This is a genomic window from Nocardioides maradonensis, assembly GCF_054777115.1.
The window spans coordinates 171336-286223 of sequence record NZ_BAAHAZ010000001.1 but is presented as its reverse complement, the minus strand read 5'-3'; the positions used below and the strand labels follow the sequence as shown (position 1 = coordinate 286223).

Below are 114888 nucleotides of genomic sequence, written 5' to 3'. Positions count from 1 at the left end.
CTCCCCCGGCCTGCCACACGTCGAAGCCCTCCCGGATCGCGGTGACCGCGCCGATGAGGACGTCCGACCGCTCCGGCGTGGGGACCCCGTCGACGAGCGCGAGGCTGGTCGCGGTCGGGACGGGCAGCTCCTCCGCGGTGGTCGACACGTTGATGCCGACCCCGACGATCGCGGCCGGCCCGTCGGGGGTGTCGACCCGCTCGACCAGGATCCCGGCGACCTTCCGGTGGTCCGGGGCGTCCGGGGCGTCCGGGGACTCCGGGGAGCCGATCAGGATGTCGTTGGGCCACTTCACCGCCGCGTCGTACCCCAGCGCGACGAGGGACTTGGCCACGGTGTGACCGACGAGCAGCGGGATCCAGGGCCAGCGTGCGTCGGGGACCGTCGGGCGCACCAGCAGCGAGAACGTCACTGCGGCGCCGGCCGGCGTCTCCCAGCTGCGGTCGAGCCGGCCACGGCCCGCGACCTGGTGGTCGACGACCACGACCAGGCCGTCGGGCGCACCGGTCTTGGCACGGGCGCTGGCGACCTGGTTGCTCGAGTCCGACTCGGCGATGAGCTCGAGGCTCAGGTCGGGGTACGTGGCCACTGCCTCACCGAGGGCGGCTGCGTCGAAGGGTGGGCGCGGAGTCGAACCGAGAGTCACGGGCACTAATCTTCCCTACGGAACCAAGGAGGCCAAGTGACCGCCCAGCCCGAGACCCAGCCCGAGATCGACCTGCACACCACCGCCGGCAAGCTGGCGGACCTCGAGCGTCGAGAGAACGAGGCCGTGCACGCTCCCGCCGCCAAGGCGCAGGAGAAGCAGCACGCCAAGGGACGCAAGACCGCCCGTGAGCGCATCGAGATGCTCTTCGACGAGGGCTCCTTCGTCGAGCTCGACGAGTACGCCCGCCACCGCTCGACCGCCTTCGGCCTGGAGAAGACCCGCCCGTACGGCGACGGCGTCATCACCGGCTACGGCACGGTCGACGGCCGCCAGGTGTGCGTGTTCTCCCAGGACTTCACCGTCTTCGGTGGCTCCCTGGGCGAGGTGTACGGCGAGAAGATCGTCAAGGTCATGGACCTCGCGATCAAGACCGGCTCCCCGATCGTGGGCATCAACGAGGGCGCCGGCGCCCGGATCCAGGAGGGCGTCGTCTCCCTGGGCCTGTACGGCGAGATCTTCCGCCGCAACGTCCGCGCCTCGGGCGTGATCCCCCAGATCAGCCTGATCATGGGCAACTGCGCCGGCGGTCACGTCTACTCCCCCGCGGTCACCGACTTCACGGTGATGGTGGACGGCACCTCGGGCATGTTCATCACCGGCCCGGACGTCATCAAGACCGTCACCGGTGAGGACGTCACGATGGAGGAGCTCGGCGGCGCCCGGGCCCACAACACCAAGTCGGGTTGCAGCCACTACATGGCCTCCGACGAGGAGGACGCCATCGAGTACACCAAGGCGCTGCTGTCCTACCTGCCGAGCAACAACCTCGACGAGGCCCCGGTCTACGACGAGGTCGCCTCGCTCGAGCCGTCCGACGAGGACCTGGCGCTCGACACGATCATCCCGGACTCCCCGAACCAGCCCTACGACATGCACGACGTGTTCACCACCGTGCTCGACGACGGCGAGTTCACCGAGGTCCACCCGCTGTTCGCGCCGAACATCATCGTCGGCTTCGGCCGGGTCGAGGGCCGCAGCGTCGGCATCGTGGCCAACCAGCCGATGCAGTTCGCCGGCTGCCTCGACATCGATGCCTCCGAGAAGGCGGCCCGCTTCGTGCGGACCTGCGACGCGTTCAACATCCCGGTGCTGACCTTCGTCGACGTGCCCGGCTTCCTGCCCGGCACCGACCAGGAGTGGGACGGCATCATCCGCCGCGGCGCCAAGCTGATCTACGCGTACGCCGAGGCGACGGTCCCGATGGTCACCGTCATCACCCGCAAGGCCTACGGCGGCGCGTACGACGTCATGGGCTCCAAGCACCTCGGCGCCGACATCAACCTGTCGTGGCCGACCGGTCAGATCGCGGTCATGGGCTCACAGGGCGCCGCGAACATCATCCACCGGCGTACCCTCGCGGCCGTCGAGGCCGAGGGCGGCGACGTCGAGGCCCGCCGCGCCGAGCTCATCGACGAGTACGAGACCACGCTCGCCAACCCGTTCATCGCGGCCGAGCGCGGCTACATCGACGCCGTCATCCGTCCGCACGAGACCCGCGCCGAGGTCGTCAAGGCACTGCGCCTGCTGAAGACCAAGCGCGACACCCTCCCGCCCAAGAAGCACGGGAACATCCCGCTTTAGCCGACTGGCGGTCGTTGCGACGCAGGAGCAACGTCCGCCAGGGCCCGGCAAGGTTGAGCAAGGCCCGCGGCTGAGCTTGCGAAGCCGCGACGGCCGCGTCGAAACCAGAGGATCCAGATGACGAACGACATCACGCCGGACGAGAACGTGGAGACGCCGGAGCCGCAGGCTCCGGCGCTCCGGATCATCACGCCCGACACCACGCCGGAGGAGGTCGCCGCGATCGTGGCGGTCTTCTCCGCGCTGGGTGGCGGCGAGCCGGCGCCCGAGCCGGCGCGCTCGCTGTGGGCCTCGCCGGGTCGCAACATGCGGACCGCCCCCGGTCGTTCCCTCGCGGCGGGCCGGGGTGCCTGGCGCGCGAGCGGCCTCCCCCGCTAACACCGCGGCGATGACCGGCACGGCCGTCGAGACCCCGCGGCCGCGCCGGATACCGGTCGGATCGCGGGTCTCCCGCCGTACCCTCGCGACGATGCTGCTGTGCTTCGTCGTGTGCGCGGGGCGGAGCCTGCAGGTCTGGTCGCAGCTGCACCTGGGCGGCTTCGACATCGGCATCTTCGACCAGGGCATCCGGGCGTACGCGCACCTGCACCTCCCGGTGTCGGAGATGAAGAACGTCCACCACAACTTCCCGCCGGGCTACTCGTTGCTCGGCGACCACTTCTCCCCGATCCTGGCGCTGCTCGCGCCGCTGTACTGGATCTGGGACGACCCTCGGGTGCTGCTGCTCGCCCAGGCGGCGCTGTTCGCGGCCGGCGTGCCGCTGGTCCGGCGGATCGCCCGACGCAGCTTCGCGCACCTGCGGCTCGCGATCCCGAGCGAGCGGCTCGTCGACGTGGTCGGGCTCGTCTACGCGACCGGGTGGCCGCTGATGTCGGCCGCGGGCGCGGGCTTCCACGAGGTCTCCTTCGCCGTACCCTTCACGCTGCTGCTGCTCGATGCCGCTGCCACGCGCCGCTACCGGCTCGCCGGTCTCGCCGCGGTGCTGCTGTGCCTGTGCAAGGAGGACCTCGGGCTGATCGTGGGCGTGTTCGGCGTGGTCCTGCTGCTGCGGTCCCTGCGTGCGGGTGACCGCGCCGGCAAGGTCACCGGCGTCGCCATGCTCGTGCTCGGGCCGGTCGTCTCGGCGATCCAGATCGAGGTGCTGCTGCCGGCGATGGGCGGCGTGCGCGGCTACTACTGGGACTACGACCGACTCGGCCCCGACCCGGTCGGCGTGGTCACCAACGTCCTCGGCCACCCCTGGCTCCTGGTCACCGCGGCGACCGACCAGGGCGTCAAGCTGCAGCTGATCGGCTGGATCGTCGCCTCGCTGGCGCTGCTCCCGCTCGGCTCGCTGACGTCGCTGTGCTGGCTGCCGCTGCTCGCCGAGCGGCTGTACTCCACCAACCCGAACCACTGGACCGTCACCAACCAGTACGACGCCTTCCTCTGGCCGTTCCTGCTCGTGGCGGCCATCGAGACGTTCGCGCGGATCGCGCCGCGGCTCTCGACGGCGCGGCTGCGCGCCCTCGGCGGGCTGACGCTCGTCACCGCGCTGCTGACGTCGTCGGCGCTCGGCCTGTTCGGCTGGATGTGGCCGCCGGACCTCCAGGCGTCGCCGACGGCGCAGGCGCTCATCGACGCCGCGAACCGGATCCCGGCGGGGGCGAGCGTGGAGGCCACGAACAACGTCGCGCCCCGGCTGCTCAGCGACCACTACGTCGTCATCGCCGACGAGGTCCCGCGCTGCCTGGACTACGTGCTGCTGCCCTCGGAGCCGATCCTCACCTTCGGCTTCCTCACCCCCGAGGGGCCGGTGACGCGCGCCCGGATGCTCGAGCGGCACGGCTACGTCGTCGTCTCGGACGAGGGTGGCGCGATCCTGCTCCGGAAGACTCCGCGGGCCGACGTACCTGGGTGCCACCTGCCGGGACCGAACAGCGTCCCGGTCCGTGAGGAGGTCCCGCCGGGCCAGAGGCTGCCGCTCTTCTCCGGCGCCTTCCACGGCTGAGCCGGGTCAGAGCCGCAGGCAGAGCGGCGCCACGTTCGACTGGGCCGACGAGAGCACCACGGGCGGCACGTAGAGCGGGCGGCAGCTCTGCTTGGTGAGTGCGTGCCGTCCCCCTGCCTCCACGATGCCGTTGCCGACGCACCAGTCGGAGTACACGAACGCCTGCGGGTCCTCGGCGCTCGGCCGTGCCCCGCGGCCCACGAAGTGCAGGACGAGTGCCTCGTCGCCGTGCATCGTCGTGAGGCAGTCCTGGGGGCGGTCGGGTCCCCCGCCGAGGGGCGCCGCACGGATCGCGCGGACGATCGCGCGTGCCCGCGCACCCACGATGGAGACGTCCGCCGCCATCCTCGGGGCGCCGGGACGGGTCCGGTCGTACTCGCACACCGAGATCGACCCGACCTCGGCGGCGGCCGGGACCGGGCGACCGTTCGGCCGCTGCATCCGCGCGAGCCGGGCCGGTGCCACGCTTGCGCACCCGAGCCCGTCCACATCGACCTTCCGGGCCGAGCCGATGACCTGCGCTCCGAGGCCCGGCTCGCGCGCATCGGTCAGGACCGAGATCGACAGCCGGCCGACCTGCCTGCGCTGGAGCGTCCAGCCGCGGTAGGTCCAGGTGCCGGAGGCGGTGCCGCCGGGTTGGTCGGCCGGGCGCAGCGCGACGTGCGGCTGCCAGAGGCGGAACGCGAGCTTCCCGAACTCGGGCGGGATGTCCTTCGGCCCCGAGGACACACACAGGACCAGGTCGTCGACCGCCTCGAACCGACCCACCTCGACGTACGGCGCCGTCGTCACGCTCCCGCCCCGCACGCAGGCCTCGTTGGGCGGCAGCACCCCGTTCCGCCAGGCCCTCGGCACCGCCACCTCGACCCCGTACGACGACACCCACCGCATCGCGATCGATGAGCCGGGTGCCGTCGGTGTCACCCCGGGGGCCGACGACGGCGACGGGCCGGTCCCACAGCCGCCGAGGAGCAGCACCGCTGCCCCGCCCCACGCCGCCAGGATCCGCATGTCCACATCAGAGCAGACGTGCGCGGGCTGCGGATCGGTTCCACCCGAGACCTTGGTCCTGACCGCGCCAGGCGGCCTCAGCCCGCGACCGTCGGCGCCGATCGGCCGGGTATGAGTCGCCTGATCCGGGCGTCGGTCGTGGTCGCCGTCGCCGCCCTGCTGAGCGGTCCCGGCGGGCCCCCGGTCGGGGGCCGCGTGACCGAGTGGGACCCCGCGCCCGACGTACCGGCGCCGGTGAGCCTGGCGGTGCCGGTGGCGACCACCGCGGCCGACACGTTCGCGCTGCACAGCGACCCGGGAGCGCCGTACACGATCTACCTCGACTTCGTCGGGTTCAAGCTGTCCGGGACCCTGTGGAACACGCTCGGCAGCATCCTGACGCCGACCGTGACCGTGCCGCCGTGGGACCCGGACGGCAACGGCAGCTCCTTCGCGGCCGACGAGCTGTCGCGGGTCCAGGAGATCTGGGAGCGGATCGCGGCCGACTACGCGTCCTTCGACGTCGACGTCACGACCGAGGACCCGGGGACGGCGGCCCTGGTGAAGTCGGGCAGCACGGACCACCAGTACGGCGTCCGCGCGCTCTTCCTCGGCACCGACTCCGCGAGCAGCACCGTCTACGCCCGCGTCTGCAACAGCGCCTGCGGCGGCATCGCGTTCCAGCCCAGCTTCGGGCTCGCCGACCTGACGCCGGCGCTGATCTTCACGGCGTCGCTCGGCCCGAACGACCCGAAGTTCGTGGCCGACGCCGCCAGCCACGAGATCGGCCACACGCTCGGCCTCAGCCACGACGGGCTCTACCCCGCCGGGAGCGCCGCTCACCAGGAGTACTACCCGGGGCGGGGTGGCTGGGGCCCGATCATGGGCGACCCCTACTCCATGCCGATGAGCCAGTGGTCCAACGGGAGCTACGCCAACGCGTCCAACACCGAGGACGACGTGGCCGTCATCCGGAGCACGCTCGGGCTGCGACCCGACGAGTCCGGCGACGGCCCGGCGGCGGCCGCCGCCCTCGGCGACGGCACCGGGTACATCACCGGCCGCTCCGACGTCGACACCTACGCGCTCGGCCAGTGCTCCGGGTCGCTGCGGGTGTCGGCAGCGCCCACCGCGGTCGGCACCGACCTCGACATCGACCTGCAGCTGCTCGACGCGTCGGGCACCGTGGTCGCCGAGAACGACCCCGGGTTGCAGGTCCAGTCCTACGACACCGCCGGCGGCCTCGGTGCGGCCATCACCGCGAGCGTCTCGGCGGGCGCCTACTACGTGCGCGTCGACGGCGGCGGCGCCACCGCGAACAACCCGTACGACGACTACGGCAGCCTCGGCGCCTACCAGGTGTCGCTCTCGGGCGGTTGCGCCCCGAGCGTCGCCGCCGGCACGCCCGGCGCCCCGCGCTCCGTCGTGGCCAGCGCGGCGCGCGACCGCGCCGCGGTCACGGTGACCTGGCAACCGCCCACCGACGCCACCGGCGTGACGGGCTACCGCGTCCAGCTGGGGGGTTCCACCGTGACCGTCGGGGCCGCGGAGCGGTCGCACACCTTCACGGGTCTTGCCCTCGGCACCGACTACGTGGCGTCGGTCGCGGCGGTCAACGGCGCCGGGGTCGGCGTACCGTCCGGGGCGAGTGCGCGCACCATCGCCTCCCTCGCGACCGTGCCCGGCCACGTCCGGAACCTGGTGACCCGCTGGCACACTGGCGGCCGGTACCTCCGCGTGGGCTGGCGCGCCCCGGCGTACGACGGCGGTACGGCCGTCACCGGCTACCGGATCTCCGTCGACGGCCGGGTGATCGGGACGGTGGGCGGTGCCCGCCGCGCGGTCACCGTCCGCAACCTGCACCGCGGCCGGCACGTGGTGACCGTGCGGGCGCGGAACGCGGTCGGCACGTCGACCGCCGTCCGGAGGGCTGTCCGAGTGCGCCACTAGTCTCGAGCACATGACGCGCCCTGTGGACTCTCGGACCGATCGCTACGTCGAGGAGTACGCCGCCCACGACCCGATCAGCGCCACCTTCGCGGGCATCGCGGGTCACGAGGGCGAGCTGCCGGACCTCTCCCCCGACGGCTTCGACGCCGGCGAGGAGCTGCAGCGTCGGGCGCTCGCGGACGTGGCCGCGCTGACGCCGGTCGACGAGCGCGAGCAGGTCGCGAAGGACGCGTTCGTGGAGCGGACCGGGCTGGCCGTCGCGCGCGCCGACGCCGGCATCGAGCGCAGCGAGGTGTCGGTCATCAGCAGCGCGGCCCACGCGATCCGCGAGGTGTTCGACGTGATGGCGACCGAGACCGACGACGACTGGCAGGCGATCGGCGACCGGCTGGCCGCCGTACCGGCCGCGCTCGAGGGCTACCGCACCACCCTCGCCCGCGAAGCGGAGGCCGGCCGGGTGTCCGCGCGCCGTCAGTACGTCGAGGTCGCGGCCCAGGTGAAGGGCTGGACCGGCCAGACCGGGAAGGCCGGCGACTACTTCGCGAAGGTCGTGGCCGCGGCGCCCGACGCGCTGCGTCCGTCGCTGGAGAAGGCGGCCGCGCAGGCCTCGGCGGCGTACGCCGAGCTCGGGCGGTTCATCGAGACCGACCTGGTGCCGCGCGGCCGGGAGCACGACGGCGTCGGCCGTGAGCACTACGCGCTCGCCTCGCGCTACTTCCTCGGCGCCGAGGTGGACCTCGAGGAGACCTACGCCTGGGGCTGGCAGGAGCTCAGGCGGATCCACGATGAGGCTGTCGACATGGCGAACCTGATCGTTCCCGGCGGCTCCGTGGACGACGCGGTCGCCGCGCTCGACGCCGACCCCGCCCGCGACCTCGGCAGCCGGGAGGCCTTCCAGGCCTGGATGCAAGGGCGCGCCGACGAGATCATCGCCAGCTTCGACGGCGTGCACTTCGACATCGCCGACCCGATCAAGCGGATCGAGTGCCGCGTCGCGCCGATCAACGACGGCGGGGCCTGGTACACGCCGCCCACCGAGGACTTCTCGCGCCCCGGCACCATGTGGTTCTCCTTCACCGACGACCACAGGATCTACTCGACCTGGCGCGAGACGACGACGGTCTTCCACGAGGGCGTCCCGGGCCACCACCTGCAGTGCGCGCAGGCCGTGCACCGTGCCGACCTGCTCAACCGCTGGCAGCGGCTGATGTGCTGGGTCAGCGGCCACGGCGAGGGCTGGGCGCTCTACTCCGAGCGGCTGATGGACGAGCTCGGCTACTTCGCCGACCCGGGCGACCGGCTCGGCTTCCTCGACATGCAGGGGTTCCGCGCGGCCCGGGTGATCGTGGACATCGGCGTCCACCTCGGGCTGACGATCCCGGAGGACAACCCGTTCGGCTGGCGGCCGGGCGAGGTCTGGGACGCCGACCGGGTGCTCGAGTTCATGCGCGCGCACTCGCGGATGGACGACGGCTCGCTCCGCTTCGAGGTCAACCGCTACCTCGGCTGGCCGGGCCAGGCACCGTCGTACAAGGTGGGTGAGCGGATCTGGTTGGAGGCGCGGGCGGACGCGCAGGCCCGGCACGGGGCGGACTTCGACCTCAAGGCCTTCCACACCGCCGCGCTCGACCTCGGCTCGCTCGGGCTGGACCCGCTGAAGGCGGCGCTGGGCCGGCTGTGAGGTCGCGGTGATCGAGCTCAGCCGTGCCGATGCGCGCCGGATCGCCGTCCGGGCTCAGCTGCTGGACGCCTACCGGCCGCTGTCGCTGGTCGAGGTGGTCGACCAGCTGACGCTCGTCCAGATCGACCCGACCACGGCGATCGTGCGCAGCCCGGACCTGGTCGCGTGGTCGCGTCTGGGATCGTCGTACGACGCCTCCGACCTGGTCTTCGCCCTCGAGACCGAGCGCTCGCTGACCGAGCACGTCACCTTCATCCGGACGATGGACGACATCGGGATCCACCTGTCCGTGGCGGACGAGTGGATCCACGGGAACACCACACGCTGGATCGACGCCAACCCGCGCTATCGCGAGCGGCTGCTCGCGCACCTGCGATCGGAGGGGCCCACCGCGGCACCCGACCTGCCGAACGACCCGGAGGTGCCGTACGCGTCGACCGGCTGGAACGACGACAAGAACGCCAACCGGATGCTCGAGGTGCTCTGCCTGCGCGGCGAGGTCGCGGTGGCCGGCCGGCAGGGCCGCAGCCGGCTCTGGGACCTCGCCGAGCGGGTCTACCCGGCCGACCTGTTCCGCCCGCCGCCGGACGAGGCCCGGCGGCTGCGCGACGAGCGCCGGCTCGCCTCCCTCGGCATCGCCCGCGCCAAGCCGCTGCGCTCCCCCGGCGAGCCCTCGCCGATCGGTCCTCTCGGCGTCGAGGCCGTGGTGGAGGGGGTGCCCGGGACGTGGCGGGTCGACCCCGACGCACTGGCCTCGCTGGAGGAGCCGTTCGAGGGTCGGTGTGCCTTCCTCTCCCCCTTCGACCGGCTCGTCTACGACCGCGACCGCGCCCTCGACCTCTTCGACTTCGAGTACGTCCTGGAGATGTACAAGCCCGCCAGCCAACGCCGCTGGGGCTATTTCGCCCTCCCGATCCTGCACGGCGACCGCCTGGTCGGAAAGCTCGACGCCAAGGCCGACCGCAAGGCCGGGGTGCTCCGCGTCAACGCTATCCACGAGGACTTCCCCTGGGACCCCGCCATCGGTGACGCCGTCGAGGCGGAGCTGGACTCGCTCGCGGGGTGGCTCGGGCTGGAGGTGGGGCGCGCCGTTGGCTGAGTAGCCGCGGCCGCCAGCGGCCTCGTCGTTGGTTGAGTAGACGGTATGACGTGACCGGCTTGTCCTGAGTTGGTTGCGGGCCGGGGCCTCACTCACAAGATTCGTGGGTTACCGAGCAGGGGCTGCCTGCTCGGCCTATCCGACAATTGTGGGAGGCCCCGGTGTTTACCGAGCGTACGAGTGTTGGGCTCGACGTGCACGCACGATCCGTTGCTGCTGCAGCGATCGATGGCGTCACGGGCGAGCTGTTCCAGACCAAGCTGACCCCGGCCTATGACGACATCCGTTCATGGCTGGACCGGTTGCCTGGTCCGGTGGCGGTGGCCTACGAGGCCGGCCCGACCGGGTTCGGGCTCTACCGGCACCTGACCGGGGCCGGGATCCGGTGCGAGGTGGTCGCGCCTTCGAAGTTGCAGAAGCCGGCTGGTGATCGGGTCAAGACCGACGCCAAGGACGCAGTCCACCTCGCCCGGCTGCTGCGGATCGACGAGTACACCCCGGTCGCGATCCCGACCCCGGACCAGGAAGCGGCGCGGGATCTGGTCCGTGCCCGTGAGGACTGCCGTGGTGATCTGATGGCCGCACGTCATCGTGTCTCGAAGTTGCTGTTGCGCCACGGAATCGTCTACTACGGCGGGAAGGCATGGACCGGCAAGCACGACTAGTGGCTGCGCACACAGGCCCGGGCGCAGTTGAGGACCGGCTCGACCCGGCTGGCGTTCGACTCCGGCTACGAGACGGTGCTGTTGACCGTTGCCCGACGCGATCGCCTCGACGCTGCGATCGAGGAACTGGCCGCGGACTCGGAGTTCACCCCGGTGGTGCGGCGCCTGGGATGTCTACGAGGGATCGGCACACTGACCGGGTTCGGGCTGGCTGTCGAGGTCGGGGACTGGCACCGGTTCACCGGCCGCAGCATCGGATCGTTCGTGGGGATGGTTCCCAGCGAACACTCATCAGGTGCCACGAGGAGCCAGGGCTCGATCACCAAGACCGGCAACAACCACGCCCGTCGGCTGCTGATCGAGGCGGCCTGGCACCACCGCCCCGCTACATCGTGGGCGCCACCATGCGGGCTCGTTGGGACCTCGCACCGGCCGCGGCACGGGTCCGCGGCGATGAAGGGAACCGGCGGCTGCACCGGCGCTGGGTCGGGTTCATCGATCGCCGCAAGCGAGCCACGGTGGCCGACGTCGCGATCGCCCGCGAGCTCGCGGGCTGGTGCTGGTCCCTGGCCGTGATGGAGGACTGAGCCCCACCGACTGCTTCGCCGCCACGCCAGGGCCTGGTGGCAGCGCGTGGAGCGACCCGCGATGCGGCTATGAGCAGCCCCCCATGACAGGGGCCACGCTCGTACTTAGACAAGCGGTCCCGCTCCAGCCGAACCACCGTCCTGCGGTACCCAACCCGCGCATATCAGCATGACCGCGCGTCGCCAACGACACGCTCACCAGGCCCACCAGCAGCGAAGCAGGGGCGCCCGCCGCGAAGACACCCACGACGGGCGCCTTCACCCTGCCCTTGACAGCCAGCCCCTACATATCAGCCGCGAGCGCTAACGGCCTCGTCGTTGGTTGAGTAGCCCGAGCGAGGAACGAGCGAGGGCGTATCGAAACCAACCCAGGCTTCCTTCGGGGCTGGTGCCTGGCGGCCGCACCTTAGCCCGTCGTCCCCCACTGTCGAGGCTGCCTCCGGCATCGCTGCGCGACGCCTGCGGCGGCCTTGACAGTGGGTCCCTGACGACGGGCATGACGGCGCGGAGTCGGCACGGGCTTCGCCCGCGCCGCCGCTTCGCGGCCGCCAGAAAACATATTCTGACCTGCGAGGATGCCTGTGGAGACACTCGATAATCTGTTCGATCACTGGTATCATTGAGGTAGTTGACCAGCTTCATCTCGGGAGTCTCAATGACCGTGGAACAGGTGCTCTGCCACCCGATCCTCGCGTGCGCCCGAGACCTCGAGAAGGCGCTGAACTCGGTCGCGGAGATGCCGGCTGACTACCTGCGCACCCGCGACAAGGAGCAGGCACTCCTGACTCTGGCTCGGGTCAAGTCGGAGACCGCGGAGCTCGAGCTCCGACTGCTCGCCGCCGCTTCCGATGTGGCCGAAGAACACGCCGCCCGCGACGCCGGCACCTGGTACGCCCACGCCACCCGCATCACCGCACAGGCGGCCCGGGTCGACCTCCACCTCGCGCGAGACCTGCTGGCGCACCCGCTGACCGCAGCGGCCATGCGCGAAGGCGCCGTGAACACCGCCCAAGCACGAGTGATCATCCGGTCCATCGACAAGCTCTCCACCGAGGTCGACGACCTCACCCGCGTCCGGGCCGAGAAACACCTCATCAAGCTCGCCCAGACCTACGACCCCAAGGACCTGACTGTCCTCGGCACCAAGATCCTCGAGGTCGTCGCCCCCGACCAGGCCGAAGCCGAACTGGGCAAGGCGTTGGAACGCGAAGAGCAAGCCGCCCGCGACAAGTGCTCGGTGAAGCTCCAACGACGAGGCGACGGCACCACCAAGATCACCGCACTGGTACCCGACTCCATCGCAGAGCGACTGACGACCTACCTCGACGCCGAAGACTCACCCCGCGTCACCAAGTCCCGCAGTCGCGGTGAGGCGTTCTGCCGGCTCCTGGAGATCCTCGACCCCCAGCGGCTCCCCGACCACGGCGGCGACGCCACCACCGTCATCGTCACCATCCCCTTCGAGGCGCTCAAGAACGAGCTCGGCTCGGCCATGCTCGGCACCGCCACCATCTCCGCGAGCGAGGCCCGTCGGTTGGCCTGCACCGCCAAGATCATCCCCGTCGTCCTCGGCGGCAACTCCGAGATCCTCGACCTCGGACGTGCACGCCGGTTCCACACCCCACCGATGCGCAAGGCCATGCGCCAGCGCGACAGGCGCTGTCGGGCAGAGGGTTGCTCGATCCCGGCAGCGTGGTGTGAAGCACATCATCTGAAGCCCTGGTCCGAAGGCGGCCACACCAACTTCGCCGACGGAGTCCTGCTCTGCTCCCATCACCACCACCGAGCCCACGACACCCGCTACGAGATGACCAAGCTGACCTCGGGCGACTACAGGTTCCACCGGCGGAACTGAGCCTCGCGTAGCCTGCGTGTCGTGGCGACTCCCACCCCACCGGATGGCTCGTGTGTCGCGCCGGAGTACCTGGCCGCAGACGCGTTTACCGATGCCCACCACCCCGCCGTCCGGGCACTCAGTCGCGATCTCCGAGACGATCACCGACGTGACGAGGACTTCGCCCGCGCAGCGTTCGAGTGGGTCCGCGACAACGTCCAGCACTCCTTCGATGCCGGAGATCCGCGCGTCACGCTCGTGGCCAGCGATGTGCTGCGCGAGCGCGTCGGCCTCTGCTACGCCAAGTCCAACTTGGTGGCAGCCCTGCTTCGTGCTGAAGGCATCCCCGCCGGACTCTGCTACCAGCGCATCGGCACAGAGTCGGAGGGGTTCTTCCTCCACCGCCTCGTCGCCGTGCACCTCGCATCTGCGTGGCACCGACAGGATCCACGGGGCAACAAGCCAGGCATCGATGCTCAGTTCTCGATCACAGGCGAGCGGCTCGCCTACCAGGTCGATGAGTCGTTGGGCCAGGTCGACTACCCCGAGATCCATGCGACCGTCACGCCCGAGGTCATCCACGCCTTGGCGGAAGCAACGGACGTGCTGAACACGCCGCTCCCGACCGGGCTGTCCGACCAACACCAACGCCGCTGACACAGCGCGTGGGTGGCGGCCGCGAAGCGGCGGCGCGGGCGAAGCCCGTGCCGACTCCGCGCCGACCAGCCGCCCGGTAAGGACCCGCAGTCAAGGCCGGCCGAAGGCCGCCGCGCAGCGGTGCGAGCGCAGCGAGCAGCCTTGACGGCGGAGACCGGTCGGCTACGGTGCGGCCGCCGACACTGACTCCGAGAGCATGTCGCCACGTCTCGTGTCGCCACGTCTCGTGTCGGTTGCTGCGCAACCTCCTCGACCACCGCGCGGGCGGGCCGATCAGCGGTGGCGTCCCTGGTACTTCTCCCGCCGACGCCGCCGCACCTGGATCAGCAGGTCCACCAGCCCGCCGATCACCACGACACCCCCGAGAGCGACCGCGATCGAGAGCCACGGGAACGAGCGGTCCTCGCTGATCGTGGGGTGGGAGGCGGAGCCCGAGCCGGTCGACGCGGCAGGCCGGTCGGCGAGCGACCCGTCGACCAGACGCGAGTCCGCCTCGGGAGCGGGTACGCCGGCGACCTCGGTGTAGAGCGGTGCCGAGCTGTCGCCCGGGCGGACCTGGACGGTGAGCCGCACGGGCAGCGGCCCGGCCGACGAGCCCGACGGCACGTAGCTGAGCGCGATGTAGTGCATGCCTGCCAGGTCGGCGCCGTTGACGGCCGGGTTGACCGACTCCCGGTTGATGTAGGCGACCACCTCGGACATCACCCCGGTGCGGAACGCACGTCGGTCCCGGGTCGCGCCGAACTCCGGGTCCGTGCCGAGGTCGCCGGTGTCGGCGGTGTCCAGCAGGGGCCCGAGCAGGCGCAGCGTGACGCCCGGCGAGGCCGGGTCGACCGCGGCCGGCAGCTCGGCGTCGAGCTGCACCCGCAACGAGTCGCCCCACCCGACCGGCACCGCGAGGAAGTCGTCGTCCCCGGGCCGGAGGGTGACGGCGTACGTGCCGTCCCGCACCACCGGTGCGGCGTCGACGACGTGCGCGGGCTGCACCCCGACCGCCAGCGCCGGCGACAGCTCCGACCACTCCTCGGGGCTCGGCGTCGTCAGCAGCGAGAAGCTGCTCGCGCTGACCGGCGGTTCCTCGTAGACGCGCAGCTGCAGCGCGCGGCCCACGTCCTCCCGATCGGTCGGGACCCGGATCGTGACGTAGAGCGCCCTGTCGATCGCACAGGGGTGGTCCTCGACGGAGGTCCACGTGGAGGTAGCGGCGTACAGGACCGGCGCGGGCTCCCCCAGCGTCGGGCGGAACGCGACGGCGCTGCCGCAGTCGTCGTGCCCGGGCTCGGTCCCGACCTCGATGTCGAACCCCTCGCCGATCGAGCCGCCGCGGCCGACCATCTGGGCGCCGACGTGCAGGGTGGTGCCGGGCTTGGTCCGCTCCAGCCGGAGGTAGGTCGTCCGCGCGGCCAGCGGCGTCACGAACCGCCCGGTGCGGATCTCCGGCGCGCGGGACGGCACGGCCGCGGCCACCACCGGCGTGCCGCGCACCGGCGCCTGCCGAGCGGGCGTGGCGGAGGCAGGCGCGACGGCAGCCGCCAGCACCCCGAGAACGAGAAGAGCGATCAGGCGTGCGCCGCCCACAGGGCCGTCCATTCGTGTCCGAGCCGACGCACCAGGTCGCGCAGCAGCGGCAGGCTGACACCGACGACGTTGTGGTGGTCGCCTTCGATCCGGGTGACGAACCCGCCGCCGAGGCCGTCGACGGTGAACGCACCGGCGACGTACAGCGGCTCCCCCGTCGCGACGTACGCCGTGACCTCCGCATCGGTCACGTCGGCGAAGTGCACCGTCGTGGACGCCGTCGCGGCGACCGTGGTCCCGGTCGTGGTGTCGGTGAGGCAGTGCCCGGTCCGCAGCACCCCGCTGCGACCGCGCATCGCGTGCCAGCGCGCCACGGCCTCCTCGGCATCCGCGGGCTTGCCGAGCGCGGCGCCGTCGAGCTCGAGCACCGAGTCGCAGCCGAGCACCAGGGCGCCCGCGGGCACCTCCGGACGGCCGAGGACCGCGCCGCACTTGAGCTCGGCGAGGCGCAGCGCGAGGTCCGACGGCGGCAACCCGACGACGTGGTCCTCGTCCACCCCGGACACGATGACCACCGGGTCCAGCCCGGCGTTGCGCAAGGTGGTCAGGCGGGCAGGTGACGCGGACGCCAGGACGAACGGAAGCACGCGAGCACGCTACTCGACGGGCAGCCCGAGCCCTCGCGCGATCAGCATCCGCTGCACCTCGGAGGTGCCCTCGCCGATCTCCAGGATCTTGGCGTCGCGGTAGAAGCGCGCCACGGCGTACTCCTCCATGAAGCCGTAGCCGCCGAAGACCTGCGTGGCGATCCGGGTCGCGTCCATGGCGGCCTCGGAGGTGAACAGCTTCGCCACCGACGCGGCCTGCTTGAAGTCCTTCATCGACGGTCCACGGCCGCCGAGCATGGCGTCCTTCATCGCGGCCGCGCGGTAGGTGAGCATCCGCGAGGCGTGCAGCTTGACCTCGAGGTCGGCGATCTGGAACGCGACGCCCTGCTTGCGCCCGATCGGGCCGCCCATCGTCTGCCGCTCGAGCGCGTACGTGACGCACAGGTCGACGCACGCCTGGATCAGGCCGACCGCGAGCGCCGCGATGGCGACCCGCCCGTCGTCGAGCGTGGCGAGGAACTGCGCGTAGCCACGGCCCCTCTCCCCGAGCAGGTTGCCGGCCGGCACGTGGCAGTCGACGAAGGTCAGCGGGTGGGTGTCGGAGATGTGCCAGCCGAGCTTGTCGTACGCCGGCTCCGCGGTGAACCCGGGCGTCCCGGTCGGGATGACGATCGTGGAGATCTCCGGCGACCCGTCCCCGCGGACGCCGGTCCGCGCGGTCACCGTCACGAGCTTGGTGATCGACGAGCCGGAGTTGGTGATGAACTGCTTCGCGCCGTTGACGACCCAGTCGCCGCTGGCCGGGTCCGTGTCGGCCTTCGTCTTCGTCGCGCCGGCGTCGGAGCCCGCGCCCGGCTCGGTGAGCCCGAAGCCGGCGAGCATCTGCCCGCTGACGAGGTCGGGCAGCCACTCGGCCTTCTGCGCGTCGGTGCCGTAGGTGAGGATCGGGTTGATGCCGAGGCCCACGCCGGCCTCGAGGGTGATGCCCATCGACTGGTCGACCCGGCCGAGCTCCTCGATGGCCAGGCAGAGCGACGTGAACGGGCCGTCCTCGGGGTCGATCCCGGCGCCGCCGTACTCCTCAGGAGCGGTGAGCCCGAAGAGCCCCAGGTCCCCCATCTTCTGCACGACGTCGGTCGGGAAGTGGTGCGCCTTGTCCCACTCCGCGACGTGGGGCGCGATCTCCGCCTCGGCGAAGCTGCGCACCGTCTGCCGGAACTCCTCGTGCTCCCGCGTCAGCTCAAAGCTCATGGGGAGCATGCTAGCGCCGGAGGTTAATGATTGTTAACCCCTCGGATGCGGCGGTTCCCGGCTACCCTCCCCGCATGCGCCTTCGCCTCGTCGTCCCCGCCCTCGCGTGCGCGGTGGCGCTGACCGGCTGCGGCGCCACCACCTGGCGGGTCGCGAGCACCTCGTCCCTCGACTCCTCACGCCCGGCCCCCGCCGGGTCGCTCACCACGGCCCAGGCGCGGCGGGCGCTGATCTCCGCCCAGGACCTCGGCCCTGGCTTCACGGTCGACCACAGCAGGAGCGGCGGGGACGACGGCAGCCTCGGCTGCCTCGACCACATCGAGAAGCTGCTCGAGGAGCAGCACCCGAGTGCCGGCGTGCACCGTCCCGGCACCGAGGCCGACGCGTCGTACGCCGCCCGCTCCGAGATCGGCCTCCCCTTCGTGCTGAGCGCCGTCTTCTCGATGGGATCCGGCGCCGACGTCACCCGGGCGCTGCAGGTGGTCGAGTCCGGCCTCACCAGGTGCCGCAGGGTCGACACCACGAGCAAGGACGGCACCCACGTCGACCTCACCGTCACCACCGACCACGCGCCCAGCTCCGGCGCGACCGCACAGGTCAACCTGACCGCGACGGGCCACATGTCGATGCCGGTCGGCACCGGCTCCTCGATCACGGTCCCGTTCTTCCTGCGGATGAGCATGGCCCAGGTCGGCAGCAACCTGACGATGACCGCCTACGGCTCGATGGTGGGCCCCGCCGAGGGCGCCTCCGACTCCGAGGCCCTCGACGGCTACGGGATCGCGCGCCTCCGCGCGGTCATGGCCGGTACGCCGATCCCTCCCGCACCCGACCTCGGCCTGCGGATCATCAGCAAGGCGAGCCTGCTCAGGTTCCTCACCGGCGGCACCACCTCCGTCTGACCCGTACGCCGGCACGGGCCTACCCTTGGCCCATGTTCAAGATCATGCTGGCGCTGCACCTGCTCACCGCGATCTTCGCGATCGGTCCGCTCGTCGGCGCGGTCACGACGGCGTCGCGCGGCCTGCGCAAGGCGGACGCGGGTGCCACCGAGTCCGCGGCCCGCACCCTGACCATCTACTCCTACGCCTCCGTCGCGGTGGTGGTCTTCGGCTTCGGGCTGATGTCCGCGAAGGCGCCGTGGGACAAGAGCAAGCACGTCGCCGAGATCGGCGACGCCTGGATCCTCATCTCGATCGCCCTCTGGGCGATCTCGCTCGGCCTGGTGCTCGGCCTCATCGTCCCGGCGCTCAACAAGGCGACCGCGACCCTCCGTGAGGGCGGAGCGGTCGACGCGCTGGTGGGCAAGGTGGCCGCGTTCGGCGGGATCACCGGCCTCATCTACGCGGTCATCGTCTTCCTGATGGTCTACAAGCCCGGCTCCTGAGCACCGCGGCGCCGCGCGCTCCGGTGTGACGTGGCGTACAGCCCAGCAACGGAGACACCGCGCCGCCCCGGAAGCGCGGCACCCTAGACTGCCCAGCGGTCCGCAAGGACTTGAGACGACGAGGAGAGTTGCGTGCCCGAGATCAAGCCGTTGCAGAAGGTGCTCATCGCGAACCGTGGTGAGATCGCCGTCCGAGTGATCCGTGCGGCCAAGGACGCCGGCATCAAGTCCGTGGCCGTGTACGCCGAGCCGGACCGCGACGCCCTGTTCGTCCGGATGGCCGACGAGGCCTACTCGCTCAACGGCTCCACCCCGGCCGACTCCTACCTGGTGATCGACAAGATCATCGACGTCGCCAAGCGCTCCGGCGCCGACAGCGTGCACCCCGGCTACGGCTTCCTCGCCGAGAACGCCCACTTCGCCCAGGCCGTCCTCGACGCCGGGCTGATCTGGATCGGCCCCTCGCCGGAGGCGATCGACGGCCTCGGCGACAAGGCCAAGGCCAAGCAGATCGCCCTCGCGGCCGGCGCCCCGCTGGCCCCGGGCCTGAAGGACGCGGTCAAGGACGCCGACGAGATCATCGCGTTCGCCAAGGAGCACGGCCTCCCGGTCGCCATCAAGGCGGTCTTCGGCGGTGGCGGTCGCGGCCTGAAGGTCGCCCGCACGCTGGAGGAGATCCCCGAGCTGTTCGAGTCCGCGACCCGCGAGGCGATCTCCGCCTTCGGCCGCGGCGAGTGCCTCGTCGAGAAGTTCCTCGACAAGCCGCGCCACGTCGAGACCCAGTGCCTGGCCGACCAGCACGGCAACGTCGTGGTGGTCTCCACCCGCGACTGCTCGCTGCAGCGCCGCCACCAGAAGCTGGTCGAGGAGGCGCCCGCGCCGTTCCTCACCGACGAGCAGAACCAGCGTCTCTACGAGTCGTCCAAGGCGATCCTCCGCGAGGCCGGGTACGTCGGCGCCGGCACGTGTGAGTTCCTCGTCGCCAACGACGGCACGATCTCCTTCCTCGAGGTCAACACCCGCCTCCAGGTCGAGCACTGCGTCTCCGAGGAGGTCACCGGCATCGACCTGGTCCGCGAGATGTTCCGCATCGCCGCGGGCGAGGAGCTCGGCTACGACGACCCCGAGATCCGCGGCCACTCGATCGAGTTCCGGATCAACGCCGAGGACGGCGGCAACAACTTCATGCCCGCCCCTGGCACGCTGACCAAGTGGAACCCGCCGCAGGGCCCGGGCATCCGCGTCGACGGCGGCTACGAGAACGGCCAGACCATCCCGGGCGCGTTCGACTCGCTCATCGCGAAGCTGATCGTCACCGGTCGCGACCGCACCCAGGCCATCGAGCGCTCGCGCCGCGCGATCGCCGAGTTCGAGGTCGACGGCATGCCGACCGCCCTCACCTTCGACGAGGTCATCGTCAACGACCCCGCCTGGGTCGGTGCCTCGAACCCGACCGGCGAGGGCTCCTTCGACGTCTACACCACGTGGATCGAGACCGACTTCAACAACACCATCGAGCCCTACCAGGGCAGCGCCGGTGAGCCGGAGGAGGAGGGCGAGCGGCAGACCGTCGTGGTCGAGGTCGGCGGCAAGCGGGTCGAGGTCGTCCTGCCCGCCGGTGTCGGCGCGCTCGGCGGTGGCGGTGCCGCGGCCGGTCCGAAGAAGCCCGCCCGCAAGGCCGGCAAGAAGGCCGGCGCCGCCGCGTCCGGCGACTCGGTCACCAGCCCGATGCAGGGCACCATCGTCAAGGTCGCCGTCGAGGAGGGCCAGGAGGTCGCCGAGGGCGACGTCGTGGTCGTCATGGAGGCCATGAAGATGGAGCAGCCCCTCAAGGCCCACAAGTCCGGTGTCGTCACCGGCCTCAAGGCCGAGGTCGGCGCCACCGTCACCAACGGCGAGGTCATCTGCGAGCTCAAGTAGCTCCGAGCATCGACAGCCGAGGGGCGTTCCGTCGTACGACGGGGCGCCCCTCGCCGATTTCGGGGTGTCACCACCTTTCCCGGCACCCCGTACCGTGCGGGACCCTGCACGCATGAGAATCCGCTTCCGTCGTACGGCGCTCGCGCTGGCCGCTGCGCTCGCCCTCACCGCTGGGACGAGCGCGGCCGCCGGTGCTGCCACCTGGTCTCACGGCGACCAAGCCGGTGACGTGACCTACGGATCTCCGCCGGACTTCACCCAGGTTCACGCGCCCGACGACACGCGCGACGACATCGTGGCCCTCCAGGTGGCCCACCAGCCGCGCAACGTGACGATCACGCTGACGCTGCGCGGACTGCCGCCCCGGGGACACGTCTTGCAGACCTACCTCCAGACGCCGCACCGTCGCTACGAGACGTTCCCGCAGGGCAGCAGCACCGTCGTCCTGCGCACCGACGGACCCCGCGGTGATTGTCACGTCCCGCACGACACGATCGACAGCACGCATTTCAGGATCCGGCTGACCATCCCGCGTTCCTGCCTCGGCAGGCCCCGCTGGGTGAGGGTCTCGGCCCTGCTCACGGAGGAACGACAGGTGGACGGCACCGACCGGATCTACAGCGACGACGCCATCCGCTCGGACGCCTGGCCCCACCCGCTCGGCATCTCGCCCCGGGTCCGGGTCGGCTGACGACCGCACCGTCATAGGGTCGCGGCGTGAGCCCCGACCTCCGCGACCCCGCCCACCGGGTCAGCCCGCGCGCCCGCACCCTCTGGATCGTCGAGGGCGCGGTCGTCGGCCTGGCGGTCACCGTCGCGGCGATCGTGGCGGTGGCGATCTGGCTCGACCAGCCGTGGGGCTGGGCGCTCGTCGCCGTTGCCGCGCTGCTCGGCGCCGTGCAGGCCGTCGGCATCCCCGTCTGGCGCTACCGGGTGCACCGCTGGGAGGCCACGGAGACCGCCGTCTACACCCAGCGCGGCTGGTGGGCGCGCGAGCGACGCATCGCGCCGATGTCGCGGGTGCAGACCGTCGACCTCGCCCAGGGACCGCTCGCCCGGCTGTTCGGGCTGGCGACGGTGACCGTCACGACCGCCTCGGCCGCCGGCGCGCTGCGGATCGAGGGGCTGGACCGGGACGTGGCGCTGCGGCTGGTCGACGACCTGACCCGGAAGGCCGACCTGGTCGAGGGCGACGCGACGTGACCGCGCAGACCGTCGGGGAGCCCGCCTGGGAGCGCCTCGATCCGCGGATGCTGCTGGTCCACCCGATCAAGGAGCTCGGCCGGTTCGTGCCGGTCCTGCTCGGCCTGCTCGTCACCGGCCGGCTGACCGACGGGCCGTGGGCACTGCTGGGTGTGGGGCTCCCGGTGTCCCTGGGCGTCGTGCGCTACCTCACCACCCGCTACCGGGTCACCGCCGACCGCGTCGAGCTCAGCCACGGGCTCCTCGCCCGCCACCGGCTGTCGACCCCGATCGACCGGGTCCGCACCGTCGACCTGACGGCCACCCCGATCCACCGGGTGCTCGGCCTCGCCACCCTCGTCGTCGGCACCGGCAGCGTCGCGTCCGGGGAGGACAACCGGATCAAGCTCGACTCGCTCCCCCGCGGCCAGGCCGCGGACCTGCGCCGACGCCTGCTCGAGGCGCCGCACACCGGTGACCCGTCCGAGCGGCCGACCTGGAACGCGCTGGCCCAGCCGTTCGTGCCCACCGAGATCGTGGTGGCCCGCTTCGAGCCGCGCTGGCTCTGGTACGCGCCGTTCACCAGCACGGTGCTCGTGGCCATCGGCGCGCTGTTCGGTGCGGTGTCGCCGTACCTGGGCCACGTCCACCTCAGCCAAGACCAGCTCGAGCGGGTCAGGCCGCTGCTGATCACCATGGCCGTGGCTGCGCCCCTCCTCCTGCTCCTGCTGTACGTCGTCGCGTACCTGGTCACCAACGGCGGGTTCCTGCTGACTCGGCGCGCGGAGACCTGGCACGTCAGCCGCGGCATGGTCACCCACCGCGAGACCAGCATCGACGCCGACCGGCTCGCGGGCGTCGGCATCGGCGAGGCCCTCCCGCTCCGGCTCGCGCGCGGCGGCCGCCTCAAGGCGATCGTCACGGGGCTGCGCCGCAGCCAGGAGAGCTCGACGACGCTGCTGCCCCCGACACCTCGAAGCACCACGCTCGCCGCCGCCACGGCGGTCGTGGGTTCCGGGGTACCGGTCACGGGCCCGTTGATCGGGCACGGCCCCCGTGCGACCACCCGTCGCTACACCCGCGCGCTGATGGCGGCCAGCCCGGTCGTGCTCGGCACCACGATCGCGGTCGTCGCCGGCGCACCGGCGGCGCTCGGCACCCTCGGCGTCGCGGCCGTGCTCGTCGCCCTCGGCCTCGCCGCCGACCGCGCCCGCGGCCTCGGCCACGCCCACCTCGAGAACCACGTGGTGATGCGGTCGGGGTCGCTCACCCGGCGCCGCGAGATCCTCGGCGACAGCCACGTGATCGGCTGGAACCTGCGCGCCACCTGGTTCCAGCGGCGCGTCGGCCTCGTCACCGTCGCCGCGACCACGGCGGGCGGAGGCGGCCGGATCGAGGTCAGGGACGTGCCCGTCACCGACGCCGTCACCCTCGCCCGCGCGGCGACCCCGGGACTGCTCGAGGAGTTCCTGGCCGGCTGACCGGCGCGGGCGGCGTACGCCTCAGGCGGCTTCGCAGGCCTTGAGGACCTCGCCGCTGCACACGTCGCCGCCGGCGCCGCCGTCGATCCGGTCACGGCCACGCCCGCCGACGAGGATGTCGTTGCCGGCACGGCCGAGGATCGTGTCGTTGCCGGCCTCGCCGGAGATGAGGTTGACGCCGGACGTGCCGGCGAGGAAGTCGTCGTGCGCCGTGCCGGAGACGGCCGAGATGTGGTCGAAGGTGAGGTGGTGGCCGTTCCAGCTCGCGGTCCCGGCGGCGAGGTCGACCCGCACGCCGGACTTGAACTGGTGGAAGGTCAGGGCGTTCCCGCCCGTGCCGCCGTGAAGGTTCGAGCCGTAGTTCACCGAGCGCATCGCGAACGTGTCGTTGCCCGCGCCGCCGTACGCGATCGGGTGCGAGCGCCCCACGTAGAACAGGTCGTTTCCGCCGTCCCCGTAGCCGGTGCCGGTGTTGCGCAGCCGCATGGTGTCGTTGCCCGGACCGCCGTGGCCGACGCCGCCCCACACCACGACGACGTCGTCGCCCGCGCCGCCGTACACCTGGCCGGCGTTGTCGAACAGGACGTCGTTCCCGCCGCCACCGCTGAGGTAGTCGTTGCCGCCCTCGCCCTCGAACCAGTCGGTCTCGTCGCCGCCGATCATCCGGTCGGCGAACCGGGTGCCGCGGATGCGCTCGACTCCCGTGTAGGTGTCGTGGCCGTCTCCGTCGACGGTGCCGGCGGCCCCGTCCACGGTGATGCCGGCCGACGCACCGAGGTAGGTGAGCACGTCGCCGGTGCCGCCACCGCCGATGACCTGGTCGTCGCCCGCGTCCGCGACGAGGTAGTCGTTGCCGGTGCCACCGTCGATCAGGTCGTTGCCGAGGCTGCCGTCGATGGCGTCGTCACCCGCCCCACCGCAGATGATGTCGTTGCCGGTCCCGCCGAGGTAGGTGTCGTTGCCCGGGCCCAGCCACACGACGTCACCGAGTGGGTTGTGCGTGCCGGTCACGGTCGAGGTGGTGTCGTTGCCGTCGGTCCCCACGATGTTCGCGACCTTGCCGTGGCAGTACTCGGTGGTCGCGGCGTGGGCCGCGGGGGCCGGCACGGTGGCGAGGAAGGGAACGGCGAGCAGCAGTGCGATCGAGGGGCGCATGTCCTCGTCAACGAGTCGACCGCGCCGACGTCACCCGCGGTTGCGTCACACCAGGTGGAAGAGGGTCGACTTCAGGCCCATCATCGACCGGAACACGTCTCCCGACACCGTCCTCGAGGTCGTGGCCCCCACGATCCTCAGCGACGTGACGCGCCCGCCCCAGGAACCCTTGCCGTCGCGGGCGATGGTGTCGATCCCGACGAACGCGCCGATGTCGATCTTGTAGTACCGCTGGACGGCAGCCCGGATCGCCGACCCCTGCAGGGTGACGTCCCAGCTGCCGGCGCCCGGATAGCCGGGGTAGCTGTCGTAGGGGTCCTGCTGCGCGACCAGGTAGGGCGTGCCCCCGTCCACGGTCCAGCCTCCGTCGCTCGCCGAGAACTGCGTGAACGCGGGCGCGCCGCCGTAGGTGAGCACACGCCCGGCGGTCGCCCGCACGGCGGCATCGGAGTCGGGGTACTCCGCATCGGCGCCGCCGTACACCTGGTCGCGGGTGTCGTCGTACACCTGGAAACCCGTGTGCAGCGACTCGCCCCGCTCGAACGCTGCGTACGTGCGCGCCGCGACCGCCTGGGCCTGCACCGCCGCGGGCTGCCACTTCGCCGGCATCTCCCGAGGTACGACGCCGCGCAGGTAGGTCTCCAGCGACACCACGTTCACCGTGTCGCGGCTCGAGCCACCCACGGAGCGGAGCGCACCGCGGTACGTCCGCGACGACCCACCGGGCAGGTACAGCCGCATCGGGGCACCGCCCGCGCTGAACTCCGCCGCCCCCGGCAAGGTCGTGACCGTGTGCCACGAGCCGGTCAGCACCATCAGACGGCTGGACCTCCCGCCGTTGGCAGGAATGATCTTCCAGCGCTTCGCCCCGCTCCGGGCGAGCCTGCGGGTGCGGTTCGAGGACAGCGCGCGCATCGTCAGCCCGGGGCGCGCACCGACCACCACGTCCGTGGTGGTGTCCGCGGTGATCAGCACGGAGATGGCCCCCGTCGCCGTGCCCCACGACGTGTTCGGGTAGTAGAACGCCAGGATCTGGTCGTAGCGCAGACCCTTCTTGGCGGCCCCCTGCGCGCCGTACTGGGACATCCCGTGACCGTGGCCGTTGCCGCGCCCCTCCAGCGTGATCGAGGTCGCGGCGTACGCCGAGGGGCTCGCCACCGAGGCCCCCAACGCGGTCACGACGGTCAGGGCGAGGGCGGTGACGGTCCGACGCATCCGTCGAGGATAGAAGGCGAATTCAACCCCCAGGGCCGGTCACTCTAGGATTTGTGCCCATGAGCGACACCCAGGAGACACCGGCACCGGAGACCACGGCGGCGACCAGGCCCGCCGTGTCGGTACCCGAGAAGCCGGCCCTGGAGGGTCTGGAGGAGAAGTGGGCGGCCCGCTGGAAGGCGGACGCGACGTACCGGTTCGACCGGACCCAGCCCCGGGAGAACGTCTACGCCATCGACACGCCCCCGCCGACGGTCTCCGGCTCGCTCCACGTCGGCCACGTCTTCTCCTACACCCACACCGACGTCATCGCGCGCTACCAGCGGATGACCGGCAAGTCGGTCTTCTACCCGATGGGCTGGGACGACAACGGCCTGCCCACCGAGCGCCGCGTCCAGAATTACTTCGGCGTGCGCTGCGACCCATCGCTGCCCTACGACGCGTCCTTCGAGCCTCCGGAGAAGCCGGACCCCAAGAAGCAGATCCCGATCTCCCGGCCGAACTTCATCGAGCTGTGCGAGCGCCTCGTCGAGCAGGACGAGAAGGTCTTCGAGGAGCTGTGGCGCACGCTCGGCCTCTCGGTCGACTGGGACACGACGTACACGACCATCGGCAAGCACGCCCAGGCCGTGTCGCAGCGCGCCTTCCTGCGCAACCTCGCGCGCAGCGAGGCCTACCTGCAGGAGGCGCCGACCCTGTGGGACGTCACCTTCCAGACCGCGGTCGCGCAGGCCGAGCTCGAGGCGCGTGACTACCCGGGTGCCTACCACCGCGTCGGCTACCACAGGATCATGCCCGACGGCACTGAGGGTGAAAGGGTGTACGTCGAGACGACGCGACCCGAGCTGATCGCGAGCGCCGTCGCGCTGATCGCGCACCCGGACGACGAGCGCTACCAGGAGCTCTTCGGCACCACCGTCACCTCGCCCGTCTTCGGCGTGGAGATCCCCGTGCTCGCGCACCCCGCCGCCGAGAAGGACAAGGGCGCCGGCATCGCGATGTGCTGCACCTTCGGTGACCTCACCGACGTGCAGTGGTGGCGCGAGCTGCAGCTCCCGGTCCGCACGGTCATCGGCCGCGACGGCCGCTTCCTGCGCGACACCCCGGAGTGGCTGAGCTCGGAGCAGGCGTCGGCGGCGTACGAGGACCTCAAGGGGCTGACCGTCCACTCCGCCCGCGAGGCGACCGTGGCCAAGCTGCGCGAGACCGGCGACCTGGACGGCGACCCGAAGCCGACCCAGCGGATGGCGAACTTCTACGAGAAGGGCGACAAGCCGCTCGAGATCGTCTCGACCCGCCAGTGGTACCTGAAGAACGGCGGCCGCGACGCGGCCACCCGCGACGCGATGCTCGCCCGCGGCGCCGAGATCGACTGGATCCCGGCCCACATGAAGCACCGCTTCGACAACTGGGTCGGCGGCCTGAACGGTGACTGGCTGATCAGCCGCCAGCGCTTCTTCGGCATCCCGTTCCCGGTCTGGTACCCCCTCGACGCCGACGGCGAGCCGGACTACACCCGGCTGCTGCTGCCGACCGAGGAGCAGCTCCCCGTGGACCCGTCGACGACCGCGCCGAGCGGCTACACCGAGGAGCAGCGCGGCAAGCCGGGCGGCTTCATCGGCGACCCCGACGTCATGGACACCTGGGCGACCTCCTCGCTCACCCCGCACATCGCCGGCGGCTGGTCGACCGACGAGGACCTCTGGCAGCGCGTCTTCCCGATGGACCTGTGCACCCACGCGCACGACATCATCCGCACCTGGCTGTTCTCGCGCGTCGTCCGCGCGCACTTCGAGAACCACGCCGTCCCGTGGTCGCACGCGATGATCTCCGGGTTCATCGTGGACCCCGATCGCAAGAAGATGTCGAAGTCCAAGGGCAACGTCGTCGTCCCGAACGAGATCCTCGACAAGTACGGCGCCGACGCCGTCCGCTGGCGTGCGGCGATCGCCCGCCCGGGCCTGGACTCGCCCTTCGACGAGACCCAGATGAAGGTCGGCCGCCGGCTGGCCATGAAGGTCCTCAACGCGTCGAACTTCGTGCTCGGCCGGGTGGGCGCCTCGGCGTACTCCCCCGCCACGGTCAGCGAGCCCGTCGATGTCGCGCTCATCGGCCGCCTGGCCGGCGTGATCCGCAAGGCGACCGACGCCTTCGACGCCTACGACTACACGACCGCGCTCGAGGTCACCGAGAAGTTCTTCTGGGAGTTCTGCGACGACTACGTCGAGCTGGTGAAGGAGCGGGCGTACGACGCCGAGGGCGGCCTCGCCTCCGAGTCGGCCCGCGCGACCCTGGCCTTCGCGCTGCAGGTCCAGCTCCGGCTGCTCGCGCCCTTCCTGCCGTACGTGACCGAGGAGGTGTGGTCCTGGTGGCAGCCGGGGTCGGTCCACCTCGCGTCGTGGCCGGTGGTGTCCGAGCTGGGCTCGGCCGCCGCCGCGGACGGGCACGCGATCGACGCCGTGGCCGCGGCCCTGTCCGGCATCCGCGGTGCCAAGTCGCAGGCCAAGGTCAAGATGCGCGCCCCGCTCGCCAAGGTCGAGATCACGGGTCCCGCGAAGCTGGTCAAGGACGCCGAGTCCGCGGCCGAGGACCTGCGCCGCGCCGGCAACGTGGTCGGTGACCTGGTCTTCACGGTCGCCGAGGACGCCACCGAGCTGAGCGTCGTGGCCGAGGTCGCCGACGAGGCCTGACCGGGTCGGCCGGTGGCGCTACCGACCGGTCACCGTGCGCTGACCACCGGCTCCGGCATCGGGACCGTGGCGGCCGGAGCGACGTTCCGGCGTGACGCCCAGGCGTGGTACAGGACCGCGGGCACGACCAGGCCGACGATCCAGGAGACGTCGGCTCCCCCGAGCTTGTCGGTCAGCGGGCCGGTGTAGAGCGTCTGCGCGAGGAACGGGACCTGCGCGAGGATGCCGACGACGTACGTCGTGATCGCGACGACGTTGAACCGGCCGTAGCGGCCGTTCGGGTCGTAGAGAGCCGGGATGTCCACCTGCTCCTTGGAGATCAGGTAGTAGTCGGTCAGGTTGATCGCGCTCCACGGCGTGAACACCATGAGCAGCAGCAGGACGAAGTTCTTGAAGTTCGCCAGGAAGTCGTGCGTGGCCCACAGGGCGATGCCCATCGACACCGCCAGGACGGCGAGCACGAACACCGCACGCATCCGGCTGCCGACCTGCTGCCGGCCGGTGAAGCCGGTGACGATCGTGCTGGCGCACATGAAGCTGCCGTAGGCGTTCAGGCAGGTCACGGTCAGCTTGCCGACGACGATCAGCAGGTAGATGAGCGCGCCGAGGACCGCGGGACCTGCCAGGCCACCGAGCCAGCCGACCTGGCTGCCCAGGAAGGCGTCGCCGGCCACGGCCGCGACGAGCACGCCGAAGGTCATCGAGATCTGCGAGCCGAGCACGGTGCCGGCGAAGGTGCTCCAGAAGACGGAGCGGGCCGGGGTGTCGGCCGGGAGGTAGCGCGAGTAGTCGGCGACGTACGGCCCGAAGGTCAGCTGCCAGCCGGCGCCCAGGGAGACGGCCAGCAGGAAGGGCACGAAGGCGAAGTGCGGGTGGGCGACGGCCGCGCCGACGTCGTGGGTGGCGAAGAGCCGGATCGCGAGGAAGCCGAAGCCGAGGATCCCGAGCACCGACGCGACCCGGCCGACCTGGTGGATCAGGTCGTGGCCCAGGATCGCGATGACGGCGACGAGCGCGATGAACACGACGATGCCGATCGCGGGCGTGTGGACGTGCAGGAAGGCGTTGATGGCCTGCCCGGACAGCACCGTGCCGGTGGCGGTGAAGCCGAGGTACATCAGGATCACGAGCACGAGGGGTACGACGGCGCCGTACACCCCGAACTGGGCGCGGCTCGAGATCATCTGCGGCAGGCCGAGCCGCGGCCCCTGCGCCGAGTGCAGGGCCATCACGGCGCCGCCCACGCAGTTGCCCACCAACAGGCCGAGGATGGCCCACCAGGCGTCCGCGCCGAAGACCACGGCGAGGGCGCCGTCGACCACCGCGGTGATCTGCAGGTTGGCACCCATCCACAGCGTGAACTGGTTGCGCGGCGAGCCGTGCCGCTCCGCGGCAGGGATCGCCTCGATGGTGCGCCGCTCGACGCTCGACGCCTTCGTCATGATGACCTCCGGTTCAGCGGCCGACGCACTCGGCCGCGGTCACCATTGAAGGTGTGAGCGCGGCCACCCGGAAAGCACCGGAGCCCGCCTTCCGTCTCGGATGCGAGACTTCCAGCGGGCTCCAGGAAGAGCTCCGAAGGCGCTAGGCCGATTTCTTCTTGGGCTTCCTCAGGACCAGGGTCGGCTCGGCCTCCTCGTCGACCACCTCACGGGTGACGATGACCTTCTCGACGTCGCCGCGGGAGGGCACGTCGTACATCGAGTAGAGCAGGGTCTCCTCGATGATGGCGCGCAGGCCGCGGGCACCGGTCTTGCGCTCCAGGGCCTTCTCGGCGATCGCGTCGATGGCGTCCTCGCTGAACTCCAGCTCGACACCGTCGAGCTCGAAGAGCTTCTGGTACTGCTTCACCAGCGCGTTGCGCGGCTCGGTGAGGATCTCGACCAGCGCGGGGCGGTCGAGCTTGTTGACGCTCGCGATCATCGGCAGCCGGCCGATGAACTCCGGGATCAGGCCGAACTTGGTGAGGTCCTCGGGGCGCACCTGCGCCAGCAGGTCCTCGGCGTCCTTCTCGGCCTGGCTGTTGACCTCGGCGGTGAAGCCCAGCGTCTTCTTGCCGACCCGCTGCTCGATGATGTGCTCCAGACCGGCGAAGGCACCGCCGACGACGAACAGGATGTTCGTGGTGTCGATCTGGATGAACTCCTGGTGGGGGTGCTTGCGGCCGCCCTGCGGCGGGACCGAGGCGGTGGTGCCCTCGATGATCTTCAGCAGCGCCTGCTGGACGCCCTCACCGGACACGTCGCGCGTGATCGAGGGGTTCTCCGCCTTGCGGGCCACCTTGTCGATCTCGTCGATGTAGATGATGCCGGTCTCGGCCTTCTTGACGTCGTAGTCGGCGGCCTGGATCAGCTTGAGCAGGATGTTCTCGACGTCCTCGCCGACGTAGCCGGCCTCGGTGAGCGCGGTGGCGTCCGCGATCGCGAACGGCACGTTGAGCATCCGGGCCAGGGTCTGGGCGAGGTAGGTCTTGCCGCAGCCGGTCGGGCCGATGACGAGGATGTTGGACTTGGCGACCTCGACGGTCTCGTCCTTGGAGTGCTTGCCGCTGACCGGCGAGACGCCGGCCTGGACCCGCTTGTAGTGGTTGTAGACCGCGACCGCGAGGGTCTTCTTCGCCTGCTCCTGGCCGATGACGTAGGAGTTGAGGAACTCGAAGATCTCCTTGGGCTTCGGCAGCTCGGCGAGCTCGACGTCGGAGCCCTCGGCGAGCTCCTCCTCGATGATCTCGTTGCAGAGATCGATGCACTCGTCGCAGATGTAGACGCCGGGGCCGGCGATCAGCTTCTTGACCTGCTTCTGGCTCTTTCCGCAGAAAGAGCACTTGAGCAGGTCGCCTCCGTCACCGATGCGAGCCACGGGCGGTCCTCCTTGGGTGTGAACTCCCCGACGGTACCCCGTGCCGCTCCCGGAGGGGAGCGTGACACGGGGGTACGTCGGGACGCTCGTCGTGTTCTGATCGGCCGGTCAGGGACCGGCGTGTGGAGTTCTGGTCAGGTGAGTGCGGGGGTCTGCTTGCGCGACTCGACCACCGAGTCGATGAGCCCGTACTCGAGGGCCTGCTGCGAGGTGAGGATCTTGTCGCGCTCGATGTCGCGGCTGACCTCCTCGACCGTCTTGCCGGAGTGGTCGCTGATCATCTTCTCGAGCAGCTCGCGCATCCGGAGGATCTCGTTGGCCTGGATCTCGATGTCCGAGGTCTGGCCGAAGGTGCCCTCGGTGTAGGGCTGGTGGATCAGGATCCGGCTGTTGGGCAGCGCCATCCGCTTGCCGCGGGTGCCGGCCGCGAGCAGGATCGCCGCCGCGGAGGCCGCCTGCCCGATGCACACGGTGGAGACGTCCGGCTTGATGAACTGCATCGTGTCGTAGATGGCCGTCAGCGCGGTGAACGAGCCGCCCGGGCTGTTGATGTAGATGCTGATGTCCTGGTCGGGGTTCATCGACTCCAGGCACATCAGCTGGGCGATGACGGCGTTCGCGACGTCGTCGGAGATCGGGGTGCCGAGGTAGATGATCCGGTCCTCGAACAGCTTGGCGTAGGGGTCGATCCGGCGGAAGCCGTACGACGTACGCTCCTCCCACTGCGGGATGTAGTAGTTCATCGTCAGTCCTTCTTGTGGGCCGGGCGGCCCTCGCTGGTGGCTTCCTTGGCGCTCTTGATGACCTGGTCGACCAGGCCGTAATCGAGTGCCTCCTGGGCGGTGAACCAGCGGTCGCGGTCGGCGTCCTCGATGACCTGCTCGATGGGCTGGCCGGTGTGCTCGGAGATGAGCTCGAGCAGCACCTTCTTGATGTGCAGCGACTGCTGGGCCTGGATCTTGATGTCGGACGCCGAGCCGCCCATGCCGGAGGACGGCTGGTGCATCATGATCCGCGCGTGCGGCAGCGCGTAGCGCTTGCCCTTGGCACCCGCGCAGAGCAGGAACTGGCCCATCGAGGCGGCCAGGCCCATGCCCACGGTCGCGACGTCGTTGGGGATGTAGTTCATGGTGTCGTAGATCGCCATGCCGGCGTCGACGGAGCCACCGGGGCTGTTGATGTGCAGGAAGATGTCGGCCTCGGGGTCCTCGGCCGAGAGCAGCAGCAGCTGGGCGCAGATCGCGTTGGCGTTCTGGTCGCGCACCTCCGAGCCGAGGAACACGATCCGCTCCCGCAGCAGCCGGCTGTAGATGTTGTCGTCGAGGAAGCTCATGCCCGCCGCCCCATTCATCTGGGGTGCGGTGGTCTCGGGATTCAGGCTCACGCAGGTGAGGCTAGCCGTCGAGGAGGCCCGAGCCACGCGTTCTCGCCCTCTGTTCGCCGACAGCAGATTCGGTACGGCGGCCCCACGGCCGCAGTCACGGTCGCGGGCGCCCCGCGGGTCAGCCGAAGGAGAGGATGACCGCGCCCGGCACCAGGACGACGACCCCGGAGACCGCGACGAGCCAGCCGGCCACGTCGGTACGACGGACCCGAAACGCCGCCACGCCGGTGACCAGCCCGATGAGTCCCGGCGCGCCCACCACCACGGCGACGGCGTAGGCGAGGATGTTCCACGGGTCGTCGGGCGTGCTGACCGCCGCCACCAGCGCGAGCGCGCCCACGCCGGTCTCGACGATGCCGAACAGGGTCGAGAAGACGGCAACGGTCTGGATGATCAGGCGGGTGCGGGCGTCGGGGCGGGCCGTGTCGGTGCTCATGCCACCAGCGTCGTGAGCGACGCGGCGGCGTGCCTGCGCAGCGGTACTCAGCCCGCCTGGCTCATCGGAGCCAGCGCAGCAGGGCGGCGGCGACCTCGGGGTGGTTGAGCACGGAGAAGTGGTCGCTGCGACCGACGTGGAGCACCTCGCCCTCGGGGAAGAGGTCGCGGGTCCGGTCCTGGCCCGCGGCCGAGCGCGGCGTCACCAGCAGATCGCCGATGGCCCGGGCCATCGGGTGCCGTGGCGACCAGGTGAGGCTGGCCGTCACCAGCCGGTAGCGCGCGTGCGGGAGCGCGGGGACGTCCTCGCCCAGCCCCTCGATCAGGTCGTGGATGCCGGCGGCCTGCCGGTCGATGATCCGCCCGAACGCGGCCACCTCGGGCACCCGCGACGACATCCGGCTGGCGTGGTCGGCGATCACGGCGAACCAGGAGCCGAGGTGCGGGGTGCTCAGGGTGATCACGTCGGTGACCTTGCGGGTCCAGGGCGCCGGGGCGTCGCCGTCCGCCACGACGGCGGAGGCCGCACGGATGATGAGCCCGCCGAGCGAGTGGCCGACCAGGACGATCCGGTCCACCTCCGTCGGCCAGACGTCGACGACCTGCTGCATCAGCGAGGCGAGGGCCACCCCGTTGTGCCGCAGCGGGAGGCCGGTGTTGGCCCGGAGGAACACGGGCGTCCACCCGTGCGGGATGAGGGTCTCGGCGTACGTCGTCCCGGTGCGGTCGCGGTGGTAGCTCCAGTACGACTCGTTCTCGCAGAGCCCGTGCAGGAACACCACAAGCTTCCCGGTGGCGCTCGGGAAGGCGCGGCGGACGTCGGCCGGGAGGTGGAGGTCCACGTCGCGGCCCTCGTGGCGGACCGCGAGCGGGATGGCGAGCTGGGGACGCTCGCGCAGGATCTCGTCGCCGATCAGTCCGTTGGCGGCGGCGTTCACGAAGCGACCGCGCGGGGTGTCCTCGAGCTGCGGACCGAGCCCGGCCGCCGCGGCCCGGTCGAGACCGACGCTGGCGCCCTTGAGGGTGAGCCCGATGCTCCCGTAGACCGCGCCGGCGATGCCGAGGTGCAGGACCTCGACGGGCAGCGCCGCCGGTCCGACGAGGCGCCCCACGATGCCGTGCACCCGGCGCGCGATGGCGGTGTGGGTGTCCCGGGCCGTGTCCACGATGACGTCGTTGGCCGCCTGGGCGCCCAGGGACAGCGCGTCGAGGACGGTGGGGCCGGTCGGGGTGGTCATGGCAGGAGGGTAGTCGATTCAGTGCACACTCGTACACTCATAGCCCGCCGAGAAGGCCGACGGCCCCCCACCCCGGAGGATGAGGGACCGTCGTACGGAATCGGAGGGATCTCGATACACGCCTCGCTGCCTCGTTCCTCGGCAGCGGCGCTACTCGATCTCCCGTCCTGGGCCGCGGGTTCACAAGCTCACCCGCGGGGACGTGATCAGGCCTCGGCCGGAGCCTCGGCAGCCTCGGTCTCCTCGGCAGCCGCCTCGGTCTCCTCGACCTCGGCGGCCGGGTCGGCGTAGGTACCGTCCGGCAGGAGGGTCTTCAGCTCGACCACGTTGCCGGAGGCGTCCTTGACGACCGCGCCCTCGACCAGCTGGGCCAGGGCCTTGCCGCGGCGGATCTCGGCGACCAGCTCGGGCACGTGGTTGTGCTCGAGCATGTGGTTGACGAACTCCTGCGGGTCCTGGCCGGACTGCTGGGCGCGGCGGATCATGTGCTGGGTGAGCTCGTTCTGGTCGACGCCCAGCTCCTCCTTCTCCGCGATGTCGTCGAGGATGAACTGCGCGGCGATCGAGTCGCGGACCCGGCGCTCGAGGTCGGCCTCGAACTCCTCCTGGGTCTGGCCCTCGTCCTCGAGGTACTTCTCGAGGGTCATGCCGCCGTACGCGAGCTGCTGCTCGACGGACTGACGACGCGAGTTGAGCTCCTCGGTGACGAGGGACTCGGGCAGCGGGATCTCGACCTTCTCCAGCAGCGCCTCGAGGACGGCGTCGCGCGCCGCGGCCGCCTGCTCGAGCCGCTGACCGCGGGTGAGGCGCTCGCGGACGTCGTCCTTGAGCTCGGCCAGGGTGTCGAACTCGGAGGCGTCCTGGGCGAAGTCGTCGTCGAGCTCGGGGAGCTCCTGCTCCTGGACCTGGGTGACGGTGACCGCGACCTCGACGTCCTGGCCGACGGCGTCGCCGTTGACCAGCTGCGAGGTGAAGGTCGTGGACTCGCCGGCGGACAGGCCGACGAGGGCCTCGTCGAGACCGTCGATCATGCCGCCGTTGCCGACCTTGTAGGAGAAGCCGCTGATCTCGGCGCCCTCGACCGGCTCGCCGTCCTGGGTGGCGGCCAGGTCGATGACGACGAAGTCGCCGTCCTGCGCGGGACGCTCGACGTCGGCCAGGGTGCCGAAGCGCTCGCGGAGCGCCTGGACCTGCTCCTCGACGTCCTCGTCGGAGACCTCGATGTCCTCGACGGAGGCCTCGAGGCCGTCGTACGCCGGGACCTCGAACGCGGGCAGCACGTCGAGCTCGGCGGTGAAGGCCAGGCCCTCGGCGTCGTCGAGCTTGGTGACCTCGATCTCCGGCTGCGCGAGCGGGGTGATCTTGTTCTCCTGCAGCGCCTCGGTGTAGGCCTTCGGCAGCACGTCGTTGACGGCCTCGTCGAGCACGACGCCGCGGCCGACCTGGCGGTCGATGACCTGCGGCGGGACCTTGCCGCGGCGGAAGCCGGGGACGTTGATCTGCTTCGCGATCTTCTGGTACGCCGCGTCGAGGCTCGGCTTGAGCTCCTCGAAGGGCACCTCGACGGTCAGCTTGGCCCGGGTCGGGCTCAAGGTCTCGACGGCGCTCTTCACAGGTGTTCTCCTACTGGTCGGTGGGTGGGGCGGTCAGGTGCTCACGCCCCGGTGATTCAGACTGGCCCACACTACCCGCGGAGGGGGCGGCCGAACGATTCAGCGCGATGCCGTGGACACCGCGTAGTGCGTCTGCTCGGAGGGCTCGGGCTTGCCGCAGCTGACCATCGGCTCGAGGTCGGTGCGGGCGCGGACGTCCAGCGTCAGCGGCGAGGGGCCGTCGAGCCGCACCCGCCACTCCCCCGCGGCCACCGGGTCGACACCGCGCACGGTCCAGTCGGCGGGCACCGTGTGCTCGTCGAGCGCGTGCGCGAGCGCCGCCTGGACGTGTCCCGGGTGGCCGGCGACGCCGCGCAGCAGGTCGGGCAGCACCCGGCCCGCGTCGGTGGCCGCGACCAGGTCCGCGACCACGTCGGTCCCGACCCGGCCGTACACCAGGGTCGCGCCGCCCGCCGGCACCGCGACGACCACGGGGGCGAACCGGTGGCCGCCGGTGTGGCTGCAGCCCCACACGTGACCGGGGCGCAGCGCCGCGAGCGCCGCCGCGATCGGCCGCGCGAACAGGGCGCAGCAGACGTCCCGCTTGGCGTGGGTGCAGACGAGGTACGTCGGCTCCTCGGCCGGCGTCCCCACCGACCCGTCGAGGGCTAGGTCGAGCAGGTCGGCGTCGTCGCCGAACCGCCCCCACGACAGGGTGGTCGACCCGGCCGGTCGCACCGCCCACGACCGTCCGCCGGCGACCGCCTCGCGGTTGGCGCCGTCCGGACGGCGTACCGCCAGCAGCCGGAGGTCGGCGGCGTCCGCGCGCCGCTGCAGCTCGGCCGCCACGGCGTGGTCGAGGTCGGAGTCGGCGAGGCCCTTCCGCCCCCAGGCCCCGGGCTGCTCGACGAGGAGGAGGCCGCGCTCGGTGAAGGCGGTGCCGACCATCGACTCCTCGCGGGCGGCCGCGAGGACCGAGCAGTGCTCCACGGCGAGGATCCTGCCAGGGTCAGTCGTGGAGCTTCTGGGCCAGGGGGAAGAGCCGGCGGAACGCGGTCGGGAGCGAGGTCACCACGACCAGCGCGATGAACCCGCTGATCATCTTGTCCGCACCCGAGGTGAGCAGGTTCGAGAAGCCGACCGCCTCGAGCAGGCCGTTGCCGAGCTCCAGGAAGGTCTGGGTGATCGTGTCCTGGCCGGCGCCGACCGAGCCGCCGAACACGAACACCAGGATGGGCACGGCGATCAGCGAGCAGACCAGCGCCACGAGCAGGTTGAGCAGGAAGAACCGCGGCAGGTCCCGGCCGAGACGGCGTGCGCCGTACCCCCACACCAGGGCACCCGCGACGTTGACGACCGCGAACGGGAAGGAGTCCCAGCCGCTGATCAGCGCGCCGGCGACGTTCGTGGATCCGCCGACCAGGGCGCCCAGCCACGGGCCGAGCGCCAGCGCGGCGACGGCCGTGCCGACCATGTCCAGGTAGATCGGCAGGTGCAGCCAGTCGACGACCGCGCGCCCGAGCAGGTTGAGGCCCAGGCACCCGATCAGCACCACGACGGTCGCCGTGACCGACGGTCGCGCGGCCTCGGGCACCACCGGGTCGGGGCACGGCTGCTCCGGCTGCTGCGCGCACTCCTCGACCCAGGCGTCGACGTCGCACGGGTGCGCGCCCAGCACCGCGGCGATCTCCCGGACGAGCTCCAGGTTGATCCGCGCCCGGCCAGGCCGGAAGGCGTCGTACACGGTGCTCTTCGCGACGCGCGCGGCGTGCGGCGTGGCACCCGCGAGCTCGCGGGCAGCGGCGACGCGCTCCGCGATCTCGCCGTACGACGGGTTCCCGACCCCTGCCCGCCGCTCCTGGAGCCGCGCCACCAGCGCGTCCCAGCGCCGCCTCTCGACCGGCTTCGCATCTGCCGACGTCATCGATCGCCCTCCCGTGCCACCTGCCCGAGACGACGGCGCTCAGCCTAGTGGCCGCCGTCCGGAGCCGTCCGGACTTCGTCCGGGAACACGCGTGCGCTCGCACCGGACGCCCCGGGAACGCTGGAATCGGGTGCACGGCGCCCGCCTGCATGTGGGGGGCAGGTGGGCGCCAGGGACCACGGGCTGCACGGGTGCGTGCCGAGTGGGGATCGCGTCGGCGCGTGTGGAAGGATGAGCACGCGATCCGGCGACGGATCCTCCGGGGATGTAGCTCAATGGTAGAGCCTCAGTCTTCCAAACTGATGACGCGGGTTCGATTCCCGTCATCCCCTCCAGAGACCGCAAATGACATGCGATGTCGCAGGTCAGAGGCGGTTTCGCGGGGCGTAGCGTAGTGGCTAGCGCGCCTGCTTTGGGAGCAGGAGACCGCAGGTTCGAGTCCTGTCGCCCCGACCCGCAGGACCCGTCACGGGCGGCGGTGGACCACCAGCAGCGCCCGGTCGTCCTCGGGCGAGCCGACCGCGGCGACGAGGCGCGCGGCGAGGCCGTCCCAGGAGCGGCGCAGCAGCGACTCCGCCTCGCCGAGCATCGCGTCGATACCGAGCTCGATGTCGCGGCGCGGCTCCTCGACCATGCCGTCGGTGTAGAGCACGAGCGAGTCGCCGGGCCCGAGGCGGCCGTGGCAGGCGTCGTACGAGACGTCCTCGAGGACGCCCAGCACAGGGCCCTCGGTGCGCAGGATCTGCCAGCGCCCCGAACCGGCGTGCCGCTGGGCGGCCGGCGGGTGGCCGGCGCCTCGGACCTCGAAGGCGCCGGTCTCCAGGTCGAGCGAGAGGTGGACCGCGGTGGCGAACCCCTCCTCCCAGACGCGCTGGAGCAGGTAGTCGTTGGCCGCGCCGAGGAACTCGGCGGCGGGCATCGCACCGAGCAGGCCGCCCATCGCGCCGGAGAGCTGCAGCGCCCGGGTGCCGGCCGCCTCGCCCTTGCCGGACACGTCGACCACCGCCAGCTCGAGCCGGTGCCCGTGGTCGCGGCGGGTCGCGACCACGAAGTCGCCGGCGAACGGCGATCCGCCCGCCGACGACAGCGCCGAGTCGACCAGCCACTGGTCGGGCAGCGGCGGGATCTCGCCCTGCGCCAGGATCCGGTCCCTCAGGTCGACCAACATCGACTCCCCCCTCAGCCGCGCGACTCCGAGACGTCCGGGTCCGCGCGCGACGAGGAACACCGTGACGGTGAGCAGGAACATGACCGGGATGCCGACCGTGGTGCGGGTCGTGAAGGTGATCTGCAGGGACGCGGAGGCGACCGCGACGGCGAGCGTGCAGAGCTGGACGACGGCGTACCACTGCAGGGTCCGGTTGCTCAGGAACAGGACGGCCAGCACGATCGGCGCGAACACCAGGTTGATCGGGACCTTCTCCGGCCGCAGCACGATCGCGCCCGCGGCGGCGGCGGACGCGAGGCAGAGCACGACGAGGATGCCGCGCTCGCTGACGAACCAGCGCCGGCCCTCACCGATCACCGCACGGCCCTCGAGCGGAAGGCCGGCTGACAGCGGCTGCACCAGAAGACGTTGCGCCCCGAGAGCACCTCGGTGCTGACCTTGCGGCCGCAGACCAGGCACGGCTGTCCGGTACGCCGGTAGACGTACACCTCGCCGCCGTGGTCGTCGACCCGCGGCGGCCGACCCATCGCCTCGGGGGTGTGCTCGGGGCGGACGGTGTCGATCCGCCCGGTCTGCACGCCCTCGGCCATCAGCACGACGAGGTCGTCCCACATCGCCTGCCACTGCCCGGAGCGCAGCGTGCGCCCCGGACGCAGCGGGTGGATGCGGTGGCGGAAGAGCACCTCAGCACGGTAGACGTTCCCGACCCCCGCGAGGACCGTTTGGTCCATGAGCAGGACACCGATGGGAGCACTGCTGCGGCTGATCCGGGCCCAGGCCGCCGTCGGGTCGGCGTCGGCGCGCAGCGGGTCCGGCCCCGACCGCGCGATCACCGCGTCGCGCTCGGCCGCGGTCACGAGGGCACAGGTGGTGGCTCCGCGCAGGTCGGCGTACGCCGTCTCCGACTGCAGCCGCAGCCGCACCTGGCCCACCGGCGCGGGCACCACGGGCGCGTCGTCGTGGACGTCGAGCTTGCCGTAGAGGCCGAGGTGGACGTGGATGAAGCGGTCACCGTCGAAGCGGGCGAAGAGCTGCTTGCCCCACGCATCGGCGTCCAGTAGCACGCCACCGTCGAGCTGAGCCGCGGAGTCGGCGAAGCGCCCCTGCGGGCTGGAGACCCTGACCGGACGTCCCCCGAACACGTCCGTGAGCTGCAGGGCCAGGCGGTGGAGGGTGTGCCCCTCAGGCATCGACCGCCGACGGCGGGAGCGGGGGGAGCTCACCGGTCGTCTCGTAGTCGGAGAGCATGGCGATCCGCCGGGCGTGCCGCTCCTCGCCGGTGAACGGCGTGGTCAGGAAGACCTCGACCAGGCGGGTCATCACCTCGAGGGTGTGCATCCGGCCGCCGACGGCGACGACCCAGGCGTCGTTGTGCTCACGCGCCAGCGCAGCGGTCTCCTCCGACCACGCCAGAGCCGCACGGATGCCCGTGACCTTGTTCGCGGCGATCTGCTCGCCGTTGCCCGAGCCGCCGATGACCACGCCGAGGCTGTCCAACCCCTTGGCCCGGTCGGCCGCGACGCCCTCGGCCGCACGCAGGCAGAAGACCGGGTAGTCGTCGAGCGCGTCGTAGACGAACGGGCCGTGGTCGACCGGCTCGTAGCCGTGCTCGGTCAGCCAGGACGTGAGGTGCGACTTGAGCTCGAGTCCGGCGTGGTCGCAGCCGAGGTGGACGCGCATGAGCACATCTTCCCCTACGCGAGTGGGCGACCCTGCGTGAGGTCGGCAGCGCGGCGCCGCGCGACCGAGGCCGGGTCCGTGCCGGAGCGCCAGCGACGGGGCGGACCCGGCGAGGGAAGCATCAGCGGCGACGCGCTCGACCCATCAAGGGTCGGCAGCGCGGCGCCGCGCGACCGAGGCCGGGTCCGTGCCGGAGCGCCAGCGACGGGGCGGACCCGGCGAGGGAAGCATCAGCGGCGACGCGCTCGACCCATCAAGCGTTGTGGAGGCGGCGGGCCGCCTCGGCGATCGAGCCGCTGATCGACGGGTAGACGGTGAAGGTGTTGGCGAACTCGTCGGCGGTGAGGCGCTCCTTGACCGCGAGCGTGATCGGGTGGATCAGCTCCGAGGCGCGCGGGCCGACGACGACGCCGCCGAGCAGCCGGCTCGAGCCGGGGCTGATGAACAGCTTCACGAATCCGTCGGTGATGCCCTGCATCTTGGCGCGCGCGTTCGTGGCGAGCGGTTGCAGGACGACCTCGGCGAAGGCCTCCCCTGCGTCGACCTGCTTCTGGGTCACCCCGACGGTCGCGATCTCGGGCGAGGTGAAGACGTTCGACGACACGTCGCGCAGGTCCAGCGGAGCGACGGCGTCGCCGAGGAAGTGCCACATCGCGATCCGGCCCTGCATGGCGGCCACGGACGCGAGCATGAAGACGCCGGTGCAGTCGCCGGCGGCGTACACACCGCGGGCGGAGGTGCGCGAGACCTTGTCGACCTCGACGAACCCGCCGTCGTCGAGGTGCACGCCGGCCTCCTCGAGCCCGAGTCCCGTGGTGTTGGGCACGGATCCGAGCGCGAGGATGCAGTGCGACCCGGTGACCTCACGCCCGTCGGCGAGCGTCACCGTCACGACGTCGCCGTCGCGGGCCACCGACTGCATCCGGGACTGGCCGAGCACGGTCATGCCGCGACGGGTGGCCACGTCCTCCAGGACCTGGGCGGCGTCCTGGTCCTCGCCGGGCAGGATGCGCTCACGCGACGACACGAGGGTCACGGGGATGCCGAGCGCTTGGTAGGCGCTCGCGAACTCAGCACCCGTGACACCGGAGCCGACCACGATCATGTGCTCGGGCAGGTCGGCCAGGTCGTAGACCTGCTCCCAGGTCAGGATCCGCTCGCCGTCGGGCTGGGCGGTCGGCAGCGTCCGGGGCGCGGCACCGGTGGCGACGAGGATCGCGTCGGCGTCGTACGACGTCTGGGTGCCGTCCGGGCTCGTCGCGATCACCCGTGACGGACCGTCCAGCCGTCCCGTGCCGTGGACGACCGTCACGCCCTCGCGGGCGAGCCGGGCCTCGATGTCGACCGACTGCGCCCGGGCGAGGCTCTTCACGCGCTGGTTGACGCGGGCGAGGTCGACGCGGGGCGGCTCGACCATGATCCCGAGCTCGCGCGCGTGGCTCAGGTCGGTCATCACCTCGGCGGTCGCGATGAGCGTCTTGCTGGGCACGCAGTCGGTGAGCACGGCCGAGCCGCCGATGCCGTCGCTGTCGACGACGGTGACCTGTGCACCGAGCTGTGCGGCGACCAGCGCCGACTCGTAGCCGCCGGGACCCCCACCGATGATGACCACGCGCTCCATGGCGGTCATTCTTGCAGCGGCGGGGAGCCGTAGCATGCGCGCATGCGCACGACCCGCCTCCTCGCACCCGCCGCTGCCGCCCTGCTCATCGCCGCGACGACGGCGTGCGCGCCGACCAAGGAGGTCGCGACCGACAGCTCCAGCGCGTCGGCCGCCGAGTGCACCCCCGACCAGCTCCACCTGCTCCACTCCGGCGTCCTGACCGTCGGCACCGACTCGCCGGCGTACGACCCCTGGTTCTCGGGCAACGACCCGACCAACGGGAAGGGCTACGAGTCGGCCGTCGCGTACGCCGTCGCGAAGCAGCTCGGCTTCACCAAGGACCAGGTGAAGTGGGTGACCGTCCCCTTCAACAACTCCTACAAGCCGGGCCCGAAGAGCTTCGACTTCGACATCAACCAGATCTCGATCAGCCCGGCCCGGGCCAAGGTCGTCGACTTCTCCGACGGCTACTACTCCGCCGCCCAGGCCGTGGTCGTGCTCAAGAACGGCCCCGCCGCCGGCGCAACCTCGCTGGCCGACCTGGCGAAGTTCAAGGTCGGTGCGCAGACCGGCACCACCTCGCTGACCGCGATCCGCGACGTCATCAAGCCGACCACTGCTCCGCTGGTCTTCCAGAACACCAATGCCGCCAAGCAGGCGCTGCTCAACGGCCAGGTGGACGCGATCGTCGCCGACCTGCCGACGGCGTTCTACATCAGCGCGGCGGAGATCCCGGGCAGCGAGCTGCTCGGCCAGTTCTCCTACGACGGCGGTACGCCGGAGGAGTTCGGGATGCTCTTCCAGAAGGGCAACCCGCTCGTCTCGTGCGTGAACTGGGCACTCGGCCAGCTGAAGCAGAACGGCACGCTCGCCGCCATCGAGAAGAAGTGGCTGTCGGACGTCGTCAGCGTGCCCGTCCTGAAGTGAGCGCGACCGCCCCGGCCGAGTGGCGGCCGAGCGAGCACGAGCTCGCCCGACGTCGTACGCGTGCGGCGATGCGGCGCCGCCGTCTGGTCATCGCCTCGCTGACGACGGTCGTCGTCCTCGGCGGCACCATCACGGCGATCGTCGTGTCGCCGGGTTGGCCGACGGTGCGCGACACCTTCTTCAACGCCCACCACGCCCGGGCGGCGCTGCCCAGCATCGTCAAGGGGTTCTGGATCAACGTCCGGATGTTCCTCATCGCGGAGCCGCTCATCCTGGTGCTCGGGCTGGCGATCGCCCTCGCCCGGCAGTCACGGTCCGCGTGGCTGGTCCCGCTGCGCGGCGTCGCCGTCGTCTACACCGACGTCGTCCGCGGCATCCCCACGCTGGTCCTGCTCTTCCTGTTCGCGTTCGGCATGCCGGCGCTCGGGCTCTCCGGCGTACCGAGCAGCCTGTTCTTCTGGTCGACGGTCGCCCTGGTGATCTCCTACTCGGCCTACGTCGCCGAGGTGTTCCGGTCCGGCATCGAGTCGGTGCACCCGTCCCAGGTCGCGAGCGCCGAGGCGCTCGCGCTGACCCGGAGCCAGACCATGCGGTACGTCGTCGTGCCGCAGGCGGTACGACGGGTGATCCCGCCGCTGCTCAACGACTTCGTGTCGTTGCAGAAGGACACCGCACTGGTCGCCTCGGTCGGCGTCTCCGAGGCGCTGCTCTCCGCCTCGGACTACGGCAACTACAACTTCAACTTCACCCCGATCGTGGTCGTGGCCGCCTTTTTCGTCGCCATGACCGTGCCGCTGGCACGCCTCTGCGACGCGCTCGCGCGCCGCCTGGCCCGGCGCGAGCGGGCAGGAGCCCTCTGATGGCCGCGCTGCTCGACGTGCGCAACGTGCGCAAGACCTACCCCCGGCACGGTGGGAGCCCGCGGGTCGTCCTGGACGACGTCTCGCTGTCGGTCTCCCCTGGCGACGTCGTGTGCCTGATCGGCTCCTCCGGCTCCGGCAAGTCGACCTTGCTGCGCTGCCTGGACCTGCTCGAGCCGATCGACGACGGGATCATCGAGTTCCAGGGCCGCGAGATCTCCGACCCGCTCGTCGATCCGCAGGACGTGCGTCGCCACATCGGCATGGTCTTCCAGGCCTACAACCTGTTCCCGCACCTGAGCGTCCTCGACAACTGCACGCTCGCCCCGCGCAAGGTGCACCGCCGAGCGGTCGCCGAGGCGCGGGTCAAGGCCACCGGGCTGCTCGAGCGGTTCGGCCTCGCCGAGCACGTCGCGAAGCACCCCGACCAGCTCTCCGGCGGCCAGCAGCAGCGGGCCGCGCTGGTGCGCGCGCTGTGCACCGATCCCGCCCTCCTGCTGCTCGACGAGATCACCGCCGCCCTCGACCCGGAGCTGGTCGGCGAGGTGCTCGACATCGTGCGCAGCCTCGCCGACGCCGGTACGACGATGGTGCTCGCCACCCACGAGATGAGCTTCGCCCGCGAGGTCGCCACGACCGTCTGCTTCCTCGACAACGGACGGATCCTCGAGGCCGGGCCGCCGGAGCAGGTGCTCGGGGACCCGGAGCAGGCGCGGACGCGCGAGTTCCTGCGCCGCGTGCTCCCCTGACCGCCGGTCAGCCGGCCCGGGCGACGGAGAGGTCGACCACGAGGATGTCGTGGTCGGACGCGGCCGGGACCACCTGCTCGTCGCGGAACCGCACCACGTCCCCGGTCGGCGCCCAGACGTAGTCGATCGACCTGCGGTCGCCGGTCACCGGGTCGTCCTCGGTCCCGACCCGGCCGAGGGCCGCGTGGTTCGAGGTCATGAAGCCGCCGAGCTCGTCGGACATGAAGCCCCGCCAGGCAGGCTCGTACTGGGCGCCGGCGTTGAAGTCGCCGCCGACGACGGGCAGGTAGCCCGCAGCCGCGTCGGACAACGCCTGCCGCCGGACGCGCGCGTAGTGCGCCTCGGCCGCGTCGAGCGTCGGCGTACCGTAGCGGGGCTGGATCCGGAACGGATCGGGAGCACCGCGGTAGCTGCCCTCGCGCGGCCACCACATCACCTCCGGCACGACGTGGGTGGTGGAGAACGCGAACCGTCGTCCCGACCGGCGGTCCCGGACCCGGACCGTCTGGATGTACCGGGCGTGGATCCGCTCGCCGTCGGCCCGCGTCACCGCACCCGATCCGAGCCGGTAGCGCACGCCTCGCACGTCGAAGCGGCGCCCCGAGCGCAGCAGCACGTCGGACTCCTGGTGCTCGTCGTTGCGGCCGTACCAGAGCCGGTAGTGCTCCCGGCGCGCCCACCGGCGGATCACCCGGTCCCGCCACTGCACCTCCTGGACCAGCAGCACGTCCGGAGCGAGGCGCGCGGCCCGGTCCATCTCGGCGACCCACTGGCGACGACTCACCGCGAAGTCGGTGTTGAAGGAGATGACGCGCAGGCCCACGCGCGTCGGGCTGGCCCGCGCCGCGTGCGCGACGAAGCCGCCGCGCGCCACGGCCGGCGCCGAGACGACGACGGAGAGCGCGACCACGAGTGCGGTCGTGAGCCGGAGGGACAGGGCGGCGATGCGCGTGCGAGGCATGGGGCGTGCGCTCGTTCCTTGGGGTCGTCCTGAGGTACGACGCCAGCCTGGCCGCCCCCGGTGACGACCAGGGCCCGGCCCTCCCACGTCCGGGTGGAGCGAAGGCCAACAAAAGTGGACGAGGGGCCAGGACCCGTGGTCCTGACCCCTCGCCGTGCTTCGACAGGTCTCGATACGTCCGGCCGTAGCGTCGCAGGCTCAGCCGCGCGGACACTCGACCTCTTCGGCCGACGCAGGCACCTCGCAAGCTGGGTGCCTGCTGCCCTCAGAGGTTGATCATGTGACGCCGGCGATCCTGCGAACTGGGGCAAAGGTCTGGATATTGAGCTTGACCTGGGCAAACGTCGTCCAACAACTTTCGATGCCATGCACCGCTTTCCGTCGCCTTGGTACATCAGTGGTACATCGCCCAACCCAGCCGCAACCAGTTTGGACAGAGCCCCGTGGGGTGGTGGGCTTTGAGGTGATCCTCGGTGCCCTACTCGCCGCTCTCGATGGCGGCGTGCTCACCAGTATCCACGGGGTCGTTGAGCAGCGCCATGGACTCTTCTGAGAGGTAGCGGCGGTCGCCGGCGATCCACTCGTCATGCATGTCGATCAGGACCGCGCCGACGAGCCGGATCACGGCCGCGGCATTGGGGAAGATCCCGACCACGCGGGAGCGGCGCTTGATCTCCTTGTTGACCCGCTCGAGCGGGTTGGTCGACCAGACCTTGCGCCAGTGGGCCTTCGGGAACGCCGTGAACGCGAGCACCTCGGCCTTGGCCTCGTCCATCAGCGGACCGACCTTGGGGAAGGACGCGGCGAGTTGGTCACGGACCTCGTCCCACGCGGCGGCGACGGCCTCGGGGTCGGGCTGGGCGAAGATCGTGCGGAACACCGCAGCGACCATGTCGGCGTGGGTCTTGGGGACGTGGGCCAACAGGTTGCGGGCGAAGTGGACTCGGCACCGCTGGTGTCCAGAGCCCTGGAAGGACCGCTTCAACGCCGCCACCAGCCCGGAGTGCTGGTCGCTGATGACCAGCTTCACACCGTGCAGGCCGCGCTGCTTGAGGCTGAGCAGGAACGCGCGCCAGAACGTCTCGTCCTCACTGTCACCCACGTCCAGGCCCAGGATCTCCCGGGATCCGTCGGCAGCGATCCCGGTCGCGACCACGACGGCCATCGAGACGACCTGGCCGCCCTTGCCCGGCTTGTTGCGCACATGGAGGTAGGTCGCATCCAGGTAGACGTACGGGAACGCGGTGTGGTCCAGGGGCCGGGTGCGGAACGCCCCGACCGACTCATCGAGCTGCTCGCAGATCCGAGAGACCTCGGACTTCGACACGCCCGTGCCGCCCATCGCGTCGACCAGGTCGTCGACGCTTCTGGTCGAGATGCCGTGGACGTATGCCTCCATCACCACCGCGTACAGCGCCTGGTCGATCCGGCGGCGGGGTTCGAGGATGGAGGGGAAGTACGAGCCCTTGCGGAGCTTGGGGATGCGCAGCTCGACGTCGCCGGCCTTGGTGGTCAGCATCCGGGACCGGTGACCGTTGCGCTCAGCGGTGCGGTCCTCGGTGCGCTCATAGGGTGCGGCGCCGATGCGTTCGGTCGCTTCGAGCTCGATCAGTTCCTGCAGCGCGACACGGACCGAGTCGCGGATCAGATCCACGCCATCACCGGCACGGAACGCCTCGAGCAGCTCGGACAGGGCAGACTGGGGCAAGGCCATCGGTGGTTCTCCTTCAGTGCGTGACTTGGTCGTTTCACACCGAAGATCCCGCCGATGGCCGTCTACGTCTCCACGCCCCGCCGCCGGCCCTCAAACCCACCACTCCCCGGGACTCTCCTACCAGTTTGCGCAGTATTACGACATCTAGCACCTTCCAACGTCTTCCAACGTCAGGGGGGCTGCTGCACGATCAGATGTCACCTGATCGTGCAGCAGTCCCCTCACACGAGATGTGGACCGAGAAACGGGGGGCAGGACACGCCGAATTGCCGCGCGACCAAGGGTCGGCGGCGTGGGGGCTGGTGCTGTTGGCGCCCGCACAAGAAGGCGGACCGCGCTCCATCGTCGTAGTGGTGTTTGTTGACGAGAGGGCGTGCCCGTCGTAGCAATGAACCGCAGCAGGGAGCTCCGGCGACGCGCTCGCATCTGCCGTTGCCGAGATGCCAAGCCACGCGGCAAGGACTCCCAAGAGGACGATGAGGAGGCGCCTCATTCGGGGAGAGCCTTGACGGGGTTCGGCAACTCAATCACTGGTGGCCCTGATCCGTATCGCCGAGATCCGACCCACGCATGGTGAGGCGCAGTTGCCCATTGGGCATCATGCCCTGCACCCGTGCGGCGAGCCTCGCTCCCAGAGGCGGGAACCGCTCCTCGTTCATGTCAGCCGGATCGTCCGACAGAAACCGGATGTCGACAGTTCCGAACGCCTCGGCCTCCTCGAGAGCGAGCTCGATGCCCCAGGGGTTATGAGCGACGACGACCCCATGAACGATGCGTCCAGGGGCCAGCGGGCCGTCGGCGCCCTCGATCCCGCTCATTCGAACGGTATCCATGTGCGGCTCAGAGTGAGCTCGTTGAAGCGGGGAATCATGCTCTGAGGGATCTGGTACTCGAAACTTCCAGGTCCACCCTCCGCGTAGTTGTACTTGAACTTGCTGAACTCGCTCTCGAAGTCTGGATGCATATCGAAGCGGGTGTATCCGTTCTCGTAGCTGCCAACGTTTGGATGTGCCAAGGTGCGCGCGGCGGCCTCATCGCCGACGTATGCGCTCTGGTCTCCCGCTGCGAATCGCGCCGGGTCAAGCCCATGCTCAAGTTCGGAGCTCCCAGCGCCGAGTCGCGGCGTGCGGAAAACTGACGTCCCGGTTTCTGCGGCAACACGCCAACACTCAAGCGTCGATAGATCCCTGCCGATTGCCTGAGCTCGCTCGCTGGTCGTACCCGTAGCCCGTGCGACCCGGACGAGCCCAGCAGGGGTGGTGGAGGTGGTCGTAGACCTAGGCGTCGGCCCGGCCGGGCGCGCCAAAGCGCCGTGCGACGAACGGTCGACGGCATGGGAGGTGGTGTCGGTGTAGCAGGACGGCGGAGGACCACGCTCGGCGGTGGCGCTGTGGGTCGCGGCGTGCCTGTGGTGCCCGTCGTAGTTGTGCGTGTGGACAGCGGGACACGAGGCAGCATGGACCGGACCAGCGCTGGCGACGCCGAGCCACGCAGCGATCAACGCGATGAGCAGCGAGAAGAGTGGCCTCATGGCATCGTCCCCTCGTCGCACTGCTCCATAATCACGAGCGCCCTGGCAGCCGTCTCAACGACGAGCGGCCAGCGCGGGTCGCTCACATACACGTCGTCGGGTTCACCCCGAAGTTCGTCCAGCATGGGGCCAAGCGCCCTATCCAACTCACGGAAGATCTGGACCTCCTGCGCGTGAAGGACCCCCGGCACGGCGCCTTGCGGCGCCGGAAGAACCATGCAGTCGTCGTAGAGGATGTGCACGTTGAGGGCCAGGTCGTCGTAGTAGTTGACGCCTTCTTCATACCGTCCCCACCGGGTGCGCTGATGGTGGAGATCGGAGAGCGCGCGGACCGCTTCGACCACTTGGAGCCGCATCTCTGGATACGTGATCAGGTTGCTCACGGCGCGTTCCAGGATGTCCAGTTGAGCCAGTCGGAGAGCGGGATGTGCGCGTCGGGGTTCTGCTTGAGGCTGCCGACGATGGGCTTGCCGTCGGGGCCGAGGATCCTGCCGCCGCTGCGCACAATGACGTGGTCGACCTGCTGCGAGGGGAACGACGAGTTCGGAACACCCCTATCGATGCGGATGCCATTGGCTTTCGGGGCCGCAGGATCGAACCAGCGGGTTCCACCGAGATCGCGATTCGCTAGCCCTGGACCCCACTCCCCAGGGACCTTGGCCGCACCCTGCTCAAGCGGCGTTAGTGCCTTTGCGGCAACGTCCGATGGCGTGAACACCGAGAGAGCGCCGTCAAGATGCCGAGCGGGCACCGGTGTCGTACCCATAGCCTGCGCGACCGGCACGAAGGCGGTCGAGTCGTTGTAGGTGATCTCAACGCGGGGTGTGGGTCGGCTTGGGCGCGCCGAACCGCCGCGCAACGCGGCCTCGCCGGCGTCCTCGAAGGTGGTGACTGCGCGCCCGCTGATCGGTGGGCCTCGCTCGGACGGCGATTGGACCGAGGTGGCAGTGGGGTGATGGCCGTCGTAGATGTATGCCTGCACCTCCGCGGTCGGAGCGCCAGATTCCGGCGGTGCCTGGACGACCACGAGCCATCCCAGGATGAATGTTCCGAGCGCTGCCAGAAGGCGGCGCATCACAAACCTCCGTGTTCGTGTGGCGACAACCGGAACTCATCGAACCCGGCCTGCACAACTTCCTCAAGTGAAGCGGGCTCCGTCTGCCAGTCGTCGCCATCCAGTCTCAGGATGTCGCTCTTTTCGAGGTCCGTCGGGTCCGTGTAACCGGTCATGCACTCTAGGCACTCAACGATGATCGCGCCGTCGCTACGACGCGAGAACACGAGTTCTCCGTTCTGACAGATTCGGCAAATTCCGGCGGCTCTGATCATGTTCATCCCAAGGGGACCGGGTAGGCGGTGATCAACTCGTTGGTCCCTCCACGAGTGATGATCTCGATGGTGCGGTGCGGGACTTCAGCCATCTCCCAAGCGTTCGCGCCTCCTGCGTAACCGACATTGCGGCCCATCGGGACGCGGTAAATGTCGACGCCTCCCTCGCTGATCGGGGCGATCCCTCTCGACTGGGCGATAGACCACGCCTCGTTCGTCAGAGCCTGCGAGTCCCCCAGGAACACGCCGTGAGCCATCTTCGAGACGTTCTCAGCTTCGTGGAGGGCCACATGCGCTGCGCGCGTCTCGCCGGCCTTCGACACCAGCGACCAATCGAGCGGAACGGTTTCTGCGGCAACACCGGTAGCCACCACGGTTACGACCCCCGGGGCCGCTTCTCCTAGCCGCTGACCTGCGGCGATGTGTTGCGGCGGCCCGACGGCGACGGTGACGGGTACGTCGGAAGCCCCGACGCGAGTTTCAGCCCCGGCCTGGGTTGCGGCGGACGCGGTAGCGGCAAGACCGATGACGGCCAGGACCGCGAAGATGGCGGCTAGGAAAGACAAGGCCCAGCGCGGTGTCGTCCGCTGCCGGGTCGCCGTGGTCATGGGGTCAGTCTTCCAGCGCCGGCCGCTGGTCAGCGGTAGCGACGTGGCGGGTCACCGTTCAAGGCATCACCCAGGTCGCCCAACGCCCGAACCACCGGCGCCCACTCGCCTGAGTCGAGCAACTCGTTGTTGCGGGCCATGCCGGCCAGGTGCGCGATCACGTTCGCGCACGCCCGCGGCGACTGGGCGACGTTGAGCATGCACCGGTTGATGTCGTGGCCCTTGTCGACGACCGTGGTGGTCTCGTGCCGTTCGACCACGACCCGGTCCACGACCTTCACGATCGTCGCCTCGGGCTTCCGCGCCCGACGCTGCTCGTAGGCGGCCTTCCGGCACGCCGGCGTGCAGTACAACCGGGTTCGGCCCGTCGACTTGGTCGGCGGCAGCGGGCCGCCGCAGTGCTGACACTCATCGATCGATCCGTAGCTCCGCACGATCGCCATGACGCCCTCCCGGACAACGCCTGCCGGGCCCGTTCCCGGCCCTGCCCAGTGTGCGCTCGACCGCCGACGTTTCGTCACCGACGAAGCCCGGATCTCGAAGTGCCGAAGTACGTAGGACCTCATGCACTTCCGACCTCCGCTGGTTTCGCCGGGCACGCAACAAGCCCGCTCACCAACTGGTGAGCGGGCCCAGGTTCCGGAAGTGCATGAGGTGCTACCGACTTAGCCTGCTCGCTCAGGACGATGCCGCTGGCGCTCAGGACGTTCGTCTTCGGGGCGCTCTGGCGGGGTCTGGGCAGGTTCCCTCTTGCGTCACCGACGAAAGTCGCCTCCTCGATCTGCACACCGTGTGCGAGTGAAGAAGAGAGAGGAAATCAGGGTGGATGAGGGCGGGGAAGAGGACGAGGAGCGCGGCGGGGACGAAGGACGGGAAGAGCAGGCGGAAGGGCGAAAGAGCGGCTAGGAAGAAGAGTGGTCGGGGTGGGTGGAAGAGGCCCAGGTGAGCGTCTGCTGAGCGGCATCGACGCGGTGGGCCAGCTCGACGGCGGCACCAGATGCGGCCGCGAGCCAGTGCCCACAGATGGCGCCGGCGGCGGCTGGGTCGCCGACGTTGGGTCCGTCCACGATGGCGACTTCGTCGTGCTCGACGAACTCGTCGACCAGGTCCTCGAGTTGCCGCAGCAGTTGCGGCAGCCGGCCCGACATGAGGCTCAACTCGGCCAAGAGCGAGTAGACGTCGACGACGCCCAGGACCGCGCCGGGCATCGTGTGGTGGTTCAGCGCACGGATGCTCTCCGCGGCGCTCTGGGCGGCCGTCAGAGCCTCCTCGCGGGTCACTGGTCGGCTCCAGTCGATCCAGCCTGGCCGCGGTTCTCTAGATCAATTTCGGAGTCGATAGCAGCAAGCAACTGGGCTGGGGACACCATCCGCAACCCGTCCGACGTCGCCCCTGACGGCACCAACGACGGGCCCTCACCACGAGCAGCTCGTGGTGAGTTCGACGCTCCGGGGAACGTCGCGGCGTGAACGGCCTGCAACGCCCTGATGCTGACTTGGGTGTAGATCTGGGTCGTGGATAGTTCGGCGTGGCCGAGCATCGCCTGGATGTAGCGGATGTCGGCCCCACCTTCGAGCATCAACGTCGCCAGGGTGTGCCGGAACAGGTGGCAGGCGCCCTCCTTGTCCGTCCCGGACGCCTTCACGTAGTCCCTGACGAGTTGCGTCAAGCGGTCGACGCTGAACGGTGTCCCGTCGACGGTGAGGAAGAGCGTGCCGTCGTCGGGCTCGGCCACCCAGCCGGGTCGCACCTCGCGGACATAGCGCTCGATCCAGGCGATCGCCCGTGGGCCGATCGGGACCATCCGGTCCTTGCGACCCTTGCCCTGACGCACCATCAGGGTGTGGCGTTCGACGTCGAGGTCCCGAACGTTCAACCTCGCCAACTCGGCCCTGCGGATGCCGGTGCCGTAGAACGTCTCGATCATCGCCCGGTCCCGCACTCCGGTCGGTTTCGACAGGTCGGGCTGGGCGAGGACCGCCTCGGCCTCCTCCACCGACAACGCGGCCTTCGGCAAGCGCTTCTCGACCTTCGGCAGCTCCAACTCCGACGCCGGGTTGGACCCGACGTGGTCGTTCCTGACGGCCCACTTGAAGAACGCCCGGATCGGCAACAACGCAGCGTTCTGCGACCGGAACGACAGCGGCTCCCCGTCAGGCTTCCTGTAGTGGAACAGGTACCGCTGATAGCGCACCAGCATCGGACGGGTGACCTGCACCGGCCGCGTCACGCCACGATCCGCCAACCACCCCGACAGCTGCGCCAGCCGTTGACGCCGGTTCCGGATCGTGGCCTCGGAGTAGCCACGGCTGCCCAGGTCGGTCAGGAACTCCTCGACCAGCGCCGGGAAGCCGTGCCGGTCGGTCGGGTCTCCGGGGATCTTCTGCGGGACGTGCACACCACGCTTACCCATCGCCCGACACCCACTTCAGGCCGGGCTCCAAGTCGTCCTCGGGCAGCTCCGACCGGGGGCCGACCGACCCCCGACCAGGCCCCGACCAGGGGCCGACCAGCGGGCTGTTTGCCCCGACCGGTTTCAGGTCGTAGCCATGAATCGGGTCCTCGGGGCCGACCGAGTCAGGGTCGTAGGCGTTCTCAGCCAGTGCCCGCGGGTCCGTCAGGCCGGCCAGGAACCGGCCGCTGGGGTCATAGCTGTTCTCGGCGCTGCCGGTCGTAGTGAGGGCCACTGGTGGCTTCCAGGTTAGTTCGTAGCCGAACGCACCGGACTCAAGTCGGTGCACGATCACGAGCTCCAGGTCGACCAGCCGGGCCAGGTGGACCTTGAGCTGGGTGTCGCCCCAGCCGGCGCCCTGCGCGGCCAGGTGCTCGCGCAACTGGCGCCTCGTGAACCTGACGAGGTCCAGCGGGATCGCCAGCCGGCGCGCCTCGCTCGTCGCGTACCCGTGGACGGCGGTCAGCAGTCGGCGGGTCTGCGGCGCGAGCTCGTCCAGGCTCTGCCCCAAGACCGCGTGGGCGAGCCGGTGGGCGACCTCGATGTCACCGATCGTGGTCTCCACGTAGGACACGACACGGCCGTTGATCGTCGCGGTCTTCCGCTCCCGCTGATGCTGATGCAGCAACGTCACCGCGGCGATCAGGCCCAAGTACTTCCCGTGATCGCGACGGGTCCTCGTGCGACTGTCGGCGAACGTGAGCCGGTCCGCGTACGGGTTCACGACCGCGAGTGGCTCCAGCAGCCGTTGTGCGTCCCGGTGAACCCCGACGATGGCGTCGCGCTCGGTGCGCGCAGCGAGCCCCTCGAGTGTCTGCGCACGGCGTTGCGCGGCATGGATCGCGCGGGTCTGGTCGCGGTCCTCATCGACCGTCAGCACCAGGCACCGGTTGAGCAACTCCTCGTCGACGTCGATCGCCGTCGTGGTCAGCACGATCGCGGTCGGGCCGGTGACCTTGTAGGTGTGCGTCACCAACCGGCCCGATGCGGTGTCCTTTCCCGTCGACGCGATGCTCAGCTCGCCCTCCGACTGCAGGAGCTTGAGTGCGTAGGCGGCTCGGCTTGCGCCTTCCTCTTCGGCGATCGACAGGACCTTGTGGGCCAGGTCGGACTCGCCCAGGTAGAACAGCGACTGCCCGGTCATCGCACTGAAGGACACGCGGTCCTCGTCGGGCACGAACCCCAGCACGCTCTCCATCACCGCGCTCTTGCCCGCGGCCGACGTGCTCTGGACGATCACGGCGAGTGGGCTGGGCAGGAGCCGGCTGACGGCGGCGAGGTAGCCGACCAGACAGTTGGTCGCCTCGCCCACCATGCCCACGCGGGCGAAGTCGGCCTCGATCCGATCGATCAGCTTCGGATCCCGCAACAGCTCCAGTGCCGCCTCACGCTGCGCCGACGTCAAACGGATCTCGGGCTTCGCCGGTTGCTGGGCGGCCGCGATCACTTCCTCGGCCTTGCTCTCGCACGCCAGCAGCACCCGGCCCAGGTCGGCCTTGATCACCTCGCCCTCGAACCGGAGTTCCTGCGCGGCCGCCGCGACGAACGCCGCACGAGCGCGTGCCGAATACAGGTCCAGGGTGTCGACATGGAAACCCGCGGGCGCGTCCTGTGCTGCTCGCGGCCGGTCGGTCCTGGTGACCAGCAGGTTGACCCGAAGGACGTCGAAGCTGGTGACCTTCTCCAGCCCCCTCACCCGCCACCGCCGCGTGCCGAGTTCGATCACCAACTCCCGGCCGACCACCGCGCCCTGGCCGTCGGCCGGCTCCTCCTCAGCGTCCGGCTCGACAGCGGGCGGCGCTGCGGGAACGGCGACCGGCTCGGGCTGGACTGGCTCGACGACGTGCGCGGGCGAGTCCAGTCCGGGCGGCACGACAGCAGCCGGCGGCTGGGAAGGAGCAGGACGGGCGGTGTCGAGCCACGTCGCCTTGCGCAGGAACCGACCCAGCACCTCGCTCGGGTCGTCGGCCTCCATCGCGATCTGGTTGACGTCGGTCCCGCGCGGCAGCTGCACCCGGAACGTCTCCACCCCGGACTCAGACAACTGCTCGGCCAGCGCCGTGGCGCCGCGGTCGCCTGCCTCGTCGGCATCGAACGCGATCAACACCCGCCCGATCCCATGCTTCTCGATCGCGTGTTGGTGGTCGGACGTCCAGCCGTCGGTGCCATAGGTCGCCGTGACGTGCCGGAACCCCGCGCACCACAACGTCAGCGCGTCGATCAACGACTCGCACACGATCAACTCATCGGTGTCCGGGAAGGCGGCGATGTTGAAGACGCCGCGGTGCGGGCCAGGCAGGTAGAGATGCTTCGGCGTCCCGCTGCGCAGGTCGTCACGGATCTTGCGGCCGTAGACCTCCCCAACATCACCCGCCTCGTCGACGACGGGGATGACGAGGGATCCGCGGAAGTGCTCATGCCCTGTGGACCGCAGGATCCCGAGCGCCTGAAGACGGGAGCGGATCCGCTTCCCCTCGGCGGTCTGGTTGCCGGGGATGCGGTAGCCGAGCGTCCGGTCCCCGAAGCCCAACCGGAAGCCCTCGACCGCCTCGGGGTGGTTGATCTTCCGGCGGGCCAGGAAGTCGCGGGCCTCGTCGTGACCAGCGAGGGTCTCGGCGTAGTAGCCGACCACCGTGTTCAACAGTTCCTGATCCGCCGCGTCGACCTCGACCAACGACGGCAGCTTCGGCCTCGTCGACTTCGCCGCCGGCCCCGCGCCCTTCCACGGCCGCGTCTTCGACAACACCGACAGCGCCGGCGATGCCTCGCGCAGCAACTCCACCGCGTGCCGAAAGCTCACGCCCTGGGCGGTCATCACCCAGTCGATCGGACCACCACCCCGGCCACATGCACCCAGGCAGTGCCACAGATTCTTGCCCGGCGTGACGACCAGCGACGGGGACGAGTCGTCGTGGAACGGACACGCCCCCACCAGATCGCTGCCCTGCTTGCGCAGCACCACGCCACAGCCCTCGACCAGCCGCTGCACGCTGACCTCGGCCTTCAACCGGGCCAACTCGGCGTCGGGGATGCGTGCCACGCCGGACCTCCTGAAAGATTTCTGACTTACACTCGCAGGCAACACGATATGCCAGATAGTGCATTCTTGTGCAAGGCGACAGGCCAGCGGAGGCAACCATGACCGTCATCGACGCAGCAGAATGGGCATCACCCCACCCGAGCGGAGGCCACCTGATGCCCAGCCCCTTCCACGGCGAGCGCCTCAGGGCGCTGCGCACCGAAGCCGGCTGGTCCCAAGCAGAGCTGGCCGAGAAGATCGGCTCCGACGCCCGCCAGGTCTCCCGCTACGAGAACAACAAGGTCGCGCCCGGCCTCGAGGCCGTCATCCGCATGGCCCAGACCTTCAACGTCTCGGTCGACTACCTCCTCATCGACGACGCCGAACGCCGGCCCCTTAACGCGCCCAGCAGCCACGTCGACGCCCGCCTGGCCGACCTTGACCAACTCACCGACGACGAACGCGCCACCATCACCAACGTCATCGACGCCCTCGTCACCAAAGCCAAGCTCCGGCTCATCACCGGCGGCGCTGGCTGAATCAGCGGCCGACTGACCGCCACCAGGTCTCGTCGACCTCGGCCGCCTCGACTGCGTCCATGAACGAGTGGACGTGGTCGACGAACGACGCGGGAAGTCGTACGTGGTGGACGGTCACGTAGTGCACGAGGCCCTCGGGCCACAGGTAGGTGCCGTCGGTGAGTTCGAGCGAACCGACCTTCTCGCCGCAGATGCGGCAGATCGCATTGCCAAGGTAGGCGCGGGCGACGAATCCGCGGGCAAGGTGATCGGCGACCAACTCGCGCTCCTGCTCGTCCCACGATTCGTCAACGAGCGCGGCAGGACTCGGGAGACCGGTTCCATCGTCTCCCCAGTAGCCGATGCGCTTGAGCAACACGTCAGCCGCCTGGCGTGAAGGTGCGCCACGAGCCGCCCGGATCAAACGTGATCCCACCGCGACTGCTGACGTAGATGTCGGTGGTTGGGGCTCTAACGACGACGCCCAGATCGTTGGCGAGGTCTTGGGCGAAGGTGCCTGAGGGGCAGCCGGTGCTGCAGGACAGCAGGCGAACGTCCTGGCCTCCCCATCCCGGACGGGCTCGGATCGCGTCGGCCAGCTCGCCCGGAGACATGCCGGAGACGTCGGACGGCGTGCCGTGTCCGACGACATCGAAGAAGCCGTCTTCCGACTTGACGCGCAGCGAGTTGCGGATCGCGGTGTCGCCGAGGCCCTCCTCAGTGACAATCCTGCCGCTAAGGGGTGCGCCTTCTGCGGCCGGTGCCGTTCCGCGACTTCGCAATCCAAGCGATCGGACCTTGGCGATGAGTCGCGAGCCCAGAGAGGCCTCTGATACCTCGGGCGCTTCTCCCAAGCCCCGACCTCGCGTGAGGATCGCAAGGGCAAGGATCGGCCCGACCTTGGCGAGACCGGCGGCCAAGTCATTCGCGCCCTGGGTCTCCTCTTCGACCGTGCGGTATGTCGCATAGGACTCGCCGTTGACCGTCCGTGGCATTCCGAGCGCTGCGAACGAGAAGGCGGTCGCTTTGGCTGTGTGCACGAGACCGGAGGCAAGGTCGCCGATTCCCGATACCAGCGAACGAGTGAGGTCGCCGGCGCCATCGTCGTTTACCGGAATCGGCACCGGAACAGGAACCGCTTGGCATTCAGCGTCGCAGTAAGGAATGTCATCGGGGGGTGGCGGCCTCATCAGGCCCGAGGGATCACTAGTCGCAATCGGGTTGTTCCCGCTGTAGCTGTAGGGGTTAGCCGAGAGTGGGTCGCCGGGGGTGAGGATCGGGTCGGGGGTGGTGAGTTGGTTGAGGTCGGGGGTGTATTCGCGTTGGTCGAGGCGGATGTCGCCGGTGACGTCTTCGACCTTGTTCAAGTAGCCGTGGTCGCCCGGTGCCTTGAGCGGCGCGTCTTGGGTCCTGTCGCCGTAGGGGTAGTAGTTGACCGGCGTGACGGCGCTGTTGGTGCCATTGGGGTCGTGGACGGCGGTCAGCCTCAGCGAGTTCTGGCCGTCGGCGAAGAGCACATTCCAGATTGGGTTGGTGGGGTCGCCGCCTCGGACGTACGCGAGGGGCGTTCCTGCCGGGGTCGCGAATCGCCGGGTGCTCGAGACGCCGAGGAGATCGGTATTGATCTCGGTGCCGTCGGCGAGGTAGACGGTCTGACCCTTGACGACGTCAACCAGGCTGTTTTGGCTGATGAACCGGGTGCCGTCGGCGTTGTAGCTGTTGGTGACGGTCTTGTAGGCGCCGACCGAGGGGGTGGTCTTGGTGAGGTGTCCTTCGTGGTCGTAGGTGTAGTCGAAAGCAGTGGAGCCGTTGTCGCCGACGGCGCTGGTCAGGCGGTTGAGGCCCCACCGGTTGATGCGACCGTTTGCGTCGTAGGAGACGTCGCCGAGGTTGGGCAGTTCCCTGGGCCAGTTGAGGTTCGCGCCCACGTCGGTGTTGGCGGTGGTGGCGGTGGTCTGGTGCGGCTGCCCGGGTGCGCTGGAGGTCCCGGCGTTGCCGTTCTCGTAGCTGACCGTCAGGGGGTCGTTGCTGTTGTCGACCTTGTGCAGGTTGTCGGTGACGCTGGTGAGACGGTCCCCGGTGAACCCGTAGGAGAGGTCGTAGTCGGGGTCGAGTAGGGCGTCGCCCGGGTTGGTGGGCGCGGACTGCGCATCGGCACACTGGTCGTCACCTGGTGCCCCGGTGGCTGCTCGTTGCAGGCGCTGTGCGGGGTCATAGGCGTAGCAGAACTGCTTGACGATGGGCGTTACCGTCTGTCCGGGGCCAGCCTTGGTGGTGTTCGTGACGAGGGTGGGGTTGCCGGTGTCGTCGTAGGTGTAGCCCAGCTTCAGTGCGTCGTAGGTGGTGGTGAGGTTGTTCGCGTCTGGGGTGGCGATCGCCGCTGTTGTGGTGTCGAGACGTCCGGTGGTGGGTTGCCAGGTGTAGGTGCGCTGGATGCCGTCGGTCTGGTTGCTGCGGCCGGTGGGGTCGCCGGCGAACCGGCCGGTGTCGAGCGTGTTGGTCTGGCCGATGTTGTTGTAGGTCTCGTCGGCCAGGTGGACGTGGGCGCCGGTTGTGGTGCCGTCGCCGGTGGTGATCGAGGCGACCCGTCCTCCCGTGGTGTAGCTGGTCTTGACCGTCTGTGGGGCGAGTCCGGGGACGGCGGGGTAGTTCTGGGTGAGGGATTGGCCGGCCTGGTTGTAGGAGGTGGTCCATTCCCAGGTGGTGGTGTCGTCGGGGTTGTTGGCCAGCGGGTTGAAGGTCCAGTTCGGGATGGTTTCGGTGGCGTCGGTGACGTTGCCGCGGTTGTCGTAGGCCTTGACCTTGGTGACGTGGGTGCCGCCGTGTCCGCCGAGGACGTTGGCGATGTTGCTGATCGGAACGGTTACGGAGGTCTGTCGGCCGAGGCTGTTGGCGACGGTGTGGTCGTCGTATCCCCAGCTGGCTAGCGTGACGGGTTGGTCACTGTCGGAGTGGACGTCGGTGTAGTCGAGACGTTGGGTGGGGCGTTCGATGGCGTCGTACTGGGTGGTGATGACCGACGCCGGGTTCGGAATGGTCGGGTTGTACGGCGCGGTGAGGTCGATCGTCGAGGACTGCGGTCCGGTCGGTCCGGTGGTGACGGTCGTCGGTTGACCGGCGGCGTCGTACTGGGTGGTCGTGGTGCCCGTGTCGGGGTCGTAGGCCCAGATGCGGCGGCCGGTGAGGTCGTAGCCGTAGGCCCAGGTGTAGGTGGCGCTCGAGCCGTTGTTGGCGCCACCGGTGGTGGCGACGGCCTTGGTCATCGAGGTCAGGTCACCGACCGGGTCGTATCCGTAGCTGGACTGGTCCAGCGTGGCGTCGCCAGATTGCCCGATCGATCCCGGGGCGTGGGTGGAGTGGAGCTCGACCTGACTGGTGTTGCCCTGGCCGTCGAGCCTGGTGACGGTGACGCCACCGGTCGCGGGCTGCGCGATGACCGCGTCACCCAGGTAGGTGGTTGAGGTGGAGCTGACGGTCGTGCCGTTGGACTTGTTCGTGACCTTGGTCGGCCGACCGAGGGCGTCGTAAGTCGTCGTGGCATAGCGGACCACCTGGGACGGGTCGGCGTTGAGCAGTCCCGTCCCGGGCGCGTTGTCGTTGGGAACTGCGGGTGCCGCGATCGACGCGAGGCCGCGGGCGTCGTAGCCGGTGAAGGCGACGATGCGCTTGCTGGTGCTGTCGGGTTGGGGTGTCTGGGTTTCGACGACGTGGCCCCAACCGTCGTAGTAGCTGTAGGAGTCGTCGTAGACCGGGCTGGGACCGGTGTCGTCGCGCAGGGTGCGGGCGCGCACCCTGGCGGGCTGTCCGGAGCCACCGAAGAGCGTGTAGTCGAAGGTGAGGTTGGCCGGGTCTGCTGCGGCTTGGCCGGGTTCGCGGACCTGGGTGAGCTCGCCGAGCGGGTCGTAGGTGAGCAGTGTGTTGCCGCCATTGGGGTCGGTGACCTGGGTCGGCTGGCCGCGCAGCTTGTCATAGACGGCGGTGGTCACGAGGTCGTCACCGGCGGGGTTGATATCGGCTTCGGTGGCCTTGATCGACGTGATCGGTGCGCCGGCATTGCCACCGGAGTTGTACGTAGTCGTGGACACGACGCCGCGGCCGGTCGTGATCCCATCACCCGACTTGACGTACGCGGGGGCGGTCTGTGAGGTGACCCGGCCGTAGGCGTCGTAGCTGGCAGTGGTGCGGATCAGACCCTGGTCGCCGCTGGCCCCGGTAGAGACGTCCACGGTCGTCGGGAGACCCTTGCTGATGGCCGAGGCCTGGCCGTCGTAGTAGACCTGCTGCTGGCGCAGGAGCTTGCTGCTGTCAGGATCCGTGCCACCGGGGGCACAGAGCTGGGACCAGGCCCACGTGCGGGTGCGTGAAGGGCCGCGGATGAACGCGGTGTTGTTGGTGGCGGACTGGTACTGGGTGCACGTGTCGTCGTTCGGGTTGTTCGGGTCGCCGGTATCCAGTGCGGACAGCAGCCGGCCTGTATTGATGGACAGGCCAGCGGTCTGGTCGTAGGTGTAGCTGACGGTACGGCTGCGGGATGTGGTCTTAACGGTGCCGTCGGCGTTGAACAGTCCGGTGACTTGCTTGGTGGAGTCCGGGATCGGCAGTCGGGCGCTGCGGATGTCTTCGCCGTTGGGGCCGCGGTTGTCGATCGTGTAGACCGCGTCCGGCTTCCAGGCGTTGTAGGTCCGCGAGATCACCGCTCCAGCCGAGGGCTGGCCATCGGGAACCAGGAACGCATCCTCGGCCACTTGGCCGTTCAACCACGGCTTGTCCAGCTGGTCGTTGCTGCTGGTGCTCGCGCCCGTGTCGCCCATCTCGAGGGTCGAGACACGCTCAGTTCGATGGTCCGGCGGCGTCTTGTCATTGGCCAGAGTGCCGTCGAGGCCACGGAACCGTGCGACGCGTTCTTGGGACAGCACCGTGCCGTCAGTATCGAGCCGACGAACGATCGTGACCGGGTAGCCACGCCAATCCGACCACGTTTCGTCCGAGGCCGGCTTGGACGGTGAGGCACTGAACCGCCACCCTGGTTTGCCAAGGTACTCGTAGGTGTAGGTCTGTGGCTTGCCGAGCACCGTGGTCGATCCCGAGGCGCCGTAGCCCAGTGCGGTGTCGCTGAGCACGAGCTTGGTGACGACGTACTTGTGGAACCACGTCCACTTCAGCTGCTTGGTGCCCGAGGTGTCATCGTTGAGCCACTGGGTCTGGAAGCACTCCTCCTCGCTTTGCCAGACCTTCAACGGGGGGATGGTGGGATCGACGTTGTCGACGTAGTTGCTCGTGCACGCCTTGTCATTCGCGTGGCCGTAGGTGACGTCGGTGCGTCCGCCGGTCTCGTTGGTCACGGACGCGATGCGGAACTTGAAGTACTTGTTGGTCTGGCCCGGATTGACCCGGTTCTGCAGCGAGACGCCGGTGAAGGTCACGTCCGGTGACGCGAGGGATCCGCCAGAGTTGTAGCCGGTGTGGCTGATCGACTTCAGCCACAGGTCCCGCACGGAGGGGCTGGTCGTGGTGTCAGGGTCGGGGAAGCCATGGTTGAACGACCACGTGTCCGCGATTGTGGTTCCGACCTTGCTGGTCGCGGTGTTGTACATCCACAGGCTGAAGAACGACGGTGCCGCCTGGCACTGCTGGGTTTGTGCGCACACCAGGTCGAGGGGTACGTCGGGATAGATCGATGCGGTGGCGCTCGCCCCGCCAGGCGCGTACGCGCCACTGCAGTCAGTGTTGGCGTCGGTGTCGGTGTTGCGGGTGCAACGTCGCGACCGCGTGACCGACAGAGTCTCTTGCGCGGTGTCGGTGGCCTGGTCGTAGCCGTAGGCGACAGAGGTCAGCTCCGCGGACATGTCGTAGGTGGTGTTGGTCGTGCCCCACCGCGCGTAGTAGTTGTTGTCGGTGGTGTAGAAGTACGTGGTCTTGTTGCCCGAGGGATCAACGACCCTATCGAGCATCCATTTCCAGCCCTGCTGGCACCACGCCGCGGACGTGGTGGCCGAATAGCACGGCTCACCCGCATTGTCACCGAACACCGGGACGGTTAGAACCGCGTCGGTGCCGACGTGGCCCCAACCGAACCAGTACTGGGTGCCGTCCGGTGTGATGACCTCAAAGCCCTCGTCGTCGTTGTCGCCATTCGACGGCCCGTTGGTGGGATCGCCCCGGAACCGGGAGATCTTCCAGCCCGGGTCGTTGATCAGCCGGAACTGGTTCGGAGCCGACGGCAGCGCGACCATCCGCTCGTTGCGGCCGTTCAGCGACAGGGTCAGGTCCTCGACAAGGTTTCCGTTTTCGGTGTGCCAGCACAGGTCGAACTTCCCCGCGCGGCCGTCGTCATCACAGGAGTAGTACGGGCGGGTGATCGAACCTGGGTCCAGTTCCCAGCCCAGCCCCATCTGGCTTGCCTGACCGTTCGCAGCCGACGTCATCCCGTCCACCGCGCCCGAGGAATAGGCCAACGACACATCCGGCGTCGCGCCACCGTTCGCCGGGGGCAACTTCAGCCCGTAGCCGTAGGAGAACTCCCCCGACCCGGTTCCAACCTGCCAGTTGCCGGCAACCGAAACCGGAGTCGCGCCGTACCCGCCCGGGCCGGATGACACCGCGTACACAGTCGGGCTTCCCGACGTGGTCGCCGCAAGCGGAACGACCGCATCACCGGCACCACCTGACAGGGGCGGGTTCGTGTTCGCCGGGCTGTCCGCTCCCGTGACGTCGCTGGAGTCCAGTGTCGTGAACCTCAGAGCCTGTGAGCCCTCGTCATTGACCACGTCAACCGGCGTCGGAGTAGAACACGCCGGGTCGCTCGGATCGGTGAGGTAGCAAGCGGGGTAAGCGCGCACCAGGAGACGCTCGGACCAATCACCACCGAAGAGCTCCGAGAAGTTCGCATACGACACCTGGACGTCGACGCCACCCACCGAAGACACCGGAGAGTTCGCCAGATCCGCGGGGTCATCCGACGACAGCGCAACATCAGCACCCGCCGGCGTGCTGACCTGCAACACCATCAACTCAGCAAGAGCAACATCCTGCCGGTTGCCATCAACACTCACCACGATCTGCGGGTCACCCGCCGCGGACGAGTCCGTCGACGACGGAGAACTCGTCGAACTTGGCGAAATCGACGGGTTCTCTGCCGGCGTTGTCGCGGCACTGGAAGGTTGATCGCTCGCCGTGCCCGCTGCTGTTCCATTGTCGGTAGCCGCCGCTCGCGGAGCCAGACGGGACGCACTCGGAGACGAGGGGGCTCCAGCCGAGTCGGTCGGCGAGGGCTCGCTCGTCGATGACGGCGACGAGTCTGCCGCAGACGACGAACCGTCCTGTCCCAAGCCGGCAGTCACGTCGTCAGGGACCCGGACCTTGACCGGCTCGTCAGCGACCGGGGTCCACGTTGGAGCAGCGTCGACCTCATCGACATGGTCAGCTGGAAGGTCCGCCGGGGCTGGAGTCTGTAACGGGCTCGTCGTCGCAGCCGGATCATGAGGAGAGCTCGCGTGACCCAACGGATGACTCGGTGACGGCGCAACGTTCCGCCCCGCGTGCGAAGGAACCGCCAGCGCGGGCGCCGACGCACCGACCGTCGCAAACCCACTGACAACCAGCACCATCGACGTCATGCCGACAAACCGTGACCGAGACATCGTCAGCCTTCCCAGACCGCACACCCGAGCAGATGCACGGAACCTAACCGACACCGGCGACGCACGGAGGGGAATGCTTGAATTCGAGTCGAATATAGGTGTGCGGCGTATCAGAAGGCCGTGTTTCTACAGATCACCGTCATGCTCGGCGCCGGCCTCGGTCTACGCCAGATCTTCGGCCTCGCGGCCGAGGACATCGATCTGGTCAACGACATCGTGCGGGTGCGTCGGCAGGTCAAGCTGGTCGGCAAACGATTCACGTTCGCACCGCCGAAGGCACGCAAGGACGACGATGCTCCGCGAGAGACCCCCGTCCAACGATGTTCGGGATGAACTCGCAGCGCACCTGTGCAGGTTCCCGGCGAAGGCGGTCACGTTGCCGTGGCGTCATCCCGCGGACGGCATCCCGGTCACGGTCCACCTGATCGTCACCAACCGGAACGACGCCGCTGCGAGCCGCCTGGTCTTCAACCCGCGCACCTGGAGCACCGCCCGGCGACGCGCCGGGCTCAAGATCGGCGGCGAGATCGAGACGGGGATGCACGGCCTCAGGCACTGGTACGCATCGACCCTGCTCGCCGGTGGAGCTTCTCCCGTCGAGGTATCGGCGTACCTCGGGCACTCGGATGTGGGGTTCACCCTGCGGGCCTACGGCCACCTCATGCCGTCAAGCGCGGAGCGTGCCCGCGAAGCGATCGCTGCCGCTATGGCGAACGTTCGGAGGGCAGCGAAAGACGTCGGAAATGGCGAGGCCGCCGATGACCGCGTTACCAAGAGCGGTACATCGGCGGCCTCGAAACCGCTGTTTGCGCAGGTCAGCGACCTGAAGGCACTACAGGTTGATCATGTGGCCCGCGATGCCGTGGATGGCCTCCTTGACCGCCTCGGACAGGGTCGGGTGGGCGAAGACGTTGCGGCCCACCTCGTCCGCGGTGAGGTCCCACTTCTGGGCCAGCGTCAGCACCGGCAGCAGCTCGGTGGCGTCCGGGCCGATCATGTGCGCGCCGATGATCTCGTTGTGCTCGGCGTCGGCCACGACCTTGACGAAGCCGACGGCCTCGCCGAGACCCATCGCCTTGCCGTTCGCGGTGAACGGGAAGGTGGCCGTCTTGACGTCGTACCCCTTGTCCTTGGCCTGCTGCTCGCTGTAGCCGAAGGAGCCGATCTGCGGGTTGCAGTACGTCGCGCGCGGCACGAAGTCGTACTCGACCGGCATCGTCTCGGCGCCGGCGATGGTCTCCGCGGCGACGATGCCCATCGCCTCGGCGACGTGGGCGAGCATCATCTTGCCGGTGCAGTCACCGATGGCGTAGACGCCCTCGACGTTGGTGCGGCAGAACTCGTCGATCGCGATCGCACCGCGGTCGGTCAGCGCGACGCCGGTCGCCTCCAGGCCGTAGCCGGTCGTGCGCGGCGCGAAGCCGAAGGCGGCCAGGAACTTGTCGGCCTCGAGCACGGTCTCCTCGCCACCGGCGGCCGGGGCGATCCGGACCTTGACGCCGGAGCCGGTGTCCTCGACGCCCTTGACCGCGGTCGAGGTCAGCACCTTGACGCCGAGCTTCTTGTAGTGGCGCGCGAGCTCCTTGGAGACGTCGGCGTCCTCGGTGGGGACCATCCGGTCGAGGAACTCGACGATGGTCACGTCCACACCGAAGTTCTTCATGACGTAGGCGAACTCGACGCCGATCGCGCCGGAGCCGCCGATGATCATCGAGCTCGGGACGTTCTCGTCGAGGATCTGCTCCTCGTAGGTGACGATGTTCTGCCCGTTGGGCTCCACACCCGGGACCGACCGGACCGTCGCGCCCGTCGCGATGATCAGGTTGTCGCAGGTGTGCTCGACGGTCGAGCCGTCGTTCAGCGCCACCGAGACGGTCTTCGGGCCGGTGAGCGTGCCCCACCCGTCGACCTCGGTGATCTTGTTCTTCTTCATCAGGAAGTGGACGCCCTTGACGATGCCGGCGCTCACCTGACGGGAGCGCGCGTGCGTCGGGCCGTAGGCCATCGTCGCGTCTCCCTCGATGCCGAACTTGGCCTTCTCGTGGGTCAGCGTGTGCGCGAGCTCGGCGTTCTTGAGCAGCGCCTTGGACGGGATGCAGCCGACGTTGAGGCACACACCGCCCCAGTACTTCTTCTCGATGACGGCAACGGACTTGCCGAGCTGGGCCGCGCGGATGGCGGCGACGTACCCACCAGGGCCGGCGCCGAGAACGAGGACATCGAAGTGGGTCACGGGAGCCAGCCTAGTGTCCCGCGCGCGTGGGTCTCGAAGCGCGGTCGTACGTGCCAGTAGCCTGTCCGGCGTGACCGCGTACGCCGCCTACGGGACGAACCTCGATCCGGCCCGGATGGGCGAGCGTTGCCCGCACTCCCCGCTCCAGACGACGGGCTGGCTGACCGGCTGGCGGCTGACCTTCGGCGGCGAGGAGCACGGCTGGGACGGCGCGCTCGCGACGATCGTCCCCGACGTCCTGGAGCAGGTCTTCGTCGCCGTGTACGACGTGAGCCCGCTGGACGTCGCCTCGCTGGACCAGTGGGAGTCGGCCGACTCGGGGCTCTACCGCAAGACGAAGGTGCGGGTGTCGACGATGGTCGGCGAGATCGTGGCGTGGACCTACGTGCTGGACGCCTACGAGGGCGGGCTGCCGTCGGCGTCGTACCTGGGAGTGCTGGCGAACGCCGCCGAGGCCGCCGACGCGCCGGTCGACTACGTCGCCGCGCTGCGCAACCGGTCCTGCCGCTCCACCGGCCTCTAGGCTCTCGCCGTGACCTCGCCGTACGACGCCGCCACCGAAGCCGCCGCCCGTCTCGCCGAGCTGACCGGCGTCCCGCGCCACGACATCGCCCTCGTCCTCGGCTCCGGCTGGCTGCCGGCCGCGGAGATGCTGGGCGAGGCCGCCGTCGAGATCGAGGTGACCGAGCTGCCGGGCTTCAGCGGCGCCGCCGTCGCCGGCCACTCCGGCAAGCTGCGCTCGATCGCGCTCCCCGACGGCACCCGGCTGCTGGTCTTCCTCAGCCGCACCCACTACTACGAGGGCAAGGGCGTCGCCGCGGTCGTGCACGGCGTACGCACCGCGGCCGCCGCCGGCTGCCGCGCCATCGTGCTCACCAACGGCTGCGGCGGCCTGAAGCCGACGTGGACGCCCGGCACACCGGTGCTGATCAGCGACCACATCAACCTGACCGGCCGGTCCCCCATCGAGGGCGCGCGCTTCGTGGACCTCACCGACCTCTACTCCTCGCGGCTGCGCGAGGTCTGCCGGTCGGTCGACCCCACGCTCGACGAGGGCGTCTACGTGCAGTTCCCCGGACCGCACTACGAGACGCCGGCCGAGGTGCGGATGGCCGGCATCATCGGCGGTCACCTCGTCGGCATGTCCACCACGCTCGAGGCGATCGCCGCCCGCGAGGCCGGCATGGAGGTGCTCGGCATCTCGCTGGTCACCAACCTCGCCGCCGGCATCTCCGACCAGCCGCTGGACCACGCCGAGGTCCTGGAGGCCGGCCGCGCGGCCGCCACCCGGATGGGCGAGCTGCTCACCCGGGTCGTGCCGCTGATCTGAGCCTCCTCCGCAGCCCGGCCTCGCAGCCGGCCATCATCCGGTGGTGGTTCCAGGTCAGGATCGGACGACCGACGTACGACGCGAGGGCGAGGAGCCCGCTGACGGCGACCTCCTGCTCGAAGCTCATCCGCGTGCCCCCCGGCGCCTCGGTCAGGCGCCACCGCACCCAGCCGTCGAGGTCTCCGCTCACCGCGACCTCGAGGACCGGCGGCTGCCGGCTCACCGCGTCGAGCACCAGGTCCAGGTCGTAGGGCAGGGCGGAGCGGCAGATGACCCGCGCGGTCGTGGGACCCAGCGAGGCCACGGCCCGCACCTGCGGCCACCACTCGGGGTAGTGCTCGAGGTCGACCAGGGTCCCCGCGACCGCGCCGAGCGGTGCGGGGACGGTCCAGTCCGCGCTGAAGGAGTACGTCGCCCGCACGGCCCCATCATGCCGGTGCGCCCCACGGCGCCAGGAGATGAGAACAACGTGAATCGGGCCTGCCGCGTTTAGCATGAAGGACGTGTTCGGACGGTTCTGGGCAGCACTGCTGACGCCCACCTGGCTCTCTCGGCTCATCCTCATCGAGGGTGTGGCCTCCGTGGGGAGCGCCCTCTCCCCGACCATCGAGGCGCGCAGCGAGGTCGTGAACTCGCTGGTGCCGGGCGTGTTCCCGGCGGCAGCGACGACCGGCACGGCCGCCATCGGCATCATGCTGATCCTGCTCGCGCGCGGCCTGCGCCGCGCCAAGCACCGCGCGTGGCTCGTGGCGCTCGTCCTCACCCTGCTGGCCGCGGCGACCCACCTGCTCAAGGGCCTCGACGTCGAGGAGTCGGTCATGTGCACCGCCATGGCGGTGCTGCTGTTCCTCGGCCGTCACGAGTTCACCGCGCGTCCCGACGCCCGCTCGCTCAAGGCCGTGCTGTCGGTGATCGTCGTCGGCCCGCTGATCGCTGCCGGCCTGGGCTGGATCTGGCTCACCGTGGACGGCGACGGCGAGGAGCGCGGCACGACCGCCCTGGACCGCGTCGTCCAGGCGTTCCTGGGGCTGATCGGCATCCCCGGACCGATCCACTTCAACAACGCCCGGCACCAGGAGATGGCCACCACCGCGCTGGCCGTCCTCGGCGCGGCCGTGCTCGTCGTCGCACTGATGGCGCTGCTGCGCCCGCCCGCCGGCCCGGCCCCGATCTCCGGTGCCGACGAGGAGCGGATGCGGGCCCTCCTGGAGCGCTGGGGCAGCCAGGACTCGCTCGGCTACTTCACGCTGCGCGACGACCGGGCCGCCATCTTCGGGCCCGGGGGCGCCGCCATCTCCTACCGCGTGCTCGGCGGCGTGAGCCTGGCCGGAGGCGACCCGATCGGGAACCCCGACGCCTGGGACGGCGCGATCAGCGCGTGGCTGGACGAGGCACGCGCCAACGGCTGGACCCCGGCCGTCATCGGTGCCGGCGAGGCCGCGGCCCGCGCCTACCAGCGCGCCGGTCTCGACGTGCTCGAGCTCGGCGACGAGGCGATCCTGCACGCTCCCCGGTTCACCCTCGACGGCCGCGAGATGCGCGGGGTGCGCCAGGCGGTGTCCCGCTGCGAGCGCAACGGCCTCTCGACGGAGGTACGCCGGATGCGCGACCTCCCGGCGGAGGAGATCCAGCACCTGCGCGACCTCGCCGAGGAGTGGCGCGAGGGCGCCGTCGAACGCGGCTTCTCGATGGCGCTGAACCGCTTCGGCGAGCCGCAGGACGGCGACGCGGTCGTGGTCCTGGCGCGCGCGGAGGACACGCCCGTCGGCCTGCTGCACTTCGTGCCGTGGGGCAAGGACGGGCTCTCGCTGGAGCTGATGCGCCGCAACCGCACCTCCCCCAACGGCGTCATCGAGACGATGGTCGCCGGCCTGATGGCCGAGGCGCCCGCGCTCGGCGTGGAGCGGGTCTCCCTGAACTTCGCGGTCTTCCGCGGCGTCCTCGCCCGCGGCGAGCAGCTCGGGGCCGGCCCCACCGCGCGGCTGGGCCGGGCGCTGCTGATGGGCGCGTCGAAGTTCTGGCAGATCGACTCGCTGTACCGCTCCAACGACAAGTACCGGCCGGAGTGGGTGCCGCGCTACCTCGTCTACCCGAAGGCCAGCGACCTGGCCGGCGTGGTCAGCGCGGTGCTGCAGGCCGAGGCCTTCGTGCCCACGCCGATGTGGAACAACCGCAAGGGCGAGGTTGACCTGGAGTGCACTCCAGGAGCGACACTCGGGGCGTGACCGGTCTCCCCATCGCCGCCGCCGCCGAGCGGCTCGGCCTCACCGTCGACACCCTGCGCTACTACGAGAAGGACGAGCTGCTGCTGCGCGCCGTCCCCCGCTCGGGGAGCGGGCACCGTCGGTACGACGAGCTCGACCTGCGCTGGATCGAGCTGATCACCCGCCTGCGATCGACCGGCATGCCCATCCGCGACGTACGCCGCTACGCCGCTCTCGTGCGCGCCGGCGCGGGCAACGAGGCCGAGCGGCTGGCCCTCCTGGAGGCCCACCGCGAGCACGTGCTCGCGCAGCTGGCGGAGGTCACCGCCCACCTCGCGGCGATCGACTACAAGATCGGCCTCTACACCGACACCCTGCTCGAGCGGAGCGCTTGACCTGGAGTGCGCTCCAGGGAGTTGGCTGGTGCCATGACCACCATTCCCCGCACCACCCTCGGCACCACGGCCCCGCTCACCGTCTCCGCCCTCGGCCTCGGCTGCATGGGCATGTCGGAGTTCTACGGCACCTCCGACGAGCAGGGTGGCATCGACACCATCCACCGCGCCCTCGACCTCGGCGTGACCTTCCTCGACACCGCCGACATGTACGGGCCGTTCACGAACGAGCAGCTCGTCGGCCGGGCGATCGCCGGCCGTCGTGACGAGGTCCAGCTCGCCACCAAGTTCGGCAACGAGCGACTGCCCGACGGCACCCGGGTCGGCATCAACGGCAGCCCGGAGTACGTCCGTGCCGCCTGCGACGCCTCGCTGCAGCGGCTCGGCGTCGACCACATCGACCTCTACTACCAGCACCGCGTCGACCGGTCGGTGCCGATCGAGGAGACCGTCGGCGCGATGAAGGAGCTCGTCGAGGCGGGCAAGGTCCGCTTCCTCGGCCTCTCCGAGGCGTCGGCCGAGACGATCCGGCGGGCGCACGCCGTGCACCCGATCACCGCGCTGCAGAGCGAGTACTCGCTGTTCAGCCGCGACATCGAGGACGCGGTCCTGCCGACGATCCGCGAGCTCGGCATCGGGCTGGTCCCCTACTCCCCGCTGGGTCGCGGCATGCTCACCGGCAAGCAGGAGTGGGCCGGGCTCGAGCAGGGCGACGGTCGCGGATCGGCGTACTTCCCGCGATTCATGGGCGACAACCTCACCACGAACCTGGAGCTGGTCGACCGCATCCGGGCGCTGGCCGAGGCGAAGGGCTGCACGCCCGGGCAGCTCGCGCTGGCCTGGGTGCTCGCGCAGGGCGGCAACGACCTCGGCGTCGCGCCCATCCCCGGCACCCGGCGCGTGCGCTACCTCGAGGAGAACATCGGGGCCCTCGACGTCGCCCTCACCGCCGACGACCTGGCCGCGCTCGACCGCGCCGTGCCGCGCGGGGCGGTCGCCGGGGACCGGTACGGCGACATGAGCCACATCGACGCCTGAGCCAGGCAGGCAGCGAGGGACGAGCTGGCTGCCGTGGGCGAAGGGGTCGAGTGCGCGCAGCGGCGAGCCTGCGAGCCGCTGACCGCGTGTATCGAGACACGGACAGCCGTAGGCTCGCGCCTGTGAGCGACGACCTCCTTGCCCAGGCCCGCGCGTGGATCGCGGAGGACCCGGACCCGGCCACCCGGGCGGAGCTCGAGGAGGTCGTCGCGTCCGGCGACGTGGCCGACCTCGCCGACCGTTTCCAGGGCCCCCTGGAGTTCGGCACGGCGGGGCTGCGCGGCCGGCTCGGCGCCGGGCCGCACCGGATGAACCGGGTCGTCGTGACCCGCGCCGCGGCGGGGTTGGCGGCGTACCTCCTGAGCGAGGGCGCCGCCCCCGGCTCCGCCGTCGTCATCGGGTACGACGCCCGCCACAACTCCGACGTCTTCGCGCACGACACCGCGGAGGTGGTGGCGGGCGCGGGTCTGCGGCCGCTGCTGATGCCGCGGGCCCTGCCCACGCCGCTGCTGGCGTTCGCGATCCGCGACCTGGGCTGCGTTGCGGGCGTGATGGTGACGGCCAGCCACAACCCGCCGCAGGACAACGGCTACAAGGTCTACCTGGGCGACGGCTCGCAGATCGTGCCGCCGGCGGACACGGGCATCTCCGAGCGGATCGCCGCGGTGGGCCCGCTCACCTCGATCCCGAGGGTGCCGGTAGGCGTCGAGGCGGTGCTCGGCGAGGACGTCGTCGAGCGCTACCTGGACGCCGTCGCCTCCGTCGCCCCGGGCGGTACGCCGGACCTGCGCGTCGTCTACACCCCGATGCACGGCGTCGGCGGGGCGCTCATGACGGCAGCCCTCGCGCGGGCCGGGTTCGGCGACGTGGCGGAGGTGTCCGCACAGGCCGAGCCCGACCCGGACTTCCCGACCGTTGCCTTCCCGAACCCCGAGGAGCCGGGGGCGATGGACCTCGCGCTCGCGCTGGCGGCCGAGCGCGACGCCGATCTGGTGATCGCCAACGACCCCGACGCCGACCGGTGCGCGGTCGCGGTGCCGCTGCCGCTGCCGCTGCCGGAGGGAGGCTGGCGGATGCTGCGCGGCGACGAGGTCGGCGCGCTGCTCGGCGAGCACCTGCTGCGCAGCGGCCGCACCGGCGTCTACGCCACCTCGATCGTGTCCTCGTCGCTGCTGCTGGCCCAGGCGTCGGCGTACGGGCAACCGGCGCAGGAGACGCTGACCGGCTTCAAGTGGATCGGCCGCATCCCGGGTCTGGCGTTCGGCTACGAGGAGGCGCTCGGCTACTGCGTCGACCCCATCCACGTCGCCGACAAGGACGGCATCTCGGCCGCGCTGCTCGTCTGCTCGATGGCGGCCGCCGCGAAGGCAGGGGGACGCACGCTGCTCGAGGAGCTCGACGCGATCGCGCGGCGGCACGGCCTGCACGCCACCGACCAGCTCTCGGTGCGGGTCACCGACCTGGCCGAGATCGGAGCCGCGATGAACCGGCTGCGGACCACTCCCCCGACGGCGCTCGGCGGCCGGGCGGTGGAGGTGGCCGAGGACCTGTCGACGGGCAGCGCGGACCTGCCGCCGACCGACGGCCTGCGCTACCGGCTCGCCGACGGTGGCCGGGTGATCGTCCGCCCGAGCGGCACCGAGCCGAAGCTCAAGTGCTACCTCGAGGTCGTGGTCCCTGTCGGCGAGGACGGCGACGTCGCCGCTGCCCGCGCCACCGCCGCCGACCAGCTCGCCGCGCTCAAGCGGGACGTGGCCGCGGCGGCCGGCATCGAGCTGTAACACGCTGTTCGGCGAACTACCCGCGCCGCTTGGTCGCTACCGACCCGGCCGGCCCGGCCGCCAGCGACCACAACGGGCTGCCAGCTAGGCGAACGCCGTGTTACAGCGCAGGCAGGGCCGCCGGCATCACGCTGCCGACCAGCCACCACGCCACCCCGAGCCCGGCCCCCAGCCCGAGCACCCGCAGCGGCCCCCACGGCAGCCCGAACATCGCGACCAGGCAGGCGGCGGTGATCGCGAACGCCTCGCCGCTCGCCGCGGACAGGATCGGCAGCTCGAGGTGGACGGGGCCACCGGTGACGGTCCGGGTCCGGGTGAAGAGCGTGTGGAGCGCGAAGAAGACCGCCAGGTTGGCGATCACGCCCACGACGGCGGCCGTGATCGCGGTCAGCGCGGCCGTGAGGTGACGGTTGGCGCGGAGCCGCTCGACGTACGGCGCCCCACCGAGCACCAGCACGAAGCACGGCACGAAGGTGACCCAGGTGACCGTGAGCGACCCGAGGATCGCCGCGACCCACGGGTCGAGCGACCCCGGTGACCGGTAGGCGCCGAGGAACGCCACGAACTGCACGACCATGATCAGCGGGCCGGGCGTGGACTCCGCCAGGCCCAGGCCACGCACCATCTCCGAGGGCGCCAGCCAGCCGTAGACGTGGACGGCCTGCTGGGCGACGTACGACAGGACGGCGTAGGCGCCGCCGAAGGTGATCAGCGCCGTACCGGAGAAGAACAGGCCCTCGTCGACGATCGTCGCGTGCCGGCCGAGGACGACCGCGAGCACGGCCACCGGCGTCAACCAGATGACCGATCCGCCCACGAGCAGCGCGAGGGTACGCCGCGGCGACGGCCGGGCGTGGTGCAGCAGCTCGTCGCTCACCAGGGGTTCGGGGCCGTCGCTCGCACCGTGGGCCTTCGGCTCCCCGAGGACGCGGATCCGCAGCCCGGCCAGCCACCCGATCACCCCGGACCCGAGCACGACCACCGGGAACGGCACCCGGAGCACCGCCAGGCAGACGAACGCGAGGACCGCCAGGACCACCAGCAGCCGGTGCCGCAACGCCCGCGACCCGACCCGCACGACCGCCTGCAGGACGATCGCGATCACCGCCGGCCCGATGCCTGCGAACACCGCACTCACGAAGCCGACGTCACCGAAGCCGACGTAGATCGCCGAGAGCGCCAGCAGCGCCACGACGCCCGGGAGCACGAAGAGGGTGCCCGCGACGAGGCCCCCGAGCGTCCCGTTGAGCAGCCAGCCCGTGTAGATCGCGAGCTGCTGGGCCTCGGGCCCCGGCAGCAGCATGCAGTAGTTGAGCGCGTGCAGGAACCGCTGCTGCCCGATCCAGCGCTTCTCGTCGACCAGCTTGTGCTGCATGACGGCGATCTGACCGGCCGGCCCGCCGAAGGTCTGGGCCGCGATCGAGGCCCAGGCCCGAGTGGCCTCGCGCAGCGGGATCACGTCTCGGTCACGGCCCACATCGGAAGGCTAGTGGGGAGGACCCCCGACCCTATGCTGGGTCCATGTCTGTCCGCGCCCCCAGCCTCGCCGAGGTGACGTCGAGCGAGGCGTCGCTCAAGCGCTTCCTGCACGGTCTTCCCGGGGTCGACCAGGTCGGCGCCGAGGCGCGCGCGGCCGGGCTCGGCACCCGCTCCATCAAGACCACCGCGAAGGCCTACGCCATCGACCTCGCGATCTCGATGGTCGACCTCACCACCCTCGAGGGCCAGGACACCCCGGGCAAGGTGAAGGCGCTCGCGTCGAAGGCGCTGCACCCCGACCCGGCCGACCCGACCTGCCCGATGGTCGCGGCCGTCTGCGTGTACGGCGACCTCGTCGCCACCGCCAAGGAGGTCGTCGGCGACAAGGTCAACGTGGCCGCCGTCGCCACGGCCTTCCCGAGCGGCCGGGCGTCGATGGCGGTCAAGCTCGGCGACACCCGCGACGCCGTCGCCGCGGGCGCCGACGAGATCGACATGGTCATCGACCGGGGCGCCTTCCTGGCCGGCCGCTACCAGCAGGTCTTCGACGAGATCGTCGCGACCAAGGAGGCCTGCGGCGAGGCCCACCTCAAGGTGATCTTCGAGACCGGCGAGCTGCAGACCCTCGACAACGTACGACGCGCCTCGTGGCTGGCCATGCTCGCCGGCGCGGACTTCATCAAGACCTCCACCGGCAAGGTGCAGCCGGCCGCCACGCTGCCGGTGACCCTGGTGATGCTCGAGGCCGTCCGCGACTTCCGCGAGGCGACCGGCACCCAGGTCGGCGTGAAGCCGGCGGGCGGCATCCGCACCACGAAGGACGCGATCAAGTACCTGGTCATGGTCAACGAGGTCACCGGCCCCGACTGGCTGACCCCGCACTGGTTCCGGTTCGGCGCCTCGACCCTGCTCAACGACCTGCTCATGCAGCGCACGAAGCTCACCACCGGCCGCTACAGCGGTCCCGACTACTTCACCCTGGACTGATCATGGTTTCGACAGGCTCAACCACCGGATTCTCGTACGCACCTGCGCCCGAGTCGCGCAGCATCGTCGACATCAAGGCGTCCTACGGCCTGTTCATCGACGGCGAGTTCGTCGACGGCCGCGGACACGCCTTCAAGACCCTCAACCCGGCGACCGAGGAGACCCTCGCCGAGGTCGCCGAGGCCTCCGACGCCGACGTCGACCTCGCGGTGAAGGCGGCCCGTCGCGCCTTCCGCGGCTGGAGCCGGATGCCCGGCGCCGAGCGCGCGAAGTACCTCTACCGGATCGCCCGGATCATCCAGGAGCGCTCCCGCGAGCTGGCCGTGCTGGAGTCGATCGACAACGGCAAGCCGATCAAGGAGAGCCGCGACGTCGACGTACCCCTCGTCGCCGCGCACTTCTTCTACTACGCCGGCTGGGCCGACAAGCTGCGGTACGCCGGGCTCGGTCCGGACCCGCAGCCGCTCGGGGTCGCCGGCCAGGTGATCCCGTGGAACTTCCCGCTGCTCATGCTGGCGTGGAAGGTCGCACCCGCGCTGGCATGCGGCAACACGGTGGTGCTCAAGCCCGCGGAGACCACTCCCCTGACGGCGCTGCTGTTCGCCGAGATCTGCCAGCAGGCCGACCTGCCGCCGGGTGTCGTCAACATCGTCACCGGTGCCGGCGCCACCGGCCAGGCCGTCGTCTCGCACCCCGACGTCGACAAGGTCGCCTTCACCGGCTCGACCGAGGTCGGCAAGGCGATCGCGCGGGCGGTGGCGGGCAGCCACAAGAAGGTCACCCTCGAGCTCGGCGGCAAGGCCGCGAACATCGTCTTCGAGGACGCCCCGATCGACCAGGCGGTCGAGGGCATCGTCGGCGGCATCTTCTTCAACCAGGGCCACGTCTGCTGCGCCGGGTCGCGACTGCTCGTGCAGGAGTCGGTGGCCGAGGAGCTCCTGGCCAGCCTGAAGCGACGGATGGAAACCCTCCGGCTCGGCGACCCGCTCGACAAGAACACCGACATCGGCGCCATCAACTCCGCCGAGCAGCTCGGCAGGATCCGCGAGCTCGCGGGCATCGGCGACGACGAGGGCGCCGAGCGCTGGTCGCCGCCGTGCGACCTGCCCAGCTCGGGCTTCTGGTTCCCGCCCACCATCTTCACCGGCGTCTCCCAGGCCCACCGGATCGCCCGCGAGGAGATCTTCGGCCCGGTCCTCTCTGTGCTGACCTTCCGCACGCCGAGCGAGGCGGTCGAGAAGGCCAACAACACGCCGTACGGCCTGTCCGCGGGCGTCTGGACCGAGAAGGGCTCGCGGATCCTGCACATGGCGAGCGAGCTGCGGGCCGGCGTGGTGTGGGCCAACACGTTCAACAAGTTCGACCCGACCAGCCCGTTCGGTGGCTATAAGGAGTCCGGCTACGGCCGCGAGGGCGGTCGGCAGGGCCTGGCCGCGTACCTGAAGGGAGCGTCGCTCTGATGGCGCGCGTGGACGTCCGCAAGACCTACAAGCTCTACATCGGCGGCGCCTTCCCGCGCTCGGAGTCGGGCCACACCTTCGAGGTCACCGACGCGAAGGGCCGGTTCCTCGCCAACGCCAGCAAGGCCTCGCGCAAGGACGCGCGCGACGCGGTCGTGGCGGCACGTGCGGCGTTCCCGAAGTGGTCCGCGCGCACCGCGTACAACCGCGGACAGGTGGTCTACCGGATCGCCGAGGTCCTCGAGTCGCGCGCCGACCAGTTCGTCGCCGAGCTGGTCCGCACCGAGGGCGTCACCCCGGCCAAGGCGCGCACGTACGTCGCCGCCGCCGTCGACCGTCTCGTCTGGTACGCCGGCTGGGCGGACAAGATCGGCCAGGTCATCGGCAGCCAGAACCCCGTCGCCGGACCGTTCTTCAACATCTCCACCCCCGAGCCGACCGGCGTCGTCGCGGTGCTCGCGCCGAAGGGCGCGCTGCTCGGCCTCGTCAGCGTGCTGGCTCCGGTCATCGTCACGGGCAACACCGCCGTCGTGCTGGCCAGCCAGGCCCACCCGCTCACCGCGATCACCCTGGCCGAGGTCCTCGACGCCTCCGACGTCCCCGGCGGCGTCGTCAACATCCTCACCGGCGCGGTCGCCGACGTGGCGCCGTGGCTCGCCTCGCACATGGACGTCAACGCGATCGACCTCACCGGCGTCACCGACCCTGAGCTGGCCGCGTCGCTCGAGGTCGCCGCGGCCGACAACCTCAAGCGCGTACGCCGCGCCCCCGACGACGCTCCGGACTGGCTGGCCGAGCCCGGGCTCGACCGGCTGACGGACTTCCTGGAGCTGAAGACCGTCTGGCACCCGATCGGTGTCTGAGTCCAACGCTCCGCGAGGCACGAGCGGGGCGCGTCGGACGAAGAGGTCGAGTGACCGCGCGGGTGAGCGTGCGAACCCGCGACCTGTCGTATCGAGACCTGAGGCTCGACCGGCCCGGGTCGTCGTGCTGGCCGGGCCCTCCGGCGCCGGGAAGTCCCGGCTCGCCGAGCGGCTCCGACGTACCCACGGCTGGCCGACGCTGCGGCTCGACGACTTCTACAAGGACGGCGACGACCCGTCGCTCCCCCGGATCGAGGCTGGTCCCAACCACGGCCTCGTCGACTGGGACGACCCGGACAGCTGGCACTGCGAGGCGGCCGTGGCCGCACTCCTCGAGCTGTGCCGCACCGGCCGCACCGACACCCCGGTCTACTCGATCCCGCAGAGCCGCACCACCGGGCACCAGGTCCTCGACCTCGCCGGCGCCCCGGTCTTCTGCGCGGAGGGCATCTTCGCCGACCAGGTCGTGGCTGCCTGCCGGCAGGCAGGGGTGATCGCGGCGGCGTACTGCATCACCCAGCACCCGCTGATCACCTTCACCCGCCGGCTGTCGCGCGACCTGCGGGAGCGGCGCAAGCCCCCGCTCGTGCTGGTACGCCGAGGCCTCGCGCTGGCGCGTGCCCAGCGCCGGATCGTGCGCCGGGCCGAGGCCGCCGGCTGCCGCGTGGCGACCGGCGACCGGGCCTACGTGGAGCTGGCGTCGCTCAGCAGTGGTCGGCGTACCACGGCTTGATGACCTCGTTGATGATCCGCAACCGCTGGTCGAACGGCAGGAACGCCGACTTCATCGCGTTGAGCGTGAACCACTCGACGTCGCGCAGGCCGTAGCCGAAGGCCTCGCTGAGCAGCCCGAACTCGCGACTCATCGAGGTGCCGCTCATCAGCCGGTTGTCGGTGTTGACGGTGACCCGGAAGCGCAGGTCGGCGAGCAGCCGGAGGGGGTGCTCGGCGATCGAGGCCGCCGCACCCGTCTGCACGTTGGAGGACGGGCACATCTCGAGCGGGATCCGCTTGTCCCGGACGTACGCCGCCAGCCGACCCAGCTCCGGACCGTCCTCGCCGCCCGGGCCGATGTCGTCGACGATCCGCACACCGTGACCGAGCCGGTCGGCGCCGCACCACTGCACGGCCTCCCAGATCGAGGGCAGCCCGAAGGCCTCGCCGGCGTGGATGGTGATGTGGCCGTTCTCCCGGCGCACGTGCTCGAAGGCGTCGAGGAACCGGGACGGCGGGTAGCCGGCCTCCGGCCCGGCGATGTCGAAGCCCGCGACACCGAGGTCGCGCCACTCGATGGCCAGCTCGGCGATCTCCATGGCGCGGGCGGCCTGCCGCATGGCGGTGCAGAGCTGGCGGACCACGATCCGTCCGCCGGCCGCCTCCATGCCCTGGTCGAACCCGATCCGCACCGCCTCGACCACGTCGCCGAGGCTGAGGCCGTCGGCCAGGTGCAGCTCGGGCGCGTAGCGGATCTCGGCGTACACGACGCCGTCCGCGGCGAGGTCCTCGACGGCCTCCCGCGCCACCCGGGTCAGCGCGTCCTTGGTCTGCATGACGGCGAGGGTGTGCGCGAAGGTGTCGAGGTAGCGCACCAGCGACCCGCTGTCGGCGGCGTCGCGGAACCAGCGGCCCAGCTCCTCGGGATCGGTCGTCGGCAGCTCGTGGCCCACCTGCGCGGCCAGCTCGACGATCGTCGCGGGCCGCAGCCCGCCGTCGAGGTGGTCGTGGAGGAGGACCTTCGGCGCGGACACCAGCAGCTCGTCGGTCACGGAGCGGGTAGGTTCCATGGCGGCATTGTTCCATTGGGCCACGGCCCACAGGCGCACGGAGGAGACGGTTTCGATGCGGGTTTTCACCACGTTCGACGAGCTCGAGCAGGCCGCGGGCGAGGAGCTCGGCGCCAGCGAGTGGGTCACCATCGACCAGCGACGGGTCAACCAGTTCGCGGACGCCACCGGCGACCACCAGTGGATCCACGTCGACCTCGAGCGCGCCAAGGAGGGCCCCTTCGGCGGCACCATCGCGCACGGGTACCTGACCCTGTCGCTCGTGCCGTGGCTCGGCAGCCAGGTCTTCAGCCTCCAGACGCCGGGCGCCAAGCTCAACTACGGCGTCAACAAGGTCCGCTTCCCCCACCCGGTCCTGGTCGGCTCGCGGGTCCGGGTCCACGTCAAGATCGCCACCGTCACCGACATCCCCAAGGGCAAGCAGCTCACCGTCCAGCACACCATCGAGATCGACGGCGTCGACAAGCCCGCCATGATCGCCGAAACCGTGGTCCTGCTGCTCCCCTGAGCCGCGTTGTCCGTCGTACCTGATCGTTTGGCCCCTTTTCGTCCACGAATAGGGCCAAAAGATCAGGTACGACGCGACCTCAGGAGATCCGGTCGAGGATCAGCGGCGTCGGCGTGTACGCCGTCCCCGCGGGTGAGACCTCGTAGCCGCCCTCGAGCGCCCCGAGGGCCCGGTCGAAGCGCTCGGGGGTGTCGGTGAGCAGGGTGAACAGCGGCTCGCCGGCCCGGACCTCGTCCCCCGGGCGGGCGTGCCAGACCACGCCGGCTCCGGCCTGCACCGGGTCCTCCTTGCGCTCGCGGCCCGCGCCGAGCCGCCAGGCCGCGACCCCGACCGCCATCGCGTCCAGGCGGGTGAGCACGCCGTCGGACGGCGCGGAGACCACGTGCGACTCCCGGGCGACCGGGAGGGTCGCCGACGGGTCGCCGCCCTGGGCCGAGATCATCCGCCGCCAGGCGTCCATCGCCGACCCGTCCGCAAGCTTCGCGGCAGGATCCACGTCGTCGACACCGGCGGCGAGAAGCATCTCCCGCGCCAGCGCGACCGTCAGCTCGACCACGTCGGCCGGCCCGCCCCCGGCGAGCACCTCAACCGACTCGGCGACCTCGATCGCGTTGCCCGCGGTGAATCCCAGCGGCGTCTCCATGTCGGTGAGCAGAGCGACGGTGCGCACGCCCGCGTCGGTCCCCAGCGCGACCATGACCTCGGCGAGCTCCCGGGCGCGGTCCAGCGACTTCATGAACGCGCCGCTGCCCACCTTCACGTCGAGCACCAGCGCGCCGGTGCCCTCGGCGATCTTCTTGCTCATGATCGAGGACGCGATGAGCGGGATGGCCTCGACGGTGCCCGTGACGTCGCGCAGGGCGTACAGCTTGCGGTCGGCCGGCGCGAGCCCGTCACCGGCCGCGCAGATGACCGCACCCACCGACTCGAGCTGCTCGAGCATCTCCGCGTTCGACAGCAGCGCCCGCCAGCCCGGGATCGACTCGAGCTTGTCGAGCGTGCCGCCGGTGTGCCCGAGCCCGCGCCCGGACAGCTGCGGCACCGCGACCCCGCAGGCCGCCACCAGCGGCGCCAGGGGCAGCGTGATCTTGTCGCCCACCCCGCCGGTCGAGTGCTTGTCCGCCGTCGGCCGCGACAGCGAGGAGAAGTCCATCCGCTCCCCCGACGCGATCATCGCGGCGGTCCAGTCGGCGATCTCGCGGCGGTCCATGCCGTTGAGCAGCACCGCCATCGCCAGCGCGGACATCTGCTCGTCGGCGACCACACCCCGCGTGTAGGCGTCGATCACCCAGTCGATCTGGCTGGTGGTCAGGGTCCCGTGGTCGCGCTTGGCGGTGATGACCTCGATGGCGTCGTGGGGTGCCGCGGTCATGACGCGAACCTCACCGGCACCCGGTGGTAGCCACGCAGCACGAAGGTCCCCCGCGACTCGGGCTCGCCGGCCAGCTCCAAGGACGGCGCCGCCGCGAAGAGAGCCGCGACCGACTCGGCCAGCTCCATCCGTGCCAGCGGCGCACCGAGGCAGAAGTGGACGCCCACCCCGAAGGCGACGTGCGGGTTCACCGCCCGCTCGACCTCGAAGGCGTCCGGGGCGTCGAACACCTCCGGGTCCCGGTTGGCTGATCCCAGCAGCACGGCGATCTTCTGGCCCGTCTCCACGGTCACTCCTCCCACCTCCACGTCATCGGTCGCGGTGCGCTCGAACAGCTGCAGCGCCGCGTCGAAGCGCAGCATCTCCTCCACCGTCAGCGGTACGTCGGCGGCCGGCCGCAGCCCGCGCCGCAGCATCGCGACCAGCCCGTTGCCGAACACGTTCACCGACGCCTCGTGCCCGGCGTTGAGCAGCAGCACGGCGGCCGCGACGACCTCGTCGTCGCTCAGCTCGGTGCCGACGAGGTCGGTGATCAGGTCGTCGGCCGGGGCACGACGCCGGACATCGGCCAGGTCGCGCACGAGTGCCGCGAAGTCGGTGGCCGCCGCCACGGCAGCGTCCACGACCTCGGCCGACGGCGCCGGCTCGTACATCCGCACGATCGCCTGCGACCACGTCCGCAGCGAGCCGACGTACGACGCCGGTACGCCGAGGAGCTCGGCGATGACGAGCACGGGCAGCGGCTCGGCGTACTCACCGATGACGTCGAGACCGGCCGGGTCGACCGACGCCAGCAGCGACGCCGCGAGCTCGCGGACCCGCGGCCGCAACCGCTCGATGTGCCCGCGGTTGAACGAGGCCGCGACGGGCCGGCGCAGCCGGGTGTGGGTCGGCGGCTCGTTCTCCATCATCTGGTTGCGGTGCAGCAGGTTGAACGGCTCGAGGTACGCCGCCGGCTCCCGGTCGCGCCAGATCCGGCCCAGTCGGCGGTCGCGCTGCACCGCGCTGACCGCCGCGTGCGAGAACGCCAGCCACATGCCGCTCGGCTCGTGCCAGGCCACGGCGTGACGGGCGCGCTCCTCGGCGAAGAACGGGTACGGGTCCGCGATGACGTCGGCGGCGGTCAGGTCAAGCGAGGTCGTCGGCGCCGAAGGCATCGGGCAGCACCTCCTGCATGGTCCTCACCCCGGAGCCGGTCCACAGCAGCAGCTCCGGACCGCCGTTCTCCCACAGCAGCTGGCGACACCGGCCGCACGGCATCAGCAGCTCACCCTTGCCGTTGACGCAGACGAAGTGCGTCAGCCGGCCGCCCCCGGTCCGGTGCAGCTGCGAGACCAGGCCGCACTCGGCGCAGAGCGCCACGCCGTACGCGGCGTTCTCGACGTTGCAGCCGCTCACGACGCGCCCGTCGTCGACGCGGGCCGCCGCTCCGACGGGGAAGGAGGAGTACGGCGCGTACGCGCACTCCGACGCCGCCACCGCCTCGGCCCGCAGCGCGGCCCACTCGGCGTCACCGAAGGAGGTCATCCGGCCGATCCCTTGCGGTACGGCTGGCCGTCCGCCGCCGGCATCCGCAGGCTCTGCGAGGCGACCGACAGCACCAGCAGCGTCACCAGGTACGGCGTCATGCCGCCCAGGTCGTGCGGGATCGAGTCGGTCAGCAGGAACCAGAGCAGCACCACGACACCGATCACGCCGTTGACGATCGCGGCGCGGACCTGCCGGCGCCACAGCCGCCACAGCGTGAGCAGCAGCAGGCCGATGGCCAGCAGGAGCAGCAACGCGTGCAGCGACGAGGCGCTGCGCAGACGGAGGGCGTCGGCGTACCCGAAGAGCGCGGAGGCGCCGAGCGCGCCGAACGGGTTCCAGTTGCCGAAGATCATGGCCGCGAGGCCGATGTAGCCGCGGCCCTGGGTCTGACCGACGGTGAACGTGCTCGACGCGACGGTGGACAGGTAGGCACCACCGAGGCCGGCGAACGCGCCGGAGATGAGCACCGCGACGTACTTGTAGCGGATGACGTTGACGCCGAGCGACTCGGCGGCAGCCGGGCTCTCGCCGCACGAGCGCAGCCGCAGGCCGAAGGTCGTACGCCGGAGCAGCCACCAGCTGAGCACGACGAGCACGATGACCAGGAGCGACACCACCGAGATGTGGCTGACCAGCGCCCCGAGGAGCCCGGCCACGTCCGAGATCAGGAACCAGTGCTTGCCGTTGAGGTCGGACAACCAGCCGTCCAAGCCGCCTATGTTCACCGTCGGCAACGAGTAGAGGCCGGACAGGTTGCGCGGACCGCCGTTGGGGACGATGTCGCTGAAGAACGCCTTGGACAGGAAGTCCACGGCACCGGCCGCGATGATGTTGACGGCCACACCGGAGACGATCTGGTCCACGCCGAAGGTGATCGTCGCGATCGCGTGCAGCAGGCCGCCGACCACGCCGAGCAGGATGCCGCCGGCAAGGCCGGCCCAGGCGCCGTAGTACCAGTTGAAGTACGCCGCGCCCCAGGTGCCGAGCAGCATCTGGCCCTCGAGGCCGATGTTGACGATGCCCGCACGCTCGGCCCAGACACCGCCGAGACCGGCCAGCGCGATCGGGCAGGTGGACAGGATCGCAGCCGTGAACGTCGTCGTGGCCGTCAGCGGCGTGGAGCTCGTGACGAGCCGGACGAACGGCACCACGACGAGCCCGCCGAGGATCAGCACCCACATGAGCGGCGAGAGCCCGAGGACGCGTCGCGCACCCAGCACCCGCCGGGTCGCGGACTCCACCGCGGCGCTCACGCGGCCACCGCCTCGGGGAGGGCGCTCGCGACCGCGCGTTGCTCGGCACGGGCGCGGTAGCGCTGGACCAGCTCGTACGCCACCACCACGGCGAGGACCGCGATGCCCTGGGTGATCTCGACGATCTGCGGCGCGATGTCGGTGCCGATCTGGAGCGCGTTGGACTGGGAGGAGAGCCAGGCGAACAGCAGCGCGCCGAGCGCCATGCCCCCGGCCCGGTTGCGTCCGAGCAGGGCGACGGCGAGGCCGGTGAAGCCGAGCCCACCGGAGAAGGTCGCGTCGGAGTAGGTGTGCGCGCTGCCGAACAGCTCGGGCATCCACACCAGGCCGGCGACACCGCCGGAGAGCACCATCGCGACGATCACCATCTTCTTGGCGCTGACACCGCTCGCCGACGCGGCGCTCGGGGAGAGCCCGCTCGCCCGCAGGTCGAAGCCGAGCCGGGTCCGGTTGAGCAGCAGCCAGAAGCCGACACCGACCACGACGGCGAGGAGACCGAGGGTCCAGATCTCGCCACCGTTGACGCCCCAGGGCGCCCAGCCGGGGACCGTGTTCGAGCCGGTGAGGATCGAGGTGTGCACGTCGAAGCCGTTCTTCTCGGCGTACTTGTTGTAGAAGTGGGTGACGATGATCGGCGAGATCGCGTTGAGCATCAGCGTCGTGATGACCTCGCTGACGCCCCGGTAGACCTTCAGCAGCGCCGCGATGCCGGCCCAGGCGGCACCGACGACCATGGCCAGCACGATCGCGACCGCCACGTTCAGCGGGCCGGGGAGGAAGCGACCTCCCGCGAACACCGCAGCGACGTACGCCGCCAGGCCGTACTGCCCCTCGACGCCGATGTTGAACAGACCCATCCGGAAGCCGATCGCCGCCGCCACGGCCGCGATGTAGAGCTCGACGGCCAGGTTGATCATGTCGACCTTCACGTTGGCCTTGGGCGCGGAGAGCATGATCCGCCAGAAGTCACCGATGCCCGAGCTGCTGCCGGAGATCATGATGACGAGCGACGTCGCGACCACAGCGACCAGCACGGCGATCGCCGGCGCGAGCAGCGCCATCCCGACCGCCTTGGGTGCGTTCTTGAGGTAGGCCATCAGTCATGTCCCCCCGTCATGGCCGAGCCGAGCTCGGCGGGCGTCACCGAGGCGGGGTCGAAGGAGCCGACCAGCCGCCCGCGCAGGATCACCTCGATGGAGTCCGAGAGCCCGATCAGCTCGTCGAGGTCGGCCGAGATCAGCAGCACCGCGAGACCGGCCTTGCGGGCGTCGCGGATGTGGTCCCAGATCGCCGCCTGGGCACCGATGTCGACACCGCGCGTCGGGTGCGAGGCGATCAGCAGGACCGGATCGCCCGACATCTCGCGCCCGACGATCAGCTTCTGCTGGTTGCCGCCGGACAGCGCGCGGGAGTTGGTGTTGATCGAGGGCGTGCGGACGTCGTACTGCTGCACGATCCGCTCGGTGTCGCGGCGGGCGCCGGCCCGGTCGATCCACGGGCCACGGGCGCTCGGCGGGCGGGTCTGGTGACCGAGGATGCGGTTCTCCCACAGCGGGGCGTCGAGCAGCAGTCCGTGCCGGTGACGGTCCTCGGGGATGTAGCCGATGCCGGCCTCGCGCCGGTGGCGGGTGCTCGTGGTGGTGATGTCCTCGCCGCCGAGCGTGATCGTGCCGGACGTGGGCCTGGTGAGGCCCATGATGACCTCGACCAGCTCGGTCTGGCCGTTGCCCTCGACACCGGCGATGCCCAGGACCTCGCCCTTGCGGATCCGCAGGTCGATCCCGTCGAGCAGAGGCCGCTCGCCCTCGACCAGGGAGATGTCCGCCAGGCGCAGCAGGACGGTGTCCTGGACCGTGGACTCCGAGGTCTCCGGCGACGGCAGCTCGCTGCCGACCATGAGCTCGGCCAGCTGGCGCTTGGTCACCGAGTCGGGCTTCGCCTCGCCCACGGTCGTGCCCCGCCGCATCACGGTGATGTCGTCGGCGATCGCGAGGACCTCGTCGAGCTTGTGCGAGATGAACAGCAGCGAGTGACCGCTCGCGCGCAGGTCGCGCAGGTTGGCGAACAGCGCGTCGACCTCCTGCGGGACGAGCACCGCGGTCGGCTCGTCGAGGATGATCACCTTCGCGCCGCGGTAGAGCACCTTGACGATCTCGAGCCGCTGGCGCGCGGCGACGCCGAGCTCCTCGACCAGGAGGTCCGGGTCGAGGTCGAAGCCGAAGCGCGCGCACAGGTCGACGAAGGTACGTCGCGCCTTCGCGCCGATGCCGTGCAGCCTCTCGGCGCCCAGCACGCAGTTCTCGAGCACGGTCAGGTTGTCGGCCAGCATGAAGTGCTGGAAGACCATGCCGATGCCGACGGCGATGGCGTCGCTCGGCGACTTGAACACGCGCTCGACGCCGTCGACGACCAGCGTCCCGTCGTCGGGTCGCTGCACGCCGTACAGGATCTTCATCAGGGTGGACTTGCCGGCGCCGTTCTCCCCCACCAGGGCGTGCACGGTGCCCGGGCGGATGGTGACGTCCACGTCGTGGTTGGCGATGACGCCGGGGAACCGCTTGCCGATCCCCCGCAGCTCGATCAGCGGGGCAAGGTCGACGCTCTCGCTCGTGACGGCCACGGAACTCCTCAGTCGTGGGGACAGGACAGGGTCCGGGAGAAACCTACTCCCGGACCCTGCCCCTCGGAACAGCTGCTAGTGACGGGTCACTGGACCTTGGACGGGTCGGTCGGGACCTTGACGGAGCCGTCCTCGATCTTCTTCGCGAAGGCGTCGATCTGCGGCTTGATGTCGTTGATGAAGCCACCGCTGTAGGAGACGCCGACGCCGTCGTTCTTGAGGTCGTAGGTCACGTAGCTGGTCTGCGGCTTGCCGTCCTTGACGGACTTGGCGAAGTCGAAGACACCGGTGTCGACGCGCTTGAGCGCCGACGTCAGGATGTGCGGCTGCTGGTCCGGCGTCGCCGAGCCGTACTGGTCGCCGTCCACGCCAATCGCCCACTTGCCGTCGCCCGCGGCGGTGACCGCCTCGAACGTGCCGGCGCCGGACAGGCCCGCGGCCGTGAAGATCACGTCCACGCCGCTGTCGAGCATGGTCTGCGCGATCGTCTTGTCGTCGGACGGGTCGTTGAAGCCCTTGTCGCCGGACTGGACGATGTACTGCGACTGGACCTTGATGCTCGGGTCGACCGCGTGCACGCCGGCGGTGAAGCCCGCGTCGAACGGGCCGATGACTGCGCCCGGGACGGCACCGATGAAGCCGACCTTCTTGGACTTGGTCTTCAGGGCCGCGGCGACGCCCACCAGGAAGGAGGACTCCTGCGGCTGGAAGGCGTCGTAGGCCACGTTCGGGTTGGGCTTGCTGTCGGGGTCGAAGCCGTCGACCACGAGGAAGCTGACCTTCGGGTACTGCGGAGCGACCGTGTTGACCGCGTTGGAGTAGAGGAAGCCGACGCCGACGATGGCGGTGGCGCCCTGGTCGGCGAGCTGCTTGAGCCGGTCGGCGCGCTGGGCGTCGGTCTCGCCGACGGTCGCCTGGGCGTCGATGCAGCTGGCGCCGAGGTCGCTCACGGCCTTCTCCGCACCGGCGTACGCCGCGTCGTTGAAGGAGTGGTCGCCGCGGCCACCCACGTCGAAGGCGATGGCGAGCTTGACCGGGCTACCGTCGGTGAGACCGGTGCAGACGTCCGAGGACGCGCCCGAGGTGGTGTCCTCGTGCTTCTTGCCGCACCCGGTGAGTGCGAGGGAGGCGATGACGCTCATCGCCGCGAGCTTGCTGATCGTACGCAAGACTGCTCTCCGTTCTGCGCCGACGGTCGGCGCGATGCTTCGCACCCTAAGCGGTGGCCTGCGCCGGTTCAGGCTGTTGACACGAAGTTGTTACCTGATCGAGTCCGGAGAACGGAGGATCTCCAGCCGCGCCCTACTCCTCGTCGTACGCCGCCAGGAGCCGGTCGGCCGCCAACGGAGCGGTCAGCTCACCGGCCAGCACCGCGTCCCGCACCTCGTCGCGGATCGCCTTGACCCCCGCCGAGTGGCGCAGCCGCTGGTCCAGCTCGTCGCGCACCAGCGCCCAGGTGAACTCGAGCTGCTGCTCGGCCCGCTTGCGGGCCAGCCCCTCGACCCCGAGGTGCTCGCGGTGGCCGAGGACCTGCGCCCAGACACCGTCGACGTCGTGGCCGGTCAGGCCGGACGCGGTCACCACCGGCGGCACCCACTCGCCGTGGCCGCGGACCAGGCGCAGCGCGCCCGACAGCTCGCGAGCGGCCGCGCGAGCCTGCTGGGCGCGCGCGGGGTCCTCCGGGTCGGCCTTGTTCACCGCGACCACGTCGGTGATCTCCAGGATGCCCTTCTTGATGCCCTGCAGCTGGTCGCCGGTGTTGGCGATGGTCAGGAACAGGAAGGTGTCGACCATCCCCGCGACGGTCACCTCGGACTGCCCCACGCCGACGGTCTCGACCAGGATCGCGTCGTACCCGGCGGCCTCGAGGACCGCCATCGCCTGCACGGTCGCTCGGGCGACACCGCCCAGCGTGCCCGCGCTCGGGCTGGGCCGGATGAACGCGTTCGGGTCCGTGGACAGCCGCGCCATCCGGGTCTTGTCGCCGAGGACCGAGCCGCCCGTGCGGACGCTGGACGGGTCGACGGCCAGCACACCGACCTTGTGCCCCTCGCCGGTCAGCATCGTCCCGAGCGACTCGATGAAGGTGGACTTCCCGACACCGGGCACGCCCGAGATCCCGACCCGCACCGAGTCGCCCTTGGGCAGCCGCGCGAGCAGGTCGCGCGCCATCGCCCGGTGCTTGGGAGCCGTCGACTCCATGATCGTGATCGCGCGCGACACCGCCGCGCGGCGACCCTCACGGATGCCGGCGACGAGGTCGTCCACCAGAGCTTCGGCCACGCGTCAGTGGTCCAGCTGGTCCCGCAGCTTGCCGAGCAGGTCCAGCGCCGACTCGGCGATGACCGTGCCGGGCAGGAACACTGCGGCGGCACCCATCTCCTTGAGGGTGGGTACGTCGTCGGGCGGGATCACGCCGCCGATGACGACCATGATGTCGTCCCGGCCCTGCTCCGCGAGCGCCTTCTTCAGCGCGGGGAGCAGCGTGAGGTGGCCCGCGGCGAGCGAGCTGACACCGACGATGTGCACGTCGGCGTCGATCGCCTGCTGCGCGACCTCCTCGGGCGTGGAGAACAGCGGGCCTACGTCCACGTCGAAGCCCAGGTCGGCGAACGCCGACACGACGACCTTCTGGCCGCGGTCGTGGCCGTCCTGGCCCATCTTCGCGACCAGGATGCGCGGGCGCCGGCCCTCCGCCTCGGCGAACTCGTCGGTCGCCGCACGGACCGCGGCGACCGCGTCGCCACCGGCCTCGTTCAGGGCTGCCTCGTCGCGGTACACGCCGGAGATCGTACGGATCACTGCCTGGTGGCGGCCGTAGACCTTCTCCAGCGCGTCCGAGATCTCGCCGACGGTGGCCTTGTGACGGGCCGCGTCGACCGCGAGGTCGAGCAGGTTGCCCTCGCCCCGGTCGGCGGCGTTGGTCAGCGCCTGCAGGGCCGCCTCGACGTCGCCGCTGTTGCGCTCCTCGCGCAGCCGCTCGAGCTTGGCGACCTGCTGGCGGTAGACCTCGTCGTTGTCGACCTTGAGCACGTCGAGCTTGTCCTCGGCCGGCAGCCGGAAGGTGTTGACGCCGATGACCTTCTGCGCGCCGGAGTCGATGCGCGCCTGGGTACGGGCGGCCGCCTCCTCGATGCGCATCTTCGGGATGCCCTGCTCGATCGCCTTGGCCATGCCGCCGGCGGCCTCAGCCTCCTGGATGTGCGCCCAGGCGCGCTCCGCGAGGTCGTGGGTGAGCTTCTCGACGTAGTAGGAGCCGCCCCACGGGTCGATGGAGTACGTCGTGCCCGACTCCTGCTGCAGCAGCAGCTGGGTGTTGCGGGCGATCCGGGCGGAGAAGTCCGTCGGGAGCGCGATCGCCTCGTCGAGGGCGTTGGTGTGCAGCGACTGGGTGTGGCCCTGCGTCGCGGCCATCGCCTCGATCGCCGTACGACCCACGTTGTTGAACACGTCCTGGGCCGTCAGCGACCAGCCGGAGGTCTGGCTGTGCGTACGCAGCGACAGCGACTTCGGGTTCTGCGGGTCGAACTGGCGCACCAGCCGCGACCACAGCGCCCGGGCCGCACGCATCTTGGCGACCTCCATGTAGAAGTTCATGCCGATCGCCCAGAAGAACGACAGGCGCGGCGCGAACTGGTCGATGGTCAGGCCGCTCTCGAGGCCCGCACGGATGTACTCGACGCCGTCGGCCAGCGTGTAGGCGAGCTCGAGGTCGGCGGTCGCCCCGGCCTCCTGCATGTGGTAGCCGGAGATTGAGATCGAGTTGAACCGCGGCATCCGCTGGCTGGTGAACGCGAAGATGTCGGAGATGATCCGCATCGACGGCGCCGGCGGGTAGATGTAGGTGTTGCGGACCATGAATTCCTTGAGGATGTCGTTCTGGATGGTCCCCGAGAGCTGCTCCGGCTTCACCCCCTGCTCCTCGGCCGCCGCGATGTAGAGCGCGAGGACCGGGAGGACCGCGCCGTTCATCGTCATCGAGACGCTCATCTGGTCGAGCGGGATGCCGTCGAACAGGGTGCGGGTGTCGTAGATCGAGTCGATCGCCACACCGGCCATGCCGACGTCACCGCGCACGCGCGGGTGGTCGGAGTCGTAGCCGCGGTGGGTGGCCAGGTCGAAGGCGACCGACAGGCCCTTCTGGCCGGCCGCCAGGTTGCGCCGGTAGAAGGCGTTGGACTCCTCGGCGGTGGAGAAGCCGGCGTACTGCCGGATCGTCCAGGGCTGCGAGGTGTACATCGTCGGGTAGGGGCCGCGCAGGAACGGGCTCAGGCCCGGCCAGGTGTCGAGCGCGTCGAGGCCCTCGAGGTCGGCCGCCGAGTACGACGGCTTGATCTCGATGCCCTCCGGGGAGTGCCACGACTGGAGGTCGCCGTGGACCTCGCCGGTCGAGGCGTGCCCACCGGCCAGCGGCTGGCCCTTGAAGCTCTTCGGAATACTCATGCCAGGGCCTCCCGCGTGCGGTTGAGGAACGCGAGGGCGTCCACGCCCATCGCGGCCGAGTCGTCGGAGTAGTCGGTCGGCTTGCCGGCGATGATCACCCGCTGCGCATCGGCCGCACGCAAGGCGGCGGCCGCGTCGGCACCCCACTCCTCGTACGCCGGGTCCGACCCAGCCAGGCAGACGACCGCCTGTCCGGCGTACGCGGCCAGCAGCTCGTCGACACCGGCGGTGGCACCGGCCGTCTCGACGGCGATGCCGCCCGCGGCGAACAGGTTCGCGGCGAAGGTGGCGCGAGCGGTGTGCTGGGCGATCGGGCCGAGCGTGGCCAGGAAGACCGGCTTCGTGGCGGGCTCGTCGCGCAGCGCCTCGAAGGACGCGCCGTAGCGACGGACGAACGCGCCGTCGACGCTCGGCTCCCGCACCGGCAGCTCCTCGGCCAGGTTCGGGAACTCCGAGACACCGGTGATCGGCTGCTTGCGCTTCGCGATCGCGGCCTCGCGCGCCTCGACGGTCGCCGCGATCAGGGGCGCGATGTCCTCGCCCTCGTCGAGCCGGCCGAACAGCTCCCACGCGGCGACGGCCAGGTCGTCGGTGAGCTTCTCGACGGCGTACGCACCGCCGGCGGGGTCGGCGACCTCGTGGACGTGCGACTCGTCCATGAGCAGGTGCGAGACGTTGCGGGCGATCCGGCGACCGAAGGCGTCCGGCTGGCCGAGCGGCTCGTCGAACGGCAGCACGGTGACCGCGTCGGCCCCGCCCACGCCCGCGGCGAACGCGGCGACGGTGGCGCGGAGCATGTTCACGTAGGGGTCGTACTTGCTGTACATGGGCCGGCTCGTGACCGCGTGCTGCCGCTGCGCGACACCCGTGACGCCGGACAGTTCGAGCACCCGCGCCCACAGCCGGCGGGCGGCCCGCAGCTTGGCGATGGTCGGGAACTGCTCGTCGGTGGCGGCGTAACGGAACTCGATGAGCCTCGCCGCGTCCGCCACGTCGACGCCGGCCTCGCTCAGGACCCGGAGGTACTGGGTGCCGGCGTACAGGCTCTGTGCGAGCTCCTGGACGTCGCTGGCGCCGAGGTCGTGCACCGCGGTCGCGTCGACGACGAGACCGAGGATCCCGCGGTCCCGCGCGAGCTTCGCGACGGTGACGATGTCCTCGACGTTCTTCTGCGTGCCCGGCTCGACCAGGCCGCGCAGCGCGGCACCGATCGGGTCGACGCCGAGGTTGGTGGCCGGGTGGAACTCGGCGTACGTCGCGTGCTCGAGGAACGCCGAGGCGACGGCGACCGGGTCGCCGACCGGGTCCAGGACGACCGGGGCGAGGTCGAGCAGGACCTTGTCGAGCAGCGTGGCGAAGTCGGTGTCCGCGCTCGCGCCGATCCACAGCGAGGTCACACCACCGTCGAGGTCGACCAGGGCGTGCTCGTTGAGCAGCTTCTCGCCCGCGCCGGCGAGGCGGGCACGGATGTCCCAGGCACCGGCACGGGTCGGGCGACCGGCCGTCTGGCGGCCGTCGAGGTCGGCGGGCGTGCCCAGCGGCGTGATCACGACACCGTCGAGCGTGGTGCGGGCCAGCTTGTCCCAGACCAGGCTGTCGGCGTCGTCGTCGGCGAGCCGTCGCGCCTTGCGGAGGACCGCGGCCGTGGCCGCCTCCCACTCCTCGCGGGAGTGCGTGTCCTCGGGCTGCGCGAGCGTCAGCGGTGCATCAGTCACGGGTGACCACTTTATCCGCGCCCGCTTCCTACTCCGGAGTAGGTGACCAATCTGTGGTGGACGTCGCGTTCCGGCCAGCCTCGGCAGAAGGGCTGACAGCGGTGGTACGGCGGCGTAGCGTCGGCTGCGGCCATCCGGGTCCGGGTCTCGGATTCCGCTTCGTCTCGGGATCCACCCCCATCGCGCAAAGGCACCCCAGATGACCAGACCCCTGCCGCTGCGGCGCGCCCTCATGGCCGCCGCCACCCTTCTCGCCGGCGGCCTCGCCGTCGCCTCCACCATCGCGCCGGCCGACGCCGCCACCGTCGTCGCCGTCCGGCCGGTCCGCACGATCCCCGTCGGGACCCAGAGCCCCCTGCCCGCCGTCGCGAACGACGGCACGCTGTACCTCCCGAGCAGCGGCCAGATCCAGCAGCTGGCCCCGGACTCCGACGGCAGCAACCAGCACGTGCTGAAGACCTTCACGGGGTTCACCCCGTCGTCCAACCTCGCCATCGGCCCGAACGGGATCGCCTTCGCGAGCGGCGCCTCGCTGGTCGTCTTCGACCCGTCCCAGCTGGCCGGTGCGATCACCCCGATCCACACCATCACCGGCGCCAACACGACCCTGGACGGGCCCGGGGCGGTCGCCTGGGGAGCGGACGGCTCGCTGTGGACCCTGGACGCGAACCCCTCGGGTCCGCCGGACCTGCTCAGGTTCGCGCCCGGCGCCGACGGCAACGCCACACCGACCAAGGTGATCGGCGGCACGCACACGAACATGGTCGGCGCGTTCTCCGCGGGCGGGTTCATCGCCGCCCTGCCGGCCGGGGGCATCGCGTTCGCGGCGAACAGCGTGCAGCCGTCGATCTCGGTGTGGACCGGCGCCCAGCACGGCAACGTCGCGCCCGCGCGGGTGATCCGGGTTCCCGCACCCACGCCGCACTGGCTGGCCGAGGGCCTCGCCTCCGACCCGCAGGGACGGCTCTACATAGGCGCCGGGGACGCCAACGGCAACGCGTTCGGGGCGCTCTACGTGTTCGCGCCGACCGCGAACGGCGACGCCACCCCGCTGCTGACGCTCGGCGGCCCGGCCCAGCGCTTCGAGATCCCGCTCGCGCCGTCGGTGTCCAGCAACGGCACGCTCGCCCTGCTCGACGCCACGATCATCGCCCTCGGCAGCAGCACGCAGCAGGCCGCGCAGATCGAGGTCTTCCGTCCGTTGTTCGCCAGGCCGGGAGCGGTGCGGTCGTTGAAGGTGACCCCGTCCCGCACGTCCCAGACCATCAGCTGGCTCGCGCCGGCCAACCCCGGCGGCACGCCGCCGTCGTACCGGGTGGTGGTGAGGAAGGGCACCCGGACCGTGCTGTCCAAGGCGGTCGCCGGCACCCGGCTCGTCGTCGCCCGCAGCGCACTGCCCAAGGGCTCGCTGAAGGTGACCGTCACCGCGGTCAACGTCGGCGGTGCCGGCCCCGGCGCCAGCAGGACCTTCACCGACTGACACCGGGCTCACGGCCGGGGAGTGAAGTCCCCGGCCGTGGGTAGGTTCTCCGCTCGTGAAGGTCAAGGACCCGAGTGGGCAGACGTGGCGCGTGACGCGGCGATGGGTGCCGTGGCGGCGCCGGTTGAGGGACGTGGACCTGGGCAGCGGCTGGGGCGGACCGGACCTGAGCGGTCTCGGTGACGACCCGATCAGCGCGGTGATCGGCATCGTGCTGCTGGTCCTGGCGCTCCCCTTCCTCCTGCTCGGGCTGGTGGTCGCCGCGGAGTTCCTGCTCCTGCTGCTCCTGCTCCCCGTGGCGGTCCTGGCCCGCGTCGTCCTCGGGCGGAAGTGGACGGTCGAGGCACGGCGCGGCTTCCAGATCGTGTGGGACGCCCCGGCCGGCGACTGGCAGGCCAGCGGCCTGCGCATCCATGAGGTCGCCGACGCGATCCGGCGCGGCGAGACCCCGGTGGCGCAGGTCGGCTGAGTTCACCCGGCGTACACCTCGGGGCACCGCAACCCGACAACCTCGGGCAACCTCGCCCGGTCACGGTGGTGACATGAGGATTGCGCTGGTGACCGAGACGTTCTACCCCGCCGTCGACTCCACGACCACGACGCTCAAGGCCACGGCCGACCGGCTCGTCGACCTCGGCCACACCGTCCGGATCATCGCGCCCGGACCGGGCCTGGCCACCTACCGCAACGCGGACGTCGTGCGGATGAAGCCGCTGGAGCCGACCGGTCCGCAGGTCAAGGCGGCGCTGGAGGCGTTCGGTCCCGATCTCGTGCAGACCCACTCCCCGCGCGGCGTGGGCCGCAAGGCCCTCAAGCACGCCCAGCGGATGGGCATCGCCTCGATCGCCGTCGAGCAGTCGCCGGTCTTCGACCTGGCCGCGGACTACTGGCGCGCGAAGGTCGGCGGCCGCGCCGGCCAGGTGCTGGTGACGTCGCGGTGGATGGTCGAACGGGCCGCCGAGCTCGGTGTCGAGGCCGGGCTGTGGACCCCGGGCGTCGACCCGGCGGCGTTCAACCCCGCGCTGCGCGACCAGTGGCTGCACACCTCGTGGTCGCGCGCGAAGTCGGCGCGCTCCCCCCAGATCGTGGTCGGGTACGTCGGCAGCCTGCACAAGCGCCACGGCGTACGCCGGCTCGCCGACCTCGCGCACCTGCGCGACGCCCGCGTGGTGATCATCGGCGACGGCCCGGAGCGCGACTGGCTGGCCAAGCGGCTGCCGACCGCCCGGTTCACCGGCGCGCTGCAGACCGGCGACCTGACCGTGGCCCTGCCGACCCTCGACGTGCTGGTCCACCCCGGCGAGTTCGAGACCGACTGCCACGTGCTGCGCGAGGCCGCCGCCTCCGGCGTACCGACGATCGCGCCGCGGGCCGGCGGTGCGCCCGACGTCGTGCGGCACCTGGAGACCGGGCTGCTCTACGACGCCGACGACCACGGCGAGCTGATGCGCGCCGTGCAGGCCGTGGTCGCCGACCCGCACCGCACCCTGCTCGGTGCCCACGCACGCGAGCTGGCCGTCGGGCGCACCTGGGCCGACGCCGTCGACGAGCTGGTCGCCGCCCACTACCCCGCGCCCGCACCGCTCGCCGCCTGATCCCGCCCGGGCGGACGCCCGGAGTCAGACCTCGGTGCGCCCGTCGTAGTCCTTGTTGCGCAGGCCGATCTTGTTGCCGAGCCAGACGAGCGGGTCGTACTTCTTGTCCACGACCCTCTCCTTCATCGGGATGATCGCGTTGTCGGTGATCTTGATGCCCTCCGGGCAGACCTCGGTGCAGCACTTGGTGATGTTGCACAGCCCGATGCCGGCGGCACCCTGCGCCAGCTCGCGCCGGTCGTGGGTGTCGAGCGGGTGCATGTCGAGCTCGGCGTACCGCAGGAAGAAGCGCGGGCCGGCGAACGCCTCCTTGTTGTCCTCGTGGTCACGGACGACGTGGCAGGTGTTCTGGCAGAGGAAGCACTCGATGCACTTGCGGAACTCCTGACCCCGCTCGACGTCGACCTGCGCCATCCGCCGCTTGCCGTCCGCGTCGCGCGGCGGCAGCGAGACCGACGGCAGCTCGGCCGCCTTGCGGTAGTTGAACGACACGTCCGTGACCAGGTCGCGGATCACCGGGAAGGTGCGCATCGGAGTGACCGTGATGGTCTCCTCGGGCTCGAAGTCCGAGAGCCGGCACATGCACATCAGCCGCGGCTTGCCGTTGACCTCGGCGCTGCAGGAGCCACACTTCCCGGCCTTGCAGTTCCACCGCACCGCGAGGTCGCCGGCCTGGGTGGCCTGCACCCGGTGGATGGCGTCGAGCACGACCTCGCCCTCGGACACCTCGACCGGGTAGTCGTTGATCTGACCGCCGTCCTGGTCGCCCCGCCAGATCCGGAGCTTGAGCTGATAGGCCATGGTCACTCCTCGAAGAACTGCTTGAGCTCGTCCGGCATGACGGGCAGGGGCTGCTCGGTCAGGTCGATCCCCGTGCCTTCGGGGTTGAGGCGTACGACGAGGTTCTTGCTCCCCCACTCCGGGTCCGGACCGGGGAAGTCGTTGCGGGTGTGCCCACCCCGCGACTCCTTGCGCGCCAGCGCCGCCTTCGCGACGGACTCGGCCACCAGCAGCAGGTTGCGCAGGTCGATGGCGAGGTGCCAGCCGGGGTTGTACTGGCGGTGCCCCTCGACGGACACGTGCTTCGCCCGCGCCTTGAGCGCCTCGATCTCGGTGATCGCCTGCTCGAGCTCGGGGGCGTCGCGGATGATGCCGACCAGGTCCTGCATCGTCTGCTGCAGGTCGCTCTGCACCGAGTAGGGGTTCTCACCACCCTCGTACTCGAACGGCGCGAGCGCCTGACGCTTCGCGGTCGCGATCGCCTCGTCCGAGGCGGCCGGTCGGCCGCTCTGCCCGGCGGCGTACGTGGCAGCGGAGTCGCCGGCCCGCTTGCCGAAGACGATCAGGTCGGAGAGCGAGTTGCCGCCCAGCCGGTTCGAGCCGTGCATGCCGCCCGAGCACTCACCGACCGCGAACAGACCCGGCACCAACGACTGCTCGGTGTCGGCGTCGACCTCGACGCCGCCCATCGCGTAGTGGCAGGTGGGTCCGATCTCCATGGGCTCGACCGTGATGTCGACGTCGGCCAGTTCCTTGAACTGGTGGTACATCGAGGGCAGCCGCTTCTTGATGAACTCCGGCGTCCGGCGCGACGCGATGTCGAGGTAGACCCCGCCGTGGGGCGTGCCGCGACCCGCCTTGACCTCGGCGTTGATGGCGCGCGCGACCTCGTCACGCGGCAGCAGCTCGGGAGGGCGCCGGTTGTTCTTCTTGTCGTCGTACCACCGGTCCGCCTCCTCCTCGGTGTCGGCGGTCTCGGCCCGGAAGTACTCGGGGATGTGGTCGAACATGAAGCGGCGCCCCTCGGAGTTCTTCAGGATGCCGCCGTCACCGCGCACCGACTCGGTGACCAGCAGACCCTTGACCGAAGGCGGCCAGACCATCCCGGTGGGGTGGAACTGGACGCACTCCATGTTGATCAGCGTGGCGCCGGCCCGCAACGCGAGCGCGTGGCCGTCGCCGGTGTACTCCCAGGAGTTGGAGGTGACCTTCCAGCCCTTGCCGAAACCGCCCGTCGCGAGGATGACGGCCGGGGCGTCGAAGGTGACGAAGCGGCCCGACTCGCGCCAGTAGCCGAAGGCACCGGCGATCGAGCCGTCGACCTTCAGCAGGTCGGTGACCGTGAACTCCATGTAGACGTCGATGCCCAGCGACACCAGCCGCTGCTGGAGGGTGCGGATCATCTCCAGTCCGGTGCGGTCTCCGATGTGGGCGAGCCGCGCGTACCGGTGGCCGCCGAAGTCGCGCTGCGAGATCAGGCCGTCCTTGGTGCGGTCGAACAGCGCGCCCCAGTCCTCGAGCTCCATGACCCGGTCAGGGGCCTCCTGGGCGTGGATCTGCGCCATCCGCCAGTTGTTGAGCATCTTCCCGCCGCGCATGGTGTCGCGGAAGTGGACCTGCCAGTTGTCCTCGGGGTAGACGTTCCCCATCGCCGCGGCGGCGCCGCCCTCGGCCATCACCGTGTGCGCCTTGCCGAGCAGCGACTTGCACAGCACCGCGACCCGCGCTCCCGCCTCGTGCGCCGCGATCGCCGCCCGCAGGCCGGAGCCTCCGGCGCCGATCACCACGACGTCGTACTGGTGGCGCTCCATGCCGCCCTCGGCGTCGCCGGACATCTCGTTGCCGGTCATCGGGTGCCGGTCAGTCATCAGAAGAACCTCAGGTCGGAGATCGTGCCGTTGGACACCAGGTAGATGTAGAGGTCGGTCAGGGCCACCGAGAACAACGACAGCCAGGCGTAGAGCGCGTGCCGCCTGTTCAGCTTCGACACCTGCGTCCACAGCCAGTAGCGGACCGGGTGCTTGCTGAAGTGCCGCAGCCGGCCGCCGACGACGTGGCGGCAGGAGTGGCAGCCCAGCGTGTAGGCCCAGATCAGGACCACGTTGACCCACATGACCACGGTGCCGAGGCCCATGTGGAACCACTGGTCGTCGGCGTTGCGGAAGGCCAGCACCGCGTCGTAGGTGAGGATCAGGGCGACCACCACGGCGGCGTACCAGAAGTAGCGGTGGATGTTGTTCAGGATGAGCGGCAGCCGCGTCTCACCGGAGTACGCCGAGTGCGGCTCGGCCACCGCGCACGCGGGCGGCGACAACCAGAACGAGCGGTAGTAGGCCTTGCGGTAGTAGTAGCAGCTCATCCGGAAGCCGAGCGGGAAGATCAGGATGATCAGCGCCGCCGACAGGGGCCACCACGAGAACGGCTGGCCGAAGTCGCTGCTCCCCTTCACGCAGTCGCCGAGGCACGGCGAGTAGAAGGGCGAGAGGTACGGCGCCGCGTAGTAGTGCGAGCCCGCGAACGCGCGGATCGTCGCGTACACGACGAAGGCCGTGAAGACGATGAACGTCGTCAGCGGGTAGGCCCACCAACGGTCCGTCCGAAGTGTCCGCTCCTCGATCCTCGCCCTCGTCGGGCCATGGACCCCGTTGGTGTCGATCGCCATCAGACCGTCCTCGCGTTGGTGGCAGGCAGAGCGCGACCGAGTCTGCACCTTCGACCCCGAATGTGAAAGGGGCCACACCGCAAACCCCGGGATCGCTGACCCCATCCCCGAGCGGTAGCGTGACCGCCGTGGCTGCACCTCTCATCTCCCAGACGGGGCTTGTCGAGAACACCCGCGCCGTACGCACGACCATCGCCCTGAAGTTCCTGATGGCCGCCAGCGGCGTTCTCTTCATCGGATTCGTCCTCGTCCACATGTACGGCAACCTCAAGGCCTTCTCCGGCCACGAGGCGTTCAACGAGTACGCCGATCACCTCCGGGTGCTCGGTACGCCGATGCTTCCGCGCGAGGGCTTCCTCTGGGTGATGCGCGTCGTGCTGATCCTGGCGCTGGTGGTCCACGTGGGCACCGGCATGGCGCTGTGGCGCCGCGCCGCCAAGGCGCGCCCGGTCAAGTACGTCGTCAAGAAGCACACCGGCGCCATCCCTGCCGCGCGGATCATGCGGATCGCCGGCGTCTGGATCCTGGGCTTCCTGATCTGGCACCTGATCAACTTCACGATCGGCAAGGTCAACCCCGCAGGCGGCGCCACCAACGACCCGTACAACCTCCTGGTCGACGACTTCAAGACCTGGTGGAACACCGTCATCTACCTGATCTCGATGGCCTTCCTGGGTGCCCACATCCACCACGGCACGTGGAGCGCGATGCAGACGCTCGGCTGGACGGGCTCCGCCCAGTCCCGCACCCGCGCCCGCACCTTCGCCCTGGTCGTGGCCATCGTGATCGCGGGCGGCTTCTCGCTCGTTCCGCTCGGTGTCGTCTTCGGCATCATCGACTGACCGGCCTAGCAGGGAGATCAACGCAATGACCGACATGCCGGACACCACGCTCACCCACCACAACTCGCAGGACGAGCCGTCCCCGGGTGAGTACGACGACGCGAAGGGCTACTACGTCCTCGGCGACCCGATCGCCGACACCAAGGCGCCGAGCGGCCCGATCGAGGACCGCTGGCAGACCCGCAAGTTCGAGGCGCGGCTGGTCAACCCGGCCAACCGTCGCAAGCTCGACATCATCATCGTCGGCACCGGCCTGGCCGGCGGCGCTGCGGCCGCCACGCTCGGCGAGGCCGGCTACAACGTGAAGTCCTTCTGCTACCAGGACTCCCCGCGTCGCGCCCACTCGATCGCCGCCCAGGGCGGCATCAACGCGGCCAAGAACTACAAGGAGGACGGCGACTCCGTCCACCGTCTCTTCTACGACACGGTCAAGGGCGGCGACTACCGCTCGCGCGAGTCGAACGTCTACCGCCTGGCCGAGGTCAGCACCAACATCATCGACCAGTGCGTCGCGCAGGGCGTCCCGTTCGCCCGCGACTACGGCGGCCTGCTCGACAACCGCTCCTTCGGCGGCGTGCAGGTCTCCCGCACGTTCTACGCCCGCGGCCAGACCGGCCAGCAGCTGCTGATCGGCGCCTACCAGGCGATGGAGCGGCAGATCAAGGCCGGCACCGTCACGGCGTACACCCGGCACGAGATGCTCGAGGTGATCGTCGCCGACGGGAAGGCGCGCGGCATCATCGCCCGCGACATGGTCACCGGCGAGATCGAGACCCACCTCGCCGACGTGGTGGTCATCGCCTCCGGCGGCTACGGCAACGTCTTCTACCTCTCGACCAACGCGATGGGGTCCAACGTCACCGCCGCGTGGCGCGCGCACCGCAAGGGCGCCTACATGGCCAACCCCTGCTACACGCAGATCCACCCGACCTGCATCCCGGTCTCCGGCGAGCACCAGTCCAAGCTCACGCTGATGAGCGAGTCGCTCCGCAACGACGGCCGGATCTGGGTGCCGAAGAAGAAGGAGGACTGCACGAAGGACCCGCGGGACATCCCCGAGGAGGACCGCGACTACTACCTGGAGCGGATCTACCCGTCCTTCGGCAACCTGGTCCCCCGCGACATCGCGTCCCGGCAGGCCAAGAACATGTGCGACGAGGGCCGCGGTGTCGGCCCGATGGTCGGCGACTTCCGTCGTGGCGTCTACCTGGACTTCAAGGACGCCATCGAGCGCCTCGGCAGGGACGCCATCGAGGAGAAGTACGACAACCTCCTCGACATGTACGAGCGGATCACCGGCGAGAACCCGTACGAGGTCCCGATGCGGATCTACCCCGCCGTGCACTACGTCATGGGCGGCCTGTGGGTCGACTACGACCTGCAGTCCTCGATCCCGGGCCTGTTCGTGACCGGAGAGGCGAACTTCTCCGACCACGGGGCCAACCGGCTCGGTGCCTCGGCCCTGATGCAGGGCCTGGCCGACGGCTACTTCGTGCTCCCCCACACCATCCGCGACTACCTCGCGGACGGACCGTTCGAGGAGATCGACGAGTCGCACCCGGCCGTGGCCGAGGCCAAGAAGGACGTGGAGGACCGGATCGCGAAGTTCCTGTCGATCCAGGGCACCCGCTCGGTCGACAGCTACCACCGCGAGCTCGGCCACATCATGTGGGAGTACTGCGGCATGGAGCGCACGGCCGAGGGCCTGCGCAAGGCGATCGACATGATCCGCGAGCTCAAGCAGGACTTCTGGACGAACGTCAAGGTGCTCGGCGAGGCCGACACGCTCAACCAGAGCCTGGAGAAGGCCGGCCGGGTGGCCGACTTCATCGAGCTCGGCGAGCTGATGTGCATCGACGCCCTCAACCGCCGCGAGTCGTGCGGCGGTCACTTCCGGGCCGAGTCCCAGACCGAGGACGGCGAGGCGCTGCGCCACGACGACGAGTTCGCCTACGTCGCGGCCTGGGAGTGGACCGGTGAGGGCAACACCCCGGTCCTGCACAAGGAAGACCTGGTCTACACGGCCATCGAGATGAAGCAGAGGTCCTACAAGTGAGCGCGGGCGACATGAACCTCACCCTCAAGATCTGGCGCCAGGCCGGTCCGGAGGACCGCGGCGGCATCCGCACCTACGAGCTCGGGGGCATCTCCTCGGACATGAGCTTCCTGGAGATGCTCGACGTCCTCAACGAGCAGCTCAACGACGCGGGCGAGGAGCCCGTGGCCTTCGACTCCGACTGCCGCGAAGGCATCTGCGGCATGTGCTCGCTGATGATCAACGGCGAGCCGCACGGCCCCGAGGTCACCACGACCTGCCAGCTGCACATGCGCTCGTTCAAGGACGGCGACACGATCACGATCGAGCCGTGGCGCTCGGCGGCCTTCCCGGTCATCAAGGACCTCGTCGTCGACCGGGCCGCCTTCGACCGGATCATCCAGTCCGGCGGCTACATCTCGGTCAACACGGGCTCGGCCCCGGAGGCCAACGCGGTGCCGGTCCCGCGCGACCACGCGATGCGTGCGTTCAACGTGGCCACCTGCATCGGCTGCGGCGCGTGCGTGGCAGCGTGCCCGAACGGCTCGGCCTCGCTGTTCCTCGGCGCCAAGATCACCCACCTCGGTGAGCTGCCGCAGGGCCAGCCGGAGCGCTGGTCGCGCGTCGTTGACATGGTCGGCCAGCACGACCACGAGGGCTTCGGCGGTTGCACCAACATCGGTGAGTGCGCGGCCGCGTGCCCGAAGGAGATCCCGCTCGACGTGATCTCCCAGCTGAACAGGGACCTGCGGACCGCCCTCAAGTCCGGTCACTGATCCGTTCCGGAGACCCGGGTTTCGTCGTACGACGGACGCGGGTCTCCGCTACTTTTCGCCTGTGGGTGCGACGGCGATCCGGTGCTGGCTGGAGCAGCAGCACGCCCAGCTCCACATGCGCCGGTGGATGCTGGAGTTCGACCAGCCGGACGCGGAGCGTGACTTCAAGGCCCACGACGACCGTGCCGGCATCGCGGCCGCCCCCTTCGGGCTGGTGGTCGGCGTCGTCTTCACGGTGGTGTACGCCGGCATCGACGCGCTCGTCCTGCGGCATGCGCTGCTGGCGACGATGCTGATCCGGCTGTTCACGGTGGTCATGTTCCTGGGCGCCTGGGTCGCCCTGCGCCGAGTCCGGCTGGTGCGCGACCACTTCCAGGTCGGCACCGTGCTGCTGCTGACCTTCATCCTGGTCTCGCTCGGCCCGGCGCTGGCTCTGGGGGCGGACTTCCCCACCGAGTACCTGCGCACCTCGGCGAGCGTCACGCTCCTCGGCGCGATCGGGCTGCTCCGGCTGCGGATGCGGGCCGTCGACGTCATGGTCGTCGTCTACGCCGTCGTCAGCCTCACCCTGCCCGGCGTGTGGGCGGGTGTGGACGAGCTGGGATCGCACGTCGCACCGACCCTGGGCATGGCCGCGATCGCGTGGACGATCGCCTACGCGCTGGAGCGGCTGCGGCGTACCGACTTCCTGCGCCAGCGCGAGCTCGAGGAGGCACGCGCGCGGTCCGACGAGATCCTGCACAACGTGCTGCCAGCATCGATCGCCGACCGGCTGCGGACCGGGGCCGGCGCGATCGCCGACTCGGCGCCGAACGTGACCGTGCTGTTCTCCGACATCGTCGGCTTCACGCCGGTGTCCGAGACCCTCACGCCCGAGGCCCTGGTGCAGCTCCTGGACACGATGTTCCGCGAGTTCGACGAGCTGTGCGACCGACGGGGCATGGAGAAGATCAAGACCGTCGGCGACGCCTACATGGCCGTGGCCGGGCTGCCGAACCCGGACCCGGACCACGCCGCGTCCGCGGCCGAGCTCGCCCTCGACATGCAGCGCACCCTGAGCCGGCTCTCCGCCGACTGGCCCAGCCCGATCGCGATGCGCATCGGCATCGCCTCGGGTCCGGTCGTCGCCGGGGTCATCGGCCAGCGCAAGTTCACCTACGACCTGTGGGGCGACACGGTGAACACCGCCAGCCGGATGGAGTCCAGCGGCCGCCCGCACCGGATCCAGGTCGCGGAGTCCACTCACGCCCTGCTGGAGGACCGCTACGCGTTCAGCGCGCCGCAGGTGGTCGACGTCAAGGGCAAGGGGCCGATGACGACGTACTTCCTGCTGGGGGCGCTGGTCTGAGGGGCCAGGGGTCGTGGGAGGGCGGGATTTTTGCGAGCCCTTTCCCCGTGCCGTCACCCCTATGGGTCACTCCGAAGGTTTCGTAGGTCCTACGAAAGCGTCGGAGTGACCCATAGGGGTGTGGGAGGCCGCGGGGAAAGGGCTCGCAAAAATCCCGCCCTCCCACGACCCACCATTCACGAGCGGAGCGCCCGCAGCACCTTGATCCCGAAGCCCAGGAACACCAGCCCGAGGATCATGTTGATGACGATCAGCGTGATGTGCGCGGGGTAGTACCCGGCGGGCTCGACGGTCCCCTTGGCGTGCTCATCGGCGAGCGCCTTGATGAACCGACCCCAGATCACGAAGCTCCAGACGGCGACGCCGATGCAGAACCAGGCGTGCTTCTTCTCGAACTTCATACGTGGGGCCTCCGCGTGCGCTTGAGCAGTACGACGAGGGCCAGCATCGCACCCGCGCCGGCCGCGAACGGACCGGCCCTGCCGGGAGCGGGCGTCGCAGCGGTCCGGCTCACAGCGGCCCGGCTCATGGCCGCCAGGGCGGGGGCCGGCGGCACGGGCGGGACGGCCGCGGGGTTCTGGACCGAGGTCTGGGCCCAGGCCGCGGCGTACAGGGTGACCTGGGAGAAGTAGTTGATCCAGACCAGCAGGATCAGCGCGATCCCGAACGCCTGGAACGCGGGCTGACCCTTGGTCGAGGCCAGCAGCAGCGCGGAGGCCTGCTTGAGCACCTCGAAGCCCACCGCCGCGATGACCGCGCCCTGCCACAGCGCACGGCGCGGCAGCGGCGGGTGCGCGAGCAGCACGAACATGAGGAAGAACATCAGCGTGCCGGCCGCGACGCCGACGACGATCGCGAGCACGGTGACCAGCCAGCCGAGACCGCTGGCGAGGCCCAGCCTGCCGAGCAGCCAGCCCGAGGAGTGGCCGACGATGCCCGAGACGGCGACGCCGAGCAGCAGCACCACGCCCAGGACGGCCAGCGCGCTGAGGTCGCGCAGCTTGCCCATGATGAAGTTGGGACGCAGCCGCTTCGGCTCCTGGAAGACGGCGATCAGGGCGGTCTGCAGCGCGGAGAGCCAGCCCAGGCCGGCGTACAGGACACCGAACAGGCCGATCACGCCCACCGCGCCCGCGGAGTGCTCGATGTCGGCGAGCTGGATCTGGTGGTCGCCGGTGCCGACGAGACCGGGCAGCACCTGCTGGATCGCCTTGACCAGCGCGGTGTGGGCGGCGGGGACCACGCGGGCGACGTACCCGATGACGAAGAACGCGATCGCGAGCACCGGGAAGACCGACAGGAACCCGAAGTAGGTGACACCGGCGGCCTGCTGGCTGCCGTTCACCGATCCGTAGTGCTCGACGGTGCGCAGCACGTGGTCGAGGAGCGGGGACCGCTGCCGCACCTGCCCGAGACGTTCCTTGATGCCGGCCATGCCCTCGACGTTACCGACCCGACAGCTCGAAGGTCCGGGACGTCACCCAGCCGGCCGCGCCCTGGTGCACGTAGAGGTGGAACTCGCGCACGTCGAAGACGCACTCGAAGTCCGCCATGTCCTCGAACGCGCGGTCCAGCGTCGCGTCGTCGACGTGGTGGGCGACGGTGACGTGCGGGTGGTACGGCCAGTCGATGTCGATGCCCAGCGGCCCGCGGCGTACGACGTCGGCGAGGGCCTCGCACTGCGAGATGCCCTCCACCAGGCCCACGAACACCACCGGGGAGACCGGGCGGAAGGTCCCGGTGCCGCGCAGGTGCACGGAGAACGGGGCGACCTGCGCCGCCGCGTCCGCGAGGTGCTCCACGATCGGCGCCAGGTCGCGGTCGACCAGGGTCGGCGGGATCAGCGTGATGTGGGTGGGTACGCCGAGCGCGGTCGGGTCGCCGATCTCGAGCCGGTACTCCTGCAGCCGGGTCGCGGCCGGCTCCGGGATCGCGACCGCGACGCCGATCGTGGCGGTGGTGCCGTCAGCATCGGGCGTGCCGTTGCGGAACGAGCTCATCAGGCGGGCGCTCCCGGCGCGACGAAGCCGATCCGCTGGTAGACGTCGCGCAGCGTCGCCTCGGCCACCGGGCGGGCCTGCTCGGCGCCTTTGGCCAGCACCTGCATCAGGTAGTCCTGGTCGTCGAGCAGCTCGAGGGTGCGGTCGCGGAACGGGGTGACGTAGCTGAGCACCACCTCGGCGAGGTCGCTCTTGAGGGCGCCGTACCCCTGGCCGGCGTACTGCTCCTCGAGGTCGGTGATCGACTCGCCGCCGAGCGCGGAGTAGAGGCTGAGCAGGTTGCTGACACCCGGCTTGCTCTCCGGGTCGTAGCGGATCTCGCCGTCGGAGTCGGTGACCGCGGAGCGGATCTTCTTGGCCGTCACCTTCGGGTCGTCGAGCATCTCGATGATGCCGTTCGGCGAGGACGACGACTTCGACATCTTCTTGGTCGGCTCCTGGAGGTCGTAGATCTTCGCCGTCGACTTCAGGATGTAGGGCTCGGGCAGCCGGAAGGTCTTCTTGAACCGGCTGTTGAAGCGCTGCGCGAGGTCGCGGGTGAGCTCCAGGTGCTGGCGCTGGTCCTCGCCCACCGGCACGTAGTGCGGGCGGTAGAGCAGGATGTCGGCGGCCATCAGGATCGGGTAGGTGAACAGCCCGACGCTCGAGGCTCCCTCGCCGCCCTTGGCCGACTTGTCCTTGAACTGGGTCATCCGGCGGGCCTCGCCGAAGCCGGTGATCCCGTTGAGGACCCACGCGAGCTGGGCGTGCGCGGGGATGTGGCTCTGCACGAAGATCGCGGACTTGTCCGGGTCCACGCCGGCCGCCAGCAGCTGCGCCACGCTGCGCAGGGTGCGCTCACGCAGCAGCTTGGGGTCCCAGTCCACGGTGATGGCGTGCTCGTCGGCGATGAAGAAGAACGGCTCGTAGTCGGCCTGCAGGATCTGCCAGTTCCGCACGGCGCCGAGGTAGTTGCCGAGGTGGTAGCTGTCGGCAGTCGGCTGGATGCCCGAGAGGACCCGGGGACGGGCCGCTCCCTGCGGTGTCTGCTGCCCGGTGGCCGTCTCCGGCACGGGGGGCTGGGCGGTCGTGGCGGACATGGTCACCGATTCTGTCAGGCCACCTCGGCCGCCCCCAAGCGGATGGGGGTTGTGGACCGCGGTCAGGCGGCCGGCGCGGGGGTGGTACGCCGGTGCAGGGCCGCCGAGAGCAGCAGGATCAGCACGCCGACGACGCTCAGCACGACGCCCACGAGCGCGGGCGCGCGGTAACCGTAGCCGCCCGCGATGACCAGGCCTCCGAGCCAGGCGCCGAGCGCGTTGGCCACGTTGAGCGCGGCGTGGTTCATTGCGGCGCCGAGGGTCACGGCGTTGCCGGCCACGTCCATCAGCCGCAGCTGCAGGTTGATGACGAGCACCGAGCCGGAGGCGGTGACGGCGAACGCCACCGGCAGCAGCCACCAGCCGGCGGGAGCCGCCACGAAGTAGACGAGCAGGAACAGGCCGCTCGCCGCTCCCCCACCGATCAGGCTGCGGAACACCGAGATCGCCGCCAGCTCGCCCGCGAGCCAGGTGCCGACGACCATGCCGAGACCGAGGGCGAGCACGAACAGCGGGACGGTTCCGGTGGCGAGCCCACCGACCTCGGTCACGGTCTTGGCGACGTAGGAGTAGACGGCGAACAGGCCGCCGAACCCGACGGCACCGGCCGCCATCGTCAGCCAGACCTGGCCGTTGGTGAAGAACTCGCGCGCCTCCGCCCGGCCACTCGCGGTCGCGTCACCGCCGACGCTGGGCACGACGGCGAGGATGCCGAGCACGGTCAGGACGGCGAGCCCCGCGCCCGTGAAGTACGTCGCCCGCCAGCCGACGTTCTCCCCCAGCCAGGTGGCGAAGGGAACGCCGACCACGTTCGCGACCGACAGCCCGAGCATCACGCCCGCGACCGCCCGCCCGCGACGTTCCGGAACGACGAGGCTGGCGGCCACGAGGCTCGCCACCCCGAAGTAGGCGCCGTGCGGCAGTCCGTCCAGGAAGCGGGCCAGGGCCAGCACCGGGTAGCTGGACGCGAGGCCGCTGAGCACGTTGAAGGCGGCGTACGCCGTCATCAGGCCCACGAGCATCGCCCGGCGCGGCAACGCGGCGCCGAAGAACGCCAGGATCGGTACGCCGACCACGACCCCGAGTGCGTACGCCGAGATCACGTGGCCCGCCGTCGGGATCGAGACGTGCACGCCGTGCGCGACCTCGGGCAGCACGCCCATCGTCATGAACTCGGTCGTGCCGATCGTGAAGCCGCCCAGCGAGAGGGCCAGGATGGCGAGCGCCGGTCGGGCGGTCGTGACCTGCACGGGGTCGGGGGTCGTCTCGATCGCGGTGGTCACTGAGGCGGCAACCCGGGGCCGCCGGCAGGTATTCCTAGCCCCACCAGAACGAGGCGGCGACCACGGCGTACACGCCGATCAGCGAGGCGCCCTCGATCCAGTTCGACTCCCCGTCGATCGTGATGAACGCGGCGATCAGCACGGCCAGGAACACCGCGACCACCAGGGCCGGCGAGAAGACCAGGGTCAGTGCGGTGAAGCCGAGCACGCTGGACAGGATGACCAGCAGCGGCGCGAGCACCAGGGCGATCTGCAGCGGGCTGTTGATAACGATCTGGAAGGCGTACTCGGACTGGTTGCGGGCGGCGAGCTGCAGGCCCACCACATTCTCGATGGCGTTGCCGGCGATGGCGACGATGACGAGACCGGCGAAGGTCTCGTTGATGCCCCACGAGTTCATCGCCGGGGTGAGCGCGGACACGAACCAGTCCGACACGAACGCGGCGAGCAGCCCGGCGATCGCGAGCATCCCGACGGCCAGCCACACCGGCCAGCGCGGCGCCTCGTGCGCAGGAGCGTCCTCGTCGGCGTCGGCCATGCCCGTGGAGTTGTCCTTCTTCAGCGAGGCCGGGAGGGTCAGCGCGAACAGGCCCAGCAGCACCACCGAGATGATGATCGACAGCGCCTGCTCGTGGCTCGCGGCGCCCTGGCCCGCCTGCCCGAAGGGCTCGAGCTTGGTGAGCGACGGGAACACCATCGCGGTCACCGCGACGATCATCAGCACCGCGATCGTGCGCGCCCGACCCGAGTCGATGCTCTGCGAGCCGTGCTTGAGGCCACCGACCACGAACGCCGCGCCCATCACCAGCAGCAGGTTGCTCAGGATCGACCCGATCAGGGCGGCCTGGACCACCCCGACGAGCCCGGACTTGAGGGCGAACAGGCAGATGAACAGCTCCGGCAGGTTGCCCAGCGCGCTCTGCAGGACGCCCGTGGCGCCCGGCCCGAACCGGTCGCCGAGCTGCTCGACGCTGAGGCCGACCACGCTCGCGAGCAGCGCGACGGCGATCGCCGCGACGACGAAGGCCAGCCAGCCCGGCCAGCCGGCGTAGTGCGCGACGCCGGCGAGCACCGTCGCGACGGCTCCGCCACCGAGCTGGATCAGGTCGCTGCGGACGAACATCGGCGTGGTCTGCGTGGTCCCCGGGGTCACGCGGGGCACGTTAACGGATCAGCGCGGCGTGACGGTGACGCTGACCTTCGCGCTGCCCGCGTCCTGGGCGACGACCAGCTGCCGGGCGTCCGGGGCCGAGACGACCTGGCCACCGGTGACGGCGACGTCGTACCCGTCCGGATAGACGTACGCCGGCGTGGAGATCACCGTGCGCGCGCCGGCCGGGAAGCTGCCGAACGTGCCGTAGCGCGCCGTCGACCAGGTGGCGGTGAAGGTCCTCGTCGCCCGGTCGAAGTGGTACGCCGTCGGCGTGCCCGCCGTCAGCTCGGGATAGGGCGTCACCAGGGCCGACATCTTGGCCCAGTCGACGTTGGCACCGGTCGGGGCCTTCGTCGGATCGAGGACGATCGCCTGCTCGTCGCCGGGACCGGTCGTGGTCGGGTCGTCGCAGCCGCAGTAGGCCCAGTACATCCAGCCGGTCAGGTGCTGGTCGGCGAGCCCGGCCACGCCGGTCAGGGTCGGCTGGTCCGTCGTCGCGCCGAACTCGGTGAGCAGCGGCGTCGCGCCGGCGGCACCGCTCGTCGACGCGGCGTTGCCCCAGGTCAGGTTGTTCGTGACGTCGCAGACCAGCTGCCCGACGGGGCCGCCTGCGGAGCCCACCTCCGCTGTCACGCAGTAGTCGTGGAAGGAGAAGCCGAGGTTGCTGCCGCTCGGGTGGACGTAGCTGGCGATGCCGTCGCCGAACAGCGTGTTCGGCTCGAAGTAGATCGGCGTGGCCGGGTCGACGGCCCGAATCGCGGTGACCATCTTCTGCTCGGCCGCCTGCAGCTGCAGGTCGAGCAGCGGGCAGCCGAGCGGGATGCAGGTCGCGTAGAGCGTGCCCGGCCACGGCTCGTTGTAGAGGTCGAAGCCCATCACCCCCGGGGTCTGCCGCAGGTACGACGCCACGTGGGCCCAGGCAGCGGCGTACCTCTCCTGCAGGCCGACCCCGCCCGGCCCGGGCGCGTCGGCGTAGAAGCTGTCGAACGCCCGGTTCAGCGCCAGGTTCGCGAAGTAGCTGCCGGGGAAGCCGGCCTGCGGGAGGTTCGGCAGGCCGCCGTCCAGGACCGCCCAGTCGGGCGCACCCTCGCCCTGGAACCTCTCGTTCCACATGTCTTGGTGGAAGTCGACCAGGCTCGCGATCCGGTAGGAGTCGAGCAAGGCCACCTCGCGCCGGATCTCGGCGAGGTAGGCGTCGTCGTACACGCCGGGCCGCGGCTCGACGGCCTTCCAGATGACGCCGAGCCGGACGCTGGTGAAGCCGTGGGCGCGGAGGAAGGCAGCGTCTTGCGCGTCGAAGCCCGCCGCGTTCGCGGAGTACGGCGCCCGCTTGTCGACCATGTTCACGCCGTGGGTGATCTCGACGCGACCGTCCGGCGCCGTGACGAACCTGCCGTGGGCGGTCGGACGGGGCGCGGGCGGCGTCGTACCGCTCGCCGGGGGCTCGCCGCCGACGACCGCGAGCGCTGCCACCAGCCCGAGGGCCGCGGCCACCAACGAGAACCTGTTCCACTTCCGCATGGCGGACACGATCGCCCGCGCCTGGGGCCACGTCAAGCACCACGGACCCGCGTGATGCCGCCGACGTCCCCCAGCACGCCGACGGCATCCGCCGACCCCGAGGTCGGGCTCACCCGAGCACGCCGCCGCGCCCCACACACCGGGCAGTTCTCGAGGAGCCGTACGTCGGCAACGCTAGGGAAGCCGCAGAGCGCGGCGATACCGTGCTAGCCCCAGACCTGCCGACGTCAGAGAACCGTGTGTGCGCCCCGCAGCCACGCGATGACCGCGGCGACCCGACGGTTGGTCTGCGAGTCGTCGACGAGACCCAGCTTGGCGAAGATCGTCGCGCTGTAGGCCTCGATGGTGCGCACCGTCAAGGAGAGCTCCGCGGCGATGCCGGCGTTCGACCGCCCCTCGGCCATCAGCTGCAGCACCGCGCGCTCGCGGTCGGTCAGGCGCTCGAGGTCACCTCGCCGCGGCGGCTGACCGATCAGCGCCTCGACGACGTCCGGATCGATGACGCACTCGCCGACCGCGATCCGCTGGAGCACGTCGAGCAGGGCGCCCACGTCGGTCACGCGGTCCTTGAGCAGGTAGCCGATGGCGTGGTCGGAGATGGCGAGGACGGCGGCGGCGTACGTCGACTCGGCGTACGTCGACAGGATGAGGATCCCGATCTCCGGGTGGCGGTCACGCACGACCGACGCCGCTCGGATGCCCTCGTCGGTCTCGGTGGGAGGCATCCTGATGTCCATCAGCACCAGGTCGGGGGCGACCCGCTCCAGGGACTCGAGCAGCTCCTCCGCCGAGCCGCACACGGCGATGACCTCGACGCCGGCGGCCTGCAGCTGGAGAACCAGCCCGTCGCGGAACAGCGCGCTGTTCTCGGCGATGGCTACTCGTAGGGCAGGTACGCGGTCAGGCACGTGCCGCCTCCTTCCTCCGACTCCAGCACGAGGGAGCCGCCGAGGGCCGTGACCCGGTCCCGGAGGCCGAGGAGCCCCGAGCCGTCCGCGGCGTCGGCACCCCCGATCCCGAAGTCGCGCACCACGACCACGACCGTACCGGCGCCGTCGCGGACCTCGACCTCGGCCCGGTCGGTCCGCGCGTGCTTCACGACGTTGTTGAGGCCCTCGCAGATGACGAAGTACGCCGTCGCCTCGGTGGCCATCGGCCACCGACGGCCCGGCACCGAGCTGGTGACGAGCACCGGCAGCCGCTCCGCGGCACTCTCGACCGCCGCGGCGAGACCGCTCTGGGTGAGCACGGCGGGCAGGATGCCGCGGGCGAGGTCGCGCAGCTCGGCGATCGCCTCCTGGACGTGACCTGCCGCCGCGGCGGCCAGCCCGCGGGTGTGCTCGTCGGGAGCGGCGTGGATGACGCGGTCGAGGCTCATCCCGAGCGCCAGCAGCCGCTGCTGCACCCCGTCGTGCAGGTCCCTCTCCAGCCGCTTGCGCTCGGCCAGCTCCGCCTCGGCGAGCCGCGTGCGGGAACGCCGCAGCTGCCCCATCGTCGCGGCGTTCTGCAGGGCCAGGCGGACCGCCGCCGCGCTCGCGTCCACGAGCTGTCCGTGCCGTGCCACCGAGGCATCGGTGACGATCGCCGCGAGCGGCGAGCCGTCCTCGGCGTCGACGGCGACCACCAGGCGGGCCGCGTCCGCGGCCGGGTCCTGGCGCTGGCCGGACGCCGTCCGCCAGTGCCCCTCCTCGGCACCCCACACGAACAGCGTCAGGTCCGGGTCGGACAGGGTGGTCGCGAGGGACGCCTCGATCTCCGCGGGCGTGCTGGAGGCCCGCACCTGCAGCAGCAGGTCCCCCACCGCGCCGCGGGCGGTCCGCATCGTCAGGGCGGCGTAGATGAACCCGGCCGGCACCGCGAGCAGACCGACCTGCTCGACCACGAGCACACCGAGGCCCTCGAGGTTCTGGCCGCTGAACACGGAGACCACGTGCCCGGCGACGGCGAACGTGGCACCGATCGCGGCGAAAACGACGGGCGCGAGCTCGTGACGCGACAGCCCCTTGCTGTGGGTCAGCCGCCACCCCATCAGGCCGATGAACCAGGCCGCCAGCACCAGGATGTAGGCGTTGCCGAGCATCAGCCCGAGGTCCGCCACCCGGGTGGGCAACGGCAGCGCCGGCCACCAGCCGCGGCGGAGCCGCTCCGGGGTGACGGTCACGGTCAGCCTGGTCACGACGAGCACGCCGATGGCGGCCCGCGCCCAGCGGCGCCCCCGTGGCGACAGCCGCGGACCGGGGAACCGGACAAGCACGACCGCCAGCATCGCCCCGGCCAGCGGGCCCGCGATCCAGCTCATCAGCGGGAACGGCGAGTCGTCCAGGAACCGCAGGTGCTCGATGGCCAGGCACCCGGCGACCAGGCACAGCAGCGTGGCGTTGCCCCGCTGCACCTCGTCGTCGGCCAGCAGCGCGGCCGCCAGGGCCAGCAGGGCGATGAGCGCTCCCTCGAGCACCCCGATCAGGGGGTGGGCGGTGTCGCGGGGCTCGAGCAGGACGGTCAGTGTCGACGCACCGACGAGCGCGGCCAGGGCCCATTGCCGCCACGGCGCACCCGTGCCCCGCTCCGTGGTCCCCACGGAGCGCAGGCTAGTGGTCGGCGGGACGGCCTCACACCGAGATGACCACAATTTTCCCCGGCGATCAGCCGGCGAGGTGGCTCCAGTCGGCGGCGAGCTCGCTCCACGGCCCGACCGCCGCGATCTCGCCGTCGACGAGGACGACGACCCGGTCCGCCTGCGCGAGGGCGGCCCGTTTGGAGGTCGCGCCGATGACGGTCGTGCGACGGGCGCGCAGCGCCGACCACAGCTCGATCTCGGTCGCCGCGTCCAGCGCGCTGGACACGTCGTCGGCGAGCAGCAGCTCGGGATCGGCGGCGAGGGCGCGCGCCAGCGCGAGGCGCTGGACCTGCCCGCCGGACAGCCGTACGCCGCGGTGCCCGATGACGGCGTCCGCGCCGCCGGCCTCGATGACGTCCTCGGTCAGGCGTGCCGCCGCCA

Annotated in this window: 100 protein-coding genes, 2 tRNA genes and 2 pseudogenes (2 of these 104 running past the window's edge); 44 read left to right on the top strand and 60 right to left on the bottom strand. The window is 70.5% G+C overall.

Features of this window, described 5'->3' with window-relative positions; genetic code table 11:
• A protein-coding gene (locus ACYVAQ_RS01210; RefSeq protein ID WP_460786597.1) for a biotin--[acetyl-CoA-carboxylase] ligase crosses the window boundary here: on the bottom strand, positions 1 to 589 show its 5' portion. Its footprint begins 203 nt before the window's first position; only the first 589 of its 792 coding nucleotides appear in the window; its start codon is at positions 587 to 589; its stop codon lies beyond the left edge, outside the window.
• Between the two features lie 93 nt (positions 590 to 682).
• Here ACYVAQ_RS01210 and ACYVAQ_RS01205 point away from each other — a divergent pair, with 93 nt between their 5' ends.
• From ACYVAQ_RS01205 to ACYVAQ_RS01195, 3 genes are all read left to right on the top strand, one after another.
• Positions 683 to 2290, top strand: coding sequence for an acyl-CoA carboxylase subunit beta (locus ACYVAQ_RS01205; protein ID WP_460786596.1), 1608 nt, complete (start codon positions 683 to 685; stop codon positions 2288 to 2290).
• 117 nt (positions 2291 to 2407) lie between these two features.
• Positions 2408 to 2668 (top strand): acyl-CoA carboxylase subunit epsilon, encoded by a 261-nt coding sequence (locus tag ACYVAQ_RS01200; RefSeq protein WP_460786594.1) that lies wholly within the window; start codon positions 2408 to 2410, stop codon positions 2666 to 2668.
• 10 nt (positions 2669 to 2678) lie between these two features.
• Positions 2679 to 4280: a DUF2079 domain-containing protein gene (locus tag ACYVAQ_RS01195; RefSeq protein WP_460786593.1), complete on the top strand. Its 1602-nt coding sequence runs from the start codon at positions 2679 to 2681 to the stop codon at positions 4278 to 4280.
• A gap of 6 nt (positions 4281 to 4286) precedes the next feature.
• Here ACYVAQ_RS01195 and ACYVAQ_RS01190 read toward each other — a convergent pair whose 3' ends face one another.
• On the bottom strand, positions 4287 to 5291 hold the full coding sequence (locus tag ACYVAQ_RS01190) for a hypothetical protein (protein ID WP_460786592.1): 1005 nt from the start codon (positions 5289 to 5291) through the stop codon (positions 4287 to 4289).
• A 111-nt stretch (positions 5292 to 5402) separates the two neighbouring features.
• On the opposite strand from ACYVAQ_RS01190, the gene ACYVAQ_RS01185 reads away from it, so the two are divergent.
• The 8 genes and pseudogenes from ACYVAQ_RS01185 to ACYVAQ_RS01150 all read left to right on the top strand — a co-directional run bounded on the left by ACYVAQ_RS01185 (position 5403) and on the right by ACYVAQ_RS01150 (position 13743).
• On the top strand, positions 5403 to 7220 hold the full coding sequence (locus ACYVAQ_RS01185) for a fibronectin type III domain-containing protein (protein WP_460786591.1): 1818 nt from the start codon (positions 5403 to 5405) through the stop codon (positions 7218 to 7220).
• 10 nt (positions 7221 to 7230) lie between these two features.
• Positions 7231 to 8901 (top strand): DUF885 domain-containing protein, encoded by a 1671-nt coding sequence (locus tag ACYVAQ_RS01180; RefSeq protein WP_460786590.1) that lies wholly within the window; start codon positions 7231 to 7233, stop codon positions 8899 to 8901.
• A 7-nt stretch (positions 8902 to 8908) separates the two neighbouring features.
• The gene (locus ACYVAQ_RS01175) at positions 8909 to 10000 is read left to right on the top strand and encodes a DNA glycosylase AlkZ-like family protein (RefSeq protein ID WP_460786588.1); all 1092 of its coding nucleotides are present in this window, start codon (positions 8909 to 8911) and stop codon (positions 9998 to 10000) included.
• A gap of 146 nt (positions 10001 to 10146) precedes the next feature.
• Complete coding sequence (locus ACYVAQ_RS01170; protein WP_460786587.1) at positions 10147 to 10665, top strand: IS110 family transposase; 519 nt, start codon at positions 10147 to 10149, stop codon at positions 10663 to 10665.
• 75 nt (positions 10666 to 10740) lie between these two features.
• Positions 10741 to 11031 (top strand): annotated as a pseudogene (locus tag ACYVAQ_RS01165) (transposase); the annotation flags it as partial.
• 38 nt (positions 11032 to 11069) lie between these two features.
• Positions 11070 to 11252 carry a hypothetical protein gene (locus tag ACYVAQ_RS01160; RefSeq protein ID WP_460786712.1) on the top strand — a complete coding sequence of 61 codons (183 nt, stop codon included), beginning with the start codon at positions 11070 to 11072 and terminating at the stop codon, positions 11250 to 11252.
• A 655-nt stretch (positions 11253 to 11907) separates the two neighbouring features.
• Positions 11908 to 13107, top strand: coding sequence for an HNH endonuclease signature motif containing protein (locus ACYVAQ_RS01155; protein ID WP_460786586.1), 1200 nt, complete (start codon positions 11908 to 11910; stop codon positions 13105 to 13107).
• Positions 13108 to 13128: 21 nt separating this feature from the next.
• Positions 13129 to 13743, top strand: coding sequence for a transglutaminase-like domain-containing protein (locus ACYVAQ_RS01150; protein WP_460786585.1), 615 nt, complete (start codon positions 13129 to 13131; stop codon positions 13741 to 13743).
• A 273-nt stretch (positions 13744 to 14016) separates the two neighbouring features.
• Here ACYVAQ_RS01150 and ACYVAQ_RS01145 read toward each other — a convergent pair whose 3' ends face one another.
• From ACYVAQ_RS01145 to ACYVAQ_RS01135, 3 genes are read right to left on the bottom strand one after another with little or no spacing between them, the layout of a single operon-like run.
• Complete coding sequence (locus ACYVAQ_RS01145; RefSeq protein WP_460786584.1) at positions 14017 to 15321, bottom strand: hypothetical protein; 1305 nt, start codon at positions 15319 to 15321, stop codon at positions 14017 to 14019.
• On the bottom strand, positions 15303 to 15908 hold the full coding sequence (locus ACYVAQ_RS01140; RefSeq protein ID WP_460786583.1) for a Maf family protein: 606 nt from the start codon (positions 15906 to 15908) through the stop codon (positions 15303 to 15305). The genes ACYVAQ_RS01145 and ACYVAQ_RS01140 overlap by 19 nt, the downstream gene beginning before the upstream one ends.
• 9 nt (positions 15909 to 15917) lie before the next feature.
• A complete protein-coding gene (locus ACYVAQ_RS01135; protein ID WP_460786582.1) occupies positions 15918 to 17120 on the bottom strand; it encodes an acyl-CoA dehydrogenase family protein in 1203 nt (400 codons plus the stop codon).
• Between the two features lie 74 nt (positions 17121 to 17194).
• Between ACYVAQ_RS01135 and ACYVAQ_RS01130 the strand changes: the two genes are divergently transcribed.
• From ACYVAQ_RS01130 to ACYVAQ_RS01105, 6 genes are all read left to right on the top strand, one after another.
• Positions 17195 to 18022, top strand: a complete 828-nt coding sequence (locus tag ACYVAQ_RS01130; RefSeq protein ID WP_460786581.1) for a hypothetical protein — start codon at positions 17195 to 17197, stop codon at positions 18020 to 18022.
• Positions 18023 to 18054: 32 nt separating this feature from the next.
• Complete coding sequence (locus tag ACYVAQ_RS01125) at positions 18055 to 18507, top strand: hypothetical protein (protein ID WP_460786580.1); 453 nt, start codon at positions 18055 to 18057, stop codon at positions 18505 to 18507.
• 132 nt (positions 18508 to 18639) lie between these two features.
• Positions 18640 to 20427 (top strand): acetyl/propionyl/methylcrotonyl-CoA carboxylase subunit alpha, encoded by a 1788-nt coding sequence (locus ACYVAQ_RS01120; protein ID WP_460786579.1) that lies wholly within the window; start codon positions 18640 to 18642, stop codon positions 20425 to 20427.
• A gap of 112 nt (positions 20428 to 20539) precedes the next feature.
• On the top strand, positions 20540 to 21118 hold the full coding sequence (locus ACYVAQ_RS01115; RefSeq protein ID WP_460786578.1) for a hypothetical protein: 579 nt from the start codon (positions 20540 to 20542) through the stop codon (positions 21116 to 21118).
• Between the two features lie 26 nt (positions 21119 to 21144).
• Positions 21145 to 21630, top strand: a complete 486-nt coding sequence (locus tag ACYVAQ_RS01110; protein ID WP_460786577.1) for a PH domain-containing protein — start codon at positions 21145 to 21147, stop codon at positions 21628 to 21630.
• Positions 21627 to 23090, top strand: a complete 1464-nt coding sequence (locus ACYVAQ_RS01105) for a PH domain-containing protein (protein WP_460786576.1) — start codon at positions 21627 to 21629, stop codon at positions 23088 to 23090. The genes ACYVAQ_RS01110 and ACYVAQ_RS01105 overlap by 4 nt, the downstream gene beginning before the upstream one ends.
• Before the next feature lie 21 nt (positions 23091 to 23111).
• On the opposite strand, the gene ACYVAQ_RS01100 is transcribed toward ACYVAQ_RS01105, so the two are convergent.
• Together ACYVAQ_RS01100 and ACYVAQ_RS01095 are read right to left on the bottom strand one after the other, a co-directional pair.
• Positions 23112 to 24245 (bottom strand): calcium-binding protein, encoded by a 1134-nt coding sequence (locus ACYVAQ_RS01100; RefSeq protein ID WP_460786573.1) that lies wholly within the window; start codon positions 24243 to 24245, stop codon positions 23112 to 23114.
• Between the two features lie 45 nt (positions 24246 to 24290).
• Entirely contained in the window at positions 24291 to 25460 is a 1170-nt protein-coding gene (locus tag ACYVAQ_RS01095) for a SpoIID/LytB domain-containing protein (protein ID WP_460786571.1), read from the bottom strand.
• A 59-nt stretch (positions 25461 to 25519) separates the two neighbouring features.
• On the opposite strand from ACYVAQ_RS01095, the gene valS reads away from it, so the two are divergent.
• On the top strand, positions 25520 to 28150 hold the full coding sequence (valS, locus tag ACYVAQ_RS01090) for a valine--tRNA ligase (RefSeq protein ID WP_460786569.1): 2631 nt from the start codon (positions 25520 to 25522) through the stop codon (positions 28148 to 28150).
• 29 nt (positions 28151 to 28179) lie between these two features.
• On the opposite strand, the gene ACYVAQ_RS01085 is transcribed toward valS, so the two are convergent.
• From ACYVAQ_RS01085 to ACYVAQ_RS01045, 9 genes are all read right to left on the bottom strand, one after another.
• Positions 28180 to 29592, bottom strand: coding sequence for a purine-cytosine permease family protein (locus ACYVAQ_RS01085; RefSeq protein ID WP_460786568.1), 1413 nt, complete (start codon positions 29590 to 29592; stop codon positions 28180 to 28182).
• Between the two features lie 142 nt (positions 29593 to 29734).
• A complete protein-coding gene (gene clpX / locus ACYVAQ_RS01080) occupies positions 29735 to 31009 on the bottom strand; it encodes an ATP-dependent Clp protease ATP-binding subunit ClpX (protein WP_460786567.1) in 1275 nt (424 codons plus the stop codon).
• A 134-nt stretch (positions 31010 to 31143) separates the two neighbouring features.
• Positions 31144 to 31752 carry an ATP-dependent Clp protease proteolytic subunit gene (locus ACYVAQ_RS01075; protein ID WP_460786566.1) on the bottom strand — a complete coding sequence of 203 codons (609 nt, stop codon included), beginning with the start codon at positions 31750 to 31752 and terminating at the stop codon, positions 31144 to 31146.
• 2 nt (positions 31753 to 31754) lie between these two features.
• Positions 31755 to 32360, bottom strand: coding sequence for an ATP-dependent Clp protease proteolytic subunit (locus tag ACYVAQ_RS01070; protein ID WP_460786709.1), 606 nt, complete (start codon positions 32358 to 32360; stop codon positions 31755 to 31757).
• A gap of 151 nt (positions 32361 to 32511) precedes the next feature.
• A complete protein-coding gene (locus tag ACYVAQ_RS01065; protein ID WP_460786565.1) occupies positions 32512 to 32829 on the bottom strand; it encodes a hypothetical protein in 318 nt (105 codons plus the stop codon).
• A 61-nt stretch (positions 32830 to 32890) separates the two neighbouring features.
• Positions 32891 to 34066 (bottom strand): alpha/beta fold hydrolase, encoded by a 1176-nt coding sequence (locus ACYVAQ_RS01060; RefSeq protein WP_460786564.1) that lies wholly within the window; start codon positions 34064 to 34066, stop codon positions 32891 to 32893.
• 206 nt (positions 34067 to 34272) lie between these two features.
• Positions 34273 to 35679 carry a trigger factor gene (gene tig / locus ACYVAQ_RS01055; protein WP_460786563.1) on the bottom strand — a complete coding sequence of 469 codons (1407 nt, stop codon included), beginning with the start codon at positions 35677 to 35679 and terminating at the stop codon, positions 34273 to 34275.
• 99 nt (positions 35680 to 35778) lie between these two features.
• Positions 35779 to 36648: a sucrase ferredoxin gene (locus ACYVAQ_RS01050; protein WP_460786562.1), complete on the bottom strand. Its 870-nt coding sequence runs from the start codon at positions 36646 to 36648 to the stop codon at positions 35779 to 35781.
• Positions 36649 to 36667: 19 nt separating this feature from the next.
• On the bottom strand, positions 36668 to 37582 hold the full coding sequence (locus tag ACYVAQ_RS01045) for an ECF transporter S component (protein ID WP_460786561.1): 915 nt from the start codon (positions 37580 to 37582) through the stop codon (positions 36668 to 36670).
• Positions 37583 to 37843: 261 nt separating this feature from the next.
• On the opposite strand from ACYVAQ_RS01045, the gene ACYVAQ_RS01040 reads away from it, so the two are divergent.
• Both ACYVAQ_RS01040 and ACYVAQ_RS01035 read left to right on the top strand, forming a co-directional pair.
• A tRNA-Gly gene (locus ACYVAQ_RS01040) sits at positions 37844 to 37917 on the top strand.
• A gap of 45 nt (positions 37918 to 37962) precedes the next feature.
• Positions 37963 to 38035, top strand: a tRNA-Pro gene (locus tag ACYVAQ_RS01035).
• 13 nt (positions 38036 to 38048) lie between these two features.
• On the opposite strand, the gene ACYVAQ_RS01030 is transcribed toward ACYVAQ_RS01035, so the two are convergent.
• The 4 genes from ACYVAQ_RS01030 to ACYVAQ_RS01015 form a co-directional block, all read right to left on the bottom strand.
• Entirely contained in the window at positions 38049 to 39149 is a 1101-nt protein-coding gene (locus tag ACYVAQ_RS01030; RefSeq protein ID WP_460786560.1) for a PP2C family protein-serine/threonine phosphatase, read from the bottom strand.
• Positions 39104 to 39940, bottom strand: a complete 837-nt coding sequence (locus tag ACYVAQ_RS01025) for an Fpg/Nei family DNA glycosylase (protein WP_460786559.1) — start codon at positions 39938 to 39940, stop codon at positions 39104 to 39106. The genes ACYVAQ_RS01030 and ACYVAQ_RS01025 overlap by 46 nt, the downstream gene beginning before the upstream one ends.
• Positions 39933 to 40430, bottom strand: a complete 498-nt coding sequence (locus ACYVAQ_RS01020; protein ID WP_460786558.1) for a ribose-5-phosphate isomerase — start codon at positions 40428 to 40430, stop codon at positions 39933 to 39935. The genes ACYVAQ_RS01025 and ACYVAQ_RS01020 overlap by 8 nt, the downstream gene beginning before the upstream one ends.
• 253 nt (positions 40431 to 40683) lie before the next feature.
• Entirely contained in the window at positions 40684 to 42051 is a 1368-nt protein-coding gene (locus ACYVAQ_RS01015) for an NAD(P)H-quinone dehydrogenase (protein ID WP_460786556.1), read from the bottom strand.
• Positions 42052 to 42093: 42 nt separating this feature from the next.
• Here ACYVAQ_RS01015 and ACYVAQ_RS01010 point away from each other — a divergent pair, with 42 nt between their 5' ends.
• The 3 genes from ACYVAQ_RS01010 to ACYVAQ_RS01000 are packed head-to-tail and all read left to right on the top strand — an operon-like array spanning position 42094 to position 44569.
• On the top strand, positions 42094 to 42960 hold the full coding sequence (locus ACYVAQ_RS01010; RefSeq protein ID WP_460786555.1) for an ABC transporter substrate-binding protein: 867 nt from the start codon (positions 42094 to 42096) through the stop codon (positions 42958 to 42960).
• The gene (locus ACYVAQ_RS01005) at positions 42957 to 43820 is read left to right on the top strand and encodes an amino acid ABC transporter permease (protein ID WP_460786554.1); all 864 of its coding nucleotides are present in this window, start codon (positions 42957 to 42959) and stop codon (positions 43818 to 43820) included. The genes ACYVAQ_RS01010 and ACYVAQ_RS01005 overlap by 4 nt, the downstream gene beginning before the upstream one ends.
• On the top strand, positions 43820 to 44569 hold the full coding sequence (locus ACYVAQ_RS01000; protein ID WP_460786553.1) for an amino acid ABC transporter ATP-binding protein: 750 nt from the start codon (positions 43820 to 43822) through the stop codon (positions 44567 to 44569). Before ACYVAQ_RS01005 ends, ACYVAQ_RS01000 begins: the two co-directional genes overlap by 1 nt.
• A gap of 7 nt (positions 44570 to 44576) precedes the next feature.
• Here the strand turns inward: ACYVAQ_RS01000 and ACYVAQ_RS00995 are convergent, their stop codons facing one another.
• From ACYVAQ_RS00995 to ACYVAQ_RS00945, 11 genes are all read right to left on the bottom strand, one after another.
• On the bottom strand, positions 44577 to 45530 hold the full coding sequence (locus ACYVAQ_RS00995) for an endonuclease/exonuclease/phosphatase family protein (protein ID WP_460786552.1): 954 nt from the start codon (positions 45528 to 45530) through the stop codon (positions 44577 to 44579).
• A 478-nt stretch (positions 45531 to 46008) separates the two neighbouring features.
• The gene (locus ACYVAQ_RS00990; RefSeq protein ID WP_460786551.1) at positions 46009 to 47244 is read right to left on the bottom strand and encodes an IS256 family transposase; all 1236 of its coding nucleotides are present in this window, start codon (positions 47242 to 47244) and stop codon (positions 46009 to 46011) included.
• Positions 47245 to 47771: 527 nt separating this feature from the next.
• The gene (locus tag ACYVAQ_RS00985; protein WP_460786550.1) at positions 47772 to 48062 is read right to left on the bottom strand and encodes a hypothetical protein; all 291 of its coding nucleotides are present in this window, start codon (positions 48060 to 48062) and stop codon (positions 47772 to 47774) included.
• Positions 48059 to 48775, bottom strand: coding sequence for a hypothetical protein (locus tag ACYVAQ_RS00980; protein WP_460786549.1), 717 nt, complete (start codon positions 48773 to 48775; stop codon positions 48059 to 48061). The genes ACYVAQ_RS00985 and ACYVAQ_RS00980 overlap by 4 nt, the downstream gene beginning before the upstream one ends.
• The gene (locus ACYVAQ_RS00975) at positions 48772 to 49158 is read right to left on the bottom strand and encodes an SCO4402 family protein (RefSeq protein ID WP_460786548.1); all 387 of its coding nucleotides are present in this window, start codon (positions 49156 to 49158) and stop codon (positions 48772 to 48774) included. The genes ACYVAQ_RS00980 and ACYVAQ_RS00975 overlap by 4 nt, the downstream gene beginning before the upstream one ends.
• Complete coding sequence (locus tag ACYVAQ_RS00970) at positions 49155 to 49850, bottom strand: hypothetical protein (protein WP_460786547.1); 696 nt, start codon at positions 49848 to 49850, stop codon at positions 49155 to 49157. The genes ACYVAQ_RS00975 and ACYVAQ_RS00970 overlap by 4 nt, the downstream gene beginning before the upstream one ends.
• Before the next feature lie 256 nt (positions 49851 to 50106).
• Positions 50107 to 50712: a hypothetical protein gene (locus ACYVAQ_RS00965; protein WP_460786546.1), complete on the bottom strand. Its 606-nt coding sequence runs from the start codon at positions 50710 to 50712 to the stop codon at positions 50107 to 50109.
• Between the two features lie 29 nt (positions 50713 to 50741).
• Positions 50742 to 51155 carry a hypothetical protein gene (locus ACYVAQ_RS00960; protein ID WP_460786545.1) on the bottom strand — a complete coding sequence of 138 codons (414 nt, stop codon included), beginning with the start codon at positions 51153 to 51155 and terminating at the stop codon, positions 50742 to 50744.
• A 459-nt stretch (positions 51156 to 51614) separates the two neighbouring features.
• A complete protein-coding gene (locus ACYVAQ_RS00955) occupies positions 51615 to 51992 on the bottom strand; it encodes a hypothetical protein (RefSeq protein ID WP_460786544.1) in 378 nt (125 codons plus the stop codon).
• On the bottom strand, positions 51989 to 53110 hold the full coding sequence (xerC, locus tag ACYVAQ_RS00950; protein ID WP_460786543.1) for a site-specific tyrosine recombinase XerC: 1122 nt from the start codon (positions 53108 to 53110) through the stop codon (positions 51989 to 51991). The genes ACYVAQ_RS00955 and xerC overlap by 4 nt, the downstream gene beginning before the upstream one ends.
• 7 nt (positions 53111 to 53117) lie before the next feature.
• Complete coding sequence (locus ACYVAQ_RS00945; RefSeq protein ID WP_460786542.1) at positions 53118 to 56300, bottom strand: CHC2 zinc finger domain-containing protein; 3183 nt, start codon at positions 56298 to 56300, stop codon at positions 53118 to 53120.
• Positions 56301 to 56302: 2 nt separating this feature from the next.
• Between ACYVAQ_RS00945 and ACYVAQ_RS00940 the strand changes: the two genes are divergently transcribed.
• A complete protein-coding gene (locus ACYVAQ_RS00940) occupies positions 56303 to 56722 on the top strand; it encodes a helix-turn-helix domain-containing protein (RefSeq protein WP_460786541.1) in 420 nt (139 codons plus the stop codon).
• Position 56723: 1 nt separating this feature from the next.
• On the opposite strand, the gene ACYVAQ_RS00935 is transcribed toward ACYVAQ_RS00940, so the two are convergent.
• A complete protein-coding gene (locus ACYVAQ_RS00935) occupies positions 56724 to 57080 on the bottom strand; it encodes a hypothetical protein (protein WP_460786540.1) in 357 nt (118 codons plus the stop codon).
• Between the two features lies 1 nt (position 57081).
• Positions 57082 to 63756, bottom strand: coding sequence for an RHS repeat-associated core domain-containing protein (locus ACYVAQ_RS00930; RefSeq protein WP_460786539.1), 6675 nt, complete (start codon positions 63754 to 63756; stop codon positions 57082 to 57084).
• Between the two features lie 726 nt (positions 63757 to 64482).
• On the opposite strand from ACYVAQ_RS00930, the gene ACYVAQ_RS00925 reads away from it, so the two are divergent.
• Together ACYVAQ_RS00925 and ACYVAQ_RS00920 are read left to right on the top strand one after the other, a co-directional pair.
• A complete protein-coding gene (locus ACYVAQ_RS00925; protein ID WP_460786538.1) occupies positions 64483 to 64674 on the top strand; it encodes a hypothetical protein in 192 nt (63 codons plus the stop codon).
• Positions 64634 to 64990, top strand: a pseudogene (locus ACYVAQ_RS00920) (tyrosine-type recombinase/integrase); the annotation flags it as partial. The gene ACYVAQ_RS00925 and the pseudogene ACYVAQ_RS00920, both read left to right, overlap by 41 nt.
• 183 nt (positions 64991 to 65173) lie before the next feature.
• Here the strand turns inward: ACYVAQ_RS00920 and lpdA are convergent.
• Entirely contained in the window at positions 65174 to 66574 is a 1401-nt protein-coding gene (gene lpdA / locus ACYVAQ_RS00915) for a dihydrolipoyl dehydrogenase (RefSeq protein WP_460786537.1), read from the bottom strand.
• Between the two features lie 70 nt (positions 66575 to 66644).
• On the opposite strand from lpdA, the gene ACYVAQ_RS00910 reads away from it, so the two are divergent.
• Positions 66645 to 67097: a gamma-glutamylcyclotransferase gene (locus ACYVAQ_RS00910; RefSeq protein WP_460786536.1), complete on the top strand. Its 453-nt coding sequence runs from the start codon at positions 66645 to 66647 to the stop codon at positions 67095 to 67097.
• A 9-nt stretch (positions 67098 to 67106) separates the two neighbouring features.
• Entirely contained in the window at positions 67107 to 67904 is a 798-nt protein-coding gene (locus ACYVAQ_RS00905; protein WP_460786534.1) for a purine-nucleoside phosphorylase, read from the top strand.
• On the opposite strand, the gene ACYVAQ_RS00900 is transcribed toward ACYVAQ_RS00905, so the two are convergent.
• Positions 67879 to 68325 carry an SRPBCC family protein gene (locus ACYVAQ_RS00900; RefSeq protein WP_460786533.1) on the bottom strand — a complete coding sequence of 149 codons (447 nt, stop codon included), beginning with the start codon at positions 68323 to 68325 and terminating at the stop codon, positions 67879 to 67881. The two genes, ACYVAQ_RS00905 and ACYVAQ_RS00900, sit on opposite strands and share 26 nt — an antisense overlap.
• Positions 68326 to 68407: 82 nt before the next feature.
• Here ACYVAQ_RS00900 and ACYVAQ_RS00895 point away from each other — a divergent pair, with 82 nt between their 5' ends.
• The 4 genes from ACYVAQ_RS00895 (at position 68408) to ACYVAQ_RS00880 (ending at position 73322) form a co-directional block, all read left to right on the top strand.
• Positions 68408 to 70129 (top strand): phosphatidylglycerol lysyltransferase domain-containing protein, encoded by a 1722-nt coding sequence (locus ACYVAQ_RS00895; RefSeq protein WP_460786532.1) that lies wholly within the window; start codon positions 68408 to 68410, stop codon positions 70127 to 70129.
• Positions 70126 to 70503: a MerR family transcriptional regulator gene (locus ACYVAQ_RS00890; RefSeq protein ID WP_460786531.1), complete on the top strand. Its 378-nt coding sequence runs from the start codon at positions 70126 to 70128 to the stop codon at positions 70501 to 70503. The genes ACYVAQ_RS00895 and ACYVAQ_RS00890 overlap by 4 nt, the downstream gene beginning before the upstream one ends.
• Positions 70504 to 70536: 33 nt before the next feature.
• Positions 70537 to 71541 carry an aldo/keto reductase gene (locus tag ACYVAQ_RS00885; RefSeq protein ID WP_460786530.1) on the top strand — a complete coding sequence of 335 codons (1005 nt, stop codon included), beginning with the start codon at positions 70537 to 70539 and terminating at the stop codon, positions 71539 to 71541.
• Positions 71542 to 71663: 122 nt separating this feature from the next.
• Complete coding sequence (locus ACYVAQ_RS00880; RefSeq protein ID WP_460786529.1) at positions 71664 to 73322, top strand: phospho-sugar mutase; 1659 nt, start codon at positions 71664 to 71666, stop codon at positions 73320 to 73322.
• 100 nt (positions 73323 to 73422) lie between these two features.
• Here the strand turns inward: ACYVAQ_RS00880 and chrA are convergent, their stop codons facing one another.
• Complete coding sequence (chrA, locus tag ACYVAQ_RS00875) at positions 73423 to 74799, bottom strand: chromate efflux transporter (protein WP_460786528.1); 1377 nt, start codon at positions 74797 to 74799, stop codon at positions 73423 to 73425.
• Positions 74800 to 74843: 44 nt separating this feature from the next.
• Between chrA and deoC the strand changes: the two genes are divergently transcribed.
• The 4 genes from deoC to ACYVAQ_RS00855 all read left to right on the top strand — a co-directional run bounded on the left by deoC (position 74844) and on the right by ACYVAQ_RS00855 (position 78844).
• Positions 74844 to 75788 (top strand): deoxyribose-phosphate aldolase, encoded by a 945-nt coding sequence (gene deoC / locus ACYVAQ_RS00870; RefSeq protein WP_460786527.1) that lies wholly within the window; start codon positions 74844 to 74846, stop codon positions 75786 to 75788.
• A 2-nt stretch (positions 75789 to 75790) separates the two neighbouring features.
• Entirely contained in the window at positions 75791 to 77248 is a 1458-nt protein-coding gene (locus ACYVAQ_RS00865; protein ID WP_460786526.1) for an aldehyde dehydrogenase family protein, read from the top strand.
• Positions 77248 to 78111: an aldehyde dehydrogenase family protein gene (locus tag ACYVAQ_RS00860; protein WP_460786525.1), complete on the top strand. Its 864-nt coding sequence runs from the start codon at positions 77248 to 77250 to the stop codon at positions 78109 to 78111. The genes ACYVAQ_RS00865 and ACYVAQ_RS00860 overlap by 1 nt, the downstream gene beginning before the upstream one ends.
• A 124-nt stretch (positions 78112 to 78235) precedes the next feature.
• Positions 78236 to 78844 carry an ATP-binding protein gene (locus ACYVAQ_RS00855; protein ID WP_460786524.1) on the top strand — a complete coding sequence of 203 codons (609 nt, stop codon included), beginning with the start codon at positions 78236 to 78238 and terminating at the stop codon, positions 78842 to 78844.
• Here ACYVAQ_RS00855 and ACYVAQ_RS00850 read toward each other — a convergent pair.
• Positions 78816 to 79895 carry an adenosine deaminase gene (locus tag ACYVAQ_RS00850; RefSeq protein WP_460786522.1) on the bottom strand — a complete coding sequence of 360 codons (1080 nt, stop codon included), beginning with the start codon at positions 79893 to 79895 and terminating at the stop codon, positions 78816 to 78818. The genes ACYVAQ_RS00855 and ACYVAQ_RS00850 overlap by 29 nt on opposite strands.
• Before the next feature lie 55 nt (positions 79896 to 79950).
• On the opposite strand from ACYVAQ_RS00850, the gene ACYVAQ_RS00845 reads away from it, so the two are divergent.
• A complete protein-coding gene (locus tag ACYVAQ_RS00845) occupies positions 79951 to 80403 on the top strand; it encodes a MaoC family dehydratase (protein WP_460786521.1) in 453 nt (150 codons plus the stop codon).
• A 79-nt stretch (positions 80404 to 80482) separates the two neighbouring features.
• Here ACYVAQ_RS00845 and ACYVAQ_RS00840 read toward each other — a convergent pair whose 3' ends face one another.
• From ACYVAQ_RS00840 to ACYVAQ_RS00795, 10 genes are all read right to left on the bottom strand, one after another.
• Positions 80483 to 81775, bottom strand: coding sequence for a thymidine phosphorylase (locus tag ACYVAQ_RS00840; protein WP_460786520.1), 1293 nt, complete (start codon positions 81773 to 81775; stop codon positions 80483 to 80485).
• Positions 81772 to 82932, bottom strand: coding sequence for a cytochrome P450 (locus tag ACYVAQ_RS00835; protein ID WP_460786519.1), 1161 nt, complete (start codon positions 82930 to 82932; stop codon positions 81772 to 81774). Before ACYVAQ_RS00835 ends, ACYVAQ_RS00840 begins: the two co-directional genes overlap by 4 nt.
• Complete coding sequence (locus tag ACYVAQ_RS00830) at positions 82904 to 83302, bottom strand: cytidine deaminase (protein ID WP_460786518.1); 399 nt, start codon at positions 83300 to 83302, stop codon at positions 82904 to 82906. The genes ACYVAQ_RS00835 and ACYVAQ_RS00830 overlap by 29 nt, the downstream gene beginning before the upstream one ends.
• Positions 83299 to 84558, bottom strand: coding sequence for an ABC transporter permease (locus ACYVAQ_RS00825; protein WP_460786517.1), 1260 nt, complete (start codon positions 84556 to 84558; stop codon positions 83299 to 83301). The genes ACYVAQ_RS00830 and ACYVAQ_RS00825 overlap by 4 nt, the downstream gene beginning before the upstream one ends.
• On the bottom strand, positions 84555 to 85655 hold the full coding sequence (locus tag ACYVAQ_RS00820; protein ID WP_460786515.1) for an ABC transporter permease: 1101 nt from the start codon (positions 85653 to 85655) through the stop codon (positions 84555 to 84557). The genes ACYVAQ_RS00825 and ACYVAQ_RS00820 overlap by 4 nt, the downstream gene beginning before the upstream one ends.
• Positions 85655 to 87178 (bottom strand): ABC transporter ATP-binding protein, encoded by a 1524-nt coding sequence (locus ACYVAQ_RS00815; protein ID WP_460786514.1) that lies wholly within the window; start codon positions 87176 to 87178, stop codon positions 85655 to 85657. Before ACYVAQ_RS00815 ends, ACYVAQ_RS00820 begins: the two co-directional genes overlap by 1 nt.
• 86 nt (positions 87179 to 87264) lie before the next feature.
• Positions 87265 to 88320 carry a BMP family lipoprotein gene (locus ACYVAQ_RS00810; RefSeq protein WP_460786512.1) on the bottom strand — a complete coding sequence of 352 codons (1056 nt, stop codon included), beginning with the start codon at positions 88318 to 88320 and terminating at the stop codon, positions 87265 to 87267.
• 160 nt (positions 88321 to 88480) lie between these two features.
• Positions 88481 to 89461 carry a methylmalonyl Co-A mutase-associated GTPase MeaB gene (gene meaB, locus ACYVAQ_RS00805; RefSeq protein WP_460786511.1) on the bottom strand — a complete coding sequence of 327 codons (981 nt, stop codon included), beginning with the start codon at positions 89459 to 89461 and terminating at the stop codon, positions 88481 to 88483.
• A gap of 3 nt (positions 89462 to 89464) precedes the next feature.
• Complete coding sequence (gene scpA / locus ACYVAQ_RS00800; protein ID WP_460786510.1) at positions 89465 to 91621, bottom strand: methylmalonyl-CoA mutase; 2157 nt, start codon at positions 91619 to 91621, stop codon at positions 89465 to 89467.
• Positions 91618 to 93336 (bottom strand): methylmalonyl-CoA mutase family protein, encoded by a 1719-nt coding sequence (locus tag ACYVAQ_RS00795; protein ID WP_460786509.1) that lies wholly within the window; start codon positions 93334 to 93336, stop codon positions 91618 to 91620. The genes scpA and ACYVAQ_RS00795 overlap by 4 nt, the downstream gene beginning before the upstream one ends.
• A 199-nt stretch (positions 93337 to 93535) precedes the next feature.
• Between ACYVAQ_RS00795 and ACYVAQ_RS00790 the strand changes: the two genes are divergently transcribed.
• The 3 genes from ACYVAQ_RS00790 to ACYVAQ_RS00780 all read left to right on the top strand — a co-directional run bounded on the left by ACYVAQ_RS00790 (position 93536) and on the right by ACYVAQ_RS00780 (position 96411).
• A complete protein-coding gene (locus tag ACYVAQ_RS00790; protein WP_460786508.1) occupies positions 93536 to 94816 on the top strand; it encodes a hypothetical protein in 1281 nt (426 codons plus the stop codon).
• 91 nt (positions 94817 to 94907) lie between these two features.
• Entirely contained in the window at positions 94908 to 95285 is a 378-nt protein-coding gene (locus ACYVAQ_RS00785) for a hypothetical protein (RefSeq protein ID WP_460786507.1), read from the top strand.
• 88 nt (positions 95286 to 95373) lie between these two features.
• Positions 95374 to 96411 carry a glycosyltransferase gene (locus ACYVAQ_RS00780; protein ID WP_460786506.1) on the top strand — a complete coding sequence of 346 codons (1038 nt, stop codon included), beginning with the start codon at positions 95374 to 95376 and terminating at the stop codon, positions 96409 to 96411.
• A 24-nt stretch (positions 96412 to 96435) separates the two neighbouring features.
• Here ACYVAQ_RS00780 and ACYVAQ_RS00775 read toward each other — a convergent pair whose 3' ends face one another.
• The 3 genes from ACYVAQ_RS00775 to ACYVAQ_RS00765 are packed head-to-tail and all read right to left on the bottom strand — an operon-like array spanning position 96436 to position 99853.
• Complete coding sequence (locus ACYVAQ_RS00775; RefSeq protein ID WP_460786505.1) at positions 96436 to 97212, bottom strand: succinate dehydrogenase/fumarate reductase iron-sulfur subunit; 777 nt, start codon at positions 97210 to 97212, stop codon at positions 96436 to 96438.
• Positions 97213 to 97214: 2 nt separating this feature from the next.
• Positions 97215 to 99059, bottom strand: coding sequence for a fumarate reductase/succinate dehydrogenase flavoprotein subunit (locus tag ACYVAQ_RS00770; protein WP_460786504.1), 1845 nt, complete (start codon positions 99057 to 99059; stop codon positions 97215 to 97217).
• A complete protein-coding gene (locus ACYVAQ_RS00765) occupies positions 99059 to 99853 on the bottom strand; it encodes a hypothetical protein (RefSeq protein WP_460786503.1) in 795 nt (264 codons plus the stop codon). The genes ACYVAQ_RS00770 and ACYVAQ_RS00765 overlap by 1 nt, the downstream gene beginning before the upstream one ends.
• Before the next feature lie 128 nt (positions 99854 to 99981).
• On the opposite strand from ACYVAQ_RS00765, the gene ACYVAQ_RS00760 reads away from it, so the two are divergent.
• The 4 genes from ACYVAQ_RS00760 (at position 99982) to ACYVAQ_RS00745 (ending at position 104854) form a co-directional block, all read left to right on the top strand.
• Complete coding sequence (locus tag ACYVAQ_RS00760; RefSeq protein WP_460786502.1) at positions 99982 to 100695, top strand: succinate dehydrogenase cytochrome b subunit; 714 nt, start codon at positions 99982 to 99984, stop codon at positions 100693 to 100695.
• Between the two features lie 34 nt (positions 100696 to 100729).
• Positions 100730 to 102751 (top strand): fumarate reductase/succinate dehydrogenase flavoprotein subunit, encoded by a 2022-nt coding sequence (locus ACYVAQ_RS00755; protein WP_460786708.1) that lies wholly within the window; start codon positions 100730 to 100732, stop codon positions 102749 to 102751.
• Between the two features lie 11 nt (positions 102752 to 102762).
• On the top strand, positions 102763 to 103506 hold the full coding sequence (locus ACYVAQ_RS00750; protein ID WP_460786707.1) for a succinate dehydrogenase/fumarate reductase iron-sulfur subunit: 744 nt from the start codon (positions 102763 to 102765) through the stop codon (positions 103504 to 103506).
• Positions 103507 to 103567: 61 nt separating this feature from the next.
• On the top strand, positions 103568 to 104854 hold the full coding sequence (locus tag ACYVAQ_RS00745; protein WP_460786501.1) for an adenylate/guanylate cyclase domain-containing protein: 1287 nt from the start codon (positions 103568 to 103570) through the stop codon (positions 104852 to 104854).
• 176 nt (positions 104855 to 105030) lie between these two features.
• Here ACYVAQ_RS00745 and ACYVAQ_RS00740 read toward each other — a convergent pair whose 3' ends face one another.
• The 10 genes from ACYVAQ_RS00740 to ACYVAQ_RS00695 form a co-directional block, all read right to left on the bottom strand.
• Entirely contained in the window at positions 105031 to 105255 is a 225-nt protein-coding gene (locus ACYVAQ_RS00740; protein WP_460786500.1) for an SCO4848 family membrane protein, read from the bottom strand.
• Positions 105252 to 106289, bottom strand: coding sequence for a YihY/virulence factor BrkB family protein (locus ACYVAQ_RS00735; protein ID WP_460786499.1), 1038 nt, complete (start codon positions 106287 to 106289; stop codon positions 105252 to 105254). Before ACYVAQ_RS00735 ends, ACYVAQ_RS00740 begins: the two co-directional genes overlap by 4 nt.
• Before the next feature lie 10 nt (positions 106290 to 106299).
• Complete coding sequence (locus ACYVAQ_RS00730; RefSeq protein WP_460786498.1) at positions 106300 to 106854, bottom strand: 2'-5' RNA ligase family protein; 555 nt, start codon at positions 106852 to 106854, stop codon at positions 106300 to 106302.
• The gene (gene trpS, locus ACYVAQ_RS00725; protein WP_460786497.1) at positions 106854 to 107933 is read right to left on the bottom strand and encodes a tryptophan--tRNA ligase; all 1080 of its coding nucleotides are present in this window, start codon (positions 107931 to 107933) and stop codon (positions 106854 to 106856) included. The genes ACYVAQ_RS00730 and trpS overlap by 1 nt, the downstream gene beginning before the upstream one ends.
• Before the next feature lie 62 nt (positions 107934 to 107995).
• Entirely contained in the window at positions 107996 to 109216 is a 1221-nt protein-coding gene (locus ACYVAQ_RS00720) for an MFS transporter (protein WP_460786496.1), read from the bottom strand.
• Positions 109217 to 109250: 34 nt separating this feature from the next.
• Entirely contained in the window at positions 109251 to 110369 is a 1119-nt protein-coding gene (gene cax / locus ACYVAQ_RS00715; RefSeq protein ID WP_460786495.1) for a calcium/proton exchanger, read from the bottom strand.
• A gap of 18 nt (positions 110370 to 110387) precedes the next feature.
• Complete coding sequence (locus ACYVAQ_RS00710) at positions 110388 to 111890, bottom strand: cellulase family glycosylhydrolase (protein WP_460786494.1); 1503 nt, start codon at positions 111888 to 111890, stop codon at positions 110388 to 110390.
• A 227-nt stretch (positions 111891 to 112117) separates the two neighbouring features.
• Positions 112118 to 112798 (bottom strand): response regulator, encoded by a 681-nt coding sequence (locus ACYVAQ_RS00705; RefSeq protein ID WP_460786493.1) that lies wholly within the window; start codon positions 112796 to 112798, stop codon positions 112118 to 112120.
• Positions 112768 to 114468: a sensor histidine kinase gene (locus ACYVAQ_RS00700; protein ID WP_460786491.1), complete on the bottom strand. Its 1701-nt coding sequence runs from the start codon at positions 114466 to 114468 to the stop codon at positions 112768 to 112770. Before ACYVAQ_RS00700 ends, ACYVAQ_RS00705 begins: the two co-directional genes overlap by 31 nt.
• Positions 114469 to 114532: 64 nt before the next feature.
• Positions 114533 to 114888, bottom strand: the 3' portion of a protein-coding gene (locus tag ACYVAQ_RS00695) for an ATP-binding cassette domain-containing protein (RefSeq protein WP_460786490.1). The gene runs 3166 nt beyond the window's last position; 356 of the gene's 3522 nt are visible here — the last part of the coding sequence; its start codon lies off the right edge, out of view; it ends in the stop codon at positions 114533 to 114535.

Bases quoted from the DNA above. Each gene is read 5' to 3' on its own strand.
- ACYVAQ_RS01200 (WP_460786594.1), top strand. From the start codon at position 2,408: ATGACGAACGACATCACGCCGGACGAGAACGTGGAGACGCCGGAGCCG.
- ACYVAQ_RS01195 (WP_460786593.1), top strand. From the start codon at position 2,679: ATGACCGGCACGGCCGTCGAGACCCCGCGGCCGCGCCGGATACCGGTC.
- ACYVAQ_RS01190 (WP_460786592.1), bottom strand. From the start codon at position 5,291: ATGCGGATCCTGGCGGCGTGGGGCGGGGCAGCGGTGCTGCTCCTCGGC.
- ACYVAQ_RS01185 (WP_460786591.1), top strand. From the start codon at position 5,403: ATGAGTCGCCTGATCCGGGCGTCGGTCGTGGTCGCCGTCGCCGCCCTG.
- ACYVAQ_RS01180 (WP_460786590.1), top strand. From the start codon at position 7,231: ATGACGCGCCCTGTGGACTCTCGGACCGATCGCTACGTCGAGGAGTAC.
- ACYVAQ_RS01160 (WP_460786712.1), top strand. From the start codon at position 11,070: ATGCGGGCTCGTTGGGACCTCGCACCGGCCGCGGCACGGGTCCGCGGC.
- ACYVAQ_RS01155 (WP_460786586.1), top strand. From the start codon at position 11,908: ATGACCGTGGAACAGGTGCTCTGCCACCCGATCCTCGCGTGCGCCCGA.
- ACYVAQ_RS01135 (WP_460786582.1), bottom strand. From the start codon at position 17,120: ATGAGCTTTGAGCTGACGCGGGAGCACGAGGAGTTCCGGCAGACGGTG.
- ACYVAQ_RS01130 (WP_460786581.1), top strand. From the start codon at position 17,195: ATGCGCCTTCGCCTCGTCGTCCCCGCCCTCGCGTGCGCGGTGGCGCTG.
- ACYVAQ_RS01125 (WP_460786580.1), top strand. From the start codon at position 18,055: ATGTTCAAGATCATGCTGGCGCTGCACCTGCTCACCGCGATCTTCGCG.
- ACYVAQ_RS01115 (WP_460786578.1), top strand. From the start codon at position 20,540: ATGAGAATCCGCTTCCGTCGTACGGCGCTCGCGCTGGCCGCTGCGCTC.
- ACYVAQ_RS01100 (WP_460786573.1), bottom strand. From the start codon at position 24,245: ATGCGCCCCTCGATCGCACTGCTGCTCGCCGTTCCCTTCCTCGCCACC.
- ACYVAQ_RS01095 (WP_460786571.1), bottom strand. From the start codon at position 25,460: ATGCGTCGGACCGTCACCGCCCTCGCCCTGACCGTCGTGACCGCGTTG.
- valS (WP_460786569.1), top strand. From the start codon at position 25,520: ATGAGCGACACCCAGGAGACACCGGCACCGGAGACCACGGCGGCGACC.
- ACYVAQ_RS01085 (WP_460786568.1), bottom strand. From the start codon at position 29,592: ATGACGAAGGCGTCGAGCGTCGAGCGGCGCACCATCGAGGCGATCCCT.
- ACYVAQ_RS01075 (WP_460786566.1), bottom strand. From the start codon at position 31,752: ATGAACTACTACATCCCGCAGTGGGAGGAGCGTACGTCGTACGGCTTC.
- ACYVAQ_RS01070 (WP_460786709.1), bottom strand. From the start codon at position 32,360: ATGAATGGGGCGGCGGGCATGAGCTTCCTCGACGACAACATCTACAGC.
- ACYVAQ_RS01065 (WP_460786565.1), bottom strand. From the start codon at position 32,829: ATGAGCACCGACACGGCCCGCCCCGACGCCCGCACCCGCCTGATCATC.
- ACYVAQ_RS01060 (WP_460786564.1), bottom strand. From the start codon at position 34,066: ATGACCACCCCGACCGGCCCCACCGTCCTCGACGCGCTGTCCCTGGGC.
- ACYVAQ_RS01045 (WP_460786561.1), bottom strand. From the start codon at position 37,582: ATGACGTCGGCAGATGCGAAGCCGGTCGAGAGGCGGCGCTGGGACGCG.
- ACYVAQ_RS01025 (WP_460786559.1), bottom strand. From the start codon at position 39,940: ATGCCTGAGGGGCACACCCTCCACCGCCTGGCCCTGCAGCTCACGGAC.
- ACYVAQ_RS01020 (WP_460786558.1), bottom strand. From the start codon at position 40,430: ATGCGCGTCCACCTCGGCTGCGACCACGCCGGACTCGAGCTCAAGTCG.
- ACYVAQ_RS01015 (WP_460786556.1), bottom strand. From the start codon at position 42,051: ATGGAGCGCGTGGTCATCATCGGTGGGGGTCCCGGCGGCTACGAGTCG.
- ACYVAQ_RS01010 (WP_460786555.1), top strand. From the start codon at position 42,094: ATGCGCACGACCCGCCTCCTCGCACCCGCCGCTGCCGCCCTGCTCATC.
- ACYVAQ_RS01000 (WP_460786553.1), top strand. From the start codon at position 43,820: ATGGCCGCGCTGCTCGACGTGCGCAACGTGCGCAAGACCTACCCCCGG.
- ACYVAQ_RS00995 (WP_460786552.1), bottom strand. From the start codon at position 45,530: ATGCCTCGCACGCGCATCGCCGCCCTGTCCCTCCGGCTCACGACCGCA.
- ACYVAQ_RS00990 (WP_460786551.1), bottom strand. From the start codon at position 47,244: ATGGCCTTGCCCCAGTCTGCCCTGTCCGAGCTGCTCGAGGCGTTCCGT.
- ACYVAQ_RS00985 (WP_460786550.1), bottom strand. From the start codon at position 48,062: ATGAGCGGGATCGAGGGCGCCGACGGCCCGCTGGCCCCTGGACGCATC.
- ACYVAQ_RS00980 (WP_460786549.1), bottom strand. From the start codon at position 48,775: ATGAGGCCACTCTTCTCGCTGCTCATCGCGTTGATCGCTGCGTGGCTC.
- ACYVAQ_RS00970 (WP_460786547.1), bottom strand. From the start codon at position 49,850: ATGCGCCGCCTTCTGGCAGCGCTCGGAACATTCATCCTGGGATGGCTC.
- ACYVAQ_RS00965 (WP_460786546.1), bottom strand. From the start codon at position 50,712: ATGACCACGGCGACCCGGCAGCGGACGACACCGCGCTGGGCCTTGTCT.
- ACYVAQ_RS00960 (WP_460786545.1), bottom strand. From the start codon at position 51,155: ATGGCGATCGTGCGGAGCTACGGATCGATCGATGAGTGTCAGCACTGC.
- ACYVAQ_RS00940 (WP_460786541.1), top strand. From the start codon at position 56,303: ATGACCGTCATCGACGCAGCAGAATGGGCATCACCCCACCCGAGCGGA.
- ACYVAQ_RS00925 (WP_460786538.1), top strand. From the start codon at position 64,483: ATGCTCGGCGCCGGCCTCGGTCTACGCCAGATCTTCGGCCTCGCGGCC.
- ACYVAQ_RS00885 (WP_460786530.1), top strand. From the start codon at position 70,537: ATGACCACCATTCCCCGCACCACCCTCGGCACCACGGCCCCGCTCACC.
- deoC (WP_460786527.1), top strand. From the start codon at position 74,844: ATGTCTGTCCGCGCCCCCAGCCTCGCCGAGGTGACGTCGAGCGAGGCG.
- ACYVAQ_RS00865 (WP_460786526.1), top strand. From the start codon at position 75,791: ATGGTTTCGACAGGCTCAACCACCGGATTCTCGTACGCACCTGCGCCC.
- ACYVAQ_RS00860 (WP_460786525.1), top strand. From the start codon at position 77,248: ATGGCGCGCGTGGACGTCCGCAAGACCTACAAGCTCTACATCGGCGGC.
- ACYVAQ_RS00850 (WP_460786522.1), bottom strand. From the start codon at position 79,895: ATGGAACCTACCCGCTCCGTGACCGACGAGCTGCTGGTGTCCGCGCCG.
- ACYVAQ_RS00845 (WP_460786521.1), top strand. From the start codon at position 79,951: ATGCGGGTTTTCACCACGTTCGACGAGCTCGAGCAGGCCGCGGGCGAG.
- ACYVAQ_RS00840 (WP_460786520.1), bottom strand. From the start codon at position 81,775: ATGACCGCGGCACCCCACGACGCCATCGAGGTCATCACCGCCAAGCGC.
- ACYVAQ_RS00835 (WP_460786519.1), bottom strand. From the start codon at position 82,932: ATGCCTTCGGCGCCGACGACCTCGCTTGACCTGACCGCCGCCGACGTC.
- ACYVAQ_RS00830 (WP_460786518.1), bottom strand. From the start codon at position 83,302: ATGACCTCCTTCGGTGACGCCGAGTGGGCCGCGCTGCGGGCCGAGGCG.
- ACYVAQ_RS00820 (WP_460786515.1), bottom strand. From the start codon at position 85,655: ATGGCCTACCTCAAGAACGCACCCAAGGCGGTCGGGATGGCGCTGCTC.
- ACYVAQ_RS00810 (WP_460786512.1), bottom strand. From the start codon at position 88,320: ATGAGCGTCATCGCCTCCCTCGCACTCACCGGGTGCGGCAAGAAGCAC.
- scpA (WP_460786510.1), bottom strand. From the start codon at position 91,621: ATGAGTATTCCGAAGAGCTTCAAGGGCCAGCCGCTGGCCGGTGGGCAC.
- ACYVAQ_RS00790 (WP_460786508.1), top strand. From the start codon at position 93,536: ATGACCAGACCCCTGCCGCTGCGGCGCGCCCTCATGGCCGCCGCCACC.
- ACYVAQ_RS00775 (WP_460786505.1), bottom strand. From the start codon at position 97,212: ATGGCCTATCAGCTCAAGCTCCGGATCTGGCGGGGCGACCAGGACGGC.
- ACYVAQ_RS00770 (WP_460786504.1), bottom strand. From the start codon at position 99,059: ATGACTGACCGGCACCCGATGACCGGCAACGAGATGTCCGGCGACGCC.
- ACYVAQ_RS00765 (WP_460786503.1), bottom strand. From the start codon at position 99,853: ATGGCGATCGACACCAACGGGGTCCATGGCCCGACGAGGGCGAGGATC.
- ACYVAQ_RS00755 (WP_460786708.1), top strand. From the start codon at position 100,730: ATGCCGGACACCACGCTCACCCACCACAACTCGCAGGACGAGCCGTCC.
- ACYVAQ_RS00750 (WP_460786707.1), top strand. From the start codon at position 102,763: ATGAACCTCACCCTCAAGATCTGGCGCCAGGCCGGTCCGGAGGACCGC.
- ACYVAQ_RS00740 (WP_460786500.1), bottom strand. From the start codon at position 105,255: ATGAAGTTCGAGAAGAAGCACGCCTGGTTCTGCATCGGCGTCGCCGTC.
- ACYVAQ_RS00735 (WP_460786499.1), bottom strand. From the start codon at position 106,289: ATGGCCGGCATCAAGGAACGTCTCGGGCAGGTGCGGCAGCGGTCCCCG.
- ACYVAQ_RS00730 (WP_460786498.1), bottom strand. From the start codon at position 106,854: ATGAGCTCGTTCCGCAACGGCACGCCCGATGCTGACGGCACCACCGCC.
- trpS (WP_460786497.1), bottom strand. From the start codon at position 107,933: ATGTCCGCCACGACCGCCCAGCCCCCCGTGCCGGAGACGGCCACCGGG.
- ACYVAQ_RS00710 (WP_460786494.1), bottom strand. From the start codon at position 111,890: ATGCGGAAGTGGAACAGGTTCTCGTTGGTGGCCGCGGCCCTCGGGCTG.